Here is a 99,548-nt window from a genome sequence, read left to right as displayed (position 1 = left end):
GTCCCGGCGGTGGTGGGTAGTCGTCGCCCAGCGTGGGAACGGACGGACCGGGCGGGGGCGGGTAGTCGTCGCCGGCTGCCGGACCGGCCGTGGCGGGCGGTGGCGGATAACTGGCGGACGGCCAGGCCTGTGACGACGCGCCGGAGCCGGGACGGCTGGTGGCGGTGCCGTTGGACGGCCGGTCGCGGGAGTCGGCACCGGACTCGGCGGAGGAATGACCCCGGGCCGGGGAGACCGGCGCGTCGGCGTCGGCGTTGCGCACCTGGTCGGTGGACGGCGCAGGCTCGGAAGCCGCGGCCGGTGAGCCGGTGGGTCCGGGAGCGCCCGGGGACACCGGGGAGCCGGGAGCGCCGGGAGAGACCGGCGAGGTGGCGCGGGGGTCGGCCGGGTCCGGGTCGAGAGGGTCGAAACCGACCGGATCGGTGGCTGCCGTGTCGAAGCCCGAGCGGGGCCCGTTGGCCGCCCGGCGGGGCAGCGGGGTGGCCTGCTCCCCGGTCCCGACCAGCTGTCCCTCGAGGATCGGCCCGTCCGGGGTGTCCCGGACCACGACCGGCGTGCTGGTCGGCTCGGTCACGAAGTCGTTGTCACGGCCCTCCCACGGGCCCGGCGCGACCGCGCTGAGCCCGGCGTCGTCCGCGTCGTCCGGGTCCTCGCCGAGGTCGGGCTGCACCTGCTGCGGCGGGTCGGCGCCCTCGTCGCGGGCCGGCGCGTCCTTCCAGTTGACCCGGACGCGGCGGGTGTCGTCGACGTCGACGGTGATCGGCACGGTCGAGCCGATCGTCGGCCACTTCGCGACCGGCACCCGGCCGTCCCTGATCACCGCTTCGGAGGTGCCCAGGCCGGGCGCCACCACGATGGCCCGGATCTCGGCGCGGCCGTACGCCCCGGAGATCGGCGGCGCGCTGATGTCGACGACCTCCGCGTTGCCGGCCACCGTGGCGCGGCCGCCCCGGCGCACGTTGCCGACCATGGTGAGTGCGATGGCTATCGCCAGCATCACCAAGCCGAAGATCGCCACCGGCCAGCTCGCCAGGCCGAGACCGTAAACGATCACAAAGACCGCTATCGTGCCGATCACCGCCGCCACCAACTTGCGTGCCGGGGCGATGGGCCTGCCGGTCTGGTTCGCCACTGTGGACCTCCCGCTTCTCCCCGTCAGGTTATGGCCCGCCGGATGTTCCGCGAAAGTACGGCAGTCCGGGCATCGTCGCTCGCCGTCTCGGTGGTACCGATAGGCTGAACCTCAGGCGTGTCGGCCTGTCGTCTTCACGGAGGAACTACGTGTCCAGCACCACCGAGCGTTCGCTCGTCCTCATCAAGCCCGACGCGGTCAGCCGCGGCCTGCTCGGCGAGATTCTGTCCCGTTTCGAGGGTAAGGGCCTGGTCATCGAGGCGCTGGAGTTGCGCACGATGGATGCCGAACTGGCCGACCAGCACTACGCCGAGCACGTCGACAAGGCGTTCTACCCGCCGCTGAAGGAGTTCATGACCAGCGGCCCGCTCGCCGCGGTGGTGCTCTCCGGCGACGAGGTGATCGACGTCGTGCGTGCCATGATCGGCGCGACCGACGGCCGCAAGGCGGCCGCCGGCACGATCCGGGGTGATCTGTCGCTGTCCAACCGGGAGAACCTGGTGCACGCGTCCGACTCGCCGGACAGCGCGAAGCGCGAGCTCGCGCTCTGGTTCCCGGCGCTCTGACCAGCCGGTTTACATAGTCTCCAAACTGGCTCGGCGCCGCGACTCCGCCTCGAAGACCCGCAGCAGCACCGCGGCGAGCAGGGCGTATCCGGCGCCGACCAGCAGCTCCGTGCCCAGCGCGGGCGCGGCCGACGCGAGGCCGTGCCCGGCGGCGAGCAGCCGGGCGGCTTCCGCGGCGTGGGTGATCGGCAGGAACTGTCCGATGTCGGCCATCCACGGCGGCAGGTTCTCCCGGGGTACGTTCACCCCGGTGAGCAGGAGCAGCAGCGCCGCTGAGACGTTCGACACCACCCAGACGTCCCGGAACCGCAGCCCCAGCGCGCCCAGCGTGAGCCCGAAGAACCCGCAGGCGAGCGAGCCGGCCGCCAGGGCGAGCGCGATTCCGGGCAGCGCGGCGGGCGGGATCCGCAGGCCGAGCATCAGGGTGCCCATCAGCAGGGTGAACGCGGCGATCAGCAGCCCGTTCCCGGCGTACGGCAGCACCCGCCCCCAGAAGATCACCGTGCGGCTGCGCGGCGAGAGCAGCACGTGCCCGAGCGTCCCGTAGCGCCGTTCGTTGGCGACCGCCATGGTGCCGCCGAAGACGCAGGCCGAGGACGCGGCGAGCACCGCGTTGCCGAGGATGAAGAACCCGTCGTCGGCGACACCCAGCTGCCGGCCCAGGTAGGCGAAGAAGAGCAGCTGGAAGGTGGGGCCGGCGAGCAGCGTGCCGGCATACATGGCGGGCGTGGTCCAGTTGAACAGGGCCCGGTAGGCGAGCAGGCCACCGGCGCCGATGAGTCGCAGCGTCGTCATGACAGCGCCAGGGTTCCGGCCACGCGGGCGCGGCGTTCGAACGAGGTCAGCAGGAACGCGCCGAGGATCAGGCAGGCCGTGCTGATGGCCAGGCAGATCCCGATCGAGGGCCAGACCGGGCCGCCGCCGGTGGCCTCCCGGAGCGCCCGTGCGCCCCAGGTGGTGGGCAGGACCGCGGCGATCGGCGCGGTCTAGGACGGCAGCACGCTGACCGGCACGAGCATCCCGGAGAGCAGCCAGATCGGGTAGTCGAGCGGGTTGGCCAGCGCGTTCGCGTTGCGGATCAGCACGAACGTGGACGCCAGCAGCAGCCCGAACATGCCGAGCCCGGCCACGCAGGCGAGCGCCGCGGCGAGGAACCGGAGCGGGTGCGCGAAGTCGAGCCGGATGCCGTAGATCAGCCGGCCCCAGAGCAGGGTGGCGAGCAGCGCGTAGGTGCCGGTGAGCGCGGTGGCGGCGGTGATCGGCAGGACCACCAGCACCGGGCGCCGGGGCGCCAGCATGATCATTTCCAGGGTGCCCTGCCAGCGCTGGTTCGCGGCGAGCCCGCCGGCCAGCCGGTCCAGCGCGGCCTGCCGGTCGTCCCGGAACGGGCGCAGGAACTCGGGCAGGTCACCGTCCGGGTGGTACGTGGCGAACTGCTCGGCGATCACCTCGGCCGGGGTGGCCCGGAGCCGGTCCAGCTGCTCGGCGAACGTCGGCAGCGCGGTCTCCGGGACCGGGTCCAGGAAGTCCGGTGAGCGGGACGGCAGCTGGAAATAGAGCGCGAGGGGCGCGGTCGCCGGTTCGGTCCGGAGGACCTCTCGGGCCCGGACCGCCCATGAGGTGTACGGCCACGGCGCCTCGGCGTGCCGGCGCAGCAGGTAGAGCCCGCAGACCAGCTCGCCCAGCGGGCTGATCGCGATACGGGTGCGCGACAGCGTCGGCTCGTCCAGCTCGATCCGGATCACCGGGTGAAGTTTAGGGAACGGTCATCCCGAGGCCACTTCGGATCGATAGGCATCAGTCATGACGGCGATCTCACGACGGAATCTGTTGCGTGCCGGTATGGCCGGCGGTGTGGCCGGGGTGCTGCTCGAGGCCCCGGCGTTCTCCTCGGCCGGTAGCCGGCCGGTGCTCACCCACGGGGTGCAGAGCGGTGACGCCACCGCGGACTCGGCGGTGATCTGGGCGCGGGCGGACCGGCCCGGACGGCTCTGGGTGCAGGCCAGCCGGCGGCCCGACTTCCGCGGCTCGCGGGTGGTCCGCGGCCCGCTGGTCACCCCGGAGACCGGCCTGACCGGGAAGGTGCGCCTGCGCGGCCTGCCCGCCGGTGAGCAGATCTTCTACCGGGCCAAGGTGGAGAGCCTGGACCGGCCGGGACTGTTCGGGCTGCCGGTGGACGGGACGCTGCGCACCGCGCCCACCCGGCGCGCCGACATCCGGTTCGTCTGGACCGGTGACGTGGCCGGGCAGGGCTGGGGAATCGACCCGGCCTACGGCGGGATGAAGCTGTTCGAGTCGGCCCGGTTGCGCCGGCCGGACTTCTTCCTGCACAGCGGCGACACCGTGTACGCCGACGGCCCGCTGGCCGAGACGGTCACGCTGCCGGACGGGCGGATCTGGCGCAATCAGCTCACCGACGCCAAGCTCAAGGTCGCCGAGACACTCGACGAGTACCGCGGGCAGTACGCGTACAACCTGCTGGACGACGCGTACAAGCGGTTCGTCGCGTCGGTGCCGCAGATCAACCAGTGGGACGACCACGAGGTGACGAACAACTGGTACCCGGGCGAGATCCTGGACGACGCGCGGTACACCGAGAAGCGGGTGGACGTGCTGGCGGCGCGGGCGCACCGGGCGTACCACGAGTGGACGCCGATCCCGTCGGCGAGCGGGCCGGTGTACCGGAAGATCGCGTACGGGCCGCTGCTCGACGTGTTCGTGCTGGACATGCGGACGTTCAAGGACGTCAACGACGGCAACACGTACGCAGACCGGGACCGTGGCCTGCTCGGCGCGCAGCAGCGGCGGTGGCTGATCGACGGGCTGCGGCACAGCCGGGCCACCTGGAAGGTGATCGCCAACGACCTGCCGATCGGCCTGGTCGTGCCGGACGGTGCGGCCGCCCAGGAGGGTGTCGGCCAGGGCGACCCGGGCGCGCCGGCCGGCCGCGAGATCGAGTTCGCCGAGGTGCTCCGGGCAGCGCACCGGCACGGCGTGACCGGGATCGTGTTCCTCACCGCGGACGTGCACTACACCGCCGCGCACCACTACGACCCGGCGCGGGCCGCGGTGCAGGACTTCACCCCGTTCTGGGAGTTCGTTTCGGGACCGGCGCACGCGGGCGCGTTCGGGCCGAACACGCTGGACGCGACGTTCGGGCCGGAGGCGGTCTACGTGCACGCCCCGCCGGTGGCGAACACCTCGCCGGCACAGGGCTACCAGCACTTCGGCGAGGTGGAGATCGACGGGCGGTCCGGCGCGCTCACGGTCCACCTGCGGGACCGCGACGGCGCCGCCCTCTGGTCCACCACGTTGCAGCCGTAACCGGCTCCGGCTGGGCCTCAGGGGTGTCTCACGGGACGTGAGACACCCCTGAGCGCCGGCCAGCGACCCGGTGGCCGGAATGCGGATGAGGGAATCCGGGCTTGGCCGGTATCGTTGTCGGGACGCAGGCGACGAACCGGCCATCACCGGGGAGCCACCGGAAGAACGAGCTACGGCTCCAGTAGAACCGGGCGGATCGGCACGCGCGACAGCCGGCGAATGAGCGGGCTTCCCCCACCGGGGGGAGTCAAGCGAGGTGGTACCGCGGGCCAGGCGCTCGTCCTCGCAGTCACCACGATGACTGTTCGAGGAGCACCTGATGTATCCGCAACACACTGACGCGTCCGGCGTGCCGGCGTCGCCGGACCTGCCCGCGGTCGAGCGCGCCGTCCTGGAGTTCTGGGCGCAGGACAAGACCTTCGAGGCCTCGGTCGAGCAGCGCCCGGCCGGCGACGACGGCGCCAACGAGTACGTCTTCTACGACGGCCCGCCGTTCGCCAACGGCCTGCCGCACTACGGCCACCTGTTCACCGGGTACGTCAAGGACCTGGTGCCGCGCTATCAGACGATGCGCGGCAAGCACGTGGAGCGCCGGTTCGGCTGGGACACCCACGGGATGCCGGCCGAGATCGAGGCCGAGAAGCAACTCGGCCTCACCAACAAGGCGCAGATCGTCGAGCTGGGCATCGACAAGTTCAACGAGGCCTGCCGGACCTCGGTGCTCGCCTACACCAAGGACTGGGAGGGGTACGTCACCCGCCAGGCCCGGTGGGTGGACTTCGCGAACGACTACAAGACCCTCGACCCCAGTTACATGGAGTCGGTCATGTGGGCGTTCAAGACCCTGCACGAGAAGGGCCTGGTGTACGAGGGGTTCCGCGTCCTCGCGTACTGCTACCGGTGTGAGACGCCGCTCTCGAACACCGAGACGCGGATGGACGACGTCTATCGGGACCGGACGGATCCCGCTCTGACGGTGAAGTTCCGGCTCGACACCGGCGAGGACATCGCGGTGTGGACGACCACGCCGTGGACGCTGCCGTCGAACTTGGCGCTGGCTGTCGGCCCGGACATCGATTATGCGGTTTTATCCGATGAATCCGGGCAAAAGCTGCTGATGGGCGAGGCGCGCGTGGGCGCTTACGCCAAGGAGTTGGAGGGGTTCGAGCAGGTCGCTGTCGTGAAAGGGCGCGATCTTGTCGGCCGCCGTTACACCCCGCTCTTCGACTTCCTCCTCGAGCCCGCCGGGGAGAACGCCTTCCAGGTGCTCGGCGCGGACTTCGTGACCACCGAGGACGGCACCGGTGTCGTCCACATGGCGCCTGCCTTCGGTGAGGACGACCAGAACGCCTGCCTCGCGGCCGGGATCCCGACCGTGGTCACCGTGGACGAGGCGACCCGGTTCACCTCGCTGGTGCCGGACTTCCAGGGGCTGCAGGTCTTCGACGCCAACAAGCCGGTGACCGCGGCGCTCAAGGCGCGCGGCGTGGTGCTGCGGCACGAGGGGTACACGCACTCGTACCCGCACTGCTGGCGCTGCGACACCCCGCTGGTCTACAAGGCGGTGTCGTCGTGGTTCGTCGCGGTGACCAAGTTCCGGGACCGGATGGTCGAGCTGAACCAGGAGATCACCTGGACGCCGGCGCACATCAAGGACGGCTCGTTCGGCAAGTGGCTGTCGAACGCCAGGGACTGGTCGATCTCCCGCAACCGGTTCTGGGGCTCGCCGATCCCGGTGTGGAAGTCGGACGACCCGGCGTACCCGCGGGTGGACGTCTACGGCTCGTTCGAACAGATGGAGCGCGACTTCGGGGTCGCGGTCACCGACCTGCACCGGCCGTACGTGGACGACCTGACCCGGCCCAACCCGGACGACCCGACCGGGCAGTCCACCATGCGCCGGGTGCCCGAGGTGCTGGACTGCTGGTTCGAGTCCGGCTCGATGCCGTTCGCGCAGGTGCACTACCCGTTCGAGAACAAGGACTGGTTCGAGCACCACTACCCGGGTGACTTCATCGTGGAGTACATCGGGCAGACCCGCGGCTGGTTCTACACCATGCACGTGCTGGCCACCGCGCTGTTCGACCGGCCGGCGTTCCGCAACTGCCTGAGCCACGGCATCCTGCTCGGCGAGGACGGGCGCAAGATGTCCAAGTCGCTGCGCAACTACCCGGACGTCCACCGGGCGTTCGACACCTACGGATCCGACGCGATGCGCTGGATGCTGATGTCCTCACCGGTGCTGCGCGGCGGCGACATGCCGGTGACCGAGACGGCCATCCGGGACTCGGTCCGGCAGGTGCTGCTGCCGCTCTGGAACGTCTGGTACTTCTTCAGCCTCTACGCCAACGCGGCGAACCACGTCGCAACGACGCGGACGGACTCCCCGCACCTGCTCGACCGGTACATCCTCGCCAAGACCGGTGAGCTGATCGAGCAGACCCAGCAGCAGCTGGACGGCTACGACATCTCCGGTGCCGCCGGCAGCGTCCGGAACTACCTCGACGCCCTGACCAACTGGTACGTCCGCCGCTCCCGGGACCGGTTCTGGGCCGGCGACGCCGACGCGTTCGACACCCTGGCCACCGTCCTCGAGACGCTCTGCCGGGTGGTGGCGCCGCTCGCGCCGCTGACCGCGGAAGAGGTCTGGCGCGGCCTGACCGGCGGCCGTTCGGTGCACCTGACCGACTGGCCGTCCGCGGACGCGTTCCCGGCCGACCGCGAGCTGGTCGCCTCGATGGACGCGATCCGGGACGTGGCGTCGGCGGCGCTGTCGCTGCGCAAGGCCAAGGCGCTGCGGGTCCGGCTGCCGCTGGCCACGCTGACCGTTGCTTTGAAGAACAGCGGTAGTCTCAAAAATCTCGGTGACCTGCTCAAGGACGAGGTGAACGTCAAGGACGTGGTCTTCACCGACGACGTGGCCGCGTACTGCCGGCAGGTGCTGACCGTGGTGCCCCGGGCGCTCGGCCCGCGGGTCGGCAAGCAGGTCCAGCAGGTGATCAAGGCGGTCAAGTCCGGTGACTGGGAGCTGGTCGACGGCGCGCCGGTCGCGGCCGGCATCACCCTGGCCGAGGGCGAGTACGAGCTGAAGCTGGTCGCCTCGGACGCGGAGAACTCCGCCCCGCTGCCGGCCGGCGCCGGTGTGGTCGTGCTGGACGCCACGGTCACCCCGGAACTGGCCGCCGAGGGCGTGGCCCGCGACGTGATCCGGGTCGTGCAGCAGGCCCGCCGGGACGCCGACCTGGACGTCTCGGACCGGATCGCGCTGGTGCTGTCGGCGTCGCCGGCGGTGCGGGCCGCGGTCGAGGCGCACCGCGAGTTCGTCGCCGGTGAGACCCTGGCCACGTCCCTGACCTACGGCGACACCACCGGGTTCGCCGGCGAGGTCGGCGACGGTGAGCAGGTGACGGTGTCCGTCCTCGCAATGTGACATAACCGACTGGCCCGGATGTTCGTCGGAAGCGGCGAATGTCCGGGCGACCGGCAAGATCAATAGTCCACGGCGGGCTCGCGTCCGTTAACCTCTCTTCACCCCACATCTTTCGTTGTACTGGTCTTTCGGAGGACGAGTTGCCGCTGATCTACACGATCGGCAAGCTCACTGTCGGCACGACGCTGATGGTGGGATGGAAGCCGCATATCGAAGGTCTTGAACACCTGCCGAAGACCGGCGGGGCGATCTTCGCGGGGAACCACCTGTCGGTCGCCGACGAGCTCTTCCTCGGCGCCGCGGTGCCGAGGCACCTGGCGTTCTGGGCCAAGTCCGACTACTTCGTGGGCAAAGGCGTGAAGGGTTTCTTCTCGCGCAAGCTGATGGAGGGTCTCGGCGCGATCCGGGTCGAGCGGGCCGGTGGGCGGGCCGCGCTCACCGCGTTCGACGCCGCGATCCCGGCGCTCAAGGGCGGCGACTTCGTCGCGGTCTACCCCGAAGGCACCCGGTCACCGGACGGCAAGCTCTACCGCGGCCGCACCGGCGTGGCCCGGCTGGCGGTCGCGGCCGGCGTCCCGATCATCCCGGTCGGCATGCTCGGCACCGACGTGGTGCAGCCGATCGGCCGGCTGGCCCCGAAACTGATGCGCGGCACCGTGACGATCAAGTTCGGCAAGCCGATCGAGACGATCGGCCGGGGTGACGACCGGACCTCGCTGCGCGAGCTCACCGACCAGGTGATGGGCGAGATCCAGCGGCTGACCGGCCAGGAGTACATCCCGCGTTACGCCCCCAAGCGCCCCGAATGACGCTCAGGCCCCGAACTGCGGGCTGAGCATCTCACCGCGCAACCTGGCCACCAGCTTCGCGCTCTCCGCGACCGATCGCCGGGTGAGCAGGACGGTGGCCATGCTGCCGTGGTCGGCCCAGGTGCAGATCACCGTGGACGTCCCGTTCAGCCGGCCGGTGCCGCAACTCTCGTGCGCGCCGAACTCGTCGATCGGGTAGTCCTGGACGTCGGTCAGCTTCGCGTCGCCGGCGATCCGGCCCAGCTGGCTGGTCACGTCCGAGTCGGGGGTGAAACGCCAGCCGGTGACGCCGTAGACGGTGACCCGTTTGCCGCTGTCGTCGCCGTAGACGCCGGCGAACGCGTCACCGATCGAGTCCGCCGCGTCCAGCTGACCGGCCAGCCGCTCGATCGCGCGCTGACTGGCGTCGTCGATCCGGAGCCTCAGGTCGCCGATCCGGTCCGGCAGCTCGGCGGTGGCCGGGAACTGGGCCAGGGTGGGCCATCTGTCGTACGCGAGGGGCGCCCCGAACCACAGACCGGCCAGGACCGCGACGACCAGCAGCAAGCGGCGCAGACGGCGGCGCTTGCGGCGCGGCCGGGGCGGTGACCACGGCGGCGCCGGGCGTGCGGCGACCGGTGGGCGCGGCGGGACCGGGACCCGGCTCGGCGCCGGCGCGGTCGTCGGCTTGCGGAACCAGCCGCGGCGCACGGCCGATGCCGGACCGCTGCCACTCACCGGCGGCGGCTGACTCCCGGGAGCCGGACCGGCAGGCGACTTCGGGGGTACGGCGGTCGGCGCGGCCTGGCCGGCCTTGGCCTTCGCGGCCAGCGCGTCGACGAGCGCCCGGATCTTCTCGGGCAGCTCCACCTTCACCGGCTCGGCGGAGGGTCGGGCGGCCGGAGCGGCAGCGCCCGGAGCAGCGGCGGTCGGCGCGGAAGCAGCAGTAGGCGCGTCGATCCGGGTCGGCGGCATCGGCTCGACCGGCGGCGTGTCCCAGCGGGTCGGCGGCATGTCGGCGGGCGCCGGCGCGGTCAGGTGCTCGGTGGTCCAGACCGGGGTGTCCTGCCCGGCCCACGGGTCCACCGCGGGCACCGTGGCCCAGTAGTCCTCCACCGGCTGCGGTTCCCCGCTGATCCGATCGGCCACGCGATGCCAGAACGACCTGCGCGGCCCGACCTTCGGCACCGGGGCGGCGCCGCTCCACCGCGACGGCAGCACGCCGGTCGCCGGCTCGTCGGAGGAGCCGGGCACACGGGTCGGGTCGGTCAGACCGACCGCCGGAGTGGTGTCTCCGGAGTGAACGTCAGCCATTGTTTTCGATCTCCTTCCGCCGGCCGGGAGCGAGCGTCTTCAACCAGGTTAGGGACGGTGTGCCAGGTGGGCACGAGATGCGAATCCGACCAGCTTGCACGAATGGCGGACAACGGGGGCGATGTGCGAAACGCTCCGGAGTCGTATGGTTACCCGGACTTCACATCCGGCCCCGTGGGTGACACCTCTCACTTCCTCACGCGCGGGACCCGTCACGTGTTCTGGGGAGGGCGCGCGCCGCATGGGGACCACGCAGAGAAACGCCGTCACGATGTCGGGCCGGGAGTCCGGCCAGCCGATGCTCTTCGCGCACGGCTACGGCTGTGACCAGAACATGTGGCGGCTGGTCACCCCGGCGTTCGCCGGCACACACCGGATCGTGAGCTTCGATCACGTCGGTAACGGCAGGTCGGATCTGACCGCGTACGACGACGCGAAGTACGCCAGCCTCGACGGGTACGCCACCGACGTCCTGGAGATCGTGCACGAGCACGACCTGCACGACGTGGTCTTCGTCGGCCACTCGGTGAGCTCGATGATCGGCCTGCTGGCCGCGGTCCGCGAGCCGGAGCGGTTCGCCGGCGTGGTGATGATCGGCCCGTCCCCGCGCTACATCAACGACGAGGCGGCCGGCTACGTCGGCGGCTTCGGGCGCGAGGACATCGACCAGATGCTGGTGTCGCTGGACAGCAACTTCCTGGGCTGGTCCAGCGTGATGGCGCCGGTGATCATGGGTAACCCGGAGCGGCCGGAGCTGGGCGAGGAGCTGACCAACTCGTTCTGCCGGACCGACCCGGAGATCGCCAAGAAGTTCGCCCGGGTCACGTTCCTCTCCGACAACCGGGACGATCTGCCCAAGATGCGGGTGCCCTCGCTGGTCCTGCAGTGCTCGGACGACGTGATCGCCCCGAGCGTGGTCGGTGAGTACGTCCACAAGAACACCCCGCAGAGCACGTTCGCCGCGCTGAACGCTACGGGGCACTGTCCGAACCTGAGCGCTCCGGAGGAGACGGTTGACGCGATCAAGTCCTGGTTGTAGACAGCGGGCATGATCGGCGGAGCATTGGCGTGAGCGAATCTGGTGGGCCGGACGTGACACAGGAGTTACGACTGCCCTGGGACGACGATCCCGAGGACTTGTACGAACATGCACCCTGCGGCTATCTGACGACACTCCCGGACGGCACCGTCGTCCGGGTCAACGAGACGTTCCTGACCTGGACCGGTTATGAGCGCGCCGAACTGGTCGGTCACCGGCGGTTCCGCGACCTGCTCACCCCGGGCTGCCAGATCTACCACGAGACCCACTACGCGCCGCTGCTCACCATGCAGAGCGAGGTGCACGAGATCGCCCTCGACGTGGTCTGCGCGGATGGCTCCCGGGTGCCCGTGCTGGTCAACTCGGTGCTCGAGCGGGCCGCCGGCGGTGCGCCGAGGGTGATCCGGACCATGGTCTTCAACGCCACCGAGCGGCGCAGCTACGAGAACGAGCTGCTGCTGGCCCGCAACAACGCCGAGGCCTCGGACAAGCGCGTCCAGGTGCTGCAGCAGATAGTGGCCGACCTGGCCGCCGCGCCGACCGAGGCGGAGGTGGCCGAGGCCGTGGTGCGGGCGCCGCAACCGGCCTTCCAGGCCACCAGTGCCAGCATCTACCTGACCGACGCCGACCGGGACGAGCTGGTCGCCGTGGCGTCCACCGACCCGACCACCGGCAACTGGGACGACATGCCGCGCGGCTCGGCGCGCGCGGTGGCCGAGGTGGCCCGCCGCGGCGACCTGCACGTGGTGCACAACCTGGCCGAGGCCGCCGAGCACTTCCCGGATCTGGCCGCGACGATGACCCGGTCCGGCCGCAAGACCGTGGTGCTGCTGCCGCTGACCACCGGCCCGGCCGAGGACCAGGCCGGGGTGACGGTGCTCGGCGTGCTGGCGTTCAGCTTCACCGAGGAGCGCCGGCTCAGCGACGGCGAGCTGCGGGTGATCCGGCTGCTCGGCCAGCAGGCCGGGCAGGCGCTGGACCGGGCCCGGCTCTATGACGACCTGCGCCGCCGCGAGGAGCGGGCCGAGTTCCTGGCCGCCACCACCCGGGCGCTGGACGAGGAGCACCGGCTGCTGCAACGCAGCCGCCGCCTCGTCGAACGGGTGGCGCCGTCGATCGCCGACTGGGCCGGGGTGCGGCTGCACGTCGGCTCGGCCGGGCTGCGCGAGGATGCCGGTGGCCCGCCGCCGGACCCGGACCTGCTCGCCGACCGGATCGCCGAGGCCACGGCCGCGGTGAAACCGGTCTTCGCCACCGACGGCGACCCGCTCGGTTGCACCGTGCTGCCGCTCACCGCGCGTGGCCGGGTGCTCGGCACCCTGGCGGTGCGGATGGCGACCGACCGGCGCGGCGTCGACGCGGAGCGGGCGTTCCTGGTCGACCTGGCCGATCGGGCCGGGCTGGCGCTCGAGAACGCCCGGCTCTACGAGCAGGAACGCGCCATCGCCCAGTCGTTGCAGCGCAGCCTGCTCGCCGCGGACGTGCCGGGCAACGACCCGCGGTTCACCGTGGAGACCCACTACCAGGCCGGCGGGCAGGATCTGGAGGTCGGCGGCGACTGGTTCGACGCCTTCCTGATCACCCCGAGCAAGCTGGCCTTGGTGGTCGGCGACGTGGTCGGGCGGGGTCTCGAGGCGGCCAGCACGATGGGTCAGCTGCGCAGCGCGATCCGGGCGCTGGCAACCGGGGAGAACGGCCCGGCCCGGCTGCTCGAGGGCCTGGACCGGTTCTGCCAGCGGGTCGAGTCGGCCCGGATGGCCACCGTCGTCTACGCCGAGGTCGACCTGGAGTCCAACGAGCTGGTCTACGCGTGCGCCGGCCACCTGCCGCCGCTGCTGCACCAGCCGGCCGGCGCCGCCGAGTTCCTGATGCACGCCCGGTCCGGCCCGCTCGGCTCGCGCGCCGCCGACCTGCGCCGCACCGAGCACCGGGTGAGCCTGGGCCCCGGCAGCCGCCTGCTGCTCTACACCGACGGCCTGATCGAGCGCCGGGACCGCCCGATCGACCGGGGCTTCGAGGTGCTCAACCGGACGTTCAGCCGGCTGCGCGGCGCGCCGATGAAGGGCCTCACCGCCGGGCTGGCCGACACCCTGGTCGGCCGGGAGCACGCCGACGACGTCTGCCTGCTCTGCCTGACCCTGGGCGCCGAGGAGCGGCTGGAGCGCTCGCTGGGCGCCGACCCGCTGCAGATCACCCTGCTCCGCTCCGACCTGCGGGCCTGGCTGCTCGGCCACCAGGTCGACCAGAACTGCCTGAACGCGGTGCTGCTGGCCTGTTCGGAGGCGGTGGCGAACGCCATCGAGCACGGCTACCGCAACGACCCGTTCGGCGTGGTGGACGTCTCGGCCACGCTCACCGGCGACGCGGTGGAGATCCGGGTGGCCGACCGGGGCAGCTGGCGTGGCCCGGGGGAGTCCCGCGGGCGAGGTCTCACGTTGATCGAGGAATGCATGGACGAGGTGTTGTTCGACCGCGGCGACGGAACCACGGTGACGATGCGCCGCCACCGAGGGGAAGCCGCATGACCGAACGGCGCACGACGGACCGGATCCCGACGGACCAGTGGGTGACGTTCTCGAAGCGCGGGGTGGCCGAGACGGTCCACCTGAAGGGTGAGATCGACCTGGCCAACGCGAACGACATCGGCCGGGCGATCGTCGCCCGGACCACCCTGGCCGACGCGGTACTCATCGATCTGACCGCGGTCTCGTTCCTGGACAGCGCGGGGGTGCGGCTGCTCGACCTGATCGTCGGTGAGCTGGACGAGCGCGGGAAGCCGATCCGGCTGGTGGTCGGCGAGCGCGGCGCGGCCCGGATGACGCTGCAGCTCTGCGCGTTCCGCAACGACCTGTTCGCGATAGATCTGGACCACGCGGCTGAGGAGCTGGGTCCTTAGCCTCTCGCGTACCCTGGACACCCATGAGCGTGAGTTCCGTCTTTCCGCAGCTCGAGCAGTTGCTGCCGTTGGTCAGCAAACCGATCCAGTACGTGGGCGGCGAGCTCGGCGCCGTCGTCAAGGACTGGGACGCCACCACCGTCCGATGGGCGTTGATGTACCCGGACGCCTACGAGGTCGGCCTGCCCAACCAGGGCGTGCAGATCCTGTACGAGGTGCTCAACGAGCAGCCCGACGTGCTGGCCGAGCGCACCTACTCGGTCTGGCCCGACCTCGAGGCGCTGATGAAGGCGGCCGGCGTCCCGCAGTTCACCGTCGACGCGCACCGCCCGGTGAAGGCGTTCGACGTCCTCGGGATCTCGTTCGCCACCGAGCTGGGCTACACCAACATGTTCAGCGCGCTCGACCTGGCCGGGATCCCGCTGGAGAGCCGGGAGCGCACGATCGACGACCCGATCGTGCTGGCCGGCGGCCACGCCAGCTTCAACCCGGAGCCGATCGCCGACTTCATCGACGCCGCGGTGCTCGGTGACGGCGAGGAAGCCGTCCTGGAGATCACCGGGATCATCCGGGACTGGAAGGCCGAGGGCCGCCCGGGTGGCCGGGACGAGCTGCTGCTGCGCCTGGCGCGCACCGAGAGCATCTACGTGCCGCGCTTCTACGACGTCGACTACCTGCCGGACGGCCGGATCCAGCGCGTCGTGCCGAACCGGCCGGACGTGCCGTTCCGGGTGTCCAAGCGCACGACGATGGACCTGGACGCCTGGCCGTACCCGAAGAAGCCGCTGGTCCCGCTCGCCGAGACGGTCCACGAGCGGTACGCCGTGGAGATCTTCCGCGGCTGCACCCGGGGTTGCCGGTTCTGCCAGGCCGGCATGATCACCCGCCCGGTGCGGGAACGGTCGATCACCACGGTCGGCCAGATGGTCAAGGAGGGGCTGGAGTTCTCCGGCTACAGCGAGGTCGGCCTGCTCTCGCTCTCCAGCGCGGACCACTCGGAGATCGGCGACATGTGCTCGGGCCTGGCCCAGCAGTACGCGGACAGCAACGTGTCGCTGTCGCTGCCGTCCACCCGGGTCGACGCGTTCAACATCGACCTGGCCAAGGAGCTGTCCCGCAACGGCCGGCGTACCGGGCTCACCTTCGCGCCGGAGGGCGGCTCGGAGCGGATCCGCAAGGTCATCAACAAGATGGTGACCAAGGAGGACCTGATCCGGACGGTCGTCACGGCGTATTCGAACGGCTGGCGGCAGGTGAAGCTGTACTTCATGTGCGGCCTGCCCACCGAGACCGACGAGGACGTCCTGGAGATCGCCGACATGGCGCACGAGGTGATCCGGGCCGGTCGTGAGGCCGCCGGCACCAAGGACATCCGCTGCACGGTGTCGATCGGCGCGTTCGTGCCGAAGGCGCACACCCCGTTCCAGTGGGCCAAGATGGACACCCCGGAGGTCATCGACGGCCGCCTCAAGCTGCTCAAGCAGGCGATCAACAGTGACCGTTCGCTGGGCCGGGCCATCGGTTTCCGCTACCACGACGGCGAGCCGTCGCTGATCGAGGGACTGCTGTCCCGCGGCGACCGCCGGGTCGGCCAGGTCCTCCTCCGGGTCTGGGAGAAGGGCGGCCGCTTCGACGGCTGGTCCGAGCACTTCAACTACGCCCGCTGGGTCGAGGCCGCCACCGAGGTGCTTCCCGGCTTCGGCGTCGACCTGGACTGGTACACCACCCGCGAGCGCGAGGAGGCCGAGGTCCTGCCGTGGGACCACCTGGACTCCGGCCTCGACAAGGACTGGCTCTGGCAGGACTGGCAGGACTCGACGACCGAGTTCGAGCAGGACGACTGCCGCTGGACCCCGTGCTTCGACTGCGGCGTGTGCCCGTCGATGGACACCGAGATCCAGGTCGGCCCGACCGGTAAGAAGCTTCTCCCCCTGACCCCGGTGAACGGACTGCGGGTCCCCGCTTAGGAGTAGGACGATTCCTCCGAAGAACCAGCCCGTGGGCGGTCAGGCCCCGGTCGTGCAGCGGATCCGCCTTCGTTACGCGAAGCGCGGACCGCTGCGATTCACCTCGCACCGGGACTTCGCGCGGGCATTCGAGCGCGCACTGCGCCGCGCCGCCGTCCCGATCGCTTTCTCTCAGGGTTTCACCCCCCACCCCAAGATTTCGTACGCCAGCGCCGCGCCCACCGGGGTCGGCAGCGAGGCGGAGTACCTCGAGATCGGCCTGAACGCCGTTGTCGACCCGGAGCAGTTGCGGGTCGCCCTGGACGCCGCGCTGTCACCGGGCCTGGACGTGCTGGAGGCGGTGGTGGCCGGCGAGGGCAGCCTCGCCGAGCGGATCGACGCGTCCCGGTGGCGTCTTGAGCTGTTCCAGATCGAGCCGGAGGCCGCCCGAGCTGCGGTTGCCGCGTTCCTGGAAGCCCCCGAAGTGCTCGTCGAACGCATGACCAAGCAGGGCCTCCGCTCGTTCGACGCGCGCGCGGCCGTGGTCGGATGCATGGTGGAAGCAGAGCCGGACCTACCTTCCGGGGCCGGTGGAGTACCGTGTGCGATAATCGACCTTGTCGTACGGCAGGTAATACCTTCCGTGCGGCCCGATGACGTCCTATCCGGTCTGCGCGTCGTGGCTGGCCTGGAGCCGCCGGTACCCCCAAGGGTGACCCGGCTGGCCCAGGGCACACTCACCGAGCAGGGGGAGATCGTCGATCCGTTGGAGGCGGATCGCGAGGGCGTCGGCATCGGCGGACACTGACCGGCATCCGGTCGGCGTTCACTTGGCAGACTTCGGCAGCCCGTCCGTCTCGGACGGGCCCGAAACACTTGCAGCGACCCTGCGTGGCAGCGCTTACCCGCGCCCGGGGACGCCAGAACTGGAGAGCGCCCATGCTCGATAACGAGCCCCCAGTCCACCTGGGAGAACAGGGCGGTGAACGGGACGGTGCAGTCACGCCGCCCGCCGATGCCGCCACCGCTACCACGCCCGCACGCCGGACGAGGGCACCGCGCCGCAAGGTGGCGGCGCCCGCGGCCGAGGCCGATCCGGCCACGTCCGCACCGGCTGATACCGAGCCGGTCGCCGCTGAGCCGGCTACCGCCGACCCGGCCGCCTCGGATCCGTCCGAGGCGCCGGTGAAGGCCGCGCCGGTGAAAAAGGCCACTCGGAGCCGCCGTAAGGTCGCCGCGCCGGAGACTCCGGCCGTCGCGGAGACCACTGCGGAAGCTCCTGCCGAGGTCACCCCGGAACCGGTCGCCGAGGCGCCGGTCGCCGAGGAGGCCGTCGCGCCGGTCAAGGCCGCGCCGGTGAAGCGGGCCACCCGTACCCGCCGCAAGGTCGCCGCCGTCGAGCCGGAGCCGGCCCAGCCGGCGCTCGTCGAGGTGCCCGCGCCGGTGGAGCCCGAGCCGCTGGAGGACGAGGCGGTCGAGGAGACCGCCGAGGTTCCGGTGGTCGGGATCCTCGCGCTGGACGACGACTTCGTCGAGGAGAAGCCGGCCGCGCCGGCCCGGGGCCGTCGTGCCGCGCTGCCCCCGGCGGTGCTCTTCATGCCGCCCGAGGCGACCGAGAACGAGCCCGCGCCGGTGAGCCGGCGTCGCCGCCCGATCGCCGACCCGCTCGCGCCGGTCCCGGCCGCGGTGGCCGAGCCGGTCGAGACCCCGGCCCCGGTGGCCGAGGTCACCGACGAGGCAGCTGCCGACGAGCCCACCGAGGGCCCCCGTCGTAGCCGCCGCCGTCGCCGGGGCGCCGCCGACGAGCAGCCGGCCGCCGAGCCGGTCGCCGTGGTGGCCGAGTCGCCGGTGCTGGACGAGGTCGACGAGGGCGCCGACGACGTCGAGGACGGCGTCGACGACGACTCCGAGGACGATGACGAGAACGGCAGCCGCCGGCGTCGCCGCCGTGGCCGCCGTGGCCGTGGCCGCGGCAAGGGCCCGTCCGACGAGGCCGACGACGTCGAGGGTGACGCCGACGAGCCCGAGGGCGACGCCGAAGCGGTCAGCGAGGACGACGCCGAGGACGAGGAGTCCGAGGAGGGCGAGGGTGGCGTCACGCGCCGTCGCCGCCGTCGTCGCCGCAAGGGCGCCGGCGGGGACGCCGAGACCGGTGGCATCGAAGACGGTGTGCACACCGTGGTCCGGGTGCGTGAGCCCCGTCGTACCATCGACGAGGTGCAGGGCGTCTCCGGCTCGACCCGGCTGGAGGCCAAGCGTCAGCGCCGCCGGGACGGTCGCGAGCAGCGCCGGACCCGTCCGCCGATCCTGAGCGAGTCGGAGTTCCTGGCCCGCCGTGAAGCGGTGGACCGGGTCATGGTGGTGCGGCAGAAGACCGACCGGCTGCAGATCGCCGTGCTCGAGGACGGTGTCCTGGTCGAGCACTACGTCGCCCGGGCCACCTCCGGCACCATGGTCGGCAACGTGTACCTGGGCAAGGTCCAGAACGTGCTGCCGAGCATGGAAGCGGCGTTCGTCGACGTCGGCCGGGGCCGCAACGCGGTGCTCTACGCCGGCGAGGTGAACTGGGACGCCACCGGCCTGGAGGGCCGGGCCCGCTCGATCGAGCAGGCGCTGCGCTCCGGTGACTCGGTGCTGGTGCAGGTCACCAAGGACCCGATCGGTCACAAGGGCGCGCGGCTGTCCAGCCATATCGCGCTCTCCGGCCGGCACCTGGTCTACGTGCCGAACGGCAACGCGTCCGGGATCAGCCGCAAGCTGCCGGACAACGAGCGCAAGCGGCTCCGGGACATCCTGAAGAAGCTGGTGCCGGACGGCGCGGGTGTGATCGTGCGCACCGCGGCCGAGGGCGCCACCGAGGACGAGCTGGCCCGGGACGTCAAGCGGCTGCAGGCGCAGTGGGAGGACATCCAGGCGAGGGCGGCCGAGGGCAACGCCCCGCGGGCGCTCTCCGAGGAGCCCGACCTGGTCATCCGGGTGGTCCGGGACCTCTTTAACGAGGACTTCCGCGAGCTGATCGTGCAGGGCGAGCAGGCGTACCTCGAGGTGGAGGACTACCTCCACTCGGTGTCGCCGGACCTGGTCGAGCGGCTGCACCGGCACGTCGGTGCCGGTGACGTCTTCGCCGAGCACCGGATCGACGAGCAGATCCTCAAGGGTCTGGACCGCAAGGTCTTCCTCCCGTCCGGTGGTCACCTGGTGATCGACCGGACCGAGGCGATGACCGTGGTCGACGTCAACACCGGTAAGTACACCGGTGCGGGCGGCAACCTCGAGGAGACCGTCACCCGGAACAACCTGGAGGCGGCCGAGGAGATCGTGCGTCAGCTGCGGCTGCGCGACCTCGGCGGCATCGTGGTGATCGACTTCATCGACATGGTGCTGGAGAGCAACCGCGAGCTGGTGCTGCGGCGGCTGACCGAGTGCCTGGGCCGGGACCGGACCAAGCACCAGGTAACCGAGATCACGTCGCTCGGCCTGGTGCAGATGACCCGGAAGCGGATCGGCGCCGGACTGCTCGAGGCGTTCAGCGAGAACTGTGACCACTGCAAGGGTCGCGGCGTGATCATTCACACCGAACCGGTTCCGGAGAAGCGCTCCAACGGCGGCGGCAACGGTGGCGGGGGTGCGGTCACCCAGGTCAAGGCGGTGGCGGCGGCCGTGCGTACCGAGGCACCGGTGCAGCAGCAGCATCACCAGCAACAGCACCACCAGCAGCAGCAGCCTGCCGCCAGTGGCCGGTCGCGGCGGCGGCGTGGTGGTGGCGAGGCGCCGGCCGAGCTGCCGTTCGAGCAGCCCGTGGCGCAGCCGGTCGAGGCCGTGGTGACCGAGGTCATCGTCGAGCCGGTCATCGTCGAGCCGGTGGTGGTCACACCGGTGGTGACCGTGCCGGTGGTGACTCCGCCGGTGGTGACTCCGCCGGTGGTGACCCCGCCGGTCACGGTCGAGCCGGAGCGGACCGGTCCGGCCGCCGAGGTGGCCGGGGTGCCGGCGGCGCCGATCGCCGGGTCCGGGATCGTCCGGCCGGGCAAGCCCGCGCCGACCACCGCGGCCGGCGACGACGAGTACGACATCAGCGGGTACGACCTGTCCCGCTACGAGGCCCCGGAGACCAACGGCGCGGAGTACCCCGCCGCGCCGGAGCCGGAGCCGCTGCAGTTGACGGGTGCTGACGACCCGGACGCGGCCGAGGACGACGAGGAAGAGGACGACGACGAGTCGGTGAGCGCCGGTACCGGCCGCCGCCGGTCCCGTCGGGGTGGGACGCGTCGGCGTACCCGTCCCTGACCTGTGAGAACCCGGCCCGCAGTTAGCTGTAAGGAAAGTTAACTGCCGGGCCGGGTTTTCCGTTACCCTCGGCGGGATCGATTTCCGTCCCCCGAGGAGATCCCCATGCGACGCCACCTCGCGGCCGCGGCCGCACTGTCTTTCGCCCTGTTCGCCGCCGGTTGCTCCGGTGACGCCCAGGAATCCACCACGGCGGCCCCCACGCCGGTCACCAGCGCTCCGGCGGCCGGTTCCGCGGACGGGTCCGCCGCTCCCGCGGTGAGCGCGCCCACGGCGGCCGCAGGCGCCGCCGGTGACGCCGCACTGTCCAAGGACACCGACGCGATCTGCGCGCAGGCGGCCCGGACCAGCACCAGCTTCGGCACCAACTTCGCCGCCGACTACCAGGTGCTCCGCGCCGCCGGGAAGCAGGGCGCCGAGGCCAAGAGCCGGGCGACGGAGAAGGTCGACCGGACCGTCGACGGCTACGCGTTCGCGCTGCTGGACATGTCCAAGCTGGCCGCGGACCCGACCGTGAAGAAGGCTCTGGCGGCGATGGGAGCTCAGGTCACCGCGCTCAAGAGTGATCTTGGGAAGATCGACGATGAGAAGCTTTCCGAACTGCACGCTAAGCTGGACAAGGCCTGCGGGAAGAGTTAACCCCGTTTTGGTTGTGGGCACGCCGATGAAGTAGGCTTGCCGACGGCGCTTTTTCGGCGCCAGTTCCGTGCGTGCGGCTTGGATTCAGCGCCGCCGGACCTTCAGCAACATCCGCCAAGCAGCTTCAGTTTCGGCTGCGCAAGTCTCAGGGAGTCCGCGTCGATGTACGCGATCGTCAAGACCGGCGGCAAGCAGTACAAGGTTGCCGAGGGCGACGTGATCGAGGTCGAGAAGCTCGCGGGTGCGCCCGGCGACGCCCTCAAGCTCGCCGCGATCCTCCTCGTCGACGGTGACAACCTGGTGACCGACGCGGCCAAGCTTGCCAACGTTACGGTGTCCGGCGAGATCGCCGAGCACACCAAGGGTCCGAAGATCCGGATCCACAAGTTCAAGAACAAGACCGGCTACCACAAGCGCCAGGGGCACCGCCAGCCGCTGACCCGCGTCAAGGTGACCGGCATCAAGAGCGGGAAGTAGGCGCCGAGATGGCTCATAAAAAGGGTGCATCAAGCTCGCGTAACGGCCGCGACTCCGCCGCCCAGCGGCTCGGTGTCAAGCGGTTCGGTGGCCAGCTGGTCAACGCCGGCGAGATCCTGATCCGCCAGCGTGGCACGAAGTTCCACCCGGGCGACCTGGTCGGCCGGGGCTCCGACGACACGCTGTTCGCGCTTTCCGCGGGCAATGTGCTGTTCGGCACCAAGCGTGGCCGCAAGACCGTCAGCATCACGCCGGTCGCGGGGTAGTTTTTCTCTTCAGCGGGCCGTGGACCCTCGGGTCCGCGGCCCGCTGTGGTTTTTCTCGAGGTTTTCGCGGTTAGAGGAGTGCTGAAGTGACCACGTTCGTCGACCGGGTCGTACTGCACCTGCAGGCGGGTGACGGCGGGCACGGCTGTTCCTCCGTGCACCGGGAGAAGTTCAAGCCGCTGGGTGGACCCGACGGTGGCGACGGCGGGCACGGTGGCAGCATCACGCTGGTCGTCGACCCGCAGCTGCACACCCTGCTGGACTTCCACTTCCACCCGCACGTCAAGGCGAGCAACGGCGCCGGTGGCGCCGGCGCCAACCGGGACGGCGCGAGCGGCAAGGGCCTGATCCTGAAGGTGCCGGACGGCACCGTCGTGCACACCGCCGAGGGTGAGGTGCTGGCCGACCTGGTCGGCGCCGGCACCGAGTTCGAGGTGGCCCGCGGTGGCCGCGGTGGCCGGGGCAACCGGTCGCTGGCGAACGCCCGCCGCAAGGTGCCGGGCTTCGCCGAGCTGGGCGAGCCGGGCGACCAGATCGACGTGGTGCTCGAGCTGAAGAGCGTCGCCGAGGTCGGCCTGGTCGGCTTCCCGTCGGCCGGCAAGTCCTCGCTGATCGCGGTGCTCTCCGCGGCCAAGCCGAAGATCGCCGACTACCCGTTCACCACCCTGGTGCCGAACCTGGGTGTGGTGCAGGCCGGCGACGCCACGTTCACCATCGCCGACGTGCCCGGGCTGATCCCGGGTGCGGCCACCGGCAAGGGCCTCGGCATGCAGTTCCTCCGGCACATCGAGCGCACCTCGGTGCTGGTGCACGTGCTGGACGCGGCGACCCCGGAGATCGAGCGGGACCCGCTGGCCGACCTGGACGCGATCGAGGCCGAGCTGAGCGCGTACGGCGGGCTGGAGGACCGGCCCCGGATCGTGGTGCTCAACAAGATCGACATCCCGGACGGCCGGGACCTGGCCGAGATGGTCCGGCCCGACCTGGAGGCCCGCGGCTACCAGGTGTTCGAGGTGAGCGCGGTGACCCGGGAGGGTCTCAAGGAGTTCAACTTCGCGCTGGCCAAGCTGGTCGCCGACACCCGGGCCGCGCGTCCGGTGGTCGAGGCGACCCGGATCGTGCTGCGCCCGCGCGCTGTCGACGACACCGGCTTCACCATCGAGCAGGACGAAGAAGGCGTGTTCGTGATCCGCGGCACCCAGGTCGAGCGCTGGATCAAGCAGACCAACTTCGACAACGACGAGGCGGTCGGCTATCTCGGCGACCGGCTGGAGCGGGTCGGCGTCGAGGACAAGCTCGGCAAGCTGGGCGCCAAGGGCGGCGACCCGGTGCGGATCGGCGACCGGGTGTTCGACTGGCACCCCAACGCCGGTGAGTTCGTCTCCGGCCCGCGTGGCACCGACGCCCGCCTGGAGGAGCTGGACGTCCGGCCCTCCGCCGCGCAGCGGCTCGCCGCGCGTAAGGCCCGCCGGGTCCGTGGCGAGGACGAGATGCTGCACATGGCGTCGGACGGCACGGTCACCAGCGTGTCCGGCTCGAAGTCCCCGGTTCTGGTCATGGACGACGACGAGGACGAGCCCGAGAAGATCACCGATGTCGAGGCCGCTACGACCGACGAGGACGACACCGACCAATAGTCGATCGGCCAGATCGCCGCAACCCTCCGGAAACGGTCGTCACCTAGAGTCACCCGGGTGCAGATCGAATCGCGTCCCGCCCTGGACCCCGAACTCGCCGCTCTCGTGACTGCTCAGCAGCGCGAACTGGCCGAGTCGGAGGCCCGGGCGGGAAAGATATTCGAACCGCACGATGACGTGGCGTATCTGATCGGTGTGGTGAACAGCCGGGCGGTCGCCTGTGCCGCCTGGCGGGACCTCGAGGACGGGGTCGCGGAGCTGCTGCGGATGTACGTCCGCCCGGCGTTCCGCGGCCGCGGCCTCGCCCGCGAGCTGATCGTGGCGGTCGAGGAGGAGGCCCTCGCGGTGGGCCGGTCGGTGATCCGGCTGGAGACCCGGGTGTCGCTGCCCGCCGCGATCGCGCTGTACCAGTCCTCGGGTTACCGGCAGATCCCCGCCTTCGGCGGCTACGCCGGCAACCCGAGCAGCGTGTGCTTCGAGAAGTTGCTGCCCGCGCTGGTGTGAAGGCTCAGTCCAGCAGGCCGATCGCCTCGCGGGCCCGCGACACCGTCGCGGCGGCGACCGGGCGGACCCGGTCGGCGCCCGCGGCGAGCACCCCGCGTACAAAATCGGGGTTTGCCGAAAGCTCGGCGTGCCGCGCGCGGATCGGCGCGAGCAGCGCCTCCACCGCGTCGGTGACCTCCCGTTTCAGCGCCGCGTAGGAGGTCGGGTCGGCCGGCGGGCGACCGGTGCACTCGGCCAGGATGTCGATCAGGTTGGTGATGCCGGGCTGGCGCTCCCGGTCCCGGCGGACCTGCCCGACGGTGTCGGTGGCGGCCCGCGCGACGGTCCGGCGGAGCACCTCCGGCGGGTCCAGCAGGGCGAGCCGTCCGGCGCCACCGCTCTTGCCCATCTTGGTGAGCGGATCGGCCAGGTCCATGATCCGGGCAGCGGAGTCCGGGCGGACCCCCTCGGGCACCACGAACGTCTCGCCGTAGCGGGTGTTGAACCGGACGGCCAGGGCGCGGGCCAGCTCCAGGTGCTGACTCTGGTCCTCGCCGACCGGCACCTGGGTGACGTCGTAGAGCAGGATGTCCGCGGCCATCAGCACCGGATAGGTGAGCAGGCTCAGCCGGACCGGGCCGCCGGCCGCCGACTTCTCCCTGAACTGGATCATCCGGGCCGCCTCGCCGTAGGCGGCCACGCACTCCAGCAGGTAGTGCAGCTCGGTGTGCTCGCGGACCTGGGACTGCAGCACGATCGGGGTGCGTTCCGGGTCGACCCCGGCGGCCAGCATGATCGTCGCCTGGTCCAGCGCGAACGCCCGGACCTTCGCCGGCTCGTGCTCGACGGTCATCGCGTGCAGGTCCGCGATCAGCGCGATCGACTCGGCGGCGCCCTGCGCCGCGATCAGCGGGCGCAGTGCGCCCAGGAGGTTGCCCAGGTGCAGGTGGCCGGTCGGCTGGAAACCGCTGAGGCGGCGGGTCCGGGCGGGCGCGGTGGTCACGGTGGTCGTCATGAGATGTCTCCGATCACGGGGTACGGATGACCGCCCGCCCGGCAGACCTGCCCGTGAGACACAGCACGGCTGCCCGGAACGGGGCAGCCGCGGAAATCAATCGCGCGTGGGAAGTGGCCGCCCGGTCAGGGCAGCCACCAGTTGGTCCGGAACACGCGCATGCTCCGAAATTAGCGCGCCGGCGGCACCCGGGCAAGTGATCATCGACGTGCCCTTTCCGGCGGCCGCGCGGCTACCGGCATGATTGTCGTCATGCCGACCCTGACCCGCGCCGAGGCCGCTGACCGGGCTTCCCTCGTCGACGTCGAGAGCTACCACGTCGACCTGGACCTGACCGGTACCGGCGACACCTTCCAGTCCCGCACCGTGGTCCGTTTCCGGGCCCGGTCCGGCGCGGCCACGTTCCTCGAGTTCGAGCCGGTCACGGTCGCCTCGATCACCCTGAACGGGCAGCCGGTGCCGCACCCGGCGGCGGGCGGGCAGCGGCTCGCGCTCAGCGGGCTGGCCGAGGAGAACGAGCTGGTCGTCGACGCGACGATGCGGTACTCGAACAACGGCGAGGGCCTGCACCGGTACACCGACCCGGCGGACGGCTCGGTCTACCTCTACCAGCACCTGTTCATCAACAACGCCGGGCGGGTGCTGCCCAGCTTCGACCAGCCCGACCTGAAGGCGTCGTTCCGGGTCAGCGTGACCGCGCCGGCCGCGTGGACGGTGGCCACCAACGGCCGGTTGGTCAGCCGGGACGGCGGCCGCTGGGAGTTCGCGCCGACCGAGCGGATCTCCACGTACCTGGCCTCGCTGATCGCCGGGCCCTGGCACGTGCGCACCGACGAGCACGACGGCATCCCGCTGGCGCTGTACGCCCGGGCCGCGCTCGCCGAGCCGCTGGACGCGCAGGCCGCCGAGATCTTCGAGATCACCAAGCAGTGCCTGGACCGGTTCCACCAGATGTTCGAGATCCGCTTCCCGTTCGGGCACTACCAGCAGGCGTTCGCCCCGGAGTTCAACTTCGGCGCGATGGAGTACCCGGGCCTCGTGGTGTTCCGCGACGAGTTCGTGCCCCGCTCGGCGATGACCGAGACCGAGCGTGAGCACCGGGCCAGCGTGATCGCGCACGAGATGGCACACCAGTGGTTCGGCGACCTGGTCACCATGGCCTGGTGGGACGACCTCTGGCTGAACGAGTCGTTCGCCGAGTACCTGGGTGCCCGGGTGACCGCGGACGCGACCCGGTTCACCGGCACCTGGACCACGTTCGCGCTGCACCGCAAGGGCTGGGGGCTGCGCGCCGACCAGCGGCCGTCCACCCACCCGGTGGCGCCGGCCGAGGTGTCCGACACCGATCAGGCGCTGCTGAACTTCGACGGGATCTCGTACGCCAAGGGCGCCGCGGTGCTCAAGCAGCTGATCGCCTGGCTCGGTGACGAGGCGTTCCTGGCCGGGCTGAACGCGCACTTCGAGGCGCACGCGTACGGCAACGCCACCCTCGCCGACCTGCTCGGCGCGCTCTCCAAGGCGAGCGGGCGGGACCTCTCCGGCTGGGCCGAGGTGTGGCTGCGCCGGGCCCAGGTGAACACGCTGCGGCTCGAGGTGCAGCGCGACGGGGACGTGTACCGCGAGGTCGCGGTGGTGCAGACCGCGCCGGACGGGTTCGCGACGCTGCGCCCGCACCGGATCGGCATCGGCCTCTACGACCACGCGGACGGGGCCGTGGTGCGCCGCGAGCTGCTCGAGGTGGACGTCGAGGCGACCGGCCGGACCGTGCTGCCGGCCCTGGCCGGGGTGCGCGCGGCCGACCTGCTGCTGCTCAACGACGGTGACCTGGCCTACGCGAAGGTCCGGCTCGACGCCGCCTCGGCGGCCGCGGTCCCGCTGCTGCTGCCGCTGCTCGGCGACTCGCTGGCCCGCGCCCTGCTCTGGGCCTCGACCCTGGACGCCGTGGTGGACGGCGAGCGCCCGGTGGCCGAGCTGGTCACGCTGGTCCTGGCCGCGCTGCCGGTGGAGACCGAGACGGTGATCATCGAGGACGTGCTGCGCGCCACCCGGGGCCTGGTCGACCGGTACGCCACCGCCGAGACCCGCCCGGCCGCCCTGGAGCTGGTCGCCCAGGCCGCCGACCGGCTGCTCGCCGTGTCACCGGCCGGCAGTTCCCGGCAGCTGGCCGCGGCCCGCGGGCTGGTCGGCGCGACCACCGACACCGCCCGGCTGCGCGCCTGGCTGGCCGGCGAGGGTGTCCCGGCAGGGCTGGCCGTCGACGCCGACCTGCGCTGGCTGGTGCTGTACCGGCTGGTGGTGCTGGGTGCGGCCGGTCCGGACGCGATCGAGGCCGAGCTGGCCGCCGACCGCAGCGCCACCGGCGAGCAGTGGGCAGCCCGCTGCCACGCGGCGCGGCCCGAGCCGGCGGCCAAACAGGCGGCGTGGGCGGCGATCGTCGGCGACGCCACCCTCTCCAACCGGCTGATCGAGCTCACCGCGCTCGGCTTCTGGCACCCCGAGCAGCGCGAGCTGCTGCAGCCGTACGTGGAGCGGTACTTCACCGAGATGCCGGAGATGATGCGGCTGCGCTCCGGGATGAGCGCGGAGAAGACGACGCTGGCGGCGTACCCCGCGGTGATGGTCTCGGCCCGGACCCGGGAGCTGGCGGCCGGTCTGCTGGCCGCGCCGGACCTGAATCCGATCCTGAACCGGGTGGTGCAGGACAGCGACGACGACATGCGGCGGGCGCTGCTGGCCCGCGAGTGACCGGCAGGTGACCGAAATTCCGGCTTTATGTGCTTGCACCCCGTAGCCTGATGCTACGGGGGTGAATGCGTGGAATGGTCCGCTGAACTGTCCTCCGGCCTGTTGCAGGCCGCGCCGGACGCGATCCTGGTCCTCGACGACTCACGGATCGTGCTGGCCAACGACCGTGCCGGGCAGATGTACGGGTGGCCCGGCACGGAACTGGTCGGCCAGCCCGTCGACGTGCTGCTCACCGAGGAGTCGAAAGCACTCGTACCGGAACGGCAGCACCTGATCGAGTCAGCCCTGCCCGGCTCGATCGGCACCATCGTGACCACCGCGCGACGGCGCGACGGCACCGAGTTCCCGGTCGAGTCGTCCACCACGATCGTCGAGACCCCGCAGGGCCGGTTCGCGGTCGCGGTGATCCGGGACGTCAGCGACCGCGACCAGGCCGCGGCGGAGCACGATCGGCTGCGCGCCGAGGCGCACCGGCACCGCGCCGAGCGGCTGGAGAGCCTGGGCCAGCTGGCCGGCGGGATCGCCCACGACTTCAACAACATGCTCGGGGTGATCCTCAACTACGCCAGCTTCGTGATCGAGGAGGCGGAGAGCCCGACGCCGGACCTGAAGGCGATCGCCGCCGACGCGAGCCAGGTGGTCCGGGCCGGCACCCGCGGCACCGACCTCACCCACCAGTTGCTCGCCTTCGCCCGGCGCGACGTGGTCCGCCCGGCGCCGCTCGACCTGAACCAGGTGATCGACGGGCTGTGCGAGACCCTGCGCGAGACGCTCGGCGAGAGGATCACGCTGATCGTCCGGCCCGGGGCGGACCTGCCGCCGGTGAACTGGGACCCGGGCCGCGCCGAGCAGATGCTGACCAGCCTGACCACCAACGCCCGGGACGCGATGCCCGAGGGCGGCAACCTGGTGATCGACACGTGGCGTCTCGGCGACCAGGTCCGGCTGCGGGTCTGCGACTCCGGCGAGGGCATGCCGGCCGACGTGCGGGAGCGTGCCTTCGACCCGTTCTTCACCACCAAGCCCAAGGGCGAGGCCACCGGTCTCGGCCTGGCCACCGTGTACGGGATCGTCACCCAGGCCGGCGGCGAGGTGAGCCTGACCAGCGAGCCGGGCCTGGGCACCACGGTCACCGTGCTGCTGCCGGCCGGCGAGGAGGCGGTGCCGGAGAAGCGCGACGAGGCGCCGGCCGCCACCGGCGGCAACGGCGAGACGCTGCTGGTGGTGGACGACGAGGCCGGGCTGCGCGACGTGGCCGGCCGGATCCTCAGCGGCGCCGGCTACGAGGTGATCTCCGCGGACGGTGGCTCGCAGGCGCTGGAGCTGGCCGCCCGGCACGCCGGAGAGATCGACCTGCTGGTCAGCGACGTGGTGATGCCCGGGATGCTGGGCAAGGAGCTCGCCGAGCGGCTGGTGGACGTACGGCCGTCCACCCGGGTGCTCTACATGTCCGGTTATGCCCAGCCGATCCTGGCCTCCCAGGGGAACCTTGACCCGGGTGTCGTGCTGCTGGAGAAGCCGTTCACGGCGAACGACCTGCTCGCCGCCGTCCGGAAACGCCTAGACGGCTGAACAGGGGTCGGCCGCACCGCTATTCTGCTGCGATGTCAGGCAGGCGGATCGGAATCATGGGTGGGACGTTCGATCCCATCCATCACGGCCACCTGGTCGCGGCGAGCGAGGTGCAGGCCCGCTTCGCGCTGGACGAGGTGATGTTCGTCCCGACCGGGCAGCCGTACGAGAAGGGCAAGGTCTCGCCCGCCGAGGACCGGTACCTGATGACGGTGATCGCCACCGCCTCCAACCCGCGCTTCCACGTGAGCCGGGCCGACCTGGACCGGGACGGGCCCACTTACACGGTCGACACGCTGCGCGACATGCGCGCGGTCTACGGCCAGTCTGCGGAGCTGTACTTCATCACCGGCGCCGACGCCATCGGCCGGATCATGTCTTGGAAGGACGCGATGACCATGCTGGGTCTCGCGCACTTCATCGGCGTGACCCGTCCCGGCTTCGAACTCTCCGCGGCGAACCTGCCCGCCGAGAGCGTCACCCTGGTCGAGGTGCCGGCCATGGCCATCTCGTCCAGCGACTGCCGCCAGCGGGTCGGAGCCGGTCTTCCGGTGTGGTACCTGGTCCCGGATGGTGTCGTGCAGTACATCAACAAGCGGGGGCTGTATCGGGACTCGGGGATTGTCGGACGCGCGTGAGACACTTGGGGCCTCTGACACCCGACCGAGGGGACTCTTTTGCCCGCCACTGAACGCGCTGTTGAACTGGCGTTGACGGCCGCACAGGCCGCCGCCGACAAGAAGGCGCAGGACATCACCCTCATCGACGTCGCCGAGCAGCTCTACATCACCGACGCGTTCGTCATCGCGTCGGCGTCGAATGAGCGTCAGGTCGTCGCGATCGTCGATGCCATCGAGGAAGCCCTGGTCAATCTGCCGGAGAAGGCGAAGCCGGTGCGCCGCGAGGGCGAGCGGCAGGGCCGCTGGGTGCTGCTCGACTACGTCGACATCGTGGTCCACGTGCAGCATTCCGAGGAGCGCGAGTTCTACGCCCTGGACAAGCTGTGGAAGGACTGCCCGACCATCCCGTTCGTCGACCGGGACATGGTCGACGCGGGCGCGGCCGGCTCCGAAGCGTCGTGACCACCCGCCTCATCGTCTGGCGGCACGGCAACACCGACTGGAACGCGGGACACCGCGTCCAGGGGCAGACCGACGTGCCGCTCAACGACCTCGGCCGCCGGCAGGCAGCGGAGGCCGCGGAGCTGCTGCTGACGATGCGGCCGGATGCGATCGTCGCCAGTGACCTGCAGCGGGCCGCCGACACGGCGGCTGCGCTGGCCACTCGCACCGGGCTCACGGTGAGCCACGACGAGCGGCTCCGGGAGCGGTTCTTCGGCTCCTGGCAGGGCCTGACCATGACCGAGGTGGCCTCGCAGCGGCCGCTGGAGTTCGCGCGCTGGAAGGCGGGCAAGGACGTCGGCGGTGACGTGGAGGATCTCGACGTCATGGGCAAACGGGTCAGCGACGCGCTGCAGGACGCGGCCGCGCTGGTCCCTGCCGGTGGCACGGTGGTGGTCGCCACCCACGGCGCCGCGGCCCGCCAGGGTCTCGCCCACCTGCTCGGCTGGTCCCGGGAGCAGAACCGCACGCTGCGCGCGCTGCAGAACTGTCACTGGGCCGAGCTGACCTACGACGAGGACCGGGACTGGCAGCTGGGGGCGTACAACGTGGGAGTCTTCGCCGACCGGCCGGTTCCCCCGGCGGTCTGACTCTTCCTCGTCGGCCTGCCTCTCCTGGTCGGACTGCCTCTTCTCGGTCGGCCTGCCTCTTCTTCGTCGGTCCGACGGAACCGATCATCCTTCCGGAGCGTCCAACTGCCATGATCCGTCGAACTGTCGTCCCCGCCGTCCTGCTCACGCTGGTGATCGCCGGCTGCGCACGTTCGCAGAGCGACACCGGGTCGGTCGAACCCGGCGCCGCTCCCTCGGTCTCCGTCCTCCCGGAGTCCACCTCCGCCCAGCCGGAGCCCTCGGTGACCACGTCCGGTAAGCCCGCCGCCGGCACCACCACGGTCACCGGCACGGTCACCGCCGGGGTCGAGCCGAACTGCCTGCTCCTGCAGGCCGGCAAGGCCCTCCACCTGCTGGTCTTCGGCGACGAGGCGCTGCGCGCGTCGGCCGTGGTGGGCAGCAAGGTGCGGGTGACCGGCACGCCGCAGCCCGGCACCATGACGACCTGCCAGCAGGGCGAGCCGTTCCTGGTGTCCTCGGTCACGCCTGGCTGATCCCGGACCGACCGGGGATCAGTACAGTTCGTGCATGACCATCGCGGTCGTCACCGACTCCACGGCATATCTTCCCGCTGAGCTGAACGGGCGGTACGACCTCACCATCGTGCCGCTCACCGTCGTGATCAACGGCTGGGACGGGCTCGAGGGCCTGGAGATCTTCCCGGCCGAGGTCGCCAGGGCGCTCGGTGCTCGCCGCACCTCGGTGAGCACGTCCCGGCCCGCACCGTCCCAGTTCGTCGACCAGTACCGCCGGCTCCTGGACGCCGGCGCGGACGGCGTCGTCTCCGTGCACCTGTCCGCCAAGCTCTCCGGCACGTTCGAGGCGGCCCAGCTGGCCGCCGCCGAGGTCGGCCCGCAGGTGCGGGTGGTGGACAGCGGCACTGCGGCGATGGGGCTGGGCTTCCCGGCGCTGGCCGCCGCCGCCGCGGCCAGGCAGGGGCAGGACCTGGCGGGGGTCTACCGGACCGCGGTCGAGCACGCCGCGCGGGTCAGCACGTTCTTCTACGTCGACACGCTGGAGTTCCTGCGCCGCGGTGGCCGGATCGGGGCCGCCTCGGCGCTGCTCGGCACCGCCCTCTCGGTCAAGCCGATCCTGCACGTGGCGGACGGCGCGGTGGTGGTGCGGGACAAGGTGCGTACCGCCGGTCGGGCGCTGAGCCGGCTGGTCGATCTCGCGGTCGAGGCGGCCGGGCCCGGTGAGGCCGACATCGCCGTGCACCATCTGGGCACCCCGGAACGCGCGAGCGCGCTCGTCGACGCGGTCACCATGCGGCTCGGCGACCGGCTGCGGGACTGCTACCTCACCGAGGTGGGCGCGGTGGTGGCCGCGCACACCGGACCCGGCCTGGCCGGGGTGATCGTGCACCGCCGGGACTAGGTGCCGGGGTCGGGCCACTTCCGGGCGCGCCAGCGGGCCGGGGTCAGGTCCTCCGCCGGGGTCAGCTCCAGGCCGGTCCAGGGCAGCACCCGGTCGCCGGCCTGCACCTCGTCGGCGGCCGGCAACAGGATCGGCGCGTCCCGCTCCCACAAGGCGCGGGTACGCCAGCCGTCCGTGTCCGAGCCGGTCAGTCGCAGTTCCGCGGCGTCCGGCAGCTCGGCGGCCTGCCGGTTGTACTCCTCGACGGCCAGGATCCGCTCGGCCCGGGACACCGCCGGGTGCAGCGGGTGGCCGGGTGGGGCGGGGTACGGGACCGGGCAGCCGTCCGGGCCGCTGACGTACGCCATCGGGGTCAACGACCGCGACGAGCGCGCGTAGATCTCCTCCACCTGGGCGAACAGCGCCCGGAGCAGGTCGTGGTCGTCGGCGGCGACCAGCAGGGTGCCGCGTTCCGGTGCGAACGCCACCGGCGGGCCGCCGACCTGCTCGGCGAGCCGGTCCAGCCAGCCCGGCAGCAGCAGGTGCGAGGTCCAGTAGGCGTTCCCGTCGTCGACGAACCGGACCACCACCGGCTTGGTCGTGGGCGCGCCGTGCAGCACCGCGCCGGAGAGGTTCGCCCGGGCGGCGTCGAACACCTGGTCCTCGGTCACCTCCCAGGCCGCCAGCTGGTCCGGCGTGACGTACGTGATGGTGTCGGGATGATCGACCACCACGAACTCGGACAGGAACGGCAATACCGGGCGGCACAGCGGTGCGCCCGCGGCGCTGCCGCGCAGCACCGGCCGCAACCTCGGCGCCGCGCTCGCCCAATCCTCCGGAAGATTTCCGGTACGGACGATGCCGGCCAGATACGCGCCCAGCTCACGACGGCTGCGCCCGAGCAGCGGGGTGAGCGGCAGAATCGTCGACTGCTCGTCGCCGGGCCGGGTGAACCGGACCTCGAAAGCAGCCGAGTAGTAGCGGGCGCCCGGAATGCCGGAGTGGCGCAGCCTCCGCACCACCCGGCCGGCCAGCCGGGCGCGGGCAACCCTGCGAAACAGCCCCACAACGCTGCCTATCGTCTCGCGGTGATCACACGGGCGTCGAGATCATCGTCGGTGGTCACGGCCGGCGTCAATCCATGGCCATCGACGGCGGTGATTGCCGGGCCGGTCTGCGCCTCGGTGATCTCGGAGAGCAGGAGCCCGCCCGGCGCGAGCCAGTCACCGGCCTGGGCGAGCACGGCCCGAAAGACGGTCAGGCCGTCGTCGCCGCCGTCCAGGGCGGTCCGGGGCTCGTGGTCGCGGGCCTCGGCGGGCAGGAAGGGCAGGTGGCGGGTCGCCACGTACGGGACGTTGGCCAGCAGGACGGTGATCCGGCCGCGCAGCTCGGGCGGCAGGGCGGCGAACAGGTCACCCTGGTGGACGTTGGCGCCCAGGTTGTCGCGGGCCGCCGCGACCGCGGCCGGGTCGAGGTCGGCGGCGTGCAGGGTGATCCCGGGGACCCGGTGGCGGACCGCGAGGCCGAGCGCGCCGGAGCCGCAGCACAGGTCGACGACCAGGGGCCGGGCCTCTTCGTCCGCTGCGGCGGTCGGGGATTGCGTGATCTGGCCTGTCAGTTCCGCCACGGCCGTGCGGACCAGGAGCTCGCTGCGGACCCGGGGGACGAAGACGCCGGGGCGCAGGCGGACCCGGATGCCGCAGAAGTCCGCGTAACCGACCACCTGTTCCAGCGGCTCGCCGGCGCACCGGCGTTCGACCATGGCGTCGAGGGAGGTGCCGTCCGCGGCCGCCTCGACGAGCACCGCGGCCTCGTCCTCGGCGAAGACACAGCCGGCCGCGCGGAGCCGGAGGATCGCCTCTTCTCTGGTCACGAAAGTGGTCCTTAGCAGAGCGGGAAAGATCGTGGTGGACGTCCACAGTGCCGGAACGTCCACAGCCGGGCCGGTCCCGAGCGGGCCGTTTTCACAGAATCCGACCCGTGCGAGACGCGAAGGATACCGACGACGTCGTGGCGACCCGGATGCGGGCGCTGCACGACGCAGACGCGGCCGGGCCGGTGGGCCGGGGCGGACCGGCCGGGCCACTGCGGTGGTCGGACATCGTGCCGGCCTGGGCCGAGGTCGACGGCCGTTCCGACGAGGCGCCCGGCTCCGGGCGTTCCGGGGGTGATGAGCATGGTCTGCCTGACGGACCTGGTGCGGCCGGCGCGGTTCCGCTGCCTGCCGGGGTGGAGAGTTATGCCTGGGAGATGGCGGGGGCGCCAGAGCCGCTTCCCGGTGCCGGTGCGTTCCGTGATGAGCCCGGGCCGGCGCTTCCCGGTGCCGGCGCGTTCGGTGATGACCCGGGCGGACCTCGGAAGTGGCTGCACGCCTTCGACCCGGGGCGGCCCGGTGTGCGGGCGCTGGCCGTGGTCGCCGTGGTGGTGGTGCTGGTCGCGGCGTTCCTGGCCTGGCAGTCGCGGCCCCGGGTGGAGCCGGTCGCGCCGGGCCTCGGTGTGACCCCGGCGGCCGGCCCGGTCGGCATGGTCGGTGCGGCGCCGGCCGGTGCGGGCCCGGTGGGTGCGGGCTCGGCCGGGGTAGCCAGTGCCTCGGCCGAGGTGGTGGTCGCGGTCGGCGGCAAGGTGCGCAAGCCCGGCCTGGTCCGGCTCGCGCCCGGCGCCCGGGTGGCCGACGCGCTGACCGCGGCCGGCGGCGCCGACCCCGGGGTGGACGTGGCCGGGCTGAACCTGGCCCGCAAGGTCACCGACGGCGAGCTGATCATGGTGGGTGCGAGCCTGCCGCCGGGCGCGGTGCCCACGGCCGGCCCGGTCCCGTCGGGCGGCGCCGGTCCGGCGGCTGGGCCGGCGGGTGGGCTGGTCAACCTGAACACCGCGACCCTGGCCGACCTGGACGGGCTGCCCGGGGTCGGTCCGGTGCTGGCCCAGCGGATCCTGGACGCCCGGACGGCGCAGGGTGGGTTCCGGGCGGTCACCGACCTGCGCAAGGTGGACGGGATCGGGGACGCGCGGTTCGAGCAGCTCAAGGACCTGGTGACGGTGTGAGCGGCCGGGAGCCGCGGGCGGCACCGGATCTGCGGCTGGCCGGGTTCACGGTGGGCGTCTGGCTGGCCGCGCTGGGCGCGCTGCACCAGCCGGCCCGCAGCGGGCTGCTCACCGGGGCGACCGCGCTGATCGTCGCGGGGGTGGGCGCACTGATCGGCCTGCGGCGCGCCTCTCCCCGCCGGCGTGCTGCCCCCGGGCAGGCGCTTTCCGGGGCAGCGGTCTCTTCCCGGGCGGCTGCTTTTCCCGGGGCGCTGCGGTGGATCGGGGTGGCGCTGGCGCTCGGCGCCGGGTGCGGGGCGGTGGCCACTGCCGCCCGGGTCAGCGTGCGGGAGGCCGGTGCGCTGGTGGCGCTGATCGAGGCCGGTGACCCGGTGGAGGTGCGCGCGGTGGTCCGGGACGATCCGCGGGCGCTGCGCGGGACCGCCGGGCCGCCCACCTACCTGGTCGCGGTCGAGCTGGAACGGGTCCGCCGCACGGACGGCGGCGAACCGATCCGGCTGTCCGCGCGGGCCCTGGTGCTCGGCAGCGACCCGGGCTGGCGCGGCCTGCTGCCCGGCCAGTACCTGACCGCCACCGGGAAGCTGATGCCGCCCCGACCCGGCGACCTGCGGGCGGCCGTCGTCTCGGTCCGCAAGCCGCCCCACCTGATCGGCGAGCCGTCCTGGGCCCAGCGGGCCGCCGGCCGGCTCCGGGCCGGGCTGCAACGGGCCTGCGCGCCGCTGCCGGACGACTCCGGCGGCCTGCTCCCCGGCCTGGTCGTCGGGGACACCAGCCGGCTCGACCCGGCCCTGGAGGCCGACTTCCAGACCACCGGGATGACCCATCTGAACGCGGTCAGCGGCTCGAACGTGGCGATCATCCTGGGGGTGGTCCTCTTCGCGGTGCGCCGGACCGGGGCCGGGCCGGCGCTCTGCGCGGCGGTGTGCGCGGTGGCGCTGGCCGGCTTCGTGATCCTGGCCCGGCCGTCGCCGAGCGTGGTCCGTGCCGCCGCGATGGGGGCGATCGGCCTGCTCGGGCTGGCCTCCGGGCGCCCCCGGGCGGCGGTGCCGGCGCTGGCCGCGGCCGCCGCGGTGCTGCTGTTCGCCGACCCGGAGCTGGCGGCGGACGCCGGGTTCACGCTCTCCGTGCTGGCCACCGGCGGTCTGCTGCTGCTCGCCCCGGTCTGGCGGGACGCGCTGCGGGCCCGGGGCTGGCCACCCGTCGCGGCCGAGGCGCTGGCCGTGCCGGCCGCCGCCCAGGTGGCCTGCGGGCCGGTGATCGCCGGGCTGTCCGGCACGGTGAGCCTGGTCGCGGTGCCGGCCAACCTGGTCGTCGTCCCGGCGATCGCCCCGGCCACCCTGCTCGGGGTGGCCGCCGCGCTGCTCTCCCCGGTGTGGCCGGCCGGGGCCGAGTTCGCCGGCTGGCTCGCGCACTGGCCGGCCGCCTGGCTGGTGCTCGTCGCGCGGACCGGGGCGCGGGTACCGGCCGGCGCGCTGCCCTGGCCGGCCGGGGTGGCCGGCGCCCTGCTGCTGGGCGGGCTCACGGTGGTGTTCCTGATCGCGGCCCGCCGGGCGGTGGTCCGCAAGGTGTCCGCCGTGGTGGCGGTCTGCGCGGTGCTCGGCGCCCTGCCGGTACGACTGCTCGCCACCGGCTGGCCCCCGCCGCACTGGCTGGTGGTGGCCTGCTCGGTGGGGCAGGGCGACGCGCTGGTGCTGCCGGCCGGCCGGGGCCGTGCGGTGGTGGTCGACGCCGGGCCGGAGCCGGACCCGGTGGACCGGTGCCTGCGCCGGCTCGGGGTACGACAGGTGGCGCTCTTCGCGGTCAGTCACTACCACGCGGATCACGTGGGTGGGGTGGACGGATTGTTCCGCGGCCGGGCGGTGGCGGCGGTGGTCGCGCCGGACTGGCCGGAGCCCGAGGGCGGCCGGGCGCAGGTCACCGCCGCCGCCGAGCGGGCCGGCGCGCCGGTGCGAGCGGTCGGCCCGGGGTGGACCTACGAGCGGGACGGGTTGCGGCTCGAGGCGCTCGGCCCGCTGGAGCCGCTGCGGGGCACCAACTCGGACCCGAACAACAACTCGCTGGTGCTGCGGGCCACGGTGGCCGGTCGCAGCGTGCTGCTGCTCGGTGACGCGGAGACCGAGGAGCAGGCCGACCTGGTCGAGCGGCTCGGCCCGGCGGCGCTGCGGGCCGACGTGCTGAAGGTGGCGCACCACGGCAGCGCGCTGCAGTCGCCGGAGCTGCTCGACGCGGTGGACCCGGCGGTGGCGCTGGTCTCGGTGGGTGTGGGCAACGACTACCGGCATCCGAACCCGGCGCTGATGTCCCGCCTGGCCACCGACGGCGCGCGGGTGCTGCGCACCGACCTCTCCGGCGATCTCGCGGTGCTCAGCGCGGCCGGCGGCGACCTGGCCGTGACCACGCGCGGGGCGGAGAGCGGCTGAACACCTGGGTGAGCCGGCCAAAGCGGCGCCCCCGAAGCAGCGGCGCCCCCGAAGCAGCGGCGCCCCCGAAGCAGCGGCGCCTCCGAAGCAGCAGCGCCTCCGGAGCAGCGGCGGCCTCAAGAGCGGCGGCGGCCCCGCAGCAGTGGTGGCCCGAAGCGACGGTGTCCTCAAGAGCGGTGGCGGCCCAAGAGCGGTGGCCCGCGGGCCGGCCGCCCGGTGCAAGAACGACATGCCGGAGGGCGATGAGGTATTTCCGGCGCCGGGTGCGACCCGGGACCGTCGGCGGTGGCCCGCCACCTCGCCGGACGATCCCGCAGGTCAGATTGTCTGACATATCCTTGCGTGCCGATATGTCTGGTTTCGCGTTCCGTGATCGATAGAGCTGCGCCAAAGAGTGAGCCTCGTCGGAGTGTCTGCCGGACGTGCGACGATGTCGGGCGTGAACGCCGCGCCACCACCCTTGTTGCTGCTCGTCCAAGGCGATGAGGAACTGCTCGCCGCCCGTGCCGTCACCGCGGCGGTGGAAGCGGCTCGAGCCGCCGACCCGGGCGCGGACGTCCGGGAATACGAGGCCGGCCAGCTGAGCCCGGGTGAGGTCGCCGAGATGCTCAGCCCGTCGCTGTTCGGCGGGCGGCGGGTGCTGGTCCTGCGCAACGGGCAGGACGCGCGCAAGGAGCTGGCCGCCGCGCTGCTGTCGTACGCGAAGAATCCGGACCCGGAGGTCACGCTGATCGTCACCCATCCGGGTGGCGCGAAGGGCAAGGCGTTCGCCGACGGCCTGCAGAAGGCCGGCGCGACGGTGGTGCCCGCGATGAAGCTGAAGAACGACCGGGAGCGGACCGCCTTCGTCCGGGACGAGTTCCGCCGGGCCGGCGGCCGGTGCGACGAGGCGACCGCGGCCGCGCTGCTCGCCGCGGTCGGCAACGACCTGCGGGAGATCGCGGCGGCCTGCTCGCAGCTGCTCGCCGACACCGACGGCAAGGTCACCGAGGCGGTGGTCGCTCGGTATTACAAGGGCCGGGCCGAGGTCAGCGGCTTCACGGTGGCGGACGCGGCGATGGTCGGCGACCTGCCCGGCGCGCTCGAGGCGCTGCGCTGGGCGCTGCACGTCGGGGTCGACCCGGTGCCGATCGCGGACGCGCTGGCCGACGGGGTGCGGACGGTCGCGCGGGTGGCGTCGGCCGGCAAGGGCAATCCGTACCAGATGGCCAGCACGCTCGGCATGCCGGCTTGGAAGATCCAGAAGGCGCAGGAGCGCAGCCGCGGCTGGACGCCGGACGGGCTGGTCGACGCGATGCGCGCCGCCGCGGTCTGCAACGCGGCGGTCAAGGGCGGCGCCGAGGACCGTGGGTACGCGCTGGAACAGGCCGTCTTCGCGGTGGCCGCGGCGCGCCGGTCCGGCGGTGCCCGATGACCCGCACGGTGCGTTCCCGGCGGGCCGGCGCGGCACACCAGCCGATGTACGCCCGGATGCTGCGCCTGCGCCACCTCAGCCCGAGCGGGCTGCTCTGCTTCGTCTTCCTGGAGGGCGCGATCGCGCTCGGCCTGCTGCTCGCCCTGGCCGAGCTGGTCAACTGGTGGGGTGTGCTGGTGCTGCCGTTCGCGGTGGCGGTGATGGTGAAGTTCAACGACCTGATGGCCGGGTGGCTGGCGCCGCCGCCCGCCGAGCCGGTGGCCGCCCGGGTCGCCGTGCAGCGGGCCGAGCGGGACACGTACCGGCCGCGCGGCGGGGGGCATGCGACCGAGTGGCCGCCGCCGCGAGTGCGGGCGCCGGTCGTGACGCCGCTGCCGGTGGAGCCGGCGCAGGGCCGGTCGACCGGAGTGGTCTGGTTCCCGCCGGAGAACGGGGCCGGCCGGCCGATCCAGGGCGGCCGTTACTCCGGGGGCGAGCCGGTGCGGGACGGGCGTTACCCGGCCGGTGCCGAGCAGCGGGCGGCCGGTCCGGCGGTGAACACGGCACCGGTGCGCCGGCCGTGGACCGACGAGGGGGACGTGCGGCAGCAGATGGCCCGGCAGTCCGCGGTGCGCCGCTACGAGTGACGACGTATCAAGAAAGCCCCGAGCGGATCCCGCCCGGGGCTTTGCTTTGTCCGTACCACATCGGGAAAACGAATCGGGCACCGCGCGGACCTTGAGGGTCCAGCGGTGCCCGGTTTCGCTCTGCCCGCCCGCCGGCGGGCGGAGCCAGTGACCGCATCGCTGCGGCCGCTGAATGTGATCCGAAAGGATCAGGCGGACAGCGAGGCGATCTTCTTGGCGATAGCCGACTTACGGTTGGCCGCCTGGTTCTTGTGAATGACGCCCTTGCTGACAGCCTTGTCCAGCTGACGCGAGGCGTCACGCAGCAGAGCGGTAGCCGACTCGTTGTTACCGGACGCGCTCGCCTCGTGAAGCTTGCGGATCACGGTCTTCAGCGAAGACTTGACCGACTTGTTGCGCAGACGGGCCTTCTCGTTCTGCCGGTTGCGCTTGATCTGGGACTTGATGTTCGCCACGCGACAGCCTTGTCCTGACTAGTTCGGAAAAATGGTCTAAACGAATGGCTGCCGCGCTGTGAGCACCGCTCCGGCAGGGCCGGAAAGAATGACCACAGCGTGTCACCACACGCGATGGACCAGACTACCAGCACGCCTCCGAGCCGCCAAAACGGCGTCAGCGGCGGAGCCAGCCGCGCTTGGCCGGGGCGGTGTCCCAGCCCCGGCGTTCGGCGAGCCAGGCGAGGGCCTGTTCGCCGCTGAACCGCTGGTGCTGGCGGCTGTGCGGCGACGCGCTGCTCGGCCCGCCGCCGGCCCGGACCAGCCAGTAGCCAGAGAGGGCCGCCAGAGCGCCGTCCACGCCCTCGTCCGGTGCGCCCCAGGCCCGGAGCACGGCGTCGGTGTCCAGGCCGCTGGCGTACGCGCTGACCAGCAGCGTGACCGTGTCGAACCAGGGTGCGCCGAGGCACGGCCAGGTCCAGTCGCAGAGCCAGGCCCGGCCGCCGGCGTCGATCAGCACGTTGTCCAGCCGCAGGTCACCGTGCATCAGGGCGTCGCCGGCGACCAGGTCGGGCAGGGCGCGCTCCAGCCTGGCCAGCTCGGCGAGCCGCTGCGGCGCGATCGTGGTGGTGGCCGGTTCCGGCATCGGCTCGCGGCGCTTGGCGATCAGCGACCACCAGGACATCTCGCCGCGCACGATCTCCGGCAGCCCGGGCAGGCCGACGGCGAGCAGCGCCGGTGACGGATGGGCCAGCGCGGTGGCCGCCGCCGACCAGGTGCGCAGGGCCGACTGGAGATCGTCGGGGGACCAGGGGAGCGGCGGGATCCGGCCGTCGATCGCCTCGAGGCACAGGACGTACCAGCCGGCGTCGGTCATGGTCCAGAGCGGACGGGCGGCGGTCACCTCCGGGGGCAGGGCCGCGGTGATGGCGGCTTCCCGGGCGTACCACTCGGCGGTGGGGTCGCCCAGCGGTGCGGCCTTCACGAACACGCCGGTGCCGGCCTCGGTGTCGAGCACGGCCGCGAAGGCCCGGGTGAAACCGCCGCCGGCGCTGCGCGCGGCGGACACCGGGGAGCCGAGGCGCGCGGTGATCGCCCGGCGCACGGGTTCCGGCAGGTCGGGCCAATCCGGGCGTACGGCGGTGGCGTCGTACGGAATCTCGGGCAGGGTGATCGGCCGCATGGGCCCCATCCTGCCGTCACCGACCGTGTCAGCGAAGGACTGTCGTACCGCACTGGCAGGATCGTCGTATGCGAACCGACGATTTCTGGGCGGTCATCGACCGCGCCACCGCCGACCGGCCGGCGTCCCCCGCCGAGGTGGCCGAGCGCGCCGTCGCCGACCTGGCCACCCGTGATCCGGAGGAGATCGTCGCCTGGGGCCGCCACCTGGACAAGGTGATGGTGGCCTCCGGCACCGAGGACCTCTGGGCCGCGGCCTATCTGATCAACAGCGGCGCCGACGAGGCGGGCTTCGACGCGTTCCGGGGCTGGCTGATCGCGCACGGGCGCAAGGCGGTGGCCGCCGCCGTCCCGGCACCCGACGTGCTGGCCAACGTGGTGGCGATCAAGGAGGGCGCCGACACCGGCGCCGTCTTCGAGGCCGAGGAGGTGCTCGGCATCGCGGCCCGGGCCTATGAGGAGGCCACCGGCACGCCGCTGCCCGCCGAGGACCGGCCCCGGCACCGGCCGGAGGTGGCCGACCTGTGGGACTTCGACAACGAGGACGAGATGCGCCGCCGGCTGCCCCGGCTCTCCGCGCTGTTCCTGGAGCCGCCGGACTGACCCCGGCTGCGCGGGAGGCGGGATCCCGGCTGCGCGGGAGGCGCCGGAACGGGTGTGATCGGACCTGCCCCCGCGGGCGTGGGACGATAGGGGGCGCCGGCGTTCGACCGGCGACACCCGCATCCGCAGAACCATCCCGAGAAGAACGGACGACCGTGCCTGGACCGCTCGACCCCGGCGTGAACGTGATCGGATCGACCGATCCCAGCCGTATCCGCAACTTCTGCATCATCGCCCACATCGACCACGGGAAGTCGACGCTGGCCGACCGGATGCTGCAGATCACCGGCGTGGTCGACCCGCGGCAGATGCGTGCGCAGTACCTCGACCGGATGGACATCGAGCGCGAGCGCGGCATCACCATCAAGTCGCAGGCCGTGCGGATGCCCTGGACCGTCCGCGAGGGCGCCCGGCAGGGCGAGACCGCCGTCCTCAATATGATCGACACCCCGGGGCACGTCGACTTCACCTACGAGGTCTCCCGCAGCCTCGCCGCCTGTGAGGGCGCGGTGCTGCTCGTCGACGCCGCGCAGGGCATCGAGGCGCAGACCCTCGCCAACCTGTACCTGGCGATGGAGAACGACCTGCGCATCATCCCGGTGCTCAACAAGATCGACCTGCCGGCCGCGCAGCCCGAGAAGTACGCCGAGGAGCTGGCCAAGCTCATCGGCGTCGACCCGTCGGAGGTCCTCCGGGTCTCCGGCAAGACCGGCATCGGGGTGTCGCACCTGCTCGACGAGATCGTCCGGGAGCTGGTGGCACCGGTCGGCGACGCCGACGCACCGGCCCGCGCGATGATCTTCGACTCGGTGTACGACGTGTACCGCGGCGTCGTCACGTACGTCCGGGTGATCGACGGCCGGATCAGCGCCCGCGACAAGATCAAGATGATGTCCACCGGCGCCGTGCACGAGCTGCTCGAGATCGGGGTGGTGTCGCCGGAGATGGAGAAGGCCGGCGCCCTCGGTGTCGGCGAGGTGGGCTACCTGATCACCGGCGTGAAGGACGTCCGCCAGTCCCGGGTGGGTGACACCATCACCGGCCACAACCGGCCGGCCAAGGAGGCTCTGGGCGGTTACAAGGACCCGAAGCCGATGGTCTACTCGGGCCTCTACCCGATCGACGGCTCGGACTACCCGGCGCTGCGTGACGCGCTCGACAAGCTCAAGCTCAACGACGCCGCGCTCACCTACGAGCCGGAGACCTCGGCGGCGCTCGGCTTCGGCTTCCGCGTCGGGTATCTCGGCCTCCTGCACCTGGAGATCATCGGCGAGCGGCTGGAGCGCGAGTTCAACCTCGACCTGATCTCCACCGCGCCGAACGTGGTCTACCAGGTGGTCACCGAGGACGCGAACGAGGCGACGGTCACCAACCCGAGCGAGTTCCCGACCGGCAAGATCGCTGAGATCCGCGAGCCGGTGGTGCGCGCCACCGTCCTGGTGCCGAACGAGTACGTCGGCGCGGTCATGGAGCTGTGCCAGAGCCGGCGCGGCGCCCTGCTCGGCATGGAGTACCTGTCCGCCGAACGGGTGGAGTTGCGCTACACGCTGCCGCTCGCCGAGATCATCTTCGACTTCTTCGACCAGTTGAAGAGCAAGACCAAGGGCTACGCGTCGCTGGACTACGAGCCCTCCGGCGAGCAGGTCGCCGATCTGGTCAAGGTGGACATCCTGCTGCACGGCGAGCCGGTCGATGCGTTCAGCGCCATCGTGCACAAGGACAAGGCGTACGCGTACGGCACGTCGATCGCCGCCAAGCTGCAGAAACTCATCCCGCGGCAGCAGTTCGAGGTGCCCATCCAGGCGGCCATCGGCTCCCGGATCATCGCCCGCGAGACCATCCGTGCGATCCGCAAGGACGTGCTCGCGAAGTGCTACGGCGGTGACATCAGCCGCAAGCGGAAGCTGCTCGAGAAGCAGAAGGAAGGCAAGAAGCGGATGAAGATGGTGGGCCGCGTGGAGGTGCCCCAGGAGGCCTTCATCGCCGCGCTCTCCACCTCCGAGGCGGCCGACCCGAAAGCCGCAAAAAAATAGGGCGGTTTGATTTCTCGGGGGGCCGGGAACTCTGTTGCTCGACGGACGCAACGAACGAGCTTCACCCCCCGAGAGGACTCCCCCAATGACTGTCACCGGAATCATCACCGCCCTGGTCGTCGGTCTGATCATTGGCGCCCTGGGCCGCCTGGTCGTACCCGGCAAGCAGAACATCCCGATCTGGCTGACCATGGTCATCGGTGTGGTCGCCGCCCTGCTCGGCACCGTGCTCGCCCGGGCCTTCGGCGTCGCCAGCACCAACGGCTTCGACTGGATCGAGTTCTTCTTCCAGGTCGTGCTCGCCGCCATCGGTGTCGCCCTCACGGTCGGCGTTGTCGGTCGCCGGGGCCTGACCCGATAACACCAAAAGCCGAAAAGCGCCGGACCTCGAAAGAGGGCCGGCGCTTTCGCTTTGCCCCGAAGCAGCTCCGGTCCGAAAGCAGCGGGTCCGAAAGGAAGGGTCAGAACCGGAAACGCTGCTGGGCCGACCGCCGGTTGATCCAGGCCGGCATCTCGCCGCTGTGTTCCGCGTACGGGTGCTGCTCCGCCGGGTCGTGGTTGCGGGTGATGTCCCGCAGGGTCAGCACCAGCCCCTGGACCAGGCGGTCGTCACGCAGGTCGCGGTAGGTCATCTCGACGAGCACCTGGGTCAGGTCGGCGCGTTGCAGGGCGCAGTGCACGGTGCCGTCGCCGAGCGAGCGCAGCGCGTTGCGCACCATGGGCCGATCGTCCGGGTGGACCAGCTCGTCGAGAGTGATCAGCGGGGGCAGTTCGTCCTGGCCGATCAGTTCGCGCAGCGCCGGGCTGGAGTACCGCACCCGCTGGTCGACGTCGATCACCACCATCATCTCGGCGGTGTTGCGGATCACAGCGCGCAGGTAGAGGTCGCTGTCCCGCCGGCCGACCGCCTCGACCAGGGTGATCCGGTCCAGGGCGAGCGCGGCCTGGCCGGCGAGCACCTCGAGCGCGTCGTGGCCGACGATCAGGTCCTCCCGGCGACCGGTGATGATCAGCGCGCCGCCGCTGGGCCGGACCACGTCGAGCGGCTCCAGCCGGAGCGGGCAGACCAGGGTGCGGTCGTCCGGCTCGGTGGCCGGCAACCACCAGCTGCGACCGGCCGGGCCGGCCGAGGCGGGTGGCAGGTCGGCCGGTGACAGTTCGTCGGCGAGCGCGACCCGGCGTACCCCGTGCGGTGGCAGCAGCTGGCTGACCGCCGCGCGCACCGCGGCGTCGACGGCGGGCCGGTCCGCGGCCGCGACCAGCGCCGCGGTCGCGGTACGCAGGCCCTGTTCCCGGGTCAGCGCCTGGCTGTGCTGCCGGATCGAGTCGGCCAGCCGGGTGATGGTGAGCAGCAGGGTGACCGCGGCGGTGACGGCGATCACCACGCCGTCCACGACCTGACCCTGCAGCGCCTCGATCAGCAGCACCGTCGGCGGGCCGCCGGCCGACGCGGCGAGCAGCACCGACCAGCGGAACTTCCACGGGCTGTGCCGCGACGGCGCCGGTTCGGTCAGCCGGATCATCGACGGGTGCAGCGCGGACAGGCCCCAGCAGACGTAGAGCAGCACGTACGCCGACTCGGTCAGCGGGCCCTCGGCCAGCGGATAGCCGATGTCGCCGGCCAGCATCCCGGTCGCGCCGGTCAGCAGCAGCCAGGCCGCGACGTTGCGCCGGTCGCCGGCCACCAGCCGACCGGCCACGCAGAGCAGCAGGACGTCACCGATCACGTCGGCGGCCGACACGTCGCCCAGCCGGCCGTTCGGGCCGATCACGAAGACCCAGACGATCAGCAGCGTCGAGCAGGCGAAGGCCAGCAGGTCGATCAGCCGGGCCCGGTCGACGAGCAGCGCGCCGCCCCGGGTGAACTGCATCAGGCAGACCGCGACCAGGCCGAACATGAACAAGTAGAAGGCGTCGGCCAGATCCCGCTGGCCGTACGAGTAGCAGACGTCGCCCACGGCGAGGACGGCCAGTGACGCGGCCAGCAACCACCACGGCGCCTTACGCGCCGGTCGATGGCGCCGCACACCGCAGATGATCGCGCCGACGCCGCCTGACCCGAGCAGGATCCATTCGAGCGCTCCCCAGAACACGTCCTACTTAGTACCAGGGTGGTTGCGCACTGTCCATGTCGATGTATACGCAGCGCGATTCGCGTTCTCAGCAGGGTGAATTACCGATAGTCACCGAAAGTTGCGGACAGTGTTGTCAGCTGAAGACTTCGGCGACGACGCGCCGGTCGTCGCCCGCCACGGCGGTGGTTACTTGCTGCCACTTTCCGTCTCCGGCATGCCACTCCAAGTCACCGAAACGTACCCGTTCGAGGCCGGTGCCTGAGGCGTGGGAAACCAGCCAGTGGGCATAGCGCCAGCCGCTGCTGGCGTTGCTGACCGAAACCGTCAAGCCGGCCGCTTCCTTGCCGACCAGGTCGAGCTTCTTGCCCCAGTCCAGTTTGAGCCCGGCCACCAGGGCGGTCGCGGCGGCGGCGCCCCGCACCACCGGGTCGCCGGTGACGGTGCACTCGACCGCGCCGGTGGCCAGGCCCATCAGCGCGCGGGCCAGGACCCGGGACTCGTCGGCCCACTTCTCGTACGCGTTCGGGTACGCCGAGCGCTGCACCTTCTGCGCGGCGTCGGTGACCCGCATGTCCTCCCAGCCCTTCACCTTCTTCAGGGCGGTGTAGAACTTGCTGGCCGCGTACCTCGGGTTCTTGATCTGGTCGAACGTGCCCCAGCCCTGGCTGGGGCGCTGCTGGAAGAGGCCGACCGAGTCGCGGTCGCCGTCGTCCAGGTTCTCCAGCTTGGACTCCTGGAAGGCGGTGGCGAGCGCGACCACCACCGCCTGCTCGGGCATCTCCTTGCGGATGCCGACCGCGGCGATGGTCGCGGCGTTGGCCATCTGCACCGAGTCGAGGGTGACCTCACCGTCGGCGCGCACCGTGCACTCCGGGCCGATCCGGGGCAGGGTGATCGCGCCCGGGACCTTGTGCAGCACGATGATCACGCTGACCACGGCGATGAGGGCGAGCGAGGCCAGAACCCCGATGACCGTTTTCACCCGCACCACACCTCCTTCGCCGCCGGACGCCAACACTAATCAACGCACGCACGAAGATCACCGTGACTGTGCGGAGCGTGTTGTTCAGGGCGATGGCACCCAATTCGGGTCGCGCTTGGCCTGACGTGCGGAAACTCCCTCCCGGCCCTCCGCCGAGGTGAAATATCCGGCTGAACGGTCACTCAGTTCGGCCAGTTCGGTGCGGATCGACTCCGACCTCGTACGCCGGAGAAGTTGTTTGGTCCCGGCCAGCGCGAGCGGACCGCCGCGAATGAGCGAGGCGCAGTAGGCGGCGACCGCCGTGTCCAGGTCCTCCTCCGGCACCGCGGCCGTGACCAGCCCGATCGCCGCGGCCCGGTCCCCGTCGAAGACGTCGCCGGTGAGGTAGAGCTCGGCCGCGGCCCGGGGCGCCAGCCGGGGCAGCACGGTGGCGCTGATCACCGCGGGGATCACGCCGAGCCGCACCTCGGTGAACGCGAACGTCGCCGCCCGGGTGCAGACCGCCAGGTCGGCGGCGCCGATCAGGCCCAGCCCACCGGCCCGGGCCGGCCCGGCGATCCGGGCCACCACCGGCTTGGGGAACTCCCAGATCGCGGCGAGCAGGTCGGCCATCAGCTCGACCGGCAGCCGCTCGCCGGGCCGGGTGGCGGCGGTCTCCTTCAGGTCGGCGCCGGAGCAGAAGACCGGGCCGGTGTGCGAGAGGACCACCACCCGCGTCTCCGGGGTGGCGGCCGCGGCGCCGAGCGCGGCGAGCAGTTCGGTGATCAGGGCACGGGACAGGGCGTTGCGATTCGCCGGGCTGTCCAGCGTCAGGGTGGTCACCCCGGCGTCGGTGGCGGTAAGGACCAGACTCATGTCCGGGACCCTAACCGGCACCAGGCACACTTGGCGGATGGCCGGCGCACTCCCTGATGGTGAACCCGTACCCGCTGACGGGTCACTTCCCGACGAGGCGACCCGTGACGTGGGCGCGAACGGGTTCGCGGTCTACGTCCACGTCCCGTTCTGCGCCAGCCGCTGCGGGTACTGCGACTTCAACACGTACACGGCCAGTGAGCTGGGCGGCGGCGCGAGCCGGGACGAGTACGCCGCGACCGTCCTGCGCGAGCTGGACCTGGCCGCCAAGGTGGTGCAGCCGCGCCGGGTCGACACGGTCTTCGTCGGCGGTGGCACACCGACCCTGCTCAGCCCGTCCGACCTGGGCCGGATCCTGGAGGGGATCGACCGCACCTGGGGGCTGGCCGCGGACGCCGAGGTGACCACCGAGGCGAACCCGGAGTCGGTGGACCTCGCCTCGCTCAAGCAGTTGAGAGCAGCCGGCTTCACCCGGATCTCGCTCGGCATGCAGTCCTCGGCCTCGCACGTGCTGCGGGTGCTCGACCGCAAACACACCGCGGGCCGGGCGCCGGAGGCCGCGCTGGAGGCCCGGGAGGCCGGGTTCGAGCACGTGAACCTGGATCTGATCTACGGAACGCCGGGGGAGACCGCCGACGACTTCGCGCGCTCGCTGCAGACCGTGGTGGACGCCGGGGTGGATCACGTCAGCGCGTACGCCCTGATCGTCGAGGACGGCACCCGGATGGCGGTCCGGATGCGCCGGGGCGAGCTGCCGTACCCGTCCGACGACGTCGCGGCCGACCGCTACCTGGCCGCCGAGCAGGCGCTGACCGCGGCCGGCTTCGGCTGGTACGAGGTGTCCAACTGGGCGCGCGAGGGCGGGGAGTGCCGGCACAACCTGCTCTACTGGACCGGCGCGGACTGGTGGGGGCTCGGCCCCGGCGCGCACAGCCACGTCGGCGGGGTGCGCTGGTGGAACGTGAAGCACCCGTCGGCGTACGCGAAACGCCTGGCCGACGGCGTCTCACCGGGGCACGGGCGGGAGTTGCTCAGCGCCGAGGACCAGCACGTCGAGGACGTGATGCTGCGGGTCCGGCTGCGCGAGGGCATCGCGCTGGACCGGGTGGAGGGCGCGGCCGCCGCTCAGGCGCTCGCCGACGGCCTGCTCGACCCGGCGGCGTTCTCGGCCGGCCGGCTCGTGCTCACGCTGCGCGGGCGGCTGCTGGCCGACGCGGTGATCCGGGACGTGCTCCCGTGACCATGCCAACCCGGCGCTCTCTCTAGCCCGCTCGTGGCGGCGGACCGTACTGTTCGGTTCCGTCCCTGACCAAGAACCGCGGTGGTCGGTCCTTTCGATCATCGCGCTGCAGGCAGTGGAGACGTAGACTGGCACTCTGTCCGCGGGAGTGCCAGAGGGAGGGGTCATATGAGTCTGGATGACCGCAAGCTCGAAGTCCTGCGGGCGATCGTCGAGGACTATGTGAAAACCCGCGAGCCGGTCGGCAGCAAAGCCCTGGTCGAGCGGCATCAGTTGGGCGTTTCCTCGGCCACCGTGCGCAACGACATGGCGGTGCTGGAGGAGGAGGGCTACATCCGGCAGCCGCACACCAGTGCCGGCCGGGTGCCCACCGACCTCGGTTACCGGCTCTTCGTCGACCGGCTCACCCGGGTCAAGCCGCTCAGCCCGGCCGAGCGCCGCGCGATCGAGCGCTTCATGATCGGCGTGGTCGACCTCGACGATGTGGTGCATCGCACGGTCCGCCTGCTCGCCCAGCTGACCCGCCAGGTCGCGGTCGTGCAATATCCCAGTCTCTCCAAGTCCGCCGTGCGTCATCTGGAGCTCGTCCCGATCTCCACCACCCGGCTGATGCTCGTGATGATCACCGACACCGGCCGGGTCGAGCAGCGCCTGGTCGAGTTGCCGGCCCCGTTGCCGGAGGGCGAGGTGTGGGAGCTGCGCCGCCGGGTGAACGAGAAACTGGCCGGTCAGAAGCTCGCCGACACCCCGCCGCTGGTGCAGACACTCGTCGACGAGTGCGCGCCGGAGCGCCGTGGGAGCATGATCTGCCTCGCCACCGTGCTGCTCGAGACGCTCGTCGAGCGGAGTGAGGAGCGCCTCGCACTCGCCGGGACGGCCAACCTCACGCGTGGCGGTGTGCTGGACTTCCAGGGCACGCTGCGGCCCGTACTCGAAGCGCTGGAGGAAGAGGTCATCCTGCTCAAGCTGATCGGCGACCTCGAGCCCAGCACCACCCGGGTCCGGATCGGCGACGAGAACGAGATCGACAATCTCCGGTCGGCGTCCGTGGTCAGCACCGGTTACGGACCGGGCGCCACGATCGTCGGTGGGCTCGGCGTGCTGGGGCCGACCCGGATGGACTATCCCGGCACCATCGCCACGGTTCGTGCAGTCGCACGCTACGTTGGCGACCTGTTGGCACAGAATTGACGGATTCGCGCAGACATTGAGGACTCCAAACCCCGTGGCCAAGGACTACTACGGAATTCTCGGCGTGAGCCGGGAAGCCACCGACGACGAGATCAAGCGCGCCTACCGCAAACTGGCTCGGCAGTACCACCCGGATGTCAACCCCGATCCGGAGGCGCACGAGAAGTTCAAGGACATCAACGCGGCGTACGAGGTCCTCTCCGACGACCAGAAGCGGCAGATCGTCGACCTGGGCGGTGACCCCCTCGCGCCCGGTGGCGGCGCGCCCGGTGGCGGCCCCGGCGGCGCCGGCCCGTTCGTCGGCTTCCAGGACATCATGGACGCGTTCTTCGGCACCGCGGCCGGCGGCGGCAGCCGTGGCCCGCGCCCGCGGACCCGTCCCGGCGCCGACGCCATCCTGCGCCTCGAGCTCGACCTGGTGGAGACCGCGTTCGGCGTCGAGGCGCCGATCACCGTCGACACCGCGGTGCTCTGCACCCAGTGCTCCGGCGCCGGCACCGCGCCCGGCACCCACCTGGCCACCTGCGAGGTCTGTGGTGGCCGTGGCGAGGTGCAGTCGGTGCAGCGCACGTTCCTCGGCCAGGTGGTCTCGTCCCGCCCGTGCCAGAACTGCCAGGGTCACGGCACGGTCATCCCCACCCCGTGCCCGACCTGCGCCGGCGACGGCCGCATCCGCACCCGCCGCTCGCTCACGGTGAAGATCCCGGCGGGCGTCGAGGACGGCATGCGGATCCGTCTCGCGCAGCAGGGCGAGGTCGGCCCGGGCGGCGGCACCGCCGGCGACCTCTACGTCGAGATCCACGAGCGCCCGCACGACGTCTACTCCCGCAAGGGCGACGACCTGCACTGCCGCGTCACGCTCCCGATGACGGCGGCCGCGCTCGGTACCCGGATGACCATCAAGACCCTCGACGGCGAAGAGAACATCGAGGTCAAACCGGGCACGCAACCGGCCAGCACGCTGCGGATCCGCGGCAAGGGCGTGCCGCACCTGCGCGGTCAGGGCCGCGGTGACCTCTTCGTCCACCTGGACGTCAAGACGCCCACCAAGCTCACCGCCGACCAGGAGCGGATGCTCCGCGACTTCGCCAAGACCCGCGGCGAGGACGTGGCCGAGCTGAGCAAGCAGGGCGGCTTCTTCAGCCGGATGCGCGACGCCTTCAACGGCCACTAGAAAGATCAACTTCAAGATCTTTTTGTCGTGCGTCCGCTGTGGTGCGGATCGTCGCTCCCGCCGGGACCCCTGCGGGCTTCGCTGGCCGCTGGCGCGTCCAGAAACGCGAAGCCCTCCGGGGCGACGTCCGCGTGTGGTCCCGGTCAGAGCCAACCCCAGCGTGGGGACTTTCGGCGCGCACCGCACCGCAACTTCACACGCTCGCCGTGCATGGTGCTTGTGTGGGGACTTTCGGTGCGCTGCGCGCCGTAACTTCACACGCTCGTCGTGCGAGGTGCTTGCGTGGGGACTTTCGGTGCGCTGCGCGCCGTAACTTCACACGCTCGTCGGGCGAGGTGCTTGCGTGGGGACTTTCGGTGCGCTGCGCGCCGTAACTTCACACGCTTGCCGGGCGCTGCGGGCGCACGCTTGCCCGCTCCGGCCTGGCGGTAGCGTGCGGGGGTGTCCGCACCGCTGTTTCTGGTCGAGAATCTGCCCGCCGGGTCGTCGTTCACCCTCGACGGTCCGGAGGGGCATCACGCCGCCACCGTGCAACGGCTCCGGGTCGGTGAGGTGCTGATCCTCGCCGACGGCCGGGGCGGCACCGCGACCGCCGAGGTCACCGCGGTCGGCCGGGGCAGCGTCGACGTGGCGGTCCGGCAGCGCGCCGCCGAGCCGGCCGCCGACCCGAGACTCGTCGTGGTGCAGGGCATCGCCAAGGGTGACCGGGGCGAGCTGGCCGTCCAGGCGATGACCGAGACCGGCGTCGACGAGATCGTCCCGTGGGCCGCGTCCCGGTCGGTCGCGCAGTGGCGCGGCGACCGCGGTTTCAAGGCCCGCGACAAGTGGGCCGCGACCGCCCGTGAGGCCGCCAAGCAGGCCCGCCGTTCGTGGCTGCCGCTGGTCGCCGGCGATCCGGACTGCTCCACCAAGCAGGTCGCGGCCCGGATCACCGACGCGGCCGCCGCGTTCGTCCTGCACGAGGAGGCCACCGAACGCCTCACCACCGCGGCCCTGCCCACCGCAGGCGAGATCGTGCTGGTGGTCGGCCCGGAGGGCGGCGTCAGCGACGCCGAGGTGGCCACGTTCCGCGACGCCGGCGCGGTCCCGGTCCGCCTGGGCAGCGCGGTCCTGCGCACCTCCACCGCCGGCGTAGCCGCCCTGGCCGTCCTCTCCACTCGCCTCCACCGCTGGTAGCGGGCCCGGCGCCGGGCCACCGGCTGGCTCTCGGGGGTGTCTCAGTCCCTTCGACACACCCCTGCGACCCAGCCGGGTTGCGGGTCGGGCGCCGGGTCGTCGGGTGTCTCGGTGCCCTCGACACACCCCTGTGGGCCAGCCGGGGAGTGGTCAGCGGCGGTGGGACAGGGCGACGTCGGTGTAGACGTGGAAGTCGATCGTGCCGCCGTGCGCCTCGAGCACCGCGACCGTGTCGTCCAGCACGGCCTCGGCCGCGGCGGCCGGCAGCGCTCGATACACCGAGATCGACTCCAGGTGCCGGCGGTAGAGCGCGGCCGGGTAGCTGCGGCGTGACCGGTACCGCAGCGTGCGCGGCTCGGTGAACAGCTCGTCCGGGAGGGCCAGGAACGCCCACTCCTCGGCGGCCGGGCGAGGCTCGTCGGGCACGTCGCCGGCGAACAGGCAGTGCGGCGTGTGCTCGCCGGAGAGGCCGTGCCGGGCGTCCACCTCGGCCAGCGCGGCGTACAGGGTCCGGTCGACGACCGCGAAGACGTTCCAGAACGGTGCGAAGAGCCCGCCCGGGGCGAGCGCCGCATGGGCCAGCTCGCTGCGGCGGTCCTCGTCCACCCAGTGCCAGGCCTGCGCGCTGATCAGCAGGCGGTAGGCGCGGTCCGGCACCCAGTCCTCGAACGTGGTCTCCACGACGGGCACGCCCGGCACCGTCCGCCGCAGCACCGCGGCCATCCGCGGGTCCGGCTCCAGGCAGGTCAGGTCGGCGCCGAGGGCGGCGAACGCGGCGGTCGCCTTCCCGGTGCCGGCACCGACCTCCAGCACCGGGCCGCCCCCGGCCTGTGTCAGCAGTTCGGGGGCGAGTTCCGCCGGATAGCCGGGCCGCACCTCGTGGTAGTCGTCCGCCACTTCGCCGAAGACCTGTCCGCGCTCACTCGTGGTCATCGCCTCAACCTAGATCGCTCCGAACTAGACGGTTGACGAGCCGGGCGCGTCCGGCCGTGAGGTCAGGCTGACCCCTTCTTCTCGATCTCGATGGTCCGCCGTGGATCGTCCAGGGCGTGCGCGGCGGTCACCGCGTACCGGCCGGGCAGGGTGCGCCAGCCGTCGTCCCACACCTGGAAGGCCCGTTCCGGCAGCCGGATCCGGACCGTGACCGTCTCGCCCGGGCCGGCCTCCACCGGAGCGAACCCGGCCAGCCACCGCTCGGGCCGCGGCACCGGACCGTTCTGGAGCGGGGCCAGGTAGATCTGTACGACCTCGCGCCCGGCCCGCTCCCCGCTGTTGGTCAGCGTCACCACCGCCTCGTCCGCCTCCACGACGAGGTGGTCATAGGCCCAGGTGGTGTAGCCGAGACCGGATCCGAACGCGTAGAGCGGCCGCTCTTTCCACCCTCGATAACCGATCAAAACCCCTTCGTCGTACGCGAGGAAGCCGTCCCGAGGCTCGACCGCCAGCACCGGGCAGTCCGCCTCGCGCCGCGGCCAGGTGGTCGGCAGCCGTCCGCCCGGCTCTTCCTCGCCGAGCAGTACGGCGGCCAGCGCCGCGCCGGCCTCCTGCCCGGGGAACCAGGTGAGCAGCACCGCGGCCACCTCGTCGGCCCACGGCAGCAGCACCGGCGAGCCGGCGTTGACCACCACGACGGTGCGCGGGTTGACCGCCGCCACCCGGGCCACCAGCTCGTCCTGCCGGCCGGGCAGCGCCAGCGACGTACGGTCGAAGCCCTCCGACTCGACCTGCTCGGTGGTGCCGACCACCACCACTGCCACGTCCGAGCGGGCCGCCAGCGCGACCGCCTCGGCGATCAGGCCGTCCGCGTCCGGGCCGGGTGGGCGCAGGCCGAGTGTGGTGCCGGCCGAGTGCGCCGTACCCGGTTCGAAGCTCTGCCGCAGCGTCACCGCGACCGGCTCGCCGGCCGGCAGGGTGACCGTGAACCGCTGCTCGCGCGGGTGCAGCAGCAGGTCGGCACGGCCGGTGCCGGGCGGGTGCAGCGAACCCTGGTAGAGCTTCTGATCACCGACGGTCAGCTCGAACGTGCCGAAGCCGGAGATCGCGAACACGTGTTCGCCGGCGACCGGCGGCGTATAGGTGGTGGACAGCTCCAGCTGGGTGATGTCGTGCACGGCCAGCCCGCCGGGCGGGTCGCCGAGCCAGCGCACCGCCGCGGTGGGCACCTCGAACCGGTAGGTGCCGAGGTCGATCCGGAACGTGGACCACTCCGGGCCCTGTGCCGCCGGCAGGAACGGCCGGGGGTCGGCGCCGATCGCGTAGCCGACCTCGTCGAACACCGCCCGGATCCCGTCCAGCGGGGAGATCACGTGCGGCGGGACCACCTGGGCGCTGCCGCCGCCGAGCACCCGGGCGTCCTGGGCCAGGGCACCGATCACCGCCACCCGCAGGTGCCGGCCGGCGAGCGGCAGCACACCGTCGTTGCGGGCCAGCACGAACGACCGGGCGGCCACCCGGTGGGCGACCGCGGCGCCGTCGACCGTGGCCGGCGGGGTCACCGCGGGGAAGCCGTCCAGGGCTCCGACCCGGGCCGCCAGGCGCAGCACCCGCCGTACCTTGTCATCGATCACCTCGACCGGCACCTGCCCGGACCGGACCGCCTCCGCGAGTGCCGGGCCCCAGGGGTTGTCCATCGCCGGCATGGCGATGTCCAGGCCGCCGAGCGCGGCGCCGACCGTGTCCCGGGCGGCCCGCCAGTCGGAGACCACCACCCCGTCGAAGCCCCACTCGCGCTTGAGGATCTCGTCCTGCAGCCGGCCGTTCTGCGCCATCGACTCGCCGTTGACCGCGTTGTAGGCGCTCATCACGCCCCACCCGCCGGCCTCGGCCACCCGCTCGAACGGCGCCAGGTAGAGCTCGCGCAGCGCCCGTTCCGGGATCCGCACGTCCACGGTCATCCGGTCGGTCTCGAAGTCGTTGCCCACCAGGTGCTTCACCGTGGTGCCCACGCCGTGCTCCTGCACGCCGCGGACGAAGCCGACCGCGATCTCGCCGGTGAGCAGCGGATCCTCCGAGTAGCACTCGAAGTGCCGGCCGTTCAACGGGGTGCGGTGCAGGTTGACCGTCGGGCCGAGCACCACGTGCACCCCCTTGCGCCGGGCCTCCTGGCCGAGCAGCCGGCCCGCCTCGGCGGCCAGCTCCGGGTCCCAGGAGGCGGCCAGCGCGGTCGGGCTGGGCAGGGCGATCGACGGGTCCTCCGGCGCCCAGCCGGTGCCCCGGACGCCGACCGGGCCGTCCGACATCACCAGGGAGCGCAGTCCGATGTGCGGGATCGCGGGGAGTGACCAGAAGTCCTGTCCGGTCAGCAGGGACACCTTCTCGTCCAGCGTCAGCCGGTCGAGAAGGTGATCGATGTCGGTCATGTGAGAGCGCTCCCAACGGCAGAGAGGTAGGTCCGGGACCATTCAAGCCCACATCCGGCCCGCATAAGATCCGACAGGTGGATAACTCCTGCCTGTTCTGCCGGATCGTCGCCGGCGAGATTCCCGCGACCGTCGTGCACCGCACCGAGACCACCCTGGCGTTCCGCGACATCGACCCCAAGGCGCCCACCCACGTCCTGGTGATCCCGGTCGAGCACCACGCCGACGTGGTCGCCCTGGCCACCGCGAACCCGTCCGCCGCCGCCGACGTGCTGGCCACCGCGGCCGCGGTCGCCGAGGCCGAGGGCCTGACCGGCGACGGCTTCCGGGTCATCTTCAACACCGGCGCACACGGCGGCCAGGAGGTCTTCCACGTGCACGCGCACGTCGTGGGCGGCGCTCCGCTCGGCCCGATGCTGGCCGGCAAGTGACCGTGCCACAGACCCGTTACGAACGCGCCGTCCGCCGGGCCCAGTCCGACGGGCGCATCCCGGCGCTCACCGTGGCGCTGCACCGCGCCGACCGGGAACCCTGGACGTTCACGGTCGGTGAGTCCGGCAACCCGGACCACCCGCTCGGGCCGGACAGCCGGTTCCGGATCGGCTCGGTCACCAAGACCTTCACCGCGGTGCTGGTCATGCAGGCCCGCGACGACGGGCTGCTCGACCTCGACGAGCCGGTCTCCCGCTATCTCGACGTGCCCGCGCACGGCGACGCCACGATCCGCCGGCTGCTCTCGCACACCGCGGGTTACCAGCGCGAACCGTACGGCGACGTGTGGGACACCCTGGTCGCCCCGGACGCCGGCCGGCTGCTCGCCGAGCTGGACCGGGCCGAGCGGGTGCTGCCCAACGCCCGCCGCTACCACTACTCCAACCTCGGGCTGGCGGTGCTCGGTCACCTGGTCGCGAAGCTCCGCGGCGGCACCTGGGCGGAGATCCTCACCGAGCGGATCCTCACCCCGCTCGGCCTCGGCCACACCACCGTCGACCGGCCCGCCGAGGCGGCGGTCGGCTACCTGGTCGACGCGTACTCCGACGCGGCCCGGCCGGAACCGCCGGTCGACCTCGGCGGGGTCGGGCCGGCCGCGCAGCTCTGGAGCACCGCCTCGGACATGGCCAGGTGGGCCGCCTTCCTGGCCGACCCGGGGGTGAACCGGGTCCTCGACGCGGCCACCCTCGACGAGATGCGCTGGCCGTCGACGACCACCGACGAGTCGCTCTGGGCGATCGGTTTCGGTCTCGGCCTCATCCTCTGCCCGGAGGGCAACCGGGTGGTGCACGTCGGTCACGACGGCGCCATGCCCGGTTTCCTGGCCGGCGTCTACGGCCGGCGCGGCGGTGAGGGCAACCCGGGCGGGCTGGGCTGCGCCGTCCTCGGCTCCTCCGGCACCGCCGGGCAGACCATCGATCTGGCACACGAGCTGCTGCGGCTCGCGGTCGAGGCCGACCCGGCGGAGATCCGGCCGTGGCGGGTGGCCGCGCCGGCGCCGCCGGCCTACCGGTCGGTGCTGGGCCGCTGGTGGAGCGAGGGCTCCGAGTTCGTCTTCGCCTGGCACGACGGGCAGTTGCAGGCCCGGGCCGCCGAGGCGCCCGCGGAGAAACCTCCGGCGATCTTCCGGCCGCTGCCGGACCAGGCCGACGTCTTGCGTACGGCGTCCGGGCGCGAGTCCGGCGAGCTGCTCCGGATGACCCGGGACGAGCGGGGTGCCGTGGTGCGGATGCACTGGGCGACGTACCGGTTCACCCGCCTGCAGGAGGGCTTCGACGGCGGTCTGGCCTCGGACGGCCCCGGTCCCCGCCTCTGACCGCCCAGGGCGTGTGTGTGAAGTTGTGGTGCGGAGCGCGCCGTAACTTCACACGCTGCGGGGTTCACGGCGTGTGTGGGGACTTTCGGTGCGGAGCGCGCCGCAACTTCACACGCTGCGGGGTGATCTGCGGTACGGCCCGCCGATAATGGCATCGGCGGTGGGGCGGGCGAGCGGATAGGATGGCACGATCCTTGAGCACGCCGCCCCAAGCCGGGACGACGCCTAGTACGAGAGCAGGTGGCGTAGGCCCGTCGGGCCGCCCCTATGACCGGTACGCCGAACCCTTCCAGCACTGGCTCGTCCAGCCCGGTGCGGGCGCAGACCAAGATCTCGGTGTCCGACCCGAAGATCATGGTGAACCTGCTCGGCGCCAAGGACGAGATCCTCCGACTCCTCGAACGCACCCTCCGCAGTGACCTGCACGTGCGCGGCAACGAGATCACCATCACCGGCGAGCCGGCGGAGAACGCCACCGCCGAGCGTCTCTTCTCCGAGCTCGTCGAGCTCATCGAGAAGGGCGAGACGCTCAGCGTTGACGCCGTCAAGCGCACCCTGCGGATGCTCGAGGCGAACACCTCCGAGCGTCCCGCCGAGGTGCTCACGTTGAACATCCTGTCCCGGCGGGGCAAGACCATCCGGCCCAAGACGCTGGGGCAGAAGCACTACGTCGACGCCATCGACGAGAACACCATCGTCTTCGGGATCGGCCCGGCCGGTACCGGTAAGACGTACCTGGCGATGGCGAAGGCCGTGCAGGCGCTGCAGGCCAAGCAGGTGAGCCGGATCATCCTGACCCGGCCCGCGGTCGAGGCCGGTGAGCGGCTCGGCTTCCTGCCCGGCACGCTGACCGAGAAGATCGACCCGTACCTGCGGCCGCTCTACGACGCCCTGCACGACATGCTCGACCCGGAGTCCATCCCGCGGCTGATGGCGGCGGGCACCATCGAGGTGGCCCCGCTGGCCTACATGCGCGGCCGCACGCTCAACGACGCCTTCATCATCCTGGACGAGGCACAGAACACCACGCCCGAGCAGATGAAGATGTTCCTGACCCGGCTCGGGTTCGGGGCGAAGATCGTGGTCACCGGTGACGTGACCCAGGTCGACCTGCCCGGTGGCACGAGCAGCGGGCTCAAGGTCGTCCGGGAGATCCTGCGCGGGGTGGACGACGTGCACTTCGCCGAGCTGTCCAGCTCCGACGTCGTGCGCCACCAGCTGGTCGCGGAGATCGTGGACGCGTACGCGCGGTTCGACGCCGAGCAGGAGCAACAGTCCGCTAATTCCGTCCATGCCGTGCCCGGGCGGGCCGCGACCGGCCGCCCGCAGCGCCGGCATTGATTCGCAAGGGGTAATCGCACCACTATGTCCATCGAGATCGCCAACGAGTCGGGAGTCGAGGTCGACACCGACGCGATCCTCGCGGTTGCCCGGCATGCCCTCGACGAGATGGGGGTCAACCCCCTCGCCGAGCTGTCCATCCTGCTGGTCGACATCGACTACATGGCCGAGCTGAACCACCGCTGGATGGGCAGCGACGGGCCGACCGACGTGCTCGCGTTCCCGATGGACGAGGGCAGTGTCGACCACGGCCCGGGTGAGTCCGGCGCCGGTGAGCCGGCCCTGCTGGGTGACATCGTGCTGGCACCGGAGGTGGCCGCCAAGCAGGCGGCCGCCGCCGGGCACGCGCCCGCCGACGAGCTGCACCTGCTCACCGTGCACGGCGCGCTGCACCTGCTCGGCTACGACCACGCCGAGCCGGACGAGGAGCGCGAGATGTTCGCTCTGCAGGCAAAACTGCTGCAGAGCTGGCGCGCCGGCCGAAAAGCCGGCTGATCGTGGATCCCGCCTCGGCCGGCCTTCCGGACTTCCAACTGATCTCCTTCGCGGTCGGGCTGGTGCTGCTGGCCGGCTTCGCCTCGATGACCGACGCCGCGCTGGCCACGGTCTCCGCGGCCCGGGCGAGCGAGCTGGAACGGGAGGGCAAGCGGGGCGCCGGCGCGCTCACCGCGGTCGCTTCCGACGTGGTGCGCTACGTCAACCTGCTGCTCCTGCTCCGGCTGCTCTGCGAGCTGACCGCCACCACGCTGGTGGCGCTGGTCGCGGTGGACAGCTGGGGGGTGGGCTGGCGGGCCGCGCTGGTCACCGCCGGCGCGATGACCCTGGTCAGCTTCGTGGTGGTCGGTGTCGCGCCGCGCACGCTGGGCATGCAGCACGCGTACGCGGTGGGCCGCGCCGCGGCACCGCTGGTGCGCTGGCTGGGCCGGGTGCTGAACCCGCTGGCCTCGCTGCTGATCCTGATCGGCAACGCGGTGACCCCGGGCAAGGGGTTCAAGGAGGGTCCGTTCGGCAGCCAGGTGGAGCTGCGCGAGCTGGTCGACCTGGCCGAGGAGCGGGGTGTCGTCGAGCACGGCGAGCGCGAGATGATCCACTCGGTGTTCGCGCTGGGTGACACGATCGCCCGTGAAGTGATGGTGCCGCGGACCGAGATGGTGTGGATCGAGGCGCCGAAGACCCTGCAGCAGGCGTTGTACCTGTTCCTGCGCTCGGGGTATTCGCGGATCCCGGTGATCGGCGAGAGCGTCGACGACGTGCTCGGCGTGCTGTACCTGAAGGACGTGATCCGGCGGACGCAGAACGGCGATCCGGCGGCGGCCGCGCAGGCGGTGGCCGACGCGATGCGCCCGGCGACGTTCGTGCCGGAGTCGAAACCGGTCGACGACCTGCTCTCCGAGATGCAGGCGGCCCGCAATCACCTGGTGATCGTCGTCGACGAGTACGGCGGAACGGCCGGCCTGGTGACCATCGAGGACATCCTCGAGGAGATCGTCGGCGAGATCACCGACGAGTACGACGTGGAACGCCCGCCGATCGAGCACGTCGAGGACGGCGCGGTGCGGGTCGCCGCGCGCCTGCCGATCGAGGATCTGGGCGAGGTGTTCGGCGTGGAACTGCCCGCCGACGAGGTGGAGACGGTCGGCGGCCTGCTGGCGCAGACGCTGGGCCGGGTGCCGATCCCGGGCGCCTCGGCCGACGTCGGTGGCCTGCACCTGATCGCCGAGGGCACCACGGGCCGGCGGAACCGGATCGACTCGGTGCTGGTGCACCGGGTGCGACCGGAGTCGCCCGCCGGCGACAGAGTTGAGAACGTTGCGAAGAACAAGCAAGCCGAGAACGAGGAAAGACTTCCCGCTGATGCCTGACCAGAAGTTCGCCGCCACCGCCGTGCCCGGCACGGACGGTGCCCCGCTGAGCGCCGAGGACGCCAAGCTCGTCACGTTGGCGCGCAGCTCCCGCGCCCGGGTGGGTGCGGCCGAGGGCGCCGCGGTCCGCGACCAGGACGGCCGCACGTACGCGTCCGCCTCGGTCGGCCTGCCCAGCCTGACCGTCACCGCGCTGCAGCTGGCGGTGGCCCAGGCCGCCGCCTCCGGCGCCACGAAGATCGAAGCCGCCGCGGTGGTCACCGAGGCGACCGCGCTGGACGGCGCCGGGCACGCCGCGGTGCGTGACCTGGCCGCCGATGCCCCGATCCACGTCGCCGGCCCGTCCGGTTCGCTGCTCGGCACGGTCACCGCGTGAGCGCCGACCAGCCGGAGGAGCGCCGCCCCACGTCGGGCGAGCGTCGTCCCGCGTCCGGTGACCGTCGTCCCGCGCCGGGGGAGCGCCGTCCCACGTCCGGCGAGCGCCGCCCGGCCTCGGGGGAGCGTCGTCCCGCGTCCGGTGACCGTCGTCCGGCCTCGGGGGAGCGTCGTCCCGCGTCCGGTGACCGTCGTCCCGCGCCGGGGGAGCGTCGCCCCACGTCGGGCGACCGCCGCCCCGCGTCCGGAGATCGTCGTCCCACGTCGGGTGACCGGCGTCCCGCGCCCGGTGAGAACCGTCCCGCGACCGGGGGCCGCCCCTCCTCGGGGAACTGGCGTCCCGGGCTCGGCGACTGGAACCCCACGGCCGGGGAGCGCCGCCCGTCGCCGGGCGCCCGCCGTCCGTCGTCGTCAGGGGAGCGCCGCCCGGCGTTCGACCGTCGTCCCGCGCCCGAGGAACGGCCCGCCGGCGCCGCCGAGCGCCGTCTCACCGCTGGTGAGCGCAATGAACTGAAGCGTCAGGAGCGCCGGGACGCCCGCCGCGAGAAGCAGGGCGGCACCACCGACCCCCGGGGACGCAAGCCGGGCGGCCCGGCAGGCGGCACCGGTTCCGGGCCGCGCGGTGTCCGCGCAGCCGGCCCCACCGGTACGAAGGCGGAGCGCCCCACCAGCCCGCCCGCCCGTCGTGCCGGCACCACGCCGTCTGCCGAGCGGCCCCGCAGTGCCACCCCGGCGACTCCGGAGGTGCGCACCGGAGCTCCGGCAGTGCCCGCCGATGCGCTGGCCGTTCGTACCGAAAGAAAACCGCGCCACAAGGCGGCGACCATCGACCGCAAGGACGACGGGGTTTATCGTGCTGGTTTCGCCTGTTTCGTCGGGCGGCCGAACGCCGGCAAGTCGACCCTGACCAACGCCATCATCGGTCAGAAGATCGCGATCACCTCGAACAAGCCGCAGACCACCCGGCACATCATCCGGGGCATCCTGCACCGGCCGGACGCGCAGCTCGTGCTGGTCGACACGCCGGGCCTGCACCGGCCCCGGACGCTGCTCGGCGAGCGGCTGAACGACCTGGTCCGGGAGACCTGGAGCGAGACCGACGTGATCGGGGTGTGCTTCCCGGCGGACGAGCCGATCGGGCGCGGCGACCGGTTCATCTCGGCCGAGGTCGGCGAGCTCAAGGCCAAGGTGATCGCGGTGGTGACCAAGGTCGACCTGGTCAACCCGCAGACCCTGGCGCAGCGCCTGCTGACGGTCTCCCAGCTGTACGACTTCGCGGAGATCATCCCGGTCAGCGCGGTCTCCGGGCACCAGGTGGAGAACCTGATCGACGCGATCGTCCGGCACATGCCGGAGTCGCCGCAGCTCTACCCGGACGACATCATCACCGACGAGCCCGAGCAGGTGCTGATCGGTGAGCTGGTCCGCGAGGCGGCGCTGGAGGGTGTCCGCGAGGAGCTGCCCCACTCGATCGCGGTGATCGTCGAGGAGATGCAGGTCGAGGGCAAGCTCACCAAGATCTTCGCGGACATCTACGTGGAGCGGGACAGCCAGAAGTCGATCGTGATCGGCAGCCGGGGTGCGCGCCTCAAGGAGGTCGGCTCCAAGGCCCGGGTGCAGATCGAGAAGCTGCTCGGCACGAAGGTCTATCTGGATCTCCACGTCCGGGTGGCCAAGGAGTGGCAGCGGGATCCGAAGCAACTTCGCAAGCTGGGCTTTTAGCTCAATAAATGGACATTCCTTGACTATGGGATAGTTCACCCAGATTTGCGCTCTTTGCTGTAAAGCGGGTATCACGGTTGGCCATGCGCAACCGGTACCTGGACCTGCTCCGCGCGATCGCCACCGTCCGGGTGGTGATCTATCACCTCACCGGCTGGACCGCGCTGACCATCGTCTTCCCGGCGATGTCGGTGATGTTCGCGCTGGCCGGGTCGCTGATGGCGGCGTCGCTCGACCGTTTCGGAGTGTGGGCGGTCGAGCGGCGCCTGCGCCGGTTGCTGCCCTCGCTCTGGGTGCTCGCCCTGCTGATCGCGGTGCCGGCGATGCTGATCGCCGGCACCCCGTTCGACGTGCACCTGCTGCTCTGGGGCTTCCCGATCGTCGATCCGCAGGCGACCGGCTGGTGGATGGCCGCGCTCAGCCACGCCTGGTACCTGCGAGACTTCCTCTGGTTCGTCCTGCTCTCGCCGCTGCTGCTCCCGGTGTTCCGGCGCTTCCCGCTGGTCACGGTGCTTATTCCGTACGGCGTTCTGGTCGTCCTCGAGCTCTCCGGCGCCAAACTGCCCGCCATCGCCCGCGACCTGGCCCTCTACGGCGGCGCGTGGCTGCTCGGCTTCGCCCACCACGACGGGTGGCTGACCCGGATCCCACGCCGGCGGCTGTTCGGGATCGCCGCCGCGCTGGCCCTGCCCGGGCTCGCCTGGATCGCCACCCATCCGAGCGGCCGTGGCTACGACCTGAACGACATCCCGATCGGCAACGCGCTCTGGTCCGCGGCGTTCGTGCTCGTCGCGTTGAGCTGCTCGCCGATGGTCCGGAACCACCGGGTGCTCACCGTGCTGAACTCGCGCGCGCTGAGCATCTACCTGTGGCACATCCCGATCCTGGTCGGGGTCACCCAGTTCGGCGAGCGGCACGGCCTGCCGATCGCCGGGCCGGTCGGGCTGGGCTGGCGGTTCGTCGCGCTGGTCGGGCTGCTGGGGGTGGCGCTGGCGCTCTTCGGCTGGGTGGAGGACGTGGCCGGCGGACGACGGCCGGCCCTGCTGCCGGGCCGCCGCCTGCCGGTGCCGGTGCCGGTGTCGCCCGCGCCCGTCTCCGCCGGGCCCGCCTCCGTGCTGCCTTCCCGGGCGGGCACCTCCGTGTTGCCCGTCCGGGAGGGCGCTTCCGTGTTGCCCGTCCGGGAGGGCGCTTCCGTGTTGCCCGTCCGGGAGGGCGCCTCCGCGGGGCTGGCGTCAGAGGGCGCTGACGGTCAGGTTGCCGCTGCGCGCGCGTAGGTCGAGCACGTTCGGCGCGTCCGGGTCGCTGGTGACGCCGTCGATCTCCGCGTCGCCGCTGGCGGTGTGCTGGTTGATCCGGTACTTCCCGGGCGGCACCAGCAGCGTCAGGTCGCCGCTGGTCACCGACGCGGTGACCGAGGCCGGCGCGGCGAGATCCAGGTCGAGGTTGCCGGAGGTGACCTTGGCGGTGACCGGGCCGGTGATCTCGTGGGCCTCGAGGTCGCCGGAGGTGGCCTCCATGGTGACGCCGGGCGCACCGATGACGCTCACGTTGCCCGAGGTGGCCTTGATCTTCACCGGGGCGGACGCACCGTCGATCGAGACGTCGCCGGAGGTCAGGGTCAGGTCGACGGCACCGACACCGGTCAGGTCCACCCGGCCGGAGCGCTGGTCGCCCCGCACCTTCACCCCGGCGGGCGCCTGGATCTCGTAGCTGATGCTGCAGTCGAAGCCGCAGTCGGTGGGCAGCGTCAGGGTGGTCCCGGAGAGCTGGTAGGCCGGCCCGGAGCCGTTGCCGCCCCGGACCACCCGCTTGATCCGGGTCTCGGTGACGGTGCCGGTGGTGACCGTCACGTCGCCGCTGCCGCCGGTCAGCACGATGTCGCTGACCTTCGTCTTCTCGATGTCGTCGAAGGTCATCTTGGCGCCGACCACGCCGTCGCAGCCGGCCAGGGCGGCGACCGTGGTGGCGGCGAGGACGAGGGCAACTGTGCGGCTCATGTGCTGAATCTATTTTCGCCGTCCCCGGGGCGCCATCGGTCTGGTCCCGGAGACGACCCTGAGATCCGGGTCAGGGTTTGTCGTAGGCACCGGGCAGAATGGCGGTGTGCCCGCCGGATATCACCGCCATCTCTACCGCGACGACGCGGTGGTCCTCCGCGCGCAGAAACTCGGCGAGAGCGACCGCATCGTCACCCTGCTGACCCGCCGGCACGGCCGGCTGCGCGCGGTCGCCCGGGGGGTGCGCCGCACCAGCTCGCGCTTCGGCGCCCGCCTGGAGCCGTTCGGCCACATCGACCTGCAGCTGGCCGGCTCGCCCGAGGGGGTGGGCAGCTCGCTGCACTCGGTCAGCCAGGTCGAGGCCCTGACACTGCTGGGCAAGACGCTGCTCACCGACTACCCGCGATACACCGCGGCCAGCGCGATCTGCGAGACCGCCGAGCGGCTCACCCCGGTCGAGCGGGAGCCCGCGCTGCGGCTGTTCCAGCTCACCCTGGGCGCGCTCAAGGCGCTCGCCGCCGCGGAGCACGCCGGCACCCTGGTGCTCGACGCGTATCTGTTGCGCGCCATGGCGTTCGCCGGCTGGGCGCCGGCGGTCACCGAGTGCGCGGTCTGCGGCGAGCCCGGCCGGCACGCGGCGTTCGCCGTCCCGGCCGGTGGCGCGGTCTGCCCCGACTGCCGGCCGCCCGGTGCCGCACACCCCAGCCCGGCCACCCTCGGCCTGATGAACGCGCTGACCACCGGCGACTGGACGGTCGCCGACGCGGCCGAGCCACCGGTCCGCCGGGAGTGCAGTGGCCTGGTCGCCGCCCACCTGCAATGGCACATGGAGCGCTCGCTGCGCTCCCTGCCGCTTGTCGATCGACGGGAGTCGAACCCTTGAGCCCGCGTCCGCCCATTCCTCACATCTCCGGTGCCCGGCCCCCCAAGCTGCCGCCCGCCGCGATCCCGCGTCACGTGGCGATCGTGATGGACGGCAACGGCCGCTGGGCCAAGGACCGCGGGCTGTCCCGCACCAAGGGACACGAGCAGGGCGAGCACTCGCTCTTCGACGCCATCGAGGGCGCCATCGAGCTGGGCATCCCCTACCTGTCGGCGTACGCGTTCTCCACCGAGAACTGGAAGCGGTCGCCGGAGGAGGTGCGCTTCCTGATGGGCTTCAACCGGGACGTCATCCGCCGCCGCCGCGACCAGCTCGTCGACCTCGGCGTCCGGGTGGTCTGGTCGGGCCGTTCCGGCCGGCTGTGGAAGAGCGTGATCTCCGAGCTGCAGACCGCCGAGGAGATGAGCAAGCACAACAAGACGCTCACCCTGCAGTTCTGCGTGAACTACGGCGGCCAGGCGGAGATCGCCGACGCCGCCGCGGCGATCGCCCGGGACGTCGCGGCCGGCAAGCTCAAGGCCGACAAGGTCAACGAGAAGACCATCGCGAAGTACCTCTACCACCCCGAGGTCCCCGAGGTGGATCTGTTCCTGCGCCCGTCCGGCGAGCAGCGCACGTCGAATTTCCTGCTCTGGCAGTCGGCGTACGCCGAGATGATCTATCTGGACACCCTCTGGCCCGACTTCGACCGCCGGCACCTCTGGTATGCCTGCGAGCTGTACGCCCAGCGTGACCGCCGCTTCGGCGGCGCCCTGCCGAACCCGGTCAGCCCCACCTGAGCCGTCCCGCGAGCACGGCCCGGCGACCCGCCGGGCCGTTTTGCGTCTCACCGGCCATCGATGTCCGCCGGATGTCCGATCAAGGCCCTGGGCCGGCGTGCCACATCTGATCATGCTGATTCCCGTCTCGCACGGGGGAGGCACTGAGAGATGGGTGTGCATGTGATGGTGAATCATTCGTTCCGCCGCGCGTTGACCGTGGCGATGGGTGGCCTGCTGTGCGTCACGCTGACCGCCGGTATCGGTGGCCAGGCGGCCGCGGCGGCGCCCCGGCTGACCGGTCCGGTCTTCGCGGCCGCCGCCGACGAGCCGGACGTCGACGAGACGGTCGCGCTGGTGGACGACGTCGTCGAGGAGGACACCCCGGACTGGGTGGAGGCGGACGCCGAGGCCGGCTACTCGGCCAGCGCCCTCGGCATCCGGTTCGTCGGCGAGTCGGCGTTCCAGGCGGTGAGCACGGCCGGCGTGACCGGTGGTGGTGACGTGTCGGTCGCGGAGGCGGCGAGCACGACCGCGGAGACCACGCTCCGGCTCAAGAAGATCGCCTCCGCGCTGGCGGACGCTGCGCGGGCCGACGCCGAGGAGGCCGACGGCACGGTCAGCGCCGCGGCCGCCACCAGCAAGAAGCTGAGCCTCAAGCAGTACGGCCAGGCCAAGGGCTACTGGTGCGGTCCGGCCTCCGGGTTCATGATGCTGAAGTTCCTCAAGGCCGGCAAGAGCAAGTACAACGACGCGAAGTTGAGCCAGAAGGCACTGGCGACCAGCGCGCACATGAGCACCGAGGCCAACCACGGCACCGCCTGGGACAGCAAGAAGTTCACCACCGGGCTGAACCGCTGGCGGGGCAACTCCTTCTACGTCCAGGTGAAGAAGCCGTCCGCGGCCACCACGCGGGGCGCGTTCACCATGAGCATCCGCAACAATGTCCCGATCGCGGGGGACACCGTGGAGTTCTCCGGCGGCGCGCACTACAACAACCACCCGCGGAACAAGACGATCGGCCACTGGATCGTCGGTTACGGGCACGCCAACAACGGCAAGACCGCGTTCTGGGCGGACCCCTCGACCACGGTGTGGCGGGGCGTCTCGGCGAAGTTCAGCTACTCCACCAACTCGTTCTCGTCGAAGTTCCTCCAGAGCAACGGCATCGTCTACTGAGCGAAGAAACGGCCACTGATCGATGAAACGTGCTGTGCGTGTGGCCATGGCGACCCTGGTGGTCGTCATGGCGGGCTGCACTCATCGCACCGCGGCGGGCACACCCTCGGGTGCGCCCGCTCCCGGTGCTTCCGGCTCCGGCGCGGCGGCCCCCACGGCGCTCGTCGTGCAGCCGGACGGTGCGACGTTCCGGGTGACGTCCGTGCTGTCGGTGGCCCAGGCGGTCACCACCGGAGCGGGCCGGCGGTACCAGGAGACGTCGCGGGTGCCGGGCCTGCTCGGCAAGAGTCCGGTGAGCAAACTCGCGCTGACCTCGGCCGGCGACACGGTGATCGCCACGGCGCCGCCGGACCTCACCACCGGTGGCGAGGTGAAGATCAAGCAGAACACCGTGAGCCTCCTCGGCCCGGGCGGGCGGCGTGATCTGTCGCTGCCCCCGGTCCGCGGTGCGGCACCCCGTCAGGCGATCTACGCGGCCGCCCGCGGTGACGCGGTGGCCTGGCTGGAGACGCCCAGCACCGACCTCTACGGCGGCGACTGGAGCGTGTTCGCCGCCGCGGGCGGGACGACCCGGCTGCTCGGCACGTCGTCCGGGGTGGCGCCGGGCGGTCACGTTCCGGCACCGCCCGGTTCGGCCGCGCCGGTGCTCGGCGACGAATTCGCCTATTGGCCAACTGCGGTGCCGGCCGGGCGGAAGGACCAGTTCGGGCTGGCGATCGCCGGTCGCCGTCTGGACGGGACCGGACCGATGCGGATCGTGGTTCGGGACGCCGGTCGGCCCGCCGCCGACGGCAAGAACCTCTATTACGTACGGACGACGATGTTCGCGCCCGCATTCGCCGAGAATCGTTACGAGATCCGCCTCGTCGATGCCACCGGCGCTGACCGGGTGGCCGCCGCGGGGCGGCTGCGCAAGGGCGAGGAGGTGAGCGCGCTCGCCGCCGACGCCGGGACGGTCAGCTGGATCGTCACGTCGGCCGACGAGGAGGACGAGCAGGCCCGGATGTACGCCTGGGACGCCGCCGCCAACACCGCCGTCCAGGTGAACCTTGCCGACCGTGGTCTCAGCACCGAGATCTCGGCCTCCGGACGGGTGCTGGCCTGGGGCAACGGCAGTGGCAACGGTGACGGCGGGATGTACCTGCTGGACCTGGGCACCGAACCGGCCCTGTTCCGGCTCGGTGAGGCGCAGGGCCTGAGCTACGCGTTCGTGGCCGGCGACCACCTCGCCTGGTCGGTGATGGGCGACGACCCGCAGGACCCGGCCGGCAACGTGCTGGTCGTGGGCCGCCGGCTCTGAACCGCGGTCCCCCGGTGGCTGTGCGCCGATGGCTATAGTGCGGTTGCCAATACGGGGGCGGTAAACGGCATGATGTCATTCGGTGAGCTTTTGCGTACTCATAGACATAGACGTGGCATAACGCAAGAAGAATTAGCCGAACTGGCCGAAGTGAATGTCCGCAGCATCGTGCGACTGGAAGGCAACCTGGTCTCCGCCCCGCGCGCGGCGACCGTTCGTTTCCTTGCGGACGCGCTCCGGCTGACCGGAACGGATCGCGACCGGTTCGCCCGGGCGGCCCAGGGTGCGACACCGGCCCAGGGTGCGACACCGGTCGCTGACCCGGTGCCGGCGCAACTGCCACCCAGCGTGCACTGCTTCGTCGGCCGGCGGGACGAGCTGTCCCGTCTGGACGCACTTCCGGCCGACGGGGACGCGGTGGTGGTGGCGCTCTCCGGCACCGCGGGAGCCGGCAAGACGGCGCTGGCCGTACGGTGGGCGCACGCCGCGCGGACCGCGTTCCCGGGCGGACAGCTCTACCTCGACCTGCGGGGTTTCGACGCGGTGCACCGGGAGCTGACGCCGGCCGAGGCGCTGGAGAACCTGCTCGGCGCGCTCGGGGTGCCGCCGGCCCGGATGCCGGCCGGGTTGGAGGCGCGCGCCGCGCTCTACCGCAGCCTGCTGGCCGACCGGCGGGTGCTGGTGCTGCTGGACAACGCCCGCGACGCCGAGCAGGTCCGGCCGCTGCTGATCGGCGCGGCCGGCAGCCTGGTGCTGGTGACCAGCCGGGACCGGATGACCAGCCTGGTCGCGCTCAACGGCGCGCACCCGCTGCAACTCGGCCTGCTCTCCGCCGACGAGTCCGAGCAGGTGCTCCTCCAGCGGCTCGGCCGGCGCCGGGTGAGTGCCGAACGAGCCGCGGCACGGGAGATCGCCGAGCGCTGCGGCGGGCTGCCGCTCGCGCTGAGCATCATCACCGCCCGGGCCCAGCAGGATGACGTGCCGCTGGCCGCCCTCGCCGCCGAGCTGCGGCAGGCCGACGGGCGGCTCGACGCGCTGGACGCGGGCGACGCTGCGGGGCAGGTCCGCACGGTGCTGTCCCGCTCCTACGTCACCCTCAGCAACTCCGCCAAGCGGCTGCTGCGGCTGATCGGCCGGGCCCCGGAACCGGACCTGTCGGCCGCGGCGATGGAACGGCTGCACGGGCAGACCCGGCGGGAGACCCGGTTCGCCGTCGCCGAGCTGATCCGGGCCAACCTGCTCAGCGAGCGGATCCCCGGCCGGTACGCCGTCCACGACCTGCTGCGGAACTTCGTGAACGACTTGGACCGGGCCGGCTCGGTGGATGAGGCGAGGTGTTGATGAACCGAGCTGGCCGCCCGGCACCTGCCGGGTGTGCCGGTTCGGGTCGCCGCCGAGCTGGACGACCGGGTCCCGACCGCCGCGAACTCGGCGGCCATGCTCGCGCGCTACACCTGCCGGCCGAGCTGCGCTGGACCGGCTCGCCGCCGGAGCTGCGGCTCTAGACCGCGGTTCGCTGGATCACGGCCGGGGTCCCGGCCGCCTTCAGGTCTCGGTCAGGGCCCGGACCGCGGCCTCGAGGTTGCTGAGGTCGGGGAGGACGACGTGGGCGCCCGCGGCGGACAGTTCGGCGGCCGGGGTGGCGCCGGTGGCCACCGCGATCGCCACCGCGTTGTTGGCCAGAGCGGCGGTCACGTCGTTGACCGTGTCGCCGATCACCACCGGCAGGAAGTGCTCGGCGTACTTCGCCTGGGCCCGCTCCAGGCTGCGGCGGACCAGGGTGGCACGCACGCTGTCGTCGGTGCCGTACCCGCCGATCTCGGCGTCGAACGCGCCGGACAGGCCGAACGCCGCCACCTTCGCCGCGGCGACCTGCGGGACGTTGCCGGTGACCAGGGTCTGCACCACGTCCGGGCGGTCGCCCAGGTGCTTCAGGATCTCCGGGACGCCGGGCATCAGCGCGCCCTGCTCGGCGAACTCGTGCCGGACCGTCTCGACGATCTCGACGTACCGGGCGAAGAATCGCTCCGGCGTGCAGTCGGTCACCCCGTGCGAGGCGAAGACGCCACCGCAGATGTCCAGGTCGGTGCGCCCGCCGAAGATCGGCTCGTCCCGCCAGGCCACCCCGGTCACCTCGGTGAACGCGGTCTTCCAGGCCCGGGCCGCGACCCCGCCGCCGCGCAGCAGGGTGTAGTCGATGTCCCACATCACCAGGCGCCTCATGATTCGCCCAGCACCCGCTCGATGTGCTCGACCTTGGCGGTCAGCGCGCCGGTCACGCCGGGGCGCACGTCGGCCTTCAGCGACAGGCTGACCCGGGGCGCGACCGCGGCGACGGCGTCCATCGCCTGCTTCACGACGGCCATCACCTCGTCCCACTCGCCCTCGACGGTGGTGAACATGGCGTCGGTGCGGTTCGGCAGCCCGGAGGCCCGGACCACGCGGACCGCCTCGGCGACGGCGTCACCGACGGAGTCCCCGACCCCGATCGGCGTGACAGAGAAGGCAACCAGCATGCTGCCATCCTCCCAGGCGCCCGGACGCACTCCGGGAGATCTACAAATTAGCAGTGACGGGGACAAATCGGTATCGGGCGTGTGACCGAGGGCGGCCGGCGCGCGGCTCGCCTACGGTCGCCGGATGACTGTGAGATCTGTCGATGCGGCGGCGGCCGGGACGTGGCGACTCGGGGACCGGGTGGTCAACCGGATGGGGTTCGGGTCGATGCGCCTCACCGTCGGCGCCGACCCCGCGGTGGCGATCCGGGTGCTGCGCCGAGCCGTCGAGCTGGGTGTCGACCACATCGATACGGCGGCGTTCTATCGCTCGCCGGGCGGGATCCTCGAGGGCGAGCCGGGGCCGGAGCGGTGTGCCACGGAGCTGATCAGGGCGGCGCTCCGGCCGTACGAAAATCGGGTTTTCATCGCGACGAAAGTCGGACCGGGCCGCACGCCGGACGGGAGCTGGGGTTCGGCGGACTCGGCGGCGCGGCTGCGGCAGCAGGTGGAGGAGAACCTGCGCGGCCTCGGCGTGGAGACGTTGGACCTGGTCAACCTGCGGATCACCCGGAGTTCCGGAGCGAGTGTCGAGGAGCGTTTCGGGGCGCTGGCGGAGCTGCGGGCGGAGGGGCTGATCCGGCATCTGGGGCTCTCCAACGTCACGGTGGAGCAGTTGGATGCGGCGGAGCGGATCGCGCCGGTGGTGTGCGTGCAGAACGCGTATGCGGTCGATGTGCGGGGTGATGACGGGTTGCTGCGGGTGTGCGGGGAGCGGGGGATCGCTTTCGTGCCGTTCTTCGCGATCGCGGGGACGGCGCGGGAGGCCGGTGCGCATGTGTCGCCGACCTCGTCGGCCTCGTCCGGTTCAGGCGGCTCGGGCGGTTCGAGTGGTTCGGGCGGCTCGGGCGGCCCTGTGGACGAGGCGGTGCGGAGGGTCGCGGCGCGGCACGGTGCGGGGGTGCATCAGGTGCGGCTGGCGTGGACGCTGCGGCAGGGCCCGCACGTGCTCGCGATCCCGGGCACCGGCGACGTCGCGCACCTGGAGCAGAACGTGGCAGCGGCCACCCTGCACCTGACCGCCGCAGACCTGGCCGACATCAACCGATCACCGGCCTGAGACGGGTTGAGCCGATCAATACATGCGACTAGTCTAGTCGTAGAGCAACCTCGGGACGAGTGGGATGCCTATCCTGAAAGGAGGTGCGGCTTATGGGGGTGTCCGTGGAAGCGAAGACCGAGATCGTGCGGATCGACATCAATGACGAGACCCTGATCGAGGCCGCGAAGATCCTCGGCACGAAGTCGGCGGCCGAGACGGTTCTTGCCGCTCTGCGTGAGGTCGTCGACATGCAGCGGAGGGTCGAAGCCTTCGACAATCTTGCGAAGATGGCGGCTGAAGGTGATTTCGACGTATTGCTCGACAAACGAAACTATCGCCCGTGAACACGCAATACCTGGTCGACACCAGTGCTTTCACCCGCCTGTCCCAGATGCCTGACCTGTTTGAGAAATGGTGGACGCCGGCCCGGCGCGGTGTGCTTGCGGTGTGTTCGCTCACCGAGCTGGAGATCTTCTACAGCGCGCTGTCGGTGGCTCATCGGTGCAAACTCCAGTCAGAACTGAAAGACATCTACAACTGGGTTGTCCTCCCGGATCGGGCGCACGCGCGCCCGGCCGGGCCCATCGACCTGCTGGTTGCGGCGACTGCTGAAGAGCACGGGATGACGCTTCTGCACTACGACGGGGATTTCGAACAGGTGGCTGAGGTGACCGGGCAACCGACGCTGTGGCTGGCCGAGCCTGGCTCGATCCCGTGACGGGATTCGGGTGGCTCGTCGCGTACCCAAAAGGGGGTGGTGTTCGACTGGCGGGAATGGGGGTCTGTTGTGCAGGTCACTGGGTGGGGGATTTCTAGGGTGGGGGGATGACTCGTCCCCGACTGCCGCACCTGCTGGCCGAAGCGCGCAGTGGTGTGCTGCTGTTCAGCGTCACGCCGCCGAAGCGGAGCACCGCCGACGAGCGGATCAGGGAGATCGCCGAGGTCACCCTGGACCGGCTCAACGGGCTCGACCTCGACGGGCTGATCCTCTACGACATCGACGACGAGTCGGACCGGAACCCGGACACCCGGCCGTTCCCGTTCCTGGCCACCCTCGACCCGGCGCGGTATTACGAGACGCACCTGAGCTCCTGGACCCAGCCGGTGATCATTTACCGCTGTGTCGGCAAATACGCCGAGGACGAGCTGCGGGACTGGATGCGGGACGCGGACACCGAGCAGGTGCTCGGCGTTTTCGTCGGCGCGTCGTCCGGTGGCAAGGAGGTCCGCACCGGTCTGCGCCGTGCCCAGGAGTTGCGCGCCGAGACCCGTCCCGAACTGCCGCTGGGCGCCGTGGTGATCGGCGAACGGCGTGACGAGCACCTGCGGATGCTGGCCAAGCAGGAGCGCGGGGCGAGCTTCTTCGTCTCGCAGGTGATCTACCACGTCAACGAGACCAAGAACCTGATCTCCGACTACTACTACGAGTGCCGCGCCCGCGATGTGCAACCTCGGACAATGATCTTCACGCTGTCGCTGTGCGGGTCACTCAAGACACTGGAGTTCCTGGGCTGGCTCGGTGTCGAGGTGCCGCGCTGGCTGGAGAATTCGCTGCGGCACGCCGGGGATCCGCTCGACGAGTCGTACAAGCACTGCCTCGACATCGCCCGTGACCTGCGGGATTTCTGCGAGCACCTGGGTGTCCCGTACGGGTTCAACATCGAGAGCGTGTCGATCCGCAAGGCCGAGATCGAGGCCACCACCAGGCTCGCGGCCGATGTCGCGGCGCTGCTCGGCCGGTAGGGTCACTCGCTGTGATCGATTTTACTAACGGCTCCGTCTTCAAACTCACCGCGTGCGACCCGGGCGAGCTGGTCCCGCAGGTCGCGCCGTTCCTCATTCAGGGCGAGCAGGTGATCTTCGGGTTCCGCTCGGTCCGCGACTTCGTGGTCTTCACCAACAAGCGCCTGATGGCGGTCAACGTGCAGGGCCTCACCGGCTCGAAGACCGACTTCACCACGCTGCCGTACAACAAGATCCAGGCGTTCTCGGTGGAGACCGCCGGCAGCTTCGACCGGGACACCGAGCTGGACCTCTGGTTCAGCGGCCTGGGCCAGATCCGCCTGGAGTTCAAGCGCAACGTCGACATCCGCCAGCTCAGCCAGATGATCGCCAACTACGTCCTCTGAGCCACTGATCATTCGCGGTCAGGCCGCGCCGATCCGCCAGAAGATCAGGCGCGGCCCCCACCGTCAGTTGACCGAACCCGCCTCGGCCACCCACCGGACCTCCTGGCCGGTCACCTCGGCCACCTGCCGGAAGTCGGCGTCGTAGTGCAGCAGAGCCAGCCGGTGCTCCTCGGCGGTGGCGGCGACCAGCAGATCAACCGGCCCGGCGGACCGGTGTGCGCCCCGATCGGTGAGCGCTTCCTGCACCTCGGCGGCCCGCTCATACGCCCGGTCGGGCATGAGCACCCAGCTGTAGAGACTGACAAGCATCGACTGGAGCTGCTGCCGATGGGTTTTCGAGCGGGCGCTGTACAGAATCTCCAACTCGGTCAGCGGGCACACCGCCACGACTCCCGAGGTCAAACGCTGCAGCCAGGCGTCGAACACCGTCCGGTCGCGGAGCAACCGCATGAATGCGCTGGTGTCGACCAGGTATTGAGCGGTCATCGGCGGTAGTTGCGCTTGTCGAGCAGGATGTCGAAGTCGCCCCTCGCCGCCATGTCGGAGAGGCGGTGCAACGCCGCGAGTCTTCGCCGGACCGCAGCCACCTCGCGTAGCGCCGCGTTGACGGTCTCCTCCGGAGTGGTGGTGCCCAGGAGCTCCGTCGCCTCGGCCAGCGCCTCATCATCGAGCCTGATGTGACTTTCCGTCATCGCAGCTCCCATGGTCCTCACAACCTCCTCAAGAATAGGCGTCCCGCCGCTCACCGGGGGTGACGTATGCCTAGGCTAAGTGGGTGCGCTGATCGACTCAACGGGCTGTGGACAACGGGCCGGCCCGACCGGGTGTGTGAAGTTTCGGCGCGGAGCGCACCGAAACTTCACACACCCGGCTTCTCAGTGGGACGCGCAGCAGGGCGTCGGGTCGCGGCGTTCGAACGGGACCAGCCGGCCGCCGGCGGCCGGGGTGGTGACCAGGACCAGCTCGCCGGAACGGAACTGTGGCCGGACGAAATCGTCGGTCTCGACGATCGTCGCCGGGTCGGCCGGGCCGCTGCCGAGCACCTCGACCCGGGCGATCGAGCTGCGCTGCAGGATCTCACTCACGGTGAGCGCGCCGATCAGCCGGGAGCTGCCCGGGAACCGGACGGCCCGCCCGGCCGGGCCGGCGGCCGCGAGGTCCGCGGCCACCCGCAGCTCCGGCTCGGTGTCGAAGGTGGCCGGGGTGAGCAGACTGATCGCGACGTGCGGGAACGGCGCCGGGACCAGGTGCGTGCAGGCCAGCACCGGTGCCGGCGCGAGTTCCTGGATCCAGTGGTCGGCCTCGGCCAGGGTGCGATGCCCCAGGCTGACCCCGACGATCCGGGCGGCGGCAGTGACGCCACCCGGAAGGTCGGAGGCACGCAGGACAGCAGTCACCGGGGGAGGACCCAGATCGGGTTGGTGTAGAACCAGAGGTCCTTCCACGGGTCGGCGTCGCCGATCACGTCCAGCTGGGGACCGTACGCGTCGACCGCCGCACCCATCAGGCCCGGCTGCGTCCGGTTCCCGTCGGTGCCCCGCACCCGGACGTAGAACGGCTTGTCCAGCCGGCCCAGGTCGAAGCTGAGCGACACCCGTCCGCCGGTCTTGGTGATCTCGAAGGACTTGACCACCCGGGTGTCCGGCGCGACGAACTTGTCCTTGTCGGTGACCGGGCCGGTGACCGAACCGACGATCACGTCGACCCGCTTCAGCGTCGGGATGAACGTCGCCCAGTTCGGCACGTCCTGCAGGTCGATGTCGAGGGTCAGCTCGGTCGAGGTGCCCCGCTTGACCTGCAGCACGCCGCCGAGCGGGGTGCCGGTGTGCGAGCGCCGGTCGCCGGTCTGCCGGACCCGGGCGTCCAGGCCCTTGATCAGGCGGCCGTGGTCGACCCAGACCCGGCCGGCGCGCAGCCCGTCCATCACCGACTTGTAGGAGAACGACGCCGAGCCGACGTTGGTCCGGCCGTAGTAGCCCGGCCAGAAGTCACCGGCCGTGGTGAGGGTCTTGCCGGTGTAGACCGGGTCCTCGTAGCGGCCGTTGACCTCGAAGTTGCTGTTCGGGCCACGGTCGGACTGGTCCTGGTAGACCACGTGCGAGTCGGAGTTGACGGTGATCCACCAGGCTTTGCCCTCGGAGAGCAGGCTGTCCCAGAGGCCGCCGACGGTCGACGTCATCCAGTCGAAGCCGCCCCAGGTGCGGTAGCTCTCCAGCGGGTAGCCGGCGTACGACGCGGCCGACGGGTTGTTGTCGTAGTAGCCACGGGCGCCGCCGCGGCCGTTCGGGGCGGGGATGCCGGAGGCCTGGTGGCCGGGCGCGCCCTCGAAGCCGATCGCCACGGTCGGGTCGGCGTCGCGCCAGTTGCGGATCTCGTGCGGCGAGTCGATGCCGCGCCGGGCCGGGTGGTTGGCCAGGAACAGCGCGCCGTCCACCTTGCGGGCCTTGACCTGCTGGCCGAGGAACTTGATGCCCTCGATCGCCAGGGCCTCGTTCTGCTCGGCGGTGTTGGTGGCCGGCAGCAGCGAGCCGTCGTAGGCGTTCTCGAACCGCTTGAGGACGTCCACCTCGTTCTTGCCGGGGTGCACGAAGACCGTGGCGTGCTCGGCGCCCGGGATGTTCCACTCCAGGCCCTGGAAGGTCAGCAGCTCGCGCAGCTCGGCGCGGGTCTTGACGATGTCCGGGTTGACCTTGTCTACGCCGATCTTGGCGTGCGTGGCGCTGCCGTGGTCGGTGATGACCAGCCAGTCCAGCCCGTACGCGTGCCCGTGCTTCGCCTGGTCCAGTACCCGGTACTGCGCGTCCGAGCTGTACTGGGTGTGGATGTGGTGGTCACCGGCGAGCCAGCGGAACCCGCCCTGGACGTTGCCGCCGCCGGGGTGGTCGTGGGTGTGCGGAAGACCGGCGGCCGCCGCGGCACCGGGCCGGGCGAAGACCGACGCGGCCGCCGCACCCGCGCCGAGCAGCCCGGCCCCGCGCAGGAAGTTCCGGCGGGACTTGTCCGAGGGGGAGATGTCGGTGTCGGGAATGCTGAGATCGAGAGCCTCGGGGACGTCGGTCCCGGTGGCTGCGTCAGTGACGTGATGATGATCGTGGCCGTGACCCATGACGTGCAATCTCGCTGCACCAGGCCAACGTCCACTGTCGATCCGATGGCCGGGTGACGAACACGCGTCAACCGATGATCGGCCGGAACAGGCCCAGGGCGATCGTCACGGTCAGGATCGTGGCGCAGGTCAGGCCCGCGCCGGCCACCAGCGCGGTGTCCGCCCGGGTGAAGTGCTGCACCCGCGCGTACGTCCGCGGTGTCCCGGCGTCGAACCCGCGCGCGTCCATCGCCACCGCCAGCCGCACCCCGCGCCGCAGCGCCCCGACCAGCAGCGCGAACCCGGTCGAGGCGAACAGCCGCAGCCGGGCGACCGGGTGGTAGCCGGCGTCCACGCCGCGGGCGCGCCGGGCCAGGGTGAGCATCCGCCACTCCTGCCCGAGCAGCGGCAGCAGCCGGAACGCGGCCAGCGCGCCGATCGCGAACCGGGCCGGCGCCTTGGCGTTCTGCACCAGCGCGTCGGCCAGGTCGGTCGGGTCGGTGGTCGCGAAGACCACGATGCCGGGCAGCGCGACCGCGAAGATGCGCAGGATCAGCCCGGCCGCCGCGGACAGCACGCCGGTGGTGACGTCCAGCGGGCCGACCGAGAAGAGCAGGTCACCGCTGCGGTCGGCGGCGAACAGCAGCATGCTGAGCAGCACCCCACCGGCCGCGACCAGCAGCGGCCAGGCCCGCCGGGCGAGCACCCGCAGGCGTACCCCGAAGAGCGGCAGCACGGCCAGCTCCACCGCCAGGGCCAGCCCCGGGGTGACCGGGTCCAGCGTCGCGACCAGCGGCAGCGTGAAGAGCAGTGCGGCGCCCAGCTTGGCCACCGGGTTGCGGCGCGCCAGCGGCGCGCTGGCGTCCGCCACCGTCTCGAAGACGAGGTTCATGGCCGCAACCGGCGAGGCAGCGGGTCCGGTGCGGCTTCGCCGAGGGCGAGGTTTCGATCCGCGAGGGTACGGGTGAAGTCCGCGTCGTGAGTCACCGCGACGATCCCGTGCCCCTCGTCGCGCAGCTCGGCGAGCAGGGCGACCAGCTCCAGCCACGTCCGGCGGTCCTGCCCGAACGTCGGTTCGTCGAGCACCAGCAGCCGCGGGGCGGTGGCCAGCGCGGTCGCCACGCTGAGCCGCCGAGCCTCCCCGCCGGAGAGCGTGTACGGGTTCGCCGCCGCCAGCCGGTCCAGCCGCAGCCGGTGCAGCAGCTCGTCCACGATCCGGCCGACCTCGCCGGGGGAGCGGCCCAGCCGGCGCGGGCCGAGAGCCAGCTCGTCGGCGACCCGCGCCGTGACGAACTGGTGCTCGGGGTTCTGGAAGACCGAGCCGATCCGCTGGGTCAGCGTCGCGGCCCGCCACTTGTGCGGGGGCCGTTTGTCGCCGAACGCGGTGACCCGGCCGGCGCTCGGCGCGAGCAGGCCGCCGAGCAGCAGCGCGAGGGTGGACTTGCCGGCGCCGTTCGGCCCGGTCACGGCGAGCACCTCACCGGCGCCGACCGCCAGGGACACCGGCGGCAGGCGACCCGCGACGGTTGCCTGCTCCGTTCGTACCAAATCGGCAGTGGCCGCAACCGTCGCCTTGCGTGGCGTGGCCCGGAAACCCGGCACCCAGACGCCCTCGTCGGCGAGCTTGTCGCCGTAGGCGGCGAAGACCAGTTCGGGCGCGCCGTCGGCGCGCACCCCGCCACCCGGCTCGATCACCACGACCCGGTCCACCAGGGGCAGCACCTCGGCGACCCGGTGCTCGACGACGATCAGCGTGGTGTCCGGTCCGGCCGCCCTGGCGATGGCCTCGCGGATCAGCGTGGCGCCGGCCGGGTCGAGGTTGGCGGTCGGTTCGTCGAGCAGCAGCAGGCCCGGGCGCAGGGCGATCACCCCGGCCAGGGCCAGGCGCTGCGCTTCGCCGCCGGAGAGCGCGGCGGTGGGGCGATTGATCGGGTACGGGAAGCCGACCCGGTCGAGCGCGTCACTGACCCGCGGCCAGATGTCACCGGCCGGCACCCCGCGGTTCTCGCAGCCGAACGCCACGTCGTCGCCGGAGCGGGCCATCACCAGCTGGGTCTGCGGATCCTGGAACAGGATGCCGGTGCGGTCCCGGGCCTTGCGCGGCTCCAGCCCGTCGATCTCGATGGTGCCCTCGGCCTCGCCGGAGTCCTCCGGCAGCAGCCCGGCGAGCGCGGCGAGCAGGGTGCTCTTGCCGGCCCCGGAGGGACCCAGCAGAAGCACCCGCTCGCCGTGCCGGATCTGCAGGTCCAGCCCGCGAACGGCCCAGGCGCGGCGACCAGCGTGCCGCCACCCGAACCCCCGGAGCTGAACCTCACCCATGAGCTAGATCAATGCCCGCTCGCGGCCCGCTTCGAACCGGTCCAGGACGCCGGTCGGCGCCAGGGCCCGGACCAGCAGCCACGCGCCGGCCCCGGCCAGCACGGTCGCGCTGACCACGGTGAACAGGGCGTACGGCACCCGGTAGTTCCACAGCGCGTAGGTGTAGGTCCAGACGTACCAGTCGAAGACCGCGGCGACCAGGCCGGCCAGGAAACCGGCGAGCATGCCGGTCGGCAGCGTGAAGACCCGGTAGCGGAACAGCGCGAACGCCAGCTCCGCGCCCAGGCCCTGCGCCGCCCCCTGGATGATCACGGTGGCGCCCCACTTGTTGCCGAGCAGCGCCGAGATGATCGCGGCGACCGTCTCGGTGAAGAACGCCGCGCCCGGCTTACGGATGATCAGCCCGCTGAGCACGGCGGGCAGGAACCACATGCCGTACAGGATCGCCTGCGCGGGCGGGAAGAACAGGAACGCGTTCTCGGTGGCGGCCCAGACGGCGTCCCAGGCCCAGAAGATCACGCCGAACGCGACGGCGATGACCGAGGCGATGACGATGTCGATCGTTCGCCATCTATTCGGATTGGTGGAGTTCGTTGTCATGCTTGCCTCCCAGCGGATGCGGGGAGGAGACGCACGCCAGGCGCGGGCAGCGGTGCCCGGGCATGACGCGGCTGGAGAAGACCGAACTTCCTGCGCTGGCATTACCCAGATCAGGTACGAGGGTCTGCGGCATGGCCGCACTCTCAGCGCTGTGCGCTCCCCTGTCGGATCGAAGCTCGTCCGCTGACGCGAACAATCCTCGTTGGATGTGCTTCGATGACGCTAACACCTGGTGTCCGTGCAGCACAGGGGAGGGAGCGTCACATGGAGGTCAAGGCCCGGGGGCTGACGTTCGAGGTGACCGAGGGTGGTCCCGAGGACGGGCAGCCGGTGCTTCTGCTGCACGGTTTCCCGCAGGACAGCCGGGAGTTCGAGCCGCTGTCACCGCGGTTGCACGCGGCCGGGCTCCGGACGTACGCGCTGGACCAGCGGGGGTACTCGCCCGGCGCGCGGCCGTCCGGGGTGTCGTCGTACCGGATCGGCGAGGCGGTGGCCGACGTGGTCGCGGTGCTGGACAGCCTCGGGCTGGAGTCGGTGCACCTGGTCGGGCACGACTGGGGCGCGCAGGTGGCCTGGCTGGTGGCCGGCCGGCACCCGGAGCGGGTGCGCACGCTGACCGCGATCTCGGTGCCGCACCCACGGGCGATGCTGCTGGCGCTGCGGGTCCGGCCGTCGCAGCAGGCCCGGTTCTGGTATTTCCAGGTGTTCCGCAGCGCGATCGCCGAGAAGCTGCTGCTCGGCGGTGGTGCCCTGGTGATGCGCCGGATGCTGGGTGCCATCGGGTTCCGCGCCGACCTGTACGTCAAGGCCATGCGCGAGCCGGGCCGGATGACCGCCGCGCTGAACTGGTACCGCGCGTTCGACAACGCGGACGTCGCCGACCTCGGCGAGATCACCGTGCCGACCACGTACGTGTGGAGCGACCAGGACGGTGTGGTCGGGCTGACCGCCGCGCTGCGCACCGCGGACTGGGTGGCCGCCGACTACCAGCTGGTGGCGATGCGTGGGGTCAGCCACTGGGTGCCCGAGCAGGCGCCGAAGGAGCTGGGCGACGCCGTGCTGGCACGCATCGGCGTTTGACCATGGCCGGAACTGGGCAACCTCGCGCGGCATGGCCGCCGAGAAACCCCGTTCCCCTCATGAGTCCGAGAAGCAGCGATGGGACCGCAACTTCGCCGACCTGTTGCAGGAGCTGCGGGTCACCCAGACCGGCGTGCAGATCCTCTTCGCCTTCCTGCTGACCCTGCCGTTCTCCAGTGGTTTCCCGAACGCCACCGCGTTCCAGAAGGACGTCTACATGGTGGCGTTGATCAGCGCGGCGTTCGCCACCGCGCTGATCATCTCGCCGGTGGCGTTCCACCGGGCGCTGTTCCGGCAGGGCCGTAAGCCCGAGCTGGTCCGCTACTCGCACCGGATGGCCACCGCCGGGCTGGCCTGCATGCTGGTGTCGATGGTCAGCAGCGTCCTGGTGATCACCGACTACGTGCTGCACGTGCGCTGGGCGATCGTGCTCACCACGATCACCGGCGCGTGGTTCCTGATCTTCTGGGTGGTCCTGCCGTTCGTGCACCGCAACTGGGGCGAGGACGACGACCAGGACGGCTTCGTGGTGGACGACGCGCCGTCCGCTACACCCTCGAACGGCGCAGACCGAGACGCTTGAGTTCCAGCTCGGCGAGCGCGTCGACAGCTGCCGCGTCGCCGGCCCGCCAGCTCTGCGCGATGTCCGGGCCCAGCTTGGCCAGTTCGCTGAGCGGCCGGGAGGCCAGCGCGCGCAGCGCCAGCAGGTCCCGGCCGGCCGGCTCGTCACGGACCGCGAGCGCCACCGAGGCGCGGCGGATCCAGCGCAGCCGCAGCGGCAGCCAGAGGAAGAGCACCAGCGCCAGCGGCACCGCGAGGGCCATCAGCGGCAGGATCAGCGCCAGCTGGTCGACCCACTCCTGCTGCTGGTGGCCGGCGTCGGCGAGCGAGCGGGCCGCGTCCGCGGCGCCGGTGAACGGCTTGGTCAGGTCGTCGCCGACAACCGGCACCCGGCCCACCTTGCTGCCGGCCTCGGCCAGGTTGTCGGCGATGCCGCTGCCGGCGCTCTCCAGCTTCTGGCCCGGAACGGCCAGTTTCAGCACCACGTCGTGGATCCAGAGCGCGACCCGGATCGACAGATAGACCCAGAGCACGACGAGCAGGTCGGTGATCAGTTGGCGGACGGCGGTCGGCACGCGGTCGGCGTAGAGCTTCACAAGCGGAAGCTAAACACTCAGCCCTTCGCGGCGCACTCCGGGCACGTCCCGAAGATCTCCAAGGTGTGTGCCACATCCACGAAGCCGTGCTCACCGGCCACCTTGTCGGCCCACGACTCCACCGCCGGGCCGAGCACCTCGACGGTCCGCCCGCAGGACCGGCACACCAGGTGGTGATGGTGTCCCTGGCTGCACCGCCGGTAGAGGTGCTCACCGCCGGGCGGGCGCATCACGTCGATCTCGCCGGCGTCGGCCAGCCCCTGCAGCGTCCGGTACACCGTGGTCAGACCGACCCGCTCGCCCCGGTCGCGCAGCATCGCGTGCAGATCCTGCGCGCTGTGGAAGCCCTCGGTCTCGGCGAGCACGGAACTCACCGCGCTGCGCTGCTTGGTGTTGCGCGGAGCGTTGTTCTCCGGGTTCACAGGCGGTTCTCCCTCGCGTGGCTCACGGCATCGGCGACGATGTGCGCGATGTGTTCGTCCACCAGGGAGTATGCGATCTCCCGGCCACGCCGCACACCTCGCACCACGCCGGCCCCGCGCAACACCCGAAGGTGTTGCGAGACCAACGGCTGGGGAGCGCCGAGCTGGGAGACCAGATCGTGCACACAGCGTTCGCCGGAACCGAGCTCCGCGACGATGGCGATGCGGATCGGCGCGGACAACGCCCGCAGCAGCGCGCCCGCGGCCTCGTACGCTTCATAACCGGTGGCCGTCATGGTGCCGACCACCGTACCGCGCACCCGGCCTCAGGCATGGATCACGACGTCCGGGGGCTCGGCCTGTGCCTGCGGGGCGGCCTTGCGGTGCGGCCGGTGCCAGAGCGCGCCGATCCCGGTGGTGAGCAGGAACGCGGCCAGGGCGATCAGCACCGTGGTGGCGCCCGGCGCGGTGTCGATCTCGCCGGAGAGCACCACGCCGGCGCCGGCCGCGCAGACCCCGATCAGCATGGCCAGCGTCATCGTCGAGCGGAACCCTCGGGTGACCTGCTGTGCGGCCGCGACCGGCACCACCATCAGGGCGGAGACCAGGAGCAGACCGACGGTGCGCATGGCGATCGTCACGGTCACCGCGGTCGTCACCGCCAGGAGCAGATTGAGCGTACGCACCGGCAGGCCGCTGACCCGTGCGTACTCCTCGTCGTTGCAGAGCGCGAACAGGGCCGGGCGGAACACCAGCATGGCGATCAGCACCGCCGCGCCCAGTCCGGCGATCACCGCGATGTCCTGCGGTGACGTGGTGATCAGCGAGCCGAAGAGGTACTGCATGAGGCTGGCGTTGCTGCTGTCGTCGGAGAGCCCGACGAGCACCACGCCGCCCGCGATGCCGCCGTAGAACAGCAGGGCCAGGGCCAGGTCGCCGGAGGTGCGCCCGCGCTCGCGGACCAGCTCGACGGCGACCGCGCCGGCCACCGACACCAGCACCGCGGTGAGCACCGGCGACTGATGGGTGAGCAGGCCGACACCGACGCCGGTCAGCGCCACGTGCCCGATCCCGTCGCCGATCAGCGAGAGCCGCCGCTGGACCAGGTAGATGCCGAGCGCCGGCGCCGCCAGCCCGATTATCAGCGCGCCGGCCAACGCGCGGAGCATGAAGGGATAAGTCAAAAGATCCATCAGTACGCCTTGGTCCCCTCGGTCGGCGCCCACTCGCAGATGCCGGCCTTCGCCTCGTCGGCGTGCGGGTGCACGTGGTCGTGACCCGGCTCGGCGTGGTGCCCGGCCGGCTCCGGCGGCACACCCTCGTGCGCGATCCGGCCGTCGTGCACCACCACGGCCCGCCCGATCAGCGGCCGCAGCGGGCCGAGCTCGTGCAGCACCAGCATGATCGTCCCGCCGTTCGCGGCGAACTCGGTCAGCGCGCCGGCGAACGCCTCCTGACTGGCCGCGTCCACCCCGGCGGTCGGCTCGTCCAGCACCAGCAGGTCCGGCTTGCCGGCCAGGGCGCGGGCGATCAGGGTGCGCTGCTGCTGGCCACCGGAGAGAGTGCCGACCGGGTCGCCGATCCGGTCCAGCAGGCCGACCGCGGCGAGGGCCTCGTTGACGGCGGCACGGTCGGCGGCGCCCGGCGGGCGGAACAGGCCGCGCCGGGCCAGCCGCCCGGACGCCACCACCTCGCCGACCGTGGCCGGCACGCCACTGCCGGCGCCGATCCGCTGCGGGACGTACCCGATCCGGGACCACTGGCGGAACCGGCGCTGTGCCGTACCGAAAAGGTCGATCTCGCCGCGGCGGACCGGGACCAGACCGAGAATCGTGCGGATCAGCGTGGATTTTCCGGAGCCGTTCGCGCCCAGCACGGCCACCACGTCGCCGGAGGCGACGCTCAGATCGACGTCCCGCAGGATCTCCCGGCCGTCATAGCCGGCCGCCAGGTGACGCACCTCGACAACGCTCATGATGGTTCACATCCCAACGCCGTGGTGAGCGCGGACAGGTTGGCCCGCATCACCGAGAAGTAGTCCGCGTCCGGGTCGGTCAGGCCCTCCAGCGGATCGAGCACCGCCGTGGACGCGCCCACCTCGCGGGCGATCGTCTCGGCGACCTTCGGGCTGACCAGCGTCTCGAAGAAGATCGTCGTGGTGCCGTGTGCCCGGGCGTCGGCGGCGACCTCGGCGAGGCGGCGCGGTGACGGCTCGGCCTCCGGGTCGACGCCGGTGATCCCGATCTGGGTCAGGTGGTAGCGCTCGGCCAGGTAGTGGAACGCGGTGTGGCTGGTGACCAGCTCCCGCCGCTCGCAGGTGGCCAGCCCGGCCGCGAACTCGCCGTCCAGCGCGATCAGCTGGGCGTGCAGGGTGGCGGCGCGGGCGGTGTAGTCGCCGGCGTGCGCCGGGTCGACCTGGGCCAGCCGCGCGGCGAGCCGGTCGCTGATCGCGGCCAGCAGGGTCGGGTCCAGCCAGACGTGCGGGTCGGCGCCGTGCTCGTGGTCGTGCTCGTCGGACTCCTCGGCGTGTTCCAGCGTCACCGCGTCCGCCGCGTCGAAACCCTTGCCGGTGGCGTTCTGCTTGATCGCGTCGTCCACCGCGGGCTGGAAGCCGTGCAGGTAGACCGCGAGCGACGCGTCCGAGATCCGGGCCACCTGGCGCGGGCTCAGCTCCACGTCGTGCGGCTCGGCGCCGGGTTTGGTGAGGTTGGTGACCCGGACCAGGTCACCGCCGACGCGCTCGCTGACGAACTGCAGGGGGTAGAACGCGGCCACCATCGGGATCCGCCCGTCGGCGCTCGCCGGCGCGCCGCAGCCGGCCAGCGCGGCCAGGACGGCCGGCACGAGCAGCGAGGTCAGCAGGCGGCGCATCATGACACCAACTGTGATCGATAATGACAATGATTGTCAAAAGCGCATGGGTCAGAGGATCTTCGCCACCACGGCCACGATCAGCAGGGTCAGCAGCACCAACCGGACCAGCCGGGTGATGGCGGTCTGCACCGGCCAGGTGGTGACGGTGAGCGCGGCCAGCCCGGCCGCGAGCGCGCCGAGCAGCAGCGCGCCCACCACCCCGGGCAGGAACAACCCGGCCAGCAGCAGGACCAGCGCCCCGAGGAACGCGGTGGTCGGATTCACCCGGGCCAGCCGGCGCAGAAAATGGTCGGACGTCGTCACAGCGGCTCCTCCTCGGCGTGCGTACCCTTCGTCACATGCTGGTGCTCAACCGATTCCTGGTCCTGCCGGACACGCACGACGGTTTCCTGGACCGCGCGCATGCCGCGCTCGCCGCCCTCGCCGCGTGCCACGGCTACCTGTCCGGCCGTCTCACCCGGGCGCTGGAGGACACCGAGACCTGGATCCTGGTGACCGAGTGGGAATCCGTCGGAGCCTACCGCCGGGCGCTCGGCAACTTCGACGTCAAGGTGCACGCCACCCCGCTGCTCGCGCTGTCGATCGACGAGCCGTCCGCGTTCGAGACCCTGGCCAGTGCCGGCCCGGGAGAGCCGGTCGAGGTCGCCGCCAGCGACCGGGCCGCCGAGCAGTGGCGCTGAACATTAGGCTGAACCGATGAGCACGCTGCCCCAGTACCAGCCTCCGGAGTACGCGCAGCCGACCGCGCCCCCTCCGCCGCCCGGTCCCGGGGTGCACCCGCCGTTCCCGGCGCCACCGGTCGAGGGCCGTGGCCGGCGGATCGGGTTCGGCCTGGGCATCGGTGCCGGCGTGCTGGTGCTGATCTGCGGCGGCGGGCTGGCCGCCGTGATCGGCCTGGGCGTCGCGATGACCGGCGCGGTCAACGAGCAGGCGCAGACCGTGGTCAGCGACTACCTGGAAGCCGTCCAGGACGCCGACTACGACAGCGCGTACGACCAGCTCTGCCAGCGGACCAAGGATCGCCAGAGCCTCGACGAGTTCCGGGACGAGATGTCGCAGCGCGACAAGTTCGACAGTTTCCACGTCGGCGACGTCGATCTGGTCAGCGGTGACGTCCCGGTCGACCTGACCTATCCGGGCGGCAAAGTCGATCAGGTGGAGGCCCAGCTCGGGCAGAACACCAGCACGGGCGCATTCGAGGTGTGCTCTCTAGGGGAGTAACCTCGCTAATCGTCCAAACCACATACCGATACCCCCGCCGACACCCAGCCGGCGTAGGAGACTCATGCCTGCCGACCGTATCGATTCCGTTGTCAGCCTTGCCAAGCGCCGGGGCTTCGTCTTTCCCTCCAGTGAGATCTACGGAGGAACCCGCTCGGCTTGGGACTACGGTCCGCTGGGCGTCGAACTGAAGGAGAACGTCCGTCGCCAGTGGTGGCGGACCATGGTCCAGCAGCGCGACGACATCGTCGGCCTGGACTCGGCAGTCATCCTGAACCGGGACGTCTGGGCCGCCTCCGGTCACCTCGACGCGTTCGTCGACCCGCTGACCGAGTGCCAGTCCTGCCACAAGCGCTTCCGGGCCGACCACCTGGAAGAGGCGTGGGAGGCCAAGCACGGCAACCCGCCGGCCTCGCTGCAGGAGCTGAACTGCCCGAACTGCGGCAACAAGGGCACCTTCACCGAGCCGAAGATGTTCAACGGCCTGATGAAGACGTACCTCGGGCCGACCGAGAGCACCGAGGGCATGCACTACCTGCGCCCGGAGACCGCTCAGGGCATCTTCGTCAACTACGCGAACGTGGCGACCGCGGCGCGCAAGAAGCCGCCGTTCGGCATCGCGCAGGTCGGCAAGAGCTTCCGGAACGAGATCACTCCGGGCAACTTCATCTTCCGTACGCGTGAGTTCGAGCAGATGGAGATGGAGTTCTTCGTCCCGCCGGGCAGCGACGAACAGTGGCACGAGTACTGGCTGCAGCAGCGCTGGGACTGGTACCGGGACCTGGGCCTGTCCGAGAGCAACCTGCGCTTCTACGAGCACGCCAAGGAGAAGCTCTCGCACTACTCGAAGCGGACCGTCGACATCGAGTACCGCTTCCAGTTCGGTGGCACCGAGTTCGCCGAGCTCGAGGGCATCGCGAACCGCACCGACTTCGACCTGGCGACGCACTCCAAGCACTCCGGTGTCGACCTCTCCTACTTCGACCAGGAGAAGGGCGAGCGCTGGACGCCGTACGTGATCGAGCCGGCCGCCGGCCTGACCCGCGCGGTGCTGGCGTTCCTGCTCGAGGCGTACGACGAGGACGAGGCCCCGAACACCAAGGGTGGCGTCGACAAGCGCACGGTCATGCGGTTCGACCCGCGGCTGGCGCCGGTCAAGGTCGCGGTGCTGCCGCTGTCGCGCAACCCCGACCTGTCCCCGAAGGCCAAGGGTCTCGCCGCCGACCTGCGCAAGCGCTGGATCGTCGAGTTCGACGACTCGCAGGCGATCGGCCGCCGGTACCGCCGGCAGGACGAGATCGGCACCCCGTTCTGCGTCACCGTCGACTTCGACACCCTCGAGGACGACGCGGTGACCGTCCGGGACCGGGACACCATGAAGCAGGAGCGGGTCTCGCTCAGCCAGATCGAGGACTACCTGATCAAGCGCCTGCCGGGCTGCTGAGACGTGTGACGACGCCGGGTGCCGCGAGGCGTTGCCCGGCGTCGTTAATATGACCCCTTCGTCCACAGTGAAGGGTGTGTATATGTCGAGAAGTTCATGGGGGCGACGCCTGCTGGCCACCGGGGCGTCGATGGTGATCGGACTGACCGCGGTGGCGATCGGCCCCGGCCCGGCGTCCGCGGCGGCGGCCTTCGCCGCCATCGACGCGTCGTCGTTCGTGCTGGACCCGTCGGACAGTTTCCAGCGGTACGGCGACATCATCAGCCGGATCGAGGCGAGCGGCAAGGTCACCCCGGCCGCGTCGCTCGGGTCGGCTCTCGACGGCACGCAGGACTTCAAGCCGACCTGGGGCTTGTGCCACACGCCCACTGGTTTCCCGACCACGCTGGACGCCAAGGGCTTCTGCTGGGACCCCCGGGACGACGGCTGGGGGCTGACCTGGACCCCGCAGGGCATCAGCGGGTCGTGGGACGCGCAGCCGAACGGGATCTGGCAGGACCGGAAGATCGCGGTGGCCAGCTGGCACGGCCCCAACGACGCGTTCTCCCGGCTCACCTTCGTCGACTACACCGACACCAGCAAGCTGAAGTTCCGCGACGTGCTGCTCGTCGTCCCGACCACCACCGGTGGGGTGGACAACTTCCGCACGCTCGAGTGGAACCACGCCGACGGCGTCGTCTGGTACGGCAACACGCTCCTGGTCGCCGACGGTGGCCAGTTGCACGCGTTCAGCCTGCGCCACCTGTGGGCGACGACGCGCTCCGAGGAGGAGGTCGGCTTCGGCGCGGACGGGTCGGCGGCGCCCAGTGGTCGCTGGCACCGGTACGTGCTGCCGCAGGTCGGCGAGTACTTCACCGGCGACGCCGCGGGATGTAATCCGATCACCGGCATCCGGCTCTGCCTCAATGCGCTGAGCCTGGACCGGCGGGGCGCTTCCCCCGATTCCATGGTCTCGGCCGAGTACGTCTCCAAGGACAGTCCCGTCCGGGCGGGTGGCCGTGCGATCCGCTGGCCGATCAGCTCGGCGACCGCGCTCCCGACGCTCAGCGCGGACGGCAAGGTGCACGCCGAGGAGGCGTTCTCGTCGCCGATCTGGTCCATGCAGGGCATCGCCAGCGACGGTGCCAACTGGTTCATCGCCGGGGTGTGCGCGGCGGTCGACCGTGGTTGCCTCCACAAGGCCGTGCCCGGCCAGTCGCCGCACCAGCAGGCAGTGATCGGCGGGCTGGAGAACCTGTCCTACCAGCCGTCCTACAACGGTTCGCAGCCCCGGCTGTGGGGCGCAACCGAGGGCGATGACCCGATCACCTTCAACATCAGCGTTCCCTGACGCGCGGCGTCCCGGCGGCCTCGGGTCAGAACTCGAAGCCGCCGGGGCGGTCGTTGCGGTCGGCGATCAGGCCGGCCAGCACCGCCACGGCGATCTCCGCACCGGTCCGGCTGCCGATGTTCAGCCCGACCGGGCGGTGCACCCGGGCGATCTGATCCTCGGCGACCCCGAGCTCGCGCAGCGCCGCCAGGTGCGGGCCCTCGTGCCGCGGGTTGCCCAGGATGCCGACCCAGCGGGTGGGCCGCTCCAGCGCCTCCTTGAGCAGCGTGCCGATCTCCGGCCGGTGATGGTCGGTGATCAACACGTCGGTGTGCTCGGTCAGCTCGGCGGCCGCGAGGTCGGCGACGAGGGCGTCACCGTGTGCCCGAGGGGTGCCGCCCAGCCGGCCCGGATCCGGCTCGACCAGGACGACCTGGTAGCCCAGCTCCACCCCGAACCGGGCCAGCATCTCGGCCACCGGTGACGCGAAGACGGCCACCAGCCGGCGCGGACTCTGCTCATCACTCACACCCCCGACTCTGCCAGAAGCCCGCCGGAAAAGCACGAGTCAAGGGGTCGCGCGACGACTTGCCCCACGCCTATAGTCCTCCGCAGCGTGAAAGACGCGCCGCCGGTCCGTCGACCCGGCTAACCTTCACCCCTGGAGGCACCGATGCCCACCGTGGAAGAGCGTGTGACCCGACTGGAGAAGCGGATGGACGAGCAGGAGAGGTTCCGTGCCGCCCAAGACGAGGACCAGTCCGACCTCGGCCTCAAGCTGGCCGCTCAGGACAAAATGCTCAAAGCTGTCGCAAAGACCCAGTCCGAGCACACCGCATTGCTCCATAGGCACACTGCGATGCATAAAGAACATGCCGAGGCGCTTGCGGCGCACACCATCGACCTGCACCTCCTCAAAGACGGCGTGGAGCGGATCATCGGCATGCTGGACACGCTGATCACGCGCGAGAACGACCGCTGACCCACCGGCCGATTCGGGGTTGCCGGGCTGGGCGTGTCACCCTGGAGCGCGTGACCGCACCGCTCATGCTCGGCAACCACACCGTCAACCCGCCCGTCGTGCTCGCTCCGATGGCGGGGATCACCAATGTGGCGTTCCGGCGGCTCTGCCGCGAGCAGGGCGGCGGCGTCTACGTCTGCGAAATGATCACCACCCGGGCGCTGGTGGAGCGGATCCCCAAGACGCTCAAGATGATCGCGTTCGCCGAGGACGAGGGTTTCCGCAGCCTGCAGCTCTACGGTGTGGACCCGGACGTGACCGCGGCCGCGGTCCGGATGGTCGGCGAGCACAACCTGGCCGATCACGTCGACCTGAACTTCGGCTGCCCGGTGCCGAAGGTGACCCGCCGCGGTGGCGGCTCGGCGCTGCCCTGGCGGCGCAAGCTGTTCGGCCGGATCGTGCGGCAGGCGGTCGAGGCGGCTTCCGCGTACGGCATTCCGCTGACCATCAAGATGCGCAAGGGCATCGACGAGGACCACCTGACGTACGTCGAAGCCGGCCTCACCGCGCAGGACGCCGGTGTCGCCGCGGTGGCGCTGCACGCGCGCACCGCCGAGCAGCGCTACTCCGGTGAGGCCGACTGGGACGCGATCGCCACCCTCAAGCAGGCGCTCGACGTGCCGGTGCTGGGCAACGGCGACATCTGGGAGGGTTCGGACGCGCTGCGGATGGTCGCGCACACCGGCGTCGACGGTGTGGTCGTCGGCCGCGGCTGCCTGGGCCGCCCGTGGCTCTTCGCCGACCTGGAGGCCGCGTTCACCCAGGGCGCCGGCTACCAGCCGGTGCTGCCCACCCTCGGCGAGGTCGCGAAGATCATGTCGCGGCATGCCCAGCTGCTCGTCGAGGCGCTGGAGGACGAGCGGCACGGCTGCGCCGACTTCCGCAAGCACGTCGCGTGGTACCTGAAGGGCTTCCCGGTCGGCGGTGACCTGCGCCGCAGCCTGGCGATGACCTCCTCGCTGACCGAGCTGGACGACCTGCTGGCCAAGCTCGACCCGGCCATTCCGTTCCCGCCGGAGTCGCTGGGCCAGCCGCGCGGCCGGATCAACGCACCGGGCAAGGTCTCCCTCCCGCACGGCTGGCTCGACTCCCGCGACGACGACATCGTCCCGGAGGGCGCCGAGATGGAAGACTCCGGCGGCTGAGCTAGCTGGCCTCGCTCCGCTCGGCGGCATTTCGCCCCTTGGAGTCGATGACACGAGTGCCAAAAACGGCCTCGCTTCGCTAGCCGTTTTTGGCACTCGTGTCATCGACGGGCGAAATGCGTGCGGGTTGCGGTTTATGGCTGGCTCTCAGGGGTGTCTCCGCGATGCGGAGACACCCCTGAGGACCAGCCGGGACCGGAGGCGCGCTGCGGCCCGGTGGTGCGCGGAGGTCGCGCGGCCGCACGGGCGGGACTCGGCTCGTAGCCTGCGGACGGGCGCTCCGTACGCGTACCCGATGGGGTTGTGAAAAGCGGCCCGGGGTCAGATGCGGCCGGTGCGGTGCAGCTGGATGGCCACCACGATCGTGGCTATCAGGAGCAGGGCGGCGATCACCGTGGCGGTGATCTTCGCGGCGCTGTACGGGCGCTCGCCGGCGACCTCCGCGGTCCGGCCGTTGACCAGGACGTTGAAGGTGCGGCCGGCGTGCAGGTAGCACGCGATCCAGACCGGCAGCAGCATCAGCTTGAAGGTCAGGTCGTGGTATTCCGTGTCGACCGAGTGCACCCGCTGCTCGTCGCCGCCGATGTCGCGCTTGCAGTCGTCCTCGATCACCGAGGCCATCCGGGACTTCGCGGCGTCCAGCCCGGCCTCCGGCTCGACGTCGTAGCGCAGCGTCTCGTGGCCGGCCAGGTAGTCCGGCCGGTACGGCTCGGCGTCCGGCAGCGGCCACGGCTCGAGCGCGTCCAGGTGCTTCGGCATCACCCGGGTGGTGCCGGTCACCAGCACGTCGTCGAACGTCCGGGAGACCACGCCGTTCGCCGACCACCAGCGGGTCTTCTGGACCTGCCGGGTCTTCGTCTCGCCGTTCTCGGTGTAGCTCTCGGTCTCCCAGTAGTGGTCGCCGCGCTCACCCCGGTACGCCGAGACGGTGTTCGCGTCATACGTCCAGTGCGGCAGGTACGAGCTGTGCGACGACTCGGCCTCGCTCACCCGCTTGAGGCTGTTCGGCGCGAACCACCGCGACGACGCCCACCCCCGCAGCGCCTCCCGCAGGGCCGGCCGGTCGATCAGGAACGGCAGCACCGCCTCCGGCACGACCTGCTCGCCGGAGGTGACGTCGGCGACCAGCGCCGCCCCGCAGAACTGGCACCGCTCGGAGATCTTGTCGCTCTGTGTCACCGCGCCGCAGCCCCGGCAGGTGAAGACATGCGGCGCCAGGGTGGCGATCGGTTTGCGCGGCAGGCCGGTGAACGCGGCCCAGGAGTGCTCGCGGATCGCCCGGTCGGCCGCCGCGACCGGTGTCTCGGTGCCGCAGTACGGGCACTTCAGCACGGTCGTGCCGGGGGCGAACTCGAGGCTCGCCCCGCAGCCGGAACACGGATATTGCGTCTGGGTCTGCTGGGACACGGTCAGCCCTGCGGGGGTAGCGGCGGCGGCACCGCGGCGAAGACGGCGCTCAGCTCGGGCACCTGCCCGGCCGCGGTCCAGCCGGCCAGCCCGTTGCGCCAGACCAGGGTCTCCCGGGTGAGCGCGCCGGACGAGGCGTGCCCGGTCAGCGCGGCCACGTCGAACGGGCCCTGCTGCTGGCCGCCGATCGCGGCGAACCACTCGCCGACCGGCAGCGGCGGCGGCCCGGCGGCCGGCGGTGCGGCGGCCGGGGTGTTCATCGACTGGGTGGCGCGCTGCCCGGCGGCCATCCCGATGCCGATCCCGAACGCGTCGCCGGCGCCGCCCGGGTTCTTCGCGGCGTCCTCGATCGCGTTCGCGGTCTGGAACTTCGTATACGCGTCCAGGTTGCCGACCACGCCCATCGAGGTGCGCTTGTCCAGCGCCTCCTCCACCTCCGGCGGCACCGAGATGTTCTCGATGATGAACCGGGGGATCGCGATGCCGGACGGCGCGAGCTCGTCGGTGAGCACCGCGGACAGCGTGGTGCCGATGCTCTGCTGTTTGGCGGCCAGGTCGAGCAGTGGCACGCCGGACGTGGCGAGCGCGCTGCCCAGGTGGCTGACGACCAGCTGGCGCAGGTATTCCTGGACCTCGGCGGTGCGGAACTGCGGGTCGGTGCCGACCAGCTCGGTCAGCAGCCGGGCCGGGTCGGACACCCGCATCGCGAAGCTGCCGAACGCCCGCAGCCGGACCGCGCCGAACTCCGCGTCCCGGACGATCACCGGGTTCTGCGTGCCCCACTTCATGTCGGTGAACTGCCGGGTGTTGACGAAGTACACCTCGGCCTTCCACGGCGAGTCGAAGCCGTACTTCCAGCCCTTGATGGTGGACAGGATCGGCAGGTTCTGCGTGGTCAGCGTGTGGGTGCCGGGCGGGAAGACGTCGGCGATCGTGCCCTCGTTCACGAAGACCGCGGTCTGCGACTCCCGGACGATCAGCTTGGCGCCCATCTTGATCTCGTTCTGGTACCGCGGGAACCGCCAGACGATGGTGTCCCGGCTGTCATCGAGCCACTCGATGATGTCAACCAGCTCACCCTTGAGTTTGTCCCAAAGACCCATGCCGGCTCCTGCTCTCGCGCGCGTACCGAAGGTGGTGCGGCGCCGACCGTATCAACCAGCGGCGAGACCCGCCGCTACCAGGCGGAAAACCGACTCACCAGGAGCAGCGGAACGGCGGTCAGGGCGACCAGCACGGTGAGCCGGCGGTGTACGCCGGAGCGGCCAGCACCGTCGCGGCGAGCGCGCCGGCCGGGATCTCGCCCGCGAACGCGACCACCGACCAGATCGCGAACAGTGACGAGATCGCGCCGGTGGTGAGCCCGGCGTCGGCGAACAGCAGCGCGTAGACCGGGTAGAGCGGCACACCCTCGGCGCAGGCCCGGGTGAGATACCGGTGTCAGCGTCAAACCGGATGCATGCCCTCAGTCTGCCGCACCGGTCAACGCAGTTGCGCCTCGTCGGCCGCGGCCCGGCCGGAGTCCCAGCCCTCGAGGCTGTGCACCCGGCTGGCCCGGGCCCGGACCGTGGTCGGGAAGACCCGGTCCATCGCGGCGCGCACCTGCACGTCCCGGCTGCGCAGCACCGGCAGCAGGTCGCTGTGCCCCTCGAACTCGCGCTCGGCGGCCTGCCGCAGCCGCTCGCCGATCCGCACCCCGTAGGCGACCAGGAACGACCGGCGGAACGCCTTCACCCGGGCCTTGCCCTTGGCCGGCTCGTCCCGGGTCATCGCCTTGTTCGCCTGCACCAGCAGCGAGGTGTAGAGCAGCTCGACCGCGTCGATGTCGGCGTCGAACCCGAAGATCGTGGTGAAGCCCAGCTCCGGCGACCAGACCGTGCGGCACGCGTTGGCCTTGGCGATCGCGTCGAGCAGCCCGGCCTTCTCGTTCTCGTAGGGGTGATCCACCCCGATCCGGCGGGCGAACGGCACCACGTCCACGGCCGGCGCGGTGACCTCCTCGATCCGGTACCGGGTGATCAGCTCCTGCGCCTTCGCGCTGTACGCCTCCGCCTCGGCCGGGAAGTCGGTCGCCTCGGCCTTCGCCAGCAGGGCACGCACCCGGTCGAGCAGCCGCCGGTCGGCGTGCTGGTGCACGACCGTCGCGGGGGTGCCGGGCGGCGGGACCAGGATCTCGATGCCGGGCAGAAGCCGCAACTCGGCCAGCAGACCGAGGGACGCGTCCAGGACCGCGATCCGATCCGGCTTGCGGCCTTCGGCCGATTTTATCTGTACGACCTGGTCACGCCAGCCGTCGTCAACCGGATCCTTGCCGACCAGGAACGCGGCGGCCGCCTCGGCGACCACCCGGCCCTGGATCGGGTCACCCCGTCGTGCGATGACCCGGTGCAACTCGGCCGGCTGCCACCCGTCGCGGAACAGCCTGTCGAACTCACCGTCCAGCGCGGTGGCCAACGCCGCGTCCGTCTCGGCGGCCGGCGCACCGGTCAGCAGGTCCAGGGCTGTCTCATGATCGAGATCTCCGGCCCGCACACGTTCGAATATCTCCCGGGCCGACATGCCGCAAATGGTAGTGGCCAGGCCCGGGTCCCCCCGGTCAGGGCCCGCTGACTTCAAATCTGCCGAGTTCGTGGGCGGGGAGGGCGGTGCGAGCCCTCCCCGCCGGGGGTGGCGATCACGGTCTACACGACGGGGATCAGACGTCGAGGTCGTTCTCGACGCGGCGCAGCTGGTGCCGGGCCATGGCCAGGTTCGACCGGTCCCGGCGCAGCGCCACGTAGAGGAACAGCCCCTTCCCCTGCCGGCTCGTGAGCGGTCGGATCATGTGGTACTGGGTTTCCAGCGTGATGAGGATGTCCTCGATCTTCTCGGAGAGGTTGAGCATCTCCATCGCGCGCAGCTTCGCCCGGACCACGTCGGTGTTGCCGGCCGCGGCGACGGTCAGGTCGAGTTCCTTGCCGCCGCCGACGGTGCCCAGGGCCATGCCGCTGGTGTGGTCCACGAGAGCGACGCCGATGCAGCCGTCGATCTCCATGATCTCTTTGAGTGCGGTGTCCATATCGGGCATGGGATTCGTTCCTCCAGTGCGGTGGGATGGCGGCCCGCCGTCGGTCGGCGGTGCCGGTGGGGTGCGGCGGGTGCCGCGGTAGGTCTGCTGGTTCATCCAGCCGTGGTGCGATGGCGCGGAGCGTTCGACAGGTTGGCCAGCGGGTTCCGCCGAGCCAGCGGTGCCGTCGAGGGACCGGTCTGTTGCGGGATCTCCGGTCGCAGGTGCCGGTGCTGTGCGGTCTCCAGAGCCATGAGCTTGACGATCCGGCGTACGCAGCGCCGGGCCTCCAGGTGCACCATGGCGAGGTTCGCGTCACCCGAGGTGACCACGGTGAGCAGGGCGTTCGGCCCGGCGGTGTACGAGGTGATGTACCCGCCGTCGCACTCGACGACGGACTCCCGCAACTCACCGTGGTTGACCGCGTGCGCGAACCGGCGCGCCAGCGCCAGGTGCGCCGCGGCGAGAGCGGCCAGGGTGTCCGGTTCGATGCCGTGCGAGTCGTGCGCGACGACCAGCCCGTCGGCGGTGGCCAGGACGCTGCCGGACAGCTCCGGCAACCTGCTGCGCAGGCGGCCGAGCTCGTCGAGTACCGCCGGGTCCACCGTCATCCTCGGACGCTCCTTCTCCATATCGGGGGTGCGCGCGTCACCGCAGTGCCCTCAATGCGGTGCGTATGCGTTTGAGCAGGACTTCGTCGGTGCCCTGGTGCACCGGCGGGTCCGGGATGCCGGCGAGTTCCTTCGGCAGCTTCGCGCCGGGTTTGCGGCGCGCCAGCCGGGGGAGCCGGTTCGGCCCGGTGTTGCCCTCCCCGGGTGGCGGCGCCGGCGGCGGGAGCGTCGCGGCCGGCGGGGGAGCACCGGAGGGAGGTCCGCTGTCCGACGGCGGGTGCCGGTCCGGTGCCGGTCCGCTGATCACCGGTACGACCGGGGCCTCCGCGGTCTCCGGCGCGGGGCGGCTCACCGGCGCCACCTCGCGACGGTGCTGGGGCAGACGCACGAAGTCCGAGTTCTCCGGTACGCGTACCTCGGGCAGTTCGATGAGTCCCAGCGCCGCGAGCCGCCGCAGTTCCTGGATCGTCGCGTATCCGGCGCGCCCCAGCAGCAGAGCCAGGTCCGCCGGGGTGCGCTGGCCGTCCGCGTGGATCAGCAGCTCCCACTGCAGCGCGGTGACCGTGACCCGTTCCCGGGGCGGCCGGGCCACCGGGGTGACCGGCGCGGTGTCGATCCGCGCGTTCGGGATGATGTCGTCGAGCAGTTTCACCCGCCGGCGCACCTCGCGCAGCACCGCCGCCGTGTCGATGTGCACCACCGGGCCCAGCCAGTGCGTCGCGGACGGCAGGAACTCGACCGGCCCGGTCGCCGCGGCCAGCACGAAGTACGCCGCGTCGTAGGTCGCACCCAGCACGCACAGCTCCAGCTCCCCCTGGGTGAGATGTCCCTGTTCGACGAGCAGGCGGCCGACCCGGGCGGTCGAGGTGCCCAGGTCCAGCGCGTTCTGCCAGGTACGCCCGGCCAGCCGGCCGGACGAGGTGAGCAGCTCGCCGACCCCTGGCGCGGCCGGCGACTCGGCGTAGATGACCCGGCCCTCGAAGACGTAGACCGCGCCGCCGGGATGGCCGCCCACCACCAGCGCTCCGGTCTGCCGCTCGTCAGCGATCTGCGCGAGCAGATCGCCGGGCGCGGCGGTCTTCGTGGCGGCCACCGTTACTCCTCACTGGTGCGTGCGTTGGTCATGACGCGACGAGCTCGTCGGCGAGGCGCTGCATCTTGCGGCGGGCCACGGCGAGGTTGCCGCGCACCCGGTCCAGCCAGACGTAGAGCACCAGGCGGCTGTCGAATTCGGTCTGGACGACGCGCAGGAGGTGGTAGCCCCCGGCGGTCGTGATGATCAGGTCTTCGAGCAGGTCGTGCGGGATGGCCGAGACGAACAGCGACCGGCTGTTCGCGGCCTGGACCACCTCCGCGGTTCCGGCCGCCGCGCCCTCGTGATCGGCATTGGGGGCGGCTCCGGTCGTG

Annotated in this window: 98 protein-coding genes, 1 pseudogene and 1 riboswitch (1 of these 100 cut by a window edge); of the genes and pseudogenes, 59 read left to right on the top strand and 40 right to left on the bottom strand. The window is 71.5% G+C overall.

Translation table 11 applies throughout. The annotated features are described in order from the left end of the window. A pseudogene (locus tag ADL15_RS01220) lies at positions 1-1,078 on the bottom strand (hypothetical protein); the annotation flags it as partial. A 203-nt stretch (positions 1,079-1,281) separates the two neighbouring features. Here ADL15_RS01220 and ndk point away from each other — a divergent pair. After that, positions 1,282-1,698 carry a nucleoside-diphosphate kinase gene (gene ndk / locus ADL15_RS01215; RefSeq protein ID WP_067684153.1) on the top strand — a complete coding sequence of 139 codons (417 nt, stop codon included), beginning with the start codon at positions 1,282-1,284 and terminating at the stop codon, positions 1,696-1,698. Between the two features lie 9 nt (positions 1,699-1,707). On the opposite strand, the gene ADL15_RS01210 is transcribed toward ndk, so the two are convergent. Beyond that, entirely contained in the window at positions 1,708-2,493 is a 786-nt protein-coding gene (locus ADL15_RS01210; protein ID WP_067684150.1) for an ABC transporter permease, read from the bottom strand. Positions 2,494-2,684: 191 nt separating this feature from the next. After that, complete coding sequence (locus tag ADL15_RS54885) at positions 2,685-3,443, bottom strand: ABC transporter permease (RefSeq protein WP_067684147.1); 759 nt, start codon at positions 3,441-3,443, stop codon at positions 2,685-2,687. A gap of 58 nt (positions 3,444-3,501) precedes the next feature. Between ADL15_RS54885 and ADL15_RS01200 the strand changes: the two genes are divergently transcribed. From ADL15_RS01200 to ADL15_RS01190, 3 genes are all read left to right on the top strand, one after another. Beyond that, a complete protein-coding gene (locus ADL15_RS01200; RefSeq protein ID WP_067684144.1) occupies positions 3,502-5,022 on the top strand; it encodes an alkaline phosphatase D family protein in 1,521 nt (506 codons plus the stop codon). Between the two features lie 316 nt (positions 5,023-5,338). Beyond that, positions 5,339-8,452, top strand: a complete 3,114-nt coding sequence (ileS, locus tag ADL15_RS01195; protein ID WP_067684142.1) for an isoleucine--tRNA ligase — start codon at positions 5,339-5,341, stop codon at positions 8,450-8,452. Positions 8,453-8,592: 140 nt separating this feature from the next. Next, on the top strand, positions 8,593-9,261 hold the full coding sequence (locus ADL15_RS01190; RefSeq protein ID WP_067684138.1) for a lysophospholipid acyltransferase family protein: 669 nt from the start codon (positions 8,593-8,595) through the stop codon (positions 9,259-9,261). Positions 9,262-9,264: 3 nt separating this feature from the next. Here the strand turns inward: ADL15_RS01190 and ADL15_RS50895 are convergent, their stop codons facing one another. Beyond that, positions 9,265-10,554 carry a hypothetical protein gene (locus ADL15_RS50895; protein ID WP_083970797.1) on the bottom strand — a complete coding sequence of 430 codons (1,290 nt, stop codon included), beginning with the start codon at positions 10,552-10,554 and terminating at the stop codon, positions 9,265-9,267. A gap of 241 nt (positions 10,555-10,795) precedes the next feature. On the opposite strand from ADL15_RS50895, the gene ADL15_RS01180 reads away from it, so the two are divergent. From ADL15_RS01180 to ADL15_RS01130, 11 genes are all read left to right on the top strand, one after another. Next, on the top strand, positions 10,796-11,593 hold the full coding sequence (locus ADL15_RS01180) for an alpha/beta fold hydrolase (RefSeq protein WP_067684134.1): 798 nt from the start codon (positions 10,796-10,798) through the stop codon (positions 11,591-11,593). A 29-nt stretch (positions 11,594-11,622) separates the two neighbouring features. Next, on the top strand, positions 11,623-14,118 hold the full coding sequence (locus tag ADL15_RS01175; RefSeq protein ID WP_067684131.1) for a SpoIIE family protein phosphatase: 2,496 nt from the start codon (positions 11,623-11,625) through the stop codon (positions 14,116-14,118). Continuing rightward, positions 14,115-14,489 (top strand): STAS domain-containing protein, encoded by a 375-nt coding sequence (locus ADL15_RS01170; protein WP_067684126.1) that lies wholly within the window; start codon positions 14,115-14,117, stop codon positions 14,487-14,489. The genes ADL15_RS01175 and ADL15_RS01170 overlap by 4 nt, the downstream gene beginning before the upstream one ends. 23 nt (positions 14,490-14,512) lie before the next feature. Continuing rightward, complete coding sequence (locus ADL15_RS01165; RefSeq protein ID WP_067684123.1) at positions 14,513-16,456, top strand: TIGR03960 family B12-binding radical SAM protein; 1,944 nt, start codon at positions 14,513-14,515, stop codon at positions 16,454-16,456. Positions 16,457-16,508: 52 nt separating this feature from the next. Further along, on the top strand, positions 16,509-17,243 hold the full coding sequence (locus ADL15_RS01160; protein WP_083970806.1) for a TIGR03936 family radical SAM-associated protein: 735 nt from the start codon (positions 16,509-16,511) through the stop codon (positions 17,241-17,243). Between the two features lie 131 nt (positions 17,244-17,374). Further along, on the top strand, positions 17,375-20,722 hold the full coding sequence (locus ADL15_RS01155; protein WP_067684121.1) for an Rne/Rng family ribonuclease: 3,348 nt from the start codon (positions 17,375-17,377) through the stop codon (positions 20,720-20,722). 105 nt (positions 20,723-20,827) lie between these two features. Next, positions 20,828-21,361: a hypothetical protein gene (locus ADL15_RS01150; RefSeq protein ID WP_067684118.1), complete on the top strand. Its 534-nt coding sequence runs from the start codon at positions 20,828-20,830 to the stop codon at positions 21,359-21,361. A gap of 162 nt (positions 21,362-21,523) precedes the next feature. Then, on the top strand, positions 21,524-21,838 hold the full coding sequence (gene rplU, locus ADL15_RS01145; RefSeq protein ID WP_067684115.1) for a 50S ribosomal protein L21: 315 nt from the start codon (positions 21,524-21,526) through the stop codon (positions 21,836-21,838). An 8-nt stretch (positions 21,839-21,846) separates the two neighbouring features. Then, positions 21,847-22,104, top strand: coding sequence for a 50S ribosomal protein L27 (rpmA, locus tag ADL15_RS01140; RefSeq protein WP_067684112.1), 258 nt, complete (start codon positions 21,847-21,849; stop codon positions 22,102-22,104). Positions 22,105-22,190: 86 nt separating this feature from the next. Further along, positions 22,191-23,741 carry a GTPase ObgE gene (obgE, locus tag ADL15_RS01135; protein WP_067684110.1) on the top strand — a complete coding sequence of 517 codons (1,551 nt, stop codon included), beginning with the start codon at positions 22,191-22,193 and terminating at the stop codon, positions 23,739-23,741. A 57-nt stretch (positions 23,742-23,798) separates the two neighbouring features. Next, positions 23,799-24,245 carry a GNAT family N-acetyltransferase gene (locus ADL15_RS01130; protein WP_067684107.1) on the top strand — a complete coding sequence of 149 codons (447 nt, stop codon included), beginning with the start codon at positions 23,799-23,801 and terminating at the stop codon, positions 24,243-24,245. A gap of 4 nt (positions 24,246-24,249) precedes the next feature. Here ADL15_RS01130 and trpS read toward each other — a convergent pair whose 3' ends face one another. Beyond that, positions 24,250-25,239 carry a tryptophan--tRNA ligase gene (gene trpS / locus ADL15_RS01125; protein ID WP_067684105.1) on the bottom strand — a complete coding sequence of 330 codons (990 nt, stop codon included), beginning with the start codon at positions 25,237-25,239 and terminating at the stop codon, positions 24,250-24,252. Positions 25,240-25,491: 252 nt separating this feature from the next. On the opposite strand from trpS, the gene pepN reads away from it, so the two are divergent. The 7 genes from pepN to ADL15_RS01090 all read left to right on the top strand — a co-directional run bounded on the left by pepN (position 25,492) and on the right by ADL15_RS01090 (position 32,665). Next, positions 25,492-27,984 carry an aminopeptidase N gene (pepN, locus tag ADL15_RS01120; RefSeq protein WP_067684101.1) on the top strand — a complete coding sequence of 831 codons (2,493 nt, stop codon included), beginning with the start codon at positions 25,492-25,494 and terminating at the stop codon, positions 27,982-27,984. Between the two features lie 69 nt (positions 27,985-28,053). Next, entirely contained in the window at positions 28,054-29,556 is a 1,503-nt protein-coding gene (locus tag ADL15_RS01115) for a hybrid sensor histidine kinase/response regulator (protein WP_067684098.1), read from the top strand. Between the two features lie 32 nt (positions 29,557-29,588). Then, complete coding sequence (gene nadD / locus ADL15_RS01110) at positions 29,589-30,194, top strand: nicotinate-nucleotide adenylyltransferase (RefSeq protein WP_067684095.1); 606 nt, start codon at positions 29,589-29,591, stop codon at positions 30,192-30,194. 39 nt (positions 30,195-30,233) lie between these two features. Next, a complete protein-coding gene (gene rsfS / locus ADL15_RS01105) occupies positions 30,234-30,638 on the top strand; it encodes a ribosome silencing factor (RefSeq protein ID WP_067684092.1) in 405 nt (134 codons plus the stop codon). Then, complete coding sequence (locus ADL15_RS01100; RefSeq protein ID WP_067684089.1) at positions 30,635-31,267, top strand: histidine phosphatase family protein; 633 nt, start codon at positions 30,635-30,637, stop codon at positions 31,265-31,267. The genes rsfS and ADL15_RS01100 overlap by 4 nt, the downstream gene beginning before the upstream one ends. Positions 31,268-31,377: 110 nt before the next feature. Continuing rightward, on the top strand, positions 31,378-31,782 hold the full coding sequence (locus ADL15_RS01095; protein ID WP_067684083.1) for a hypothetical protein: 405 nt from the start codon (positions 31,378-31,380) through the stop codon (positions 31,780-31,782). Between the two features lie 34 nt (positions 31,783-31,816). Further along, a complete protein-coding gene (locus ADL15_RS01090; protein WP_067684082.1) occupies positions 31,817-32,665 on the top strand; it encodes a DegV family protein in 849 nt (282 codons plus the stop codon). On the opposite strand, the gene ADL15_RS01085 is transcribed toward ADL15_RS01090, so the two are convergent. Next, entirely contained in the window at positions 32,662-33,711 is a 1,050-nt protein-coding gene (locus ADL15_RS01085; RefSeq protein WP_067684080.1) for a hypothetical protein, read from the bottom strand. The two genes, ADL15_RS01090 and ADL15_RS01085, sit on opposite strands and share 4 nt — an antisense overlap. A gap of 8 nt (positions 33,712-33,719) precedes the next feature. Continuing rightward, positions 33,720-34,517 (bottom strand): putative protein N(5)-glutamine methyltransferase, encoded by a 798-nt coding sequence (locus ADL15_RS01080; protein WP_067684077.1) that lies wholly within the window; start codon positions 34,515-34,517, stop codon positions 33,720-33,722. 107 nt (positions 34,518-34,624) lie between these two features. On the opposite strand from ADL15_RS01080, the gene ADL15_RS01075 reads away from it, so the two are divergent. The 4 genes from ADL15_RS01075 (at position 34,625) to ADL15_RS56970 (ending at position 40,146) form a co-directional block, all read left to right on the top strand. Beyond that, on the top strand, positions 34,625-35,686 hold the full coding sequence (locus ADL15_RS01075) for a helix-hairpin-helix domain-containing protein (protein ID WP_394326899.1): 1,062 nt from the start codon (positions 34,625-34,627) through the stop codon (positions 35,684-35,686). Then, complete coding sequence (locus tag ADL15_RS01070; protein ID WP_067684074.1) at positions 35,683-38,106, top strand: ComEC/Rec2 family competence protein; 2,424 nt, start codon at positions 35,683-35,685, stop codon at positions 38,104-38,106. Before ADL15_RS01075 ends, ADL15_RS01070 begins: the two co-directional genes overlap by 4 nt. A gap of 430 nt (positions 38,107-38,536) precedes the next feature. Next, positions 38,537-39,520: a DNA polymerase III subunit delta gene (holA, locus tag ADL15_RS01065; RefSeq protein WP_067684071.1), complete on the top strand. Its 984-nt coding sequence runs from the start codon at positions 38,537-38,539 to the stop codon at positions 39,518-39,520. Continuing rightward, complete coding sequence (locus ADL15_RS56970; protein WP_067684064.1) at positions 39,517-40,146, top strand: hypothetical protein; 630 nt, start codon at positions 39,517-39,519, stop codon at positions 40,144-40,146. Before holA ends, ADL15_RS56970 begins: the two co-directional genes overlap by 4 nt. A 188-nt stretch (positions 40,147-40,334) precedes the next feature. Here ADL15_RS56970 and rpsT read toward each other — a convergent pair whose 3' ends face one another. Both rpsT and ADL15_RS01050 read right to left on the bottom strand, forming a co-directional pair. Beyond that, complete coding sequence (rpsT, locus tag ADL15_RS01055; protein WP_067684061.1) at positions 40,335-40,601, bottom strand: 30S ribosomal protein S20; 267 nt, start codon at positions 40,599-40,601, stop codon at positions 40,335-40,337. Between the two features lie 157 nt (positions 40,602-40,758). After that, positions 40,759-41,763: a phosphotransferase family protein gene (locus ADL15_RS01050; protein WP_067684058.1), complete on the bottom strand. Its 1,005-nt coding sequence runs from the start codon at positions 41,761-41,763 to the stop codon at positions 40,759-40,761. A 68-nt stretch (positions 41,764-41,831) separates the two neighbouring features. Between ADL15_RS01050 and ADL15_RS01045 the strand changes: the two genes are divergently transcribed. From ADL15_RS01045 to ADL15_RS01035, 3 genes are all read left to right on the top strand, one after another. Then, complete coding sequence (locus tag ADL15_RS01045; RefSeq protein ID WP_067684055.1) at positions 41,832-42,365, top strand: DUF4240 domain-containing protein; 534 nt, start codon at positions 41,832-41,834, stop codon at positions 42,363-42,365. Positions 42,366-42,520: 155 nt separating this feature from the next. After that, positions 42,521-44,398: a translation elongation factor 4 gene (gene lepA, locus ADL15_RS01040; protein ID WP_067684052.1), complete on the top strand. Its 1,878-nt coding sequence runs from the start codon at positions 42,521-42,523 to the stop codon at positions 44,396-44,398. Positions 44,399-44,483: 85 nt separating this feature from the next. Next, positions 44,484-44,759 carry a GlsB/YeaQ/YmgE family stress response membrane protein gene (locus ADL15_RS01035; protein ID WP_067684049.1) on the top strand — a complete coding sequence of 92 codons (276 nt, stop codon included), beginning with the start codon at positions 44,484-44,486 and terminating at the stop codon, positions 44,757-44,759. A 100-nt stretch (positions 44,760-44,859) separates the two neighbouring features. Here ADL15_RS01035 and ADL15_RS01030 read toward each other — a convergent pair whose 3' ends face one another. The 3 genes from ADL15_RS01030 to ADL15_RS01020 all read right to left on the bottom strand — a co-directional run bounded on the left by ADL15_RS01030 (position 44,860) and on the right by ADL15_RS01020 (position 48,310). Continuing rightward, on the bottom strand, positions 44,860-46,491 hold the full coding sequence (locus ADL15_RS01030) for a PAS domain-containing protein (protein WP_067684046.1): 1,632 nt from the start codon (positions 46,489-46,491) through the stop codon (positions 44,860-44,862). 115 nt (positions 46,492-46,606) lie between these two features. Further along, on the bottom strand, positions 46,607-47,455 hold the full coding sequence (locus ADL15_RS01025) for a hypothetical protein (protein WP_067684226.1): 849 nt from the start codon (positions 47,453-47,455) through the stop codon (positions 46,607-46,609). An 84-nt stretch (positions 47,456-47,539) separates the two neighbouring features. Further along, complete coding sequence (locus ADL15_RS01020; RefSeq protein ID WP_067684043.1) at positions 47,540-48,310, bottom strand: enoyl-CoA hydratase-related protein; 771 nt, start codon at positions 48,308-48,310, stop codon at positions 47,540-47,542. A 37-nt stretch (positions 48,311-48,347) separates the two neighbouring features. On the opposite strand from ADL15_RS01020, the gene hemW reads away from it, so the two are divergent. The 4 genes from hemW (at position 48,348) to ADL15_RS01000 (ending at position 53,091) form a co-directional block, all read left to right on the top strand. After that, positions 48,348-49,550 (top strand): radical SAM family heme chaperone HemW, encoded by a 1,203-nt coding sequence (hemW, locus tag ADL15_RS01015; protein ID WP_157441080.1) that lies wholly within the window; start codon positions 48,348-48,350, stop codon positions 49,548-49,550. Between the two features lie 168 nt (positions 49,551-49,718). After that, positions 49,719-50,741: a heat-inducible transcriptional repressor HrcA gene (hrcA, locus tag ADL15_RS01010; RefSeq protein ID WP_067684035.1), complete on the top strand. Its 1,023-nt coding sequence runs from the start codon at positions 49,719-49,721 to the stop codon at positions 50,739-50,741. A gap of 34 nt (positions 50,742-50,775) precedes the next feature. After that, positions 50,776-51,915 carry a molecular chaperone DnaJ gene (dnaJ, locus tag ADL15_RS01005; RefSeq protein WP_067684031.1) on the top strand — a complete coding sequence of 380 codons (1,140 nt, stop codon included), beginning with the start codon at positions 50,776-50,778 and terminating at the stop codon, positions 51,913-51,915. 441 nt (positions 51,916-52,356) lie between these two features. Next, a complete protein-coding gene (locus tag ADL15_RS01000; protein ID WP_067684029.1) occupies positions 52,357-53,091 on the top strand; it encodes a 16S rRNA (uracil(1498)-N(3))-methyltransferase in 735 nt (244 codons plus the stop codon). A 150-nt stretch (positions 53,092-53,241) separates the two neighbouring features. On the opposite strand, the gene ADL15_RS00995 is transcribed toward ADL15_RS01000, so the two are convergent. Further along, on the bottom strand, positions 53,242-54,024 hold the full coding sequence (locus tag ADL15_RS00995; protein WP_067684026.1) for a class I SAM-dependent methyltransferase: 783 nt from the start codon (positions 54,022-54,024) through the stop codon (positions 53,242-53,244). Positions 54,025-54,086: 62 nt separating this feature from the next. Further along, on the bottom strand, positions 54,087-56,450 hold the full coding sequence (locus tag ADL15_RS00990) for a beta-glucosidase family protein (protein ID WP_067684025.1): 2,364 nt from the start codon (positions 56,448-56,450) through the stop codon (positions 54,087-54,089). 77 nt (positions 56,451-56,527) lie between these two features. Between ADL15_RS00990 and ADL15_RS00985 the strand changes: the two genes are divergently transcribed. The 8 genes from ADL15_RS00985 to ADL15_RS00950 all read left to right on the top strand — a co-directional run bounded on the left by ADL15_RS00985 (position 56,528) and on the right by ADL15_RS00950 (position 64,831). Continuing rightward, positions 56,528-56,881: an HIT domain-containing protein gene (locus ADL15_RS00985; protein ID WP_067684022.1), complete on the top strand. Its 354-nt coding sequence runs from the start codon at positions 56,528-56,530 to the stop codon at positions 56,879-56,881. Further along, positions 56,878-58,257, top strand: a complete 1,380-nt coding sequence (locus ADL15_RS00980) for a serine hydrolase domain-containing protein (protein WP_067684019.1) — start codon at positions 56,878-56,880, stop codon at positions 58,255-58,257. Before ADL15_RS00985 ends, ADL15_RS00980 begins: the two co-directional genes overlap by 4 nt. Positions 58,258-58,524: 267 nt before the next feature. Beyond that, positions 58,525-59,598 carry a PhoH family protein gene (locus ADL15_RS00975; RefSeq protein ID WP_067684016.1) on the top strand — a complete coding sequence of 358 codons (1,074 nt, stop codon included), beginning with the start codon at positions 58,525-58,527 and terminating at the stop codon, positions 59,596-59,598. A gap of 24 nt (positions 59,599-59,622) precedes the next feature. Next, entirely contained in the window at positions 59,623-60,093 is a 471-nt protein-coding gene (ybeY, locus tag ADL15_RS00970) for an rRNA maturation RNase YbeY (protein WP_067684014.1), read from the top strand. A 2-nt stretch (positions 60,094-60,095) separates the two neighbouring features. Continuing rightward, a complete protein-coding gene (locus ADL15_RS00965) occupies positions 60,096-61,460 on the top strand; it encodes a hemolysin family protein (protein WP_067684012.1) in 1,365 nt (454 codons plus the stop codon). Further along, complete coding sequence (locus ADL15_RS00960; RefSeq protein ID WP_067684009.1) at positions 61,453-61,836, top strand: cytidine deaminase; 384 nt, start codon at positions 61,453-61,455, stop codon at positions 61,834-61,836. Before ADL15_RS00965 ends, ADL15_RS00960 begins: the two co-directional genes overlap by 8 nt. Before the next feature lie 824 nt (positions 61,837-62,660). Then, complete coding sequence (era, locus tag ADL15_RS00955) at positions 62,661-63,557, top strand: GTPase Era (RefSeq protein ID WP_067684224.1); 897 nt, start codon at positions 62,661-62,663, stop codon at positions 63,555-63,557. 83 nt (positions 63,558-63,640) lie between these two features. Beyond that, positions 63,641-64,831, top strand: a complete 1,191-nt coding sequence (locus ADL15_RS00950; protein ID WP_067684006.1) for an acyltransferase family protein — start codon at positions 63,641-63,643, stop codon at positions 64,829-64,831. Here ADL15_RS00950 and ADL15_RS00945 read toward each other — a convergent pair. Further along, complete coding sequence (locus ADL15_RS00945; RefSeq protein WP_067684002.1) at positions 64,790-65,554, bottom strand: DUF4097 family beta strand repeat-containing protein; 765 nt, start codon at positions 65,552-65,554, stop codon at positions 64,790-64,792. The two genes, ADL15_RS00950 and ADL15_RS00945, sit on opposite strands and share 42 nt — an antisense overlap. A 106-nt stretch (positions 65,555-65,660) precedes the next feature. On the opposite strand from ADL15_RS00945, the gene recO reads away from it, so the two are divergent. The 5 genes from recO (at position 65,661) to ADL15_RS00920 (ending at position 71,015) form a co-directional block, all read left to right on the top strand. After that, positions 65,661-66,437 (top strand): DNA repair protein RecO, encoded by a 777-nt coding sequence (gene recO / locus ADL15_RS00940; RefSeq protein WP_157441079.1) that lies wholly within the window; start codon positions 65,661-65,663, stop codon positions 66,435-66,437. Further along, entirely contained in the window at positions 66,434-67,216 is a 783-nt protein-coding gene (locus tag ADL15_RS00935; RefSeq protein ID WP_067683996.1) for an isoprenyl transferase, read from the top strand. Before recO ends, ADL15_RS00935 begins: the two co-directional genes overlap by 4 nt. Positions 67,217-67,366: 150 nt before the next feature. Beyond that, positions 67,367-68,374: a C39 family peptidase gene (locus ADL15_RS00930; protein WP_067683995.1), complete on the top strand. Its 1,008-nt coding sequence runs from the start codon at positions 67,367-67,369 to the stop codon at positions 68,372-68,374. 46 nt (positions 68,375-68,420) lie between these two features. Next, positions 68,421-69,674: a hypothetical protein gene (locus ADL15_RS00925; RefSeq protein WP_067683994.1), complete on the top strand. Its 1,254-nt coding sequence runs from the start codon at positions 68,421-68,423 to the stop codon at positions 69,672-69,674. A 69-nt stretch (positions 69,675-69,743) separates the two neighbouring features. Further along, positions 69,744-71,015, top strand: a complete 1,272-nt coding sequence (locus ADL15_RS00920; RefSeq protein WP_083970795.1) for an NB-ARC domain-containing protein — start codon at positions 69,744-69,746, stop codon at positions 71,013-71,015. Between the two features lie 204 nt (positions 71,016-71,219). Here ADL15_RS00920 and ADL15_RS00915 read toward each other — a convergent pair whose 3' ends face one another. Together ADL15_RS00915 and ADL15_RS00910 are read right to left on the bottom strand one after the other, a co-directional pair. Further along, positions 71,220-71,897 carry an HAD family hydrolase gene (locus ADL15_RS00915; RefSeq protein ID WP_067683988.1) on the bottom strand — a complete coding sequence of 226 codons (678 nt, stop codon included), beginning with the start codon at positions 71,895-71,897 and terminating at the stop codon, positions 71,220-71,222. Next, positions 71,894-72,190, bottom strand: coding sequence for an MTH1187 family thiamine-binding protein (locus ADL15_RS00910; RefSeq protein ID WP_067683986.1), 297 nt, complete (start codon positions 72,188-72,190; stop codon positions 71,894-71,896). Before ADL15_RS00910 ends, ADL15_RS00915 begins: the two co-directional genes overlap by 4 nt. Positions 72,191-72,314: 124 nt before the next feature. Here ADL15_RS00910 and ADL15_RS00905 point away from each other — a divergent pair, with 124 nt between their 5' ends. The 5 genes from ADL15_RS00905 (at position 72,315) to ADL15_RS00885 (ending at position 75,400) form a co-directional block, all read left to right on the top strand. After that, a complete protein-coding gene (locus tag ADL15_RS00905) occupies positions 72,315-73,289 on the top strand; it encodes an aldo/keto reductase (RefSeq protein WP_067683983.1) in 975 nt (324 codons plus the stop codon). Positions 73,290-73,393: 104 nt separating this feature from the next. Beyond that, a complete protein-coding gene (locus ADL15_RS00900) occupies positions 73,394-73,615 on the top strand; it encodes a type II toxin-antitoxin system VapB family antitoxin (protein ID WP_232343833.1) in 222 nt (73 codons plus the stop codon). After that, positions 73,612-73,989 (top strand): PIN domain-containing protein, encoded by a 378-nt coding sequence (locus ADL15_RS00895; protein ID WP_083970793.1) that lies wholly within the window; start codon positions 73,612-73,614, stop codon positions 73,987-73,989. Before ADL15_RS00900 ends, ADL15_RS00895 begins: the two co-directional genes overlap by 4 nt. 107 nt (positions 73,990-74,096) lie before the next feature. Next, the gene (locus tag ADL15_RS00890) at positions 74,097-75,014 is read left to right on the top strand and encodes a 5,10-methylenetetrahydrofolate reductase (protein WP_067683977.1); all 918 of its coding nucleotides are present in this window, start codon (positions 74,097-74,099) and stop codon (positions 75,012-75,014) included. An 11-nt stretch (positions 75,015-75,025) separates the two neighbouring features. Next, positions 75,026-75,400: a PH domain-containing protein gene (locus ADL15_RS00885; protein ID WP_067683974.1), complete on the top strand. Its 375-nt coding sequence runs from the start codon at positions 75,026-75,028 to the stop codon at positions 75,398-75,400. A gap of 63 nt (positions 75,401-75,463) precedes the next feature. On the opposite strand, the gene ADL15_RS00880 is transcribed toward ADL15_RS00885, so the two are convergent. The 7 genes from ADL15_RS00880 to ADL15_RS00850 form a co-directional block, all read right to left on the bottom strand. Then, a complete protein-coding gene (locus ADL15_RS00880) occupies positions 75,464-75,886 on the bottom strand; it encodes a PIN domain nuclease (RefSeq protein ID WP_067683971.1) in 423 nt (140 codons plus the stop codon). Next, positions 75,883-76,092: a type II toxin-antitoxin system VapB family antitoxin gene (locus ADL15_RS00875; RefSeq protein ID WP_067684218.1), complete on the bottom strand. Its 210-nt coding sequence runs from the start codon at positions 76,090-76,092 to the stop codon at positions 75,883-75,885. Before ADL15_RS00875 ends, ADL15_RS00880 begins: the two co-directional genes overlap by 4 nt. Positions 76,093-76,275: 183 nt before the next feature. Continuing rightward, positions 76,276-76,797 (bottom strand): hypothetical protein, encoded by a 522-nt coding sequence (locus ADL15_RS00870; RefSeq protein ID WP_232343832.1) that lies wholly within the window; start codon positions 76,795-76,797, stop codon positions 76,276-76,278. Further along, positions 76,794-78,506 (bottom strand): CehA/McbA family metallohydrolase domain-containing protein, encoded by a 1,713-nt coding sequence (locus ADL15_RS00865; protein ID WP_067683968.1) that lies wholly within the window; start codon positions 78,504-78,506, stop codon positions 76,794-76,796. The genes ADL15_RS00870 and ADL15_RS00865 overlap by 4 nt, the downstream gene beginning before the upstream one ends. A 67-nt stretch (positions 78,507-78,573) precedes the next feature. Next, positions 78,574-79,377: an energy-coupling factor transporter transmembrane component T family protein gene (locus ADL15_RS00860; protein WP_067683960.1), complete on the bottom strand. Its 804-nt coding sequence runs from the start codon at positions 79,375-79,377 to the stop codon at positions 78,574-78,576. After that, positions 79,374-80,804, bottom strand: a complete 1,431-nt coding sequence (locus ADL15_RS00855) for an ABC transporter ATP-binding protein (RefSeq protein WP_067683958.1) — start codon at positions 80,802-80,804, stop codon at positions 79,374-79,376. The genes ADL15_RS00860 and ADL15_RS00855 overlap by 4 nt, the downstream gene beginning before the upstream one ends. Before the next feature lie 3 nt (positions 80,805-80,807). After that, positions 80,808-81,404 (bottom strand): ECF transporter S component, encoded by a 597-nt coding sequence (locus tag ADL15_RS00850; RefSeq protein ID WP_067683956.1) that lies wholly within the window; start codon positions 81,402-81,404, stop codon positions 80,808-80,810. A gap of 69 nt (positions 81,405-81,473) precedes the next feature. Then, positions 81,474-81,577, bottom strand: a riboswitch (TPP riboswitch). A gap of 91 nt (positions 81,578-81,668) precedes the next feature. Between ADL15_RS00850 and ADL15_RS00845 the strand changes: the two genes are divergently transcribed. Next, the gene (locus ADL15_RS00845) at positions 81,669-82,484 is read left to right on the top strand and encodes an alpha/beta fold hydrolase (RefSeq protein ID WP_067683950.1); all 816 of its coding nucleotides are present in this window, start codon (positions 81,669-81,671) and stop codon (positions 82,482-82,484) included. A gap of 31 nt (positions 82,485-82,515) precedes the next feature. Continuing rightward, positions 82,516-83,067, top strand: coding sequence for a DUF6328 family protein (locus tag ADL15_RS00840; protein WP_067683948.1), 552 nt, complete (start codon positions 82,516-82,518; stop codon positions 83,065-83,067). Here the strand turns inward: ADL15_RS00840 and ADL15_RS00835 are convergent. From ADL15_RS00835 to ADL15_RS00805, 7 genes are read right to left on the bottom strand one after another with little or no spacing between them, the layout of a single operon-like run. Then, positions 83,033-83,641, bottom strand: coding sequence for a hypothetical protein (locus ADL15_RS00835; protein WP_067683946.1), 609 nt, complete (start codon positions 83,639-83,641; stop codon positions 83,033-83,035). The genes ADL15_RS00840 and ADL15_RS00835 overlap by 35 nt on opposite strands. A gap of 17 nt (positions 83,642-83,658) precedes the next feature. Next, positions 83,659-84,063 carry a Fur family transcriptional regulator gene (locus ADL15_RS00830; protein ID WP_067683944.1) on the bottom strand — a complete coding sequence of 135 codons (405 nt, stop codon included), beginning with the start codon at positions 84,061-84,063 and terminating at the stop codon, positions 83,659-83,661. After that, positions 84,060-84,359 (bottom strand): ArsR/SmtB family transcription factor, encoded by a 300-nt coding sequence (locus ADL15_RS00825; RefSeq protein ID WP_067684212.1) that lies wholly within the window; start codon positions 84,357-84,359, stop codon positions 84,060-84,062. The genes ADL15_RS00830 and ADL15_RS00825 overlap by 4 nt, the downstream gene beginning before the upstream one ends. Before the next feature lie 30 nt (positions 84,360-84,389). Beyond that, the gene (locus ADL15_RS00820; RefSeq protein ID WP_067683942.1) at positions 84,390-85,256 is read right to left on the bottom strand and encodes a metal ABC transporter permease; all 867 of its coding nucleotides are present in this window, start codon (positions 85,254-85,256) and stop codon (positions 84,390-84,392) included. Then, positions 85,256-86,038, bottom strand: coding sequence for a metal ABC transporter ATP-binding protein (locus ADL15_RS00815; RefSeq protein WP_067683941.1), 783 nt, complete (start codon positions 86,036-86,038; stop codon positions 85,256-85,258). Before ADL15_RS00815 ends, ADL15_RS00820 begins: the two co-directional genes overlap by 1 nt. Next, on the bottom strand, positions 86,035-86,937 hold the full coding sequence (locus ADL15_RS00810) for a metal ABC transporter substrate-binding protein (RefSeq protein WP_157441078.1): 903 nt from the start codon (positions 86,935-86,937) through the stop codon (positions 86,035-86,037). Before ADL15_RS00810 ends, ADL15_RS00815 begins: the two co-directional genes overlap by 4 nt. A gap of 48 nt (positions 86,938-86,985) precedes the next feature. Next, entirely contained in the window at positions 86,986-87,240 is a 255-nt protein-coding gene (locus tag ADL15_RS00805) for a DUF6703 family protein (protein ID WP_067683940.1), read from the bottom strand. 35 nt (positions 87,241-87,275) lie between these two features. Between ADL15_RS00805 and ADL15_RS00800 the strand changes: the two genes are divergently transcribed. The 4 genes from ADL15_RS00800 (at position 87,276) to ADL15_RS00785 (ending at position 90,932) form a co-directional block, all read left to right on the top strand. Then, on the top strand, positions 87,276-87,617 hold the full coding sequence (locus tag ADL15_RS00800) for an antibiotic biosynthesis monooxygenase family protein (protein ID WP_067683939.1): 342 nt from the start codon (positions 87,276-87,278) through the stop codon (positions 87,615-87,617). A gap of 16 nt (positions 87,618-87,633) precedes the next feature. Continuing rightward, on the top strand, positions 87,634-88,158 hold the full coding sequence (locus ADL15_RS00795; RefSeq protein ID WP_067683937.1) for a hypothetical protein: 525 nt from the start codon (positions 87,634-87,636) through the stop codon (positions 88,156-88,158). Between the two features lie 64 nt (positions 88,159-88,222). Further along, complete coding sequence (locus ADL15_RS00790; protein ID WP_067683934.1) at positions 88,223-89,602, top strand: glycine--tRNA ligase; 1,380 nt, start codon at positions 88,223-88,225, stop codon at positions 89,600-89,602. 82 nt (positions 89,603-89,684) lie between these two features. Further along, positions 89,685-90,932, top strand: coding sequence for a hypothetical protein (locus ADL15_RS00785; RefSeq protein ID WP_157441077.1), 1,248 nt, complete (start codon positions 89,685-89,687; stop codon positions 90,930-90,932). Between the two features lie 25 nt (positions 90,933-90,957). On the opposite strand, the gene ADL15_RS00780 is transcribed toward ADL15_RS00785, so the two are convergent. Beyond that, positions 90,958-91,440, bottom strand: a complete 483-nt coding sequence (locus ADL15_RS00780; RefSeq protein ID WP_157441076.1) for an XdhC family protein — start codon at positions 91,438-91,440, stop codon at positions 90,958-90,960. Positions 91,441-91,584: 144 nt separating this feature from the next. Between ADL15_RS00780 and ADL15_RS00775 the strand changes: the two genes are divergently transcribed. Beyond that, complete coding sequence (locus ADL15_RS00775) at positions 91,585-91,893, top strand: hypothetical protein (RefSeq protein WP_067683925.1); 309 nt, start codon at positions 91,585-91,587, stop codon at positions 91,891-91,893. A gap of 65 nt (positions 91,894-91,958) precedes the next feature. Next, complete coding sequence (dusB, locus tag ADL15_RS00770) at positions 91,959-93,077, top strand: tRNA dihydrouridine synthase DusB (RefSeq protein WP_067684207.1); 1,119 nt, start codon at positions 91,959-91,961, stop codon at positions 93,075-93,077. A gap of 321 nt (positions 93,078-93,398) precedes the next feature. On the opposite strand, the gene ADL15_RS00765 is transcribed toward dusB, so the two are convergent. The 8 genes from ADL15_RS00765 to ADL15_RS00730 all read right to left on the bottom strand — a co-directional run. After that, positions 93,399-94,484, bottom strand: coding sequence for a hypothetical protein (locus tag ADL15_RS00765; protein ID WP_198170436.1), 1,086 nt, complete (start codon positions 94,482-94,484; stop codon positions 93,399-93,401). 2 nt (positions 94,485-94,486) lie between these two features. Then, entirely contained in the window at positions 94,487-95,587 is a 1,101-nt protein-coding gene (locus ADL15_RS00760; protein WP_067683923.1) for an SPFH domain-containing protein, read from the bottom strand. A 118-nt stretch (positions 95,588-95,705) separates the two neighbouring features. Further along, positions 95,706-95,891, bottom strand: a complete 186-nt coding sequence (locus tag ADL15_RS00755) for a hypothetical protein (protein WP_067683918.1) — start codon at positions 95,889-95,891, stop codon at positions 95,706-95,708. A 75-nt stretch (positions 95,892-95,966) separates the two neighbouring features. Then, a complete protein-coding gene (locus ADL15_RS00750) occupies positions 95,967-97,043 on the bottom strand; it encodes a DUF2786 domain-containing protein (protein WP_067683915.1) in 1,077 nt (358 codons plus the stop codon). A gap of 136 nt (positions 97,044-97,179) precedes the next feature. Beyond that, on the bottom strand, positions 97,180-97,551 hold the full coding sequence (locus ADL15_RS00745; RefSeq protein WP_067683912.1) for a hypothetical protein: 372 nt from the start codon (positions 97,549-97,551) through the stop codon (positions 97,180-97,182). A gap of 92 nt (positions 97,552-97,643) precedes the next feature. Next, the gene (locus ADL15_RS00740) at positions 97,644-98,141 is read right to left on the bottom strand and encodes a roadblock/LC7 domain-containing protein (protein ID WP_067683909.1); all 498 of its coding nucleotides are present in this window, start codon (positions 98,139-98,141) and stop codon (positions 97,644-97,646) included. A 37-nt stretch (positions 98,142-98,178) separates the two neighbouring features. Next, the gene (locus ADL15_RS00735; RefSeq protein WP_067683906.1) at positions 98,179-99,234 is read right to left on the bottom strand and encodes a DUF4388 domain-containing protein; all 1,056 of its coding nucleotides are present in this window, start codon (positions 99,232-99,234) and stop codon (positions 98,179-98,181) included. 28 nt (positions 99,235-99,262) lie between these two features. Beyond that, positions 99,263-99,548, bottom strand: partial view of a roadblock/LC7 domain-containing protein gene (locus tag ADL15_RS00730; RefSeq protein WP_067683904.1) — the 3' portion only. It continues 95 nt past the right edge of the window; only the last 286 of its 381 coding nucleotides appear in the window; the start codon falls outside the window, past its right edge; the stop codon is at positions 99,263-99,265.

The sequence above is a fragment of the Actinoplanes awajinensis subsp. mycoplanecinus genome (assembly GCF_001509495.1).
In the GTDB taxonomy this organism is placed as follows: Bacteria; Actinomycetota; Actinomycetes; order Mycobacteriales; family Micromonosporaceae; genus Actinoplanes; species Actinoplanes palleronii.
This window is presented reverse-complemented; position numbering and strand designations above follow the sequence as displayed.

Bases quoted from the DNA above. Each gene is read 5' to 3' on its own strand.
- ADL15_RS01210 (WP_067684150.1), bottom strand. From the start codon at position 2,493: ATGACGACGCTGCGACTCATCGGCGCCGGTGGCCTGCTCGCCTACCGG.
- ADL15_RS01200 (WP_067684144.1), top strand. From the start codon at position 3,502: ATGACGGCGATCTCACGACGGAATCTGTTGCGTGCCGGTATGGCCGGC.
- ADL15_RS50895 (WP_083970797.1), bottom strand. From the start codon at position 10,554: ATGGCTGACGTTCACTCCGGAGACACCACTCCGGCGGTCGGTCTGACC.
- ADL15_RS01180 (WP_067684134.1), top strand. From the start codon at position 10,796: ATGGGGACCACGCAGAGAAACGCCGTCACGATGTCGGGCCGGGAGTCC.
- ADL15_RS01170 (WP_067684126.1), top strand. From the start codon at position 14,115: ATGACCGAACGGCGCACGACGGACCGGATCCCGACGGACCAGTGGGTG.
- ADL15_RS01165 (WP_067684123.1), top strand. From the start codon at position 14,513: ATGAGCGTGAGTTCCGTCTTTCCGCAGCTCGAGCAGTTGCTGCCGTTG.
- ADL15_RS01155 (WP_067684121.1), top strand. From the start codon at position 17,375: ATGCTCGATAACGAGCCCCCAGTCCACCTGGGAGAACAGGGCGGTGAA.
- ADL15_RS01150 (WP_067684118.1), top strand. From the start codon at position 20,828: ATGCGACGCCACCTCGCGGCCGCGGCCGCACTGTCTTTCGCCCTGTTC.
- rplU (WP_067684115.1), top strand. From the start codon at position 21,524: ATGTACGCGATCGTCAAGACCGGCGGCAAGCAGTACAAGGTTGCCGAG.
- rpmA (WP_067684112.1), top strand. From the start codon at position 21,847: ATGGCTCATAAAAAGGGTGCATCAAGCTCGCGTAACGGCCGCGACTCC.
- trpS (WP_067684105.1), bottom strand. From the start codon at position 25,239: ATGACGACCACCGTGACCACCGCGCCCGCCCGGACCCGCCGCCTCAGC.
- pepN (WP_067684101.1), top strand. From the start codon at position 25,492: ATGCCGACCCTGACCCGCGCCGAGGCCGCTGACCGGGCTTCCCTCGTC.
- nadD (WP_067684095.1), top strand. From the start codon at position 29,589: ATGTCAGGCAGGCGGATCGGAATCATGGGTGGGACGTTCGATCCCATC.
- ADL15_RS01095 (WP_067684083.1), top strand. From the start codon at position 31,378: ATGATCCGTCGAACTGTCGTCCCCGCCGTCCTGCTCACGCTGGTGATC.
- ADL15_RS01090 (WP_067684082.1), top strand. From the start codon at position 31,817: ATGACCATCGCGGTCGTCACCGACTCCACGGCATATCTTCCCGCTGAG.
- holA (WP_067684071.1), top strand. From the start codon at position 38,537: ATGTCGGGCGTGAACGCCGCGCCACCACCCTTGTTGCTGCTCGTCCAA.
- ADL15_RS56970 (WP_067684064.1), top strand. From the start codon at position 39,517: ATGACCCGCACGGTGCGTTCCCGGCGGGCCGGCGCGGCACACCAGCCG.
- ADL15_RS01050 (WP_067684058.1), bottom strand. From the start codon at position 41,763: ATGCGGCCGATCACCCTGCCCGAGATTCCGTACGACGCCACCGCCGTA.
- ADL15_RS01045 (WP_067684055.1), top strand. From the start codon at position 41,832: ATGCGAACCGACGATTTCTGGGCGGTCATCGACCGCGCCACCGCCGAC.
- ADL15_RS01035 (WP_067684049.1), top strand. From the start codon at position 44,484: ATGACTGTCACCGGAATCATCACCGCCCTGGTCGTCGGTCTGATCATT.
- ADL15_RS01020 (WP_067684043.1), bottom strand. From the start codon at position 48,310: ATGAGTCTGGTCCTTACCGCCACCGACGCCGGGGTGACCACCCTGACG.
- hemW (WP_157441080.1), top strand. From the start codon at position 48,348: ATGGCCGGCGCACTCCCTGATGGTGAACCCGTACCCGCTGACGGGTCA.
- hrcA (WP_067684035.1), top strand. From the start codon at position 49,719: ATGAGTCTGGATGACCGCAAGCTCGAAGTCCTGCGGGCGATCGTCGAG.
- ADL15_RS00995 (WP_067684026.1), bottom strand. From the start codon at position 54,024: ATGACCACGAGTGAGCGCGGACAGGTCTTCGGCGAAGTGGCGGACGAC.
- ADL15_RS00990 (WP_067684025.1), bottom strand. From the start codon at position 56,450: ATGACCGACATCGATCACCTTCTCGACCGGCTGACGCTGGACGAGAAG.
- ADL15_RS00975 (WP_067684016.1), top strand. From the start codon at position 58,525: ATGACCGGTACGCCGAACCCTTCCAGCACTGGCTCGTCCAGCCCGGTG.
- ybeY (WP_067684014.1), top strand. From the start codon at position 59,623: ATGTCCATCGAGATCGCCAACGAGTCGGGAGTCGAGGTCGACACCGAC.
- ADL15_RS00960 (WP_067684009.1), top strand. From the start codon at position 61,453: ATGCCTGACCAGAAGTTCGCCGCCACCGCCGTGCCCGGCACGGACGGT.
- ADL15_RS00950 (WP_067684006.1), top strand. From the start codon at position 63,641: ATGCGCAACCGGTACCTGGACCTGCTCCGCGCGATCGCCACCGTCCGG.
- ADL15_RS00945 (WP_067684002.1), bottom strand. From the start codon at position 65,554: ATGAGCCGCACAGTTGCCCTCGTCCTCGCCGCCACCACGGTCGCCGCC.
- ADL15_RS00930 (WP_067683995.1), top strand. From the start codon at position 67,367: ATGGGTGTGCATGTGATGGTGAATCATTCGTTCCGCCGCGCGTTGACC.
- ADL15_RS00925 (WP_067683994.1), top strand. From the start codon at position 68,421: ATGGCGACCCTGGTGGTCGTCATGGCGGGCTGCACTCATCGCACCGCG.
- ADL15_RS00920 (WP_083970795.1), top strand. From the start codon at position 69,744: ATGATGTCATTCGGTGAGCTTTTGCGTACTCATAGACATAGACGTGGC.
- ADL15_RS00915 (WP_067683988.1), bottom strand. From the start codon at position 71,897: ATGAGGCGCCTGGTGATGTGGGACATCGACTACACCCTGCTGCGCGGC.
- ADL15_RS00910 (WP_067683986.1), bottom strand. From the start codon at position 72,190: ATGCTGGTTGCCTTCTCTGTCACGCCGATCGGGGTCGGGGACTCCGTC.
- ADL15_RS00905 (WP_067683983.1), top strand. From the start codon at position 72,315: ATGACTGTGAGATCTGTCGATGCGGCGGCGGCCGGGACGTGGCGACTC.
- ADL15_RS00890 (WP_067683977.1), top strand. From the start codon at position 74,097: ATGACTCGTCCCCGACTGCCGCACCTGCTGGCCGAAGCGCGCAGTGGT.
- ADL15_RS00880 (WP_067683971.1), bottom strand. From the start codon at position 75,886: ATGACCGCTCAATACCTGGTCGACACCAGCGCATTCATGCGGTTGCTC.
- ADL15_RS00875 (WP_067684218.1), bottom strand. From the start codon at position 76,092: ATGACGGAAAGTCACATCAGGCTCGATGATGAGGCGCTGGCCGAGGCG.
- ADL15_RS00865 (WP_067683968.1), bottom strand. From the start codon at position 78,506: ATGGGTCACGGCCACGATCATCATCACGTCACTGACGCAGCCACCGGG.
- ADL15_RS00860 (WP_067683960.1), bottom strand. From the start codon at position 79,377: ATGAACCTCGTCTTCGAGACGGTGGCGGACGCCAGCGCGCCGCTGGCG.
- ADL15_RS00855 (WP_067683958.1), bottom strand. From the start codon at position 80,804: ATGGGTGAGGTTCAGCTCCGGGGGTTCGGGTGGCGGCACGCTGGTCGC.
- ADL15_RS00850 (WP_067683956.1), bottom strand. From the start codon at position 81,404: ATGACAACGAACTCCACCAATCCGAATAGATGGCGAACGATCGACATC.
- ADL15_RS00845 (WP_067683950.1), top strand. From the start codon at position 81,669: ATGGAGGTCAAGGCCCGGGGGCTGACGTTCGAGGTGACCGAGGGTGGT.
- ADL15_RS00840 (WP_067683948.1), top strand. From the start codon at position 82,516: ATGGCCGCCGAGAAACCCCGTTCCCCTCATGAGTCCGAGAAGCAGCGA.
- ADL15_RS00825 (WP_067684212.1), bottom strand. From the start codon at position 84,359: ATGACGGCCACCGGTTATGAAGCGTACGAGGCCGCGGGCGCGCTGCTG.
- ADL15_RS00820 (WP_067683942.1), bottom strand. From the start codon at position 85,256: ATGGATCTTTTGACTTATCCCTTCATGCTCCGCGCGTTGGCCGGCGCG.
- ADL15_RS00815 (WP_067683941.1), bottom strand. From the start codon at position 86,038: ATGAGCGTTGTCGAGGTGCGTCACCTGGCGGCCGGCTATGACGGCCGG.
- ADL15_RS00810 (WP_157441078.1), bottom strand. From the start codon at position 86,937: ATGATGCGCCGCCTGCTGACCTCGCTGCTCGTGCCGGCCGTCCTGGCC.
- ADL15_RS00800 (WP_067683939.1), top strand. From the start codon at position 87,276: ATGCTGGTGCTCAACCGATTCCTGGTCCTGCCGGACACGCACGACGGT.
- ADL15_RS00795 (WP_067683937.1), top strand. From the start codon at position 87,634: ATGAGCACGCTGCCCCAGTACCAGCCTCCGGAGTACGCGCAGCCGACC.
- ADL15_RS00790 (WP_067683934.1), top strand. From the start codon at position 88,223: ATGCCTGCCGACCGTATCGATTCCGTTGTCAGCCTTGCCAAGCGCCGG.
- ADL15_RS00785 (WP_157441077.1), top strand. From the start codon at position 89,685: ATGTCGAGAAGTTCATGGGGGCGACGCCTGCTGGCCACCGGGGCGTCG.
- ADL15_RS00775 (WP_067683925.1), top strand. From the start codon at position 91,585: ATGCCCACCGTGGAAGAGCGTGTGACCCGACTGGAGAAGCGGATGGAC.
- dusB (WP_067684207.1), top strand. From the start codon at position 91,959: ATGCTCGGCAACCACACCGTCAACCCGCCCGTCGTGCTCGCTCCGATG.
- ADL15_RS00760 (WP_067683923.1), bottom strand. From the start codon at position 95,587: ATGGGTCTTTGGGACAAACTCAAGGGTGAGCTGGTTGACATCATCGAG.
- ADL15_RS00750 (WP_067683915.1), bottom strand. From the start codon at position 97,043: ATGTCGGCCCGGGAGATATTCGAACGTGTGCGGGCCGGAGATCTCGAT.
- ADL15_RS00745 (WP_067683912.1), bottom strand. From the start codon at position 97,551: ATGCCCGATATGGACACCGCACTCAAAGAGATCATGGAGATCGACGGC.
- ADL15_RS00740 (WP_067683909.1), bottom strand. From the start codon at position 98,141: ATGACGGTGGACCCGGCGGTACTCGACGAGCTCGGCCGCCTGCGCAGC.